The sequence below is a fragment of the Weissella muntiaci genome, from assembly GCF_008107635.1.
In the GTDB taxonomy this organism is placed as follows: Bacteria; Bacillota; Bacilli; order Lactobacillales; family Lactobacillaceae; genus Weissella; species Weissella muntiaci.
The window spans coordinates 1-115,343 of the sequence record NZ_SDGZ01000013.1 but is presented as its reverse complement, the minus strand read 5'-3'; the positions used below and the strand labels follow the sequence as shown (position 1 = coordinate 115,343).

109 protein-coding genes, 1 pseudogene, 2 riboswitches and 1 other annotated feature (1 of these 113 running past the window's edge) are annotated in these 115,343 nt (G+C 41.0%); of the genes and pseudogenes, 100 read left to right on the top strand and 10 right to left on the bottom strand.

Going from position 1 to position 115,343, the window contains the following annotated elements; all coding sequences use genetic code 11:
- The 13 genes in view from ESZ50_RS04700 to ESZ50_RS04640 are tightly spaced (at most 13 nt apart) and all read left to right on the top strand, a layout consistent with a single transcriptional unit that may run on beyond the window.
- Positions 1-1,554, top strand: the 3' portion of a protein-coding gene (locus ESZ50_RS04700) for a hypothetical protein (protein ID WP_148622452.1). Its footprint begins 3,072 nt before the window's first position; 1,554 of the gene's 4,626 nt are visible here — the last part of the coding sequence; the start codon falls outside the window, past its left edge; it ends in the stop codon at positions 1,552-1,554.
- 11 nt (positions 1,555-1,565) lie between these two features.
- Entirely contained in the window at positions 1,566-2,162 is a 597-nt protein-coding gene (locus ESZ50_RS04695; protein ID WP_148622451.1) for a phage baseplate protein, read from the top strand.
- Complete coding sequence (locus ESZ50_RS04690; RefSeq protein WP_148622450.1) at positions 2,163-2,498, top strand: phage baseplate plug family protein; 336 nt, start codon at positions 2,163-2,165, stop codon at positions 2,496-2,498.
- Positions 2,491-3,312, top strand: a complete 822-nt coding sequence (locus ESZ50_RS04685) for a phage protein (protein WP_148622449.1) — start codon at positions 2,491-2,493, stop codon at positions 3,310-3,312. The genes ESZ50_RS04690 and ESZ50_RS04685 overlap by 8 nt, the downstream gene beginning before the upstream one ends.
- Positions 3,312-3,662: a hypothetical protein gene (locus ESZ50_RS04680; protein WP_148622448.1), complete on the top strand. Its 351-nt coding sequence runs from the start codon at positions 3,312-3,314 to the stop codon at positions 3,660-3,662. Before ESZ50_RS04685 ends, ESZ50_RS04680 begins: the two co-directional genes overlap by 1 nt.
- Positions 3,659-4,021: a contractile injection system sheath initiator gene (locus ESZ50_RS04675; RefSeq protein WP_148622447.1), complete on the top strand. Its 363-nt coding sequence runs from the start codon at positions 3,659-3,661 to the stop codon at positions 4,019-4,021. The genes ESZ50_RS04680 and ESZ50_RS04675 overlap by 4 nt, the downstream gene beginning before the upstream one ends.
- On the top strand, positions 4,011-5,183 hold the full coding sequence (locus ESZ50_RS04670; protein WP_148622446.1) for a baseplate J/gp47 family protein: 1,173 nt from the start codon (positions 4,011-4,013) through the stop codon (positions 5,181-5,183). The genes ESZ50_RS04675 and ESZ50_RS04670 overlap by 11 nt, the downstream gene beginning before the upstream one ends.
- On the top strand, positions 5,180-5,764 hold the full coding sequence (locus ESZ50_RS04665) for a hypothetical protein (protein WP_148622445.1): 585 nt from the start codon (positions 5,180-5,182) through the stop codon (positions 5,762-5,764). Before ESZ50_RS04670 ends, ESZ50_RS04665 begins: the two co-directional genes overlap by 4 nt.
- Before the next feature lie 2 nt (positions 5,765-5,766).
- On the top strand, positions 5,767-8,070 hold the full coding sequence (locus ESZ50_RS04660; protein ID WP_148622444.1) for a hypothetical protein: 2,304 nt from the start codon (positions 5,767-5,769) through the stop codon (positions 8,068-8,070).
- Between the two features lie 13 nt (positions 8,071-8,083).
- Entirely contained in the window at positions 8,084-8,509 is a 426-nt protein-coding gene (locus tag ESZ50_RS04655) for a hypothetical protein (RefSeq protein WP_148622443.1), read from the top strand.
- Entirely contained in the window at positions 8,510-8,782 is a 273-nt protein-coding gene (locus tag ESZ50_RS04650) for a hypothetical protein (RefSeq protein ID WP_148622442.1), read from the top strand.
- Positions 8,772-9,071: a hypothetical protein gene (locus ESZ50_RS04645; protein ID WP_148622441.1), complete on the top strand. Its 300-nt coding sequence runs from the start codon at positions 8,772-8,774 to the stop codon at positions 9,069-9,071. Before ESZ50_RS04650 ends, ESZ50_RS04645 begins: the two co-directional genes overlap by 11 nt.
- A gap of 2 nt (positions 9,072-9,073) precedes the next feature.
- Entirely contained in the window at positions 9,074-10,093 is a 1,020-nt protein-coding gene (locus tag ESZ50_RS04640; RefSeq protein ID WP_148622440.1) for a GH25 family lysozyme, read from the top strand.
- A gap of 697 nt (positions 10,094-10,790) precedes the next feature.
- On the opposite strand, the gene ESZ50_RS11815 is transcribed toward ESZ50_RS04640, so the two are convergent.
- Entirely contained in the window at positions 10,791-11,153 is a 363-nt protein-coding gene (locus tag ESZ50_RS11815) for a ribonuclease G (protein ID WP_222860790.1), read from the bottom strand.
- A gap of 998 nt (positions 11,154-12,151) precedes the next feature.
- Between ESZ50_RS11815 and ESZ50_RS04630 the strand changes: the two genes are divergently transcribed.
- On the top strand, positions 12,152-13,018 hold the full coding sequence (locus ESZ50_RS04630; protein WP_187387549.1) for a MucBP domain-containing protein: 867 nt from the start codon (positions 12,152-12,154) through the stop codon (positions 13,016-13,018).
- Between the two features lie 89 nt (positions 13,019-13,107).
- On the opposite strand, the pseudogene ESZ50_RS11970 reads toward ESZ50_RS04630, so the two are convergent.
- Both ESZ50_RS11970 and ESZ50_RS04620 read right to left on the bottom strand, forming a co-directional pair.
- Positions 13,108-13,302, bottom strand: a pseudogene (locus tag ESZ50_RS11970) (heavy metal-binding domain-containing protein); the annotation flags it as partial.
- Between the two features lie 147 nt (positions 13,303-13,449).
- Positions 13,450-13,779: a ribonuclease G gene (locus ESZ50_RS04620; protein WP_148622437.1), complete on the bottom strand. Its 330-nt coding sequence runs from the start codon at positions 13,777-13,779 to the stop codon at positions 13,450-13,452.
- 190 nt (positions 13,780-13,969) lie between these two features.
- Positions 13,970-14,043 (top strand) — a sequence feature (ribosomal protein L21 leader region).
- A 28-nt stretch (positions 14,044-14,071) separates the two neighbouring features.
- On the opposite strand from ESZ50_RS04620, the gene rplU reads away from it, so the two are divergent.
- The 31 genes from rplU (at position 14,072) to phoU (ending at position 45,634) form a co-directional block, all read left to right on the top strand.
- Positions 14,072-14,374 carry a 50S ribosomal protein L21 gene (gene rplU, locus ESZ50_RS04615; protein ID WP_148622436.1) on the top strand — a complete coding sequence of 101 codons (303 nt, stop codon included), beginning with the start codon at positions 14,072-14,074 and terminating at the stop codon, positions 14,372-14,374.
- A gap of 25 nt (positions 14,375-14,399) precedes the next feature.
- Positions 14,400-14,711: a 50S ribosomal protein L27 gene (gene rpmA, locus ESZ50_RS04610; protein WP_148622435.1), complete on the top strand. Its 312-nt coding sequence runs from the start codon at positions 14,400-14,402 to the stop codon at positions 14,709-14,711.
- Between the two features lie 1,492 nt (positions 14,712-16,203).
- Positions 16,204-16,365: a type II toxin-antitoxin system RelB/DinJ family antitoxin gene (locus ESZ50_RS04605; protein ID WP_148622434.1), complete on the top strand. Its 162-nt coding sequence runs from the start codon at positions 16,204-16,206 to the stop codon at positions 16,363-16,365.
- A 331-nt stretch (positions 16,366-16,696) separates the two neighbouring features.
- Positions 16,697-19,027 (top strand): immunoglobulin-like domain-containing protein, encoded by a 2,331-nt coding sequence (locus ESZ50_RS04600; protein WP_148622433.1) that lies wholly within the window; start codon positions 16,697-16,699, stop codon positions 19,025-19,027.
- Between the two features lie 120 nt (positions 19,028-19,147).
- Entirely contained in the window at positions 19,148-20,581 is a 1,434-nt protein-coding gene (locus ESZ50_RS04595; protein WP_148622432.1) for a lipopolysaccharide biosynthesis protein, read from the top strand.
- Entirely contained in the window at positions 20,565-21,176 is a 612-nt protein-coding gene (locus tag ESZ50_RS04590) for a sugar transferase (RefSeq protein WP_148622431.1), read from the top strand. Before ESZ50_RS04595 ends, ESZ50_RS04590 begins: the two co-directional genes overlap by 17 nt.
- Complete coding sequence (locus tag ESZ50_RS04585; RefSeq protein ID WP_148622430.1) at positions 21,163-22,221, top strand: glycosyltransferase; 1,059 nt, start codon at positions 21,163-21,165, stop codon at positions 22,219-22,221. Before ESZ50_RS04590 ends, ESZ50_RS04585 begins: the two co-directional genes overlap by 14 nt.
- Positions 22,218-23,336, top strand: coding sequence for a non-hydrolyzing UDP-N-acetylglucosamine 2-epimerase (wecB, locus tag ESZ50_RS04580; RefSeq protein WP_148622429.1), 1,119 nt, complete (start codon positions 22,218-22,220; stop codon positions 23,334-23,336). Before ESZ50_RS04585 ends, wecB begins: the two co-directional genes overlap by 4 nt.
- Positions 23,333-24,073, top strand: a complete 741-nt coding sequence (locus ESZ50_RS04575) for a WecB/TagA/CpsF family glycosyltransferase (RefSeq protein ID WP_148622428.1) — start codon at positions 23,333-23,335, stop codon at positions 24,071-24,073. Before wecB ends, ESZ50_RS04575 begins: the two co-directional genes overlap by 4 nt.
- Positions 24,070-24,564 (top strand): DUF4352 domain-containing protein, encoded by a 495-nt coding sequence (locus tag ESZ50_RS04570; RefSeq protein WP_148622427.1) that lies wholly within the window; start codon positions 24,070-24,072, stop codon positions 24,562-24,564. The genes ESZ50_RS04575 and ESZ50_RS04570 overlap by 4 nt, the downstream gene beginning before the upstream one ends.
- Positions 24,565-24,838: 274 nt before the next feature.
- The gene (locus ESZ50_RS04565; RefSeq protein ID WP_148622426.1) at positions 24,839-26,041 is read left to right on the top strand and encodes an O-antigen ligase family protein; all 1,203 of its coding nucleotides are present in this window, start codon (positions 24,839-24,841) and stop codon (positions 26,039-26,041) included.
- Between the two features lie 12 nt (positions 26,042-26,053).
- A complete protein-coding gene (locus tag ESZ50_RS04560; RefSeq protein ID WP_148622425.1) occupies positions 26,054-26,635 on the top strand; it encodes a YveK family protein in 582 nt (193 codons plus the stop codon).
- Between the two features lie 45 nt (positions 26,636-26,680).
- Positions 26,681-27,700, top strand: a complete 1,020-nt coding sequence (locus ESZ50_RS04555) for an acyltransferase family protein (RefSeq protein ID WP_148622424.1) — start codon at positions 26,681-26,683, stop codon at positions 27,698-27,700.
- 2 nt (positions 27,701-27,702) lie between these two features.
- Complete coding sequence (locus ESZ50_RS04550) at positions 27,703-29,172, top strand: CoA-transferase (protein WP_148622423.1); 1,470 nt, start codon at positions 27,703-27,705, stop codon at positions 29,170-29,172.
- Positions 29,173-29,409: 237 nt separating this feature from the next.
- The gene (locus ESZ50_RS04545) at positions 29,410-31,581 is read left to right on the top strand and encodes a Cna B-type domain-containing protein (RefSeq protein ID WP_148622422.1); all 2,172 of its coding nucleotides are present in this window, start codon (positions 29,410-29,412) and stop codon (positions 31,579-31,581) included.
- A 251-nt stretch (positions 31,582-31,832) separates the two neighbouring features.
- Positions 31,833-33,179 carry an APC family permease gene (locus tag ESZ50_RS04540; protein ID WP_148622421.1) on the top strand — a complete coding sequence of 449 codons (1,347 nt, stop codon included), beginning with the start codon at positions 31,833-31,835 and terminating at the stop codon, positions 33,177-33,179.
- Between the two features lie 215 nt (positions 33,180-33,394).
- Positions 33,395-34,234 (top strand): YitT family protein, encoded by an 840-nt coding sequence (locus ESZ50_RS04535; RefSeq protein ID WP_148622420.1) that lies wholly within the window; start codon positions 33,395-33,397, stop codon positions 34,232-34,234.
- A gap of 77 nt (positions 34,235-34,311) precedes the next feature.
- A complete protein-coding gene (locus ESZ50_RS04530) occupies positions 34,312-35,397 on the top strand; it encodes an aminopeptidase P family protein (RefSeq protein ID WP_148622419.1) in 1,086 nt (361 codons plus the stop codon).
- A 1-nt stretch (position 35,398) separates the two neighbouring features.
- Complete coding sequence (locus ESZ50_RS04525; RefSeq protein ID WP_148622418.1) at positions 35,399-35,833, top strand: hypothetical protein; 435 nt, start codon at positions 35,399-35,401, stop codon at positions 35,831-35,833.
- Positions 35,834-35,848: 15 nt separating this feature from the next.
- Positions 35,849-36,469 (top strand): metallophosphoesterase family protein, encoded by a 621-nt coding sequence (locus ESZ50_RS04520; RefSeq protein WP_148622417.1) that lies wholly within the window; start codon positions 35,849-35,851, stop codon positions 36,467-36,469.
- A 6-nt stretch (positions 36,470-36,475) separates the two neighbouring features.
- Positions 36,476-37,852, top strand: coding sequence for a bifunctional metallophosphatase/5'-nucleotidase (locus ESZ50_RS04515; protein WP_148622416.1), 1,377 nt, complete (start codon positions 36,476-36,478; stop codon positions 37,850-37,852).
- A gap of 25 nt (positions 37,853-37,877) precedes the next feature.
- Complete coding sequence (locus ESZ50_RS04510; RefSeq protein WP_148622415.1) at positions 37,878-38,498, top strand: YutD family protein; 621 nt, start codon at positions 37,878-37,880, stop codon at positions 38,496-38,498.
- On the top strand, positions 38,491-39,267 hold the full coding sequence (locus tag ESZ50_RS04505) for a TIGR01457 family HAD-type hydrolase (RefSeq protein ID WP_148622414.1): 777 nt from the start codon (positions 38,491-38,493) through the stop codon (positions 39,265-39,267). The genes ESZ50_RS04510 and ESZ50_RS04505 overlap by 8 nt, the downstream gene beginning before the upstream one ends.
- Positions 39,268-39,357: 90 nt before the next feature.
- Complete coding sequence (locus ESZ50_RS04500; RefSeq protein WP_148622413.1) at positions 39,358-39,816, top strand: VOC family protein; 459 nt, start codon at positions 39,358-39,360, stop codon at positions 39,814-39,816.
- A gap of 183 nt (positions 39,817-39,999) precedes the next feature.
- On the top strand, positions 40,000-40,401 hold the full coding sequence (locus ESZ50_RS04495) for a VOC family protein (RefSeq protein ID WP_187387548.1): 402 nt from the start codon (positions 40,000-40,002) through the stop codon (positions 40,399-40,401).
- A 176-nt stretch (positions 40,402-40,577) separates the two neighbouring features.
- Positions 40,578-41,450, top strand: coding sequence for a phosphate ABC transporter substrate-binding protein PstS family protein (locus ESZ50_RS04490; protein ID WP_148622411.1), 873 nt, complete (start codon positions 40,578-40,580; stop codon positions 41,448-41,450).
- A 44-nt stretch (positions 41,451-41,494) separates the two neighbouring features.
- Positions 41,495-42,412, top strand: coding sequence for a phosphate ABC transporter permease subunit PstC (gene pstC, locus ESZ50_RS04485; RefSeq protein WP_148622410.1), 918 nt, complete (start codon positions 41,495-41,497; stop codon positions 42,410-42,412).
- Between the two features lie 2 nt (positions 42,413-42,414).
- Positions 42,415-43,305 (top strand): phosphate ABC transporter permease PstA, encoded by an 891-nt coding sequence (gene pstA, locus ESZ50_RS04480; protein WP_148622409.1) that lies wholly within the window; start codon positions 42,415-42,417, stop codon positions 43,303-43,305.
- Between the two features lie 14 nt (positions 43,306-43,319).
- Positions 43,320-44,147 (top strand): phosphate ABC transporter ATP-binding protein PstB, encoded by an 828-nt coding sequence (gene pstB / locus ESZ50_RS04475; RefSeq protein ID WP_148622408.1) that lies wholly within the window; start codon positions 43,320-43,322, stop codon positions 44,145-44,147.
- A gap of 9 nt (positions 44,148-44,156) precedes the next feature.
- Positions 44,157-44,915 carry a phosphate ABC transporter ATP-binding protein PstB gene (gene pstB / locus ESZ50_RS04470; protein ID WP_148622407.1) on the top strand — a complete coding sequence of 253 codons (759 nt, stop codon included), beginning with the start codon at positions 44,157-44,159 and terminating at the stop codon, positions 44,913-44,915.
- Between the two features lie 44 nt (positions 44,916-44,959).
- On the top strand, positions 44,960-45,634 hold the full coding sequence (gene phoU, locus ESZ50_RS04465; RefSeq protein ID WP_148622406.1) for a phosphate signaling complex protein PhoU: 675 nt from the start codon (positions 44,960-44,962) through the stop codon (positions 45,632-45,634).
- A gap of 42 nt (positions 45,635-45,676) precedes the next feature.
- Here phoU and ntdP read toward each other — a convergent pair whose 3' ends face one another.
- Positions 45,677-46,228 carry a nucleoside tri-diphosphate phosphatase gene (ntdP, locus tag ESZ50_RS04460; RefSeq protein WP_148622405.1) on the bottom strand — a complete coding sequence of 184 codons (552 nt, stop codon included), beginning with the start codon at positions 46,226-46,228 and terminating at the stop codon, positions 45,677-45,679.
- Between the two features lie 79 nt (positions 46,229-46,307).
- Positions 46,308-47,111, bottom strand: coding sequence for a RecX family transcriptional regulator (locus ESZ50_RS04455; RefSeq protein ID WP_148622404.1), 804 nt, complete (start codon positions 47,109-47,111; stop codon positions 46,308-46,310).
- Between the two features lie 171 nt (positions 47,112-47,282).
- Here ESZ50_RS04455 and ESZ50_RS04450 point away from each other — a divergent pair, with 171 nt between their 5' ends.
- The 25 genes from ESZ50_RS04450 to ESZ50_RS04325 all read left to right on the top strand — a co-directional run bounded on the left by ESZ50_RS04450 (position 47,283) and on the right by ESZ50_RS04325 (position 71,007).
- Positions 47,283-48,854, top strand: a complete 1,572-nt coding sequence (locus ESZ50_RS04450; RefSeq protein WP_148622403.1) for a peptide chain release factor 3 — start codon at positions 47,283-47,285, stop codon at positions 48,852-48,854.
- Complete coding sequence (locus tag ESZ50_RS04445; RefSeq protein WP_148622402.1) at positions 48,851-49,051, top strand: hypothetical protein; 201 nt, start codon at positions 48,851-48,853, stop codon at positions 49,049-49,051. The genes ESZ50_RS04450 and ESZ50_RS04445 overlap by 4 nt, the downstream gene beginning before the upstream one ends.
- 343 nt (positions 49,052-49,394) lie before the next feature.
- A complete protein-coding gene (thrS, locus tag ESZ50_RS04440; protein WP_148622401.1) occupies positions 49,395-51,356 on the top strand; it encodes a threonine--tRNA ligase in 1,962 nt (653 codons plus the stop codon).
- A 140-nt stretch (positions 51,357-51,496) separates the two neighbouring features.
- Positions 51,497-52,204 (top strand): glucosamine-6-phosphate deaminase, encoded by a 708-nt coding sequence (locus ESZ50_RS04435; RefSeq protein ID WP_148622517.1) that lies wholly within the window; start codon positions 51,497-51,499, stop codon positions 52,202-52,204.
- Between the two features lie 298 nt (positions 52,205-52,502).
- Entirely contained in the window at positions 52,503-52,721 is a 219-nt protein-coding gene (locus ESZ50_RS04430; RefSeq protein WP_148622400.1) for a hypothetical protein, read from the top strand.
- 595 nt (positions 52,722-53,316) lie between these two features.
- Positions 53,317-53,679: a DUF3397 family protein gene (locus ESZ50_RS04420; RefSeq protein WP_148622398.1), complete on the top strand. Its 363-nt coding sequence runs from the start codon at positions 53,317-53,319 to the stop codon at positions 53,677-53,679.
- 18 nt (positions 53,680-53,697) lie between these two features.
- Positions 53,698-53,916, top strand: a complete 219-nt coding sequence (locus ESZ50_RS04415; protein WP_148622397.1) for a cold-shock protein — start codon at positions 53,698-53,700, stop codon at positions 53,914-53,916.
- The gene (locus ESZ50_RS04410; protein WP_246111509.1) at positions 53,903-54,460 is read left to right on the top strand and encodes an NUDIX hydrolase; all 558 of its coding nucleotides are present in this window, start codon (positions 53,903-53,905) and stop codon (positions 54,458-54,460) included. The genes ESZ50_RS04415 and ESZ50_RS04410 overlap by 14 nt, the downstream gene beginning before the upstream one ends.
- A gap of 19 nt (positions 54,461-54,479) precedes the next feature.
- Entirely contained in the window at positions 54,480-54,770 is a 291-nt protein-coding gene (locus ESZ50_RS04405; protein WP_148622396.1) for a hypothetical protein, read from the top strand.
- A 17-nt stretch (positions 54,771-54,787) separates the two neighbouring features.
- Positions 54,788-55,480, top strand: a complete 693-nt coding sequence (locus tag ESZ50_RS04400; RefSeq protein ID WP_148622395.1) for a 5'-methylthioadenosine/adenosylhomocysteine nucleosidase — start codon at positions 54,788-54,790, stop codon at positions 55,478-55,480.
- Positions 55,481-55,488: 8 nt separating this feature from the next.
- A complete protein-coding gene (locus ESZ50_RS04395; RefSeq protein ID WP_148622394.1) occupies positions 55,489-55,941 on the top strand; it encodes a YueI family protein in 453 nt (150 codons plus the stop codon).
- 11 nt (positions 55,942-55,952) lie between these two features.
- Positions 55,953-57,245: a replication-associated recombination protein A gene (locus tag ESZ50_RS04390; protein WP_148622393.1), complete on the top strand. Its 1,293-nt coding sequence runs from the start codon at positions 55,953-55,955 to the stop codon at positions 57,243-57,245.
- 358 nt (positions 57,246-57,603) lie between these two features.
- Positions 57,604-57,879 (top strand): hypothetical protein, encoded by a 276-nt coding sequence (locus ESZ50_RS04385; protein WP_148622392.1) that lies wholly within the window; start codon positions 57,604-57,606, stop codon positions 57,877-57,879.
- Positions 57,880-57,987: 108 nt separating this feature from the next.
- Positions 57,988-58,446: a universal stress protein gene (locus ESZ50_RS04380; RefSeq protein WP_148622391.1), complete on the top strand. Its 459-nt coding sequence runs from the start codon at positions 57,988-57,990 to the stop codon at positions 58,444-58,446.
- A gap of 115 nt (positions 58,447-58,561) precedes the next feature.
- Positions 58,562-59,380 carry an SDR family NAD(P)-dependent oxidoreductase gene (locus ESZ50_RS04375; RefSeq protein WP_148622390.1) on the top strand — a complete coding sequence of 273 codons (819 nt, stop codon included), beginning with the start codon at positions 58,562-58,564 and terminating at the stop codon, positions 59,378-59,380.
- Positions 59,381-59,636: 256 nt separating this feature from the next.
- The gene (locus ESZ50_RS04370; protein ID WP_148622389.1) at positions 59,637-61,076 is read left to right on the top strand and encodes an ABC transporter permease; all 1,440 of its coding nucleotides are present in this window, start codon (positions 59,637-59,639) and stop codon (positions 61,074-61,076) included.
- A gap of 14 nt (positions 61,077-61,090) precedes the next feature.
- Positions 61,091-61,765: an ABC transporter ATP-binding protein gene (locus ESZ50_RS04365; protein ID WP_148622388.1), complete on the top strand. Its 675-nt coding sequence runs from the start codon at positions 61,091-61,093 to the stop codon at positions 61,763-61,765.
- 107 nt (positions 61,766-61,872) lie between these two features.
- Positions 61,873-62,679, top strand: a complete 807-nt coding sequence (locus ESZ50_RS04360; RefSeq protein ID WP_148622387.1) for a hypothetical protein — start codon at positions 61,873-61,875, stop codon at positions 62,677-62,679.
- 74 nt (positions 62,680-62,753) lie between these two features.
- Positions 62,754-63,176: a nucleoside-diphosphate kinase gene (gene ndk, locus ESZ50_RS04355; RefSeq protein ID WP_425473111.1), complete on the top strand. Its 423-nt coding sequence runs from the start codon at positions 62,754-62,756 to the stop codon at positions 63,174-63,176.
- A gap of 143 nt (positions 63,177-63,319) precedes the next feature.
- Positions 63,320-63,970 (top strand): Crp/Fnr family transcriptional regulator, encoded by a 651-nt coding sequence (locus ESZ50_RS04350; protein ID WP_148622386.1) that lies wholly within the window; start codon positions 63,320-63,322, stop codon positions 63,968-63,970.
- Between the two features lie 336 nt (positions 63,971-64,306).
- Positions 64,307-65,638, top strand: coding sequence for an FAD-dependent oxidoreductase (locus tag ESZ50_RS04345; RefSeq protein ID WP_148622385.1), 1,332 nt, complete (start codon positions 64,307-64,309; stop codon positions 65,636-65,638).
- A gap of 181 nt (positions 65,639-65,819) precedes the next feature.
- Positions 65,820-66,653, top strand: a complete 834-nt coding sequence (locus ESZ50_RS04340) for a homoserine kinase (protein ID WP_148622384.1) — start codon at positions 65,820-65,822, stop codon at positions 66,651-66,653.
- 61 nt (positions 66,654-66,714) lie between these two features.
- On the top strand, positions 66,715-67,332 hold the full coding sequence (locus tag ESZ50_RS04335) for an ECF transporter S component (RefSeq protein ID WP_148622383.1): 618 nt from the start codon (positions 66,715-66,717) through the stop codon (positions 67,330-67,332).
- A 107-nt stretch (positions 67,333-67,439) separates the two neighbouring features.
- Positions 67,440-69,185 carry an ABC transporter ATP-binding protein gene (locus ESZ50_RS04330; protein WP_148622382.1) on the top strand — a complete coding sequence of 582 codons (1,746 nt, stop codon included), beginning with the start codon at positions 67,440-67,442 and terminating at the stop codon, positions 69,183-69,185.
- Positions 69,178-71,007, top strand: coding sequence for an ABC transporter ATP-binding protein (locus ESZ50_RS04325; protein WP_148622381.1), 1,830 nt, complete (start codon positions 69,178-69,180; stop codon positions 71,005-71,007). The genes ESZ50_RS04330 and ESZ50_RS04325 overlap by 8 nt, the downstream gene beginning before the upstream one ends.
- A gap of 67 nt (positions 71,008-71,074) precedes the next feature.
- Here the strand turns inward: ESZ50_RS04325 and ESZ50_RS04320 are convergent, their stop codons facing one another.
- Genes ESZ50_RS04320 through ESZ50_RS04310 form a run of 3 tightly spaced genes read right to left on the bottom strand, consistent with a single transcriptional unit; the run spans position 71,075 to position 73,714 of the window.
- Entirely contained in the window at positions 71,075-71,746 is a 672-nt protein-coding gene (locus ESZ50_RS04320; protein ID WP_148622380.1) for an energy-coupling factor transporter transmembrane component T family protein, read from the bottom strand.
- Entirely contained in the window at positions 71,736-73,154 is a 1,419-nt protein-coding gene (locus ESZ50_RS04315) for an ABC transporter ATP-binding protein (protein ID WP_148622379.1), read from the bottom strand. Before ESZ50_RS04315 ends, ESZ50_RS04320 begins: the two co-directional genes overlap by 11 nt.
- On the bottom strand, positions 73,154-73,714 hold the full coding sequence (locus ESZ50_RS04310; RefSeq protein ID WP_148622378.1) for an ECF transporter S component: 561 nt from the start codon (positions 73,712-73,714) through the stop codon (positions 73,154-73,156). The genes ESZ50_RS04315 and ESZ50_RS04310 overlap by 1 nt, the downstream gene beginning before the upstream one ends.
- Positions 73,715-73,811: 97 nt before the next feature.
- A riboswitch (TPP riboswitch) is annotated at positions 73,812-73,900 on the bottom strand.
- 159 nt (positions 73,901-74,059) lie between these two features.
- Here ESZ50_RS04310 and ESZ50_RS04305 point away from each other — a divergent pair.
- Complete coding sequence (locus ESZ50_RS04305) at positions 74,060-75,031, top strand: ribose-phosphate diphosphokinase (protein WP_148622377.1); 972 nt, start codon at positions 74,060-74,062, stop codon at positions 75,029-75,031.
- A 19-nt stretch (positions 75,032-75,050) separates the two neighbouring features.
- Positions 75,051-76,037 carry an aldo/keto reductase gene (locus ESZ50_RS04300; protein WP_148622376.1) on the top strand — a complete coding sequence of 329 codons (987 nt, stop codon included), beginning with the start codon at positions 75,051-75,053 and terminating at the stop codon, positions 76,035-76,037.
- Between the two features lie 66 nt (positions 76,038-76,103).
- Here the strand turns inward: ESZ50_RS04300 and ESZ50_RS04295 are convergent, their stop codons facing one another.
- Entirely contained in the window at positions 76,104-77,408 is a 1,305-nt protein-coding gene (locus ESZ50_RS04295) for a nucleobase:cation symporter-2 family protein (protein WP_148622375.1), read from the bottom strand.
- Positions 77,409-77,459: 51 nt separating this feature from the next.
- A riboswitch (purine riboswitch) is annotated at positions 77,460-77,554 on the bottom strand.
- Between the two features lie 120 nt (positions 77,555-77,674).
- Between ESZ50_RS04295 and ESZ50_RS04290 the strand changes: the two genes are divergently transcribed.
- The 17 genes from ESZ50_RS04290 to argS all read left to right on the top strand — a co-directional run bounded on the left by ESZ50_RS04290 (position 77,675) and on the right by argS (position 95,959).
- Entirely contained in the window at positions 77,675-78,247 is a 573-nt protein-coding gene (locus ESZ50_RS04290; protein ID WP_148622374.1) for a xanthine phosphoribosyltransferase, read from the top strand.
- A 33-nt stretch (positions 78,248-78,280) separates the two neighbouring features.
- A complete protein-coding gene (locus ESZ50_RS04285; protein ID WP_148622373.1) occupies positions 78,281-79,099 on the top strand; it encodes a Cof-type HAD-IIB family hydrolase in 819 nt (272 codons plus the stop codon).
- Between the two features lie 336 nt (positions 79,100-79,435).
- Complete coding sequence (locus tag ESZ50_RS04280; RefSeq protein WP_281282880.1) at positions 79,436-80,833, top strand: RsmF rRNA methyltransferase first C-terminal domain-containing protein; 1,398 nt, start codon at positions 79,436-79,438, stop codon at positions 80,831-80,833.
- Between the two features lie 87 nt (positions 80,834-80,920).
- Positions 80,921-81,232, top strand: coding sequence for an Asp-tRNA(Asn)/Glu-tRNA(Gln) amidotransferase subunit GatC (gatC, locus tag ESZ50_RS04275; RefSeq protein ID WP_148622371.1), 312 nt, complete (start codon positions 80,921-80,923; stop codon positions 81,230-81,232).
- The gene (gatA, locus tag ESZ50_RS04270) at positions 81,232-82,686 is read left to right on the top strand and encodes an Asp-tRNA(Asn)/Glu-tRNA(Gln) amidotransferase subunit GatA (protein WP_148622370.1); all 1,455 of its coding nucleotides are present in this window, start codon (positions 81,232-81,234) and stop codon (positions 82,684-82,686) included. The genes gatC and gatA overlap by 1 nt, the downstream gene beginning before the upstream one ends.
- Before the next feature lie 2 nt (positions 82,687-82,688).
- Complete coding sequence (gene gatB, locus ESZ50_RS04265) at positions 82,689-84,134, top strand: Asp-tRNA(Asn)/Glu-tRNA(Gln) amidotransferase subunit GatB (RefSeq protein WP_148622369.1); 1,446 nt, start codon at positions 82,689-82,691, stop codon at positions 84,132-84,134.
- Positions 84,135-84,271: 137 nt separating this feature from the next.
- The gene (locus tag ESZ50_RS04260; RefSeq protein WP_148622368.1) at positions 84,272-85,228 is read left to right on the top strand and encodes a diacylglycerol kinase; all 957 of its coding nucleotides are present in this window, start codon (positions 84,272-84,274) and stop codon (positions 85,226-85,228) included.
- A gap of 284 nt (positions 85,229-85,512) precedes the next feature.
- Positions 85,513-86,334, top strand: a complete 822-nt coding sequence (locus ESZ50_RS04255) for an alpha/beta hydrolase (RefSeq protein ID WP_148622367.1) — start codon at positions 85,513-85,515, stop codon at positions 86,332-86,334.
- Positions 86,324-86,452: a teichoic acid D-Ala incorporation-associated protein DltX gene (locus ESZ50_RS04250; RefSeq protein WP_148622366.1), complete on the top strand. Its 129-nt coding sequence runs from the start codon at positions 86,324-86,326 to the stop codon at positions 86,450-86,452. The genes ESZ50_RS04255 and ESZ50_RS04250 overlap by 11 nt, the downstream gene beginning before the upstream one ends.
- Positions 86,453-86,470: 18 nt before the next feature.
- Positions 86,471-87,961 carry a D-alanine--poly(phosphoribitol) ligase subunit DltA gene (gene dltA, locus ESZ50_RS04245; RefSeq protein WP_148622365.1) on the top strand — a complete coding sequence of 497 codons (1,491 nt, stop codon included), beginning with the start codon at positions 86,471-86,473 and terminating at the stop codon, positions 87,959-87,961.
- Between the two features lie 4 nt (positions 87,962-87,965).
- On the top strand, positions 87,966-89,183 hold the full coding sequence (gene dltB / locus ESZ50_RS04240; protein WP_148622364.1) for a D-alanyl-lipoteichoic acid biosynthesis protein DltB: 1,218 nt from the start codon (positions 87,966-87,968) through the stop codon (positions 89,181-89,183).
- Positions 89,184-89,210: 27 nt separating this feature from the next.
- Positions 89,211-89,453: a D-alanine--poly(phosphoribitol) ligase subunit DltC gene (gene dltC / locus ESZ50_RS04235; protein WP_148622363.1), complete on the top strand. Its 243-nt coding sequence runs from the start codon at positions 89,211-89,213 to the stop codon at positions 89,451-89,453.
- On the top strand, positions 89,440-90,726 hold the full coding sequence (gene dltD / locus ESZ50_RS04230; RefSeq protein ID WP_187387546.1) for a D-alanyl-lipoteichoic acid biosynthesis protein DltD: 1,287 nt from the start codon (positions 89,440-89,442) through the stop codon (positions 90,724-90,726). Before dltC ends, dltD begins: the two co-directional genes overlap by 14 nt.
- 210 nt (positions 90,727-90,936) lie before the next feature.
- Positions 90,937-92,253, top strand: coding sequence for a bifunctional folylpolyglutamate synthase/dihydrofolate synthase (locus ESZ50_RS04225; protein ID WP_148622361.1), 1,317 nt, complete (start codon positions 90,937-90,939; stop codon positions 92,251-92,253).
- A gap of 19 nt (positions 92,254-92,272) precedes the next feature.
- Positions 92,273-93,793, top strand: a complete 1,521-nt coding sequence (murE, locus tag ESZ50_RS04220; RefSeq protein ID WP_148622360.1) for a UDP-N-acetylmuramyl-tripeptide synthetase — start codon at positions 92,273-92,275, stop codon at positions 93,791-93,793.
- Positions 93,794-93,929: 136 nt separating this feature from the next.
- Positions 93,930-94,271 (top strand): hypothetical protein, encoded by a 342-nt coding sequence (locus ESZ50_RS04215; RefSeq protein ID WP_187387545.1) that lies wholly within the window; start codon positions 93,930-93,932, stop codon positions 94,269-94,271.
- A gap of 2 nt (positions 94,272-94,273) precedes the next feature.
- Positions 94,274-95,959: an arginine--tRNA ligase gene (gene argS, locus ESZ50_RS04210; RefSeq protein ID WP_148622359.1), complete on the top strand. Its 1,686-nt coding sequence runs from the start codon at positions 94,274-94,276 to the stop codon at positions 95,957-95,959.
- A gap of 182 nt (positions 95,960-96,141) precedes the next feature.
- Here argS and ESZ50_RS04205 read toward each other — a convergent pair whose 3' ends face one another.
- Positions 96,142-96,780: a TetR/AcrR family transcriptional regulator gene (locus ESZ50_RS04205; protein ID WP_187387544.1), complete on the bottom strand. Its 639-nt coding sequence runs from the start codon at positions 96,778-96,780 to the stop codon at positions 96,142-96,144.
- A gap of 276 nt (positions 96,781-97,056) precedes the next feature.
- On the opposite strand from ESZ50_RS04205, the gene ESZ50_RS04200 reads away from it, so the two are divergent.
- From ESZ50_RS04200 to ESZ50_RS04150, 11 genes are all read left to right on the top strand, one after another.
- Positions 97,057-97,962 (top strand): ABC transporter ATP-binding protein, encoded by a 906-nt coding sequence (locus ESZ50_RS04200; protein WP_148622357.1) that lies wholly within the window; start codon positions 97,057-97,059, stop codon positions 97,960-97,962.
- Positions 97,949-99,562: an ABC transporter permease gene (locus ESZ50_RS04195; protein WP_148622356.1), complete on the top strand. Its 1,614-nt coding sequence runs from the start codon at positions 97,949-97,951 to the stop codon at positions 99,560-99,562. Before ESZ50_RS04200 ends, ESZ50_RS04195 begins: the two co-directional genes overlap by 14 nt.
- Before the next feature lie 155 nt (positions 99,563-99,717).
- Positions 99,718-100,179, top strand: coding sequence for an arginine repressor (gene argR, locus ESZ50_RS04190; RefSeq protein ID WP_148622355.1), 462 nt, complete (start codon positions 99,718-99,720; stop codon positions 100,177-100,179).
- Position 100,180: 1 nt separating this feature from the next.
- Positions 100,181-102,307 (top strand): PBP1A family penicillin-binding protein, encoded by a 2,127-nt coding sequence (locus ESZ50_RS04185; RefSeq protein WP_148622354.1) that lies wholly within the window; start codon positions 100,181-100,183, stop codon positions 102,305-102,307.
- 42 nt (positions 102,308-102,349) lie between these two features.
- A complete protein-coding gene (locus tag ESZ50_RS04180; protein ID WP_148622353.1) occupies positions 102,350-102,694 on the top strand; it encodes a YlbF family regulator in 345 nt (114 codons plus the stop codon).
- A gap of 157 nt (positions 102,695-102,851) precedes the next feature.
- Positions 102,852-104,054, top strand: a complete 1,203-nt coding sequence (locus ESZ50_RS04175) for a metallophosphoesterase family protein (RefSeq protein WP_148622352.1) — start codon at positions 102,852-102,854, stop codon at positions 104,052-104,054.
- Positions 104,044-106,296 carry an ATP-binding protein gene (locus tag ESZ50_RS04170; protein WP_148622351.1) on the top strand — a complete coding sequence of 751 codons (2,253 nt, stop codon included), beginning with the start codon at positions 104,044-104,046 and terminating at the stop codon, positions 106,294-106,296. The genes ESZ50_RS04175 and ESZ50_RS04170 overlap by 11 nt, the downstream gene beginning before the upstream one ends.
- Positions 106,297-106,303: 7 nt before the next feature.
- Complete coding sequence (locus ESZ50_RS04165) at positions 106,304-107,260, top strand: 3'-5' exoribonuclease YhaM family protein (protein ID WP_148622350.1); 957 nt, start codon at positions 106,304-106,306, stop codon at positions 107,258-107,260.
- A gap of 197 nt (positions 107,261-107,457) precedes the next feature.
- Complete coding sequence (gene gntK, locus ESZ50_RS04160; protein ID WP_148622349.1) at positions 107,458-108,993, top strand: gluconokinase; 1,536 nt, start codon at positions 107,458-107,460, stop codon at positions 108,991-108,993.
- Positions 108,994-109,220: 227 nt separating this feature from the next.
- Positions 109,221-110,720, top strand: a complete 1,500-nt coding sequence (locus ESZ50_RS04155) for a gluconate:H+ symporter (RefSeq protein ID WP_148622348.1) — start codon at positions 109,221-109,223, stop codon at positions 110,718-110,720.
- A gap of 414 nt (positions 110,721-111,134) precedes the next feature.
- The coding region (locus ESZ50_RS04150; protein ID WP_148622347.1) for a KxYKxGKxW signal peptide domain-containing protein at positions 111,135-115,343 on the top strand (4,209 nt) is incomplete at its 3' end.

Below are 115,343 nucleotides of genomic sequence, written 5' to 3'. Positions count from 1 at the left end.
GGCTTCAAGATGCCCAAGATTAAAATGCCAAAGTTTAAAAATCCGTTCAAGGGCTTCAAGCTACCAAAAATTAAGAATCCGTTTAGCGGTTGGAAACAACCAAGCTGGATGAAAAATATTTCTAAGTGGTTTGGTGGTGCTGATAAGGGCGGTAAAAAGACATCTAAATCAGCTGATAAAGCAACTAAGAGCACAAAAAAGACCGGTGACGAAGCTAAGAAGACCTCAAAGCACGTTGAAAAGGTCGGCAAGAGTGGAGACTCTTCATTTAAGAAACTTGCAAGTGCTGCCAAGTCGTCGTCATCAAAGGTAACCAGTGCGTTCAGTAAGGTTGGTAAAAATACAAGCAAGGCATTTTCTGGCATCAGTAAGAGCTCTAAGAAGGAATTTAATAAACTATCCACCAGTGCCAAGCAAGGCATGTCAAAGGCATCAAAGGCGATGAGTTCCGGTGGAAAGGGTATCAAGAAAGCTGTTACTAGTAGCTTCAAGGGAATAGGAACAGCAGGTAAGAGCCAATTCAATAAGCTATCAAGTTCAGTTAAATCTGGTATGAGTAAGGCTTCCTCAGCTGCTAAATCAGGCGCACATAAGATACCGACGGCGGTTAAGTCTGGATTAGCTGGAATGAACAGCATTGGTAAGGGCACGTTCAACAAGTTAACTTCATCAGTTAAGTCTGGAATGAATGCAGCCAAAAACGCTGCAAAATCTGGCTCTAATCAGGTTGTGAGTGCAGTTAAGAGTGGGATGTCTAAGATGGGAAGTGCTGGAAATTCAGCATTCTCAAAGTTGGCAAGTGCTTCTACATCTGGCATGAATAAGGTAGAAAATGCTGTCCAAAATGGTGCGAACAAGGCAGCTAATACGTTCAAGTCAAGTTTCAATAAGATGGTATCTACTGCTACATCAGTTAGTTCCAAGGTTTCGTCATCAATGGCAACTATCGGAAATAGTGCCGGAACTGCGACAGGTAAGGTTAAAACCCTAGCGGCAGCAATTTCAGCCTTAAAGGATAAGAAGGTAACCATCGATGTAGCCGTGAAGGGGGACACTAGTAAATTAGGTGGTAAGTTTGCAAACGGTACACCTGGTGCAAGGGCTGCCTTTGCAAAATATGCCAAGGGTACGCCTGCTGGGGGATCACACCCAGGCGGCATGGCATTGGTTAATGATGAACAGAGTTCAACATTCCGAGAGGCATTTATGCTACCAAATGGACTTGTAGGTTTGTTCCCTAACGAGCGGAATATTATGGTTCCGCTACCGGCTGGTTCACACGTATTGAACGCACAAGATACTCGTCGTAAATTTGCGAAGTTGAATGCGTATGCTAAGGGTACTCCTAAAGCAATTCAAGCATTTAATGCAATGAGTGAAGCTCAACCTGTAAAGAGTAATGCAGATAAGCGGAATATTGAAATTAATATCAAGCCTGAGATTAACATTAGTGGTGTCGCAGGAGCTGGGCTTGAAAAAATGGTAATGGCAGCAGTTATGCCTTACCTTGAAGCGATGTCACAGAATTTGTCGGACACACTAGGATTGATTTAAGGAGGTAGATAATGGGTGCTGATCAACACTTAGTTGGATTTAGGATGACTGAACATCCTAATTCTCAAAATAGTGTATATATCGCAACTGATGAAGATGGAGAGTCGCTATCCAGACAATTTGATGTTGCACAGAATGCCGTTGAAAGTGGCTCGGCTATAACGGATCACATTGGAATGACGGAAGATTCTGGGACAATAACTGGATATTTACTTGGTGACGGTGGAAATAATGTGGACGGGCAGAATGCTCTTGCTCAATTAATGTTGTGGCAGGAGCGTGGTACAGTGCTGCAATTCTTTGGTAGACGTTTTGTTGCACCTATGATTATAAGTGGAATAGAACATAGTTATAACAATAATGCGGTTAATGCTACAAAGGTGTCCATTACATGGAAATTTTTACGAGTTGTTCAGAGGCCGGAGCAAATAGTTGTTGCAGTGAAAAAGCCGGTCGGTGACGGTGACGGCGTTTGGGTTACGGTGCAACCTGGCAATACTTACTGGGGCTGGATGATGCAATATGGAACTCCGTTGGACACATTGCGAGGTTGGAATCATTGGCCAGATAGATTTATACCAATCGGAGTGAGAGCGAGGGTTAAGTAAATGTCATTAAGACCTTATATTCCAATTGAAAAAGATAATTTACCCGAAAAGTTTGAATTTCCCTTTGGAATCCAAACTTTTATTTTTGGTATCAATTACAACTCTTCGGAAGGCTACTTTACAGTTGATCTATATAAAGCGGACGGTACTGCATTAGTAATAGGCGAGAAAATGGTTGCAAATCAACCATTATGGAGCGATGTTATTAATCCTGATATGCCTGCTGAAAGGATTATCCCGATGGATGAATCGGACCCGACAACTGACATAACTTTTGATAACTTTGGGACAAATGTACGCCTTTATATTGATAATCTGGAGGAAGTAAATGACTGATCAATTTTTAGGTAAAATCAGACTGGAAATAACTACTGGAGAACATAAATCAACATGGGAGTATTCTTCATTTGGCACATTGATGATCAACTTCACATCATCATTCAGTGATGACTCTGAACCTTCATCAACGACAGTGGATATTTTTAACTTGAGTCAAGATAGTCAAAACTTTATTCAAAAAGGATCATACGTTGTGCTTTCAGCTGGGTATCAAGATGACATTGGTGTCATCAGTGAAGGAACTATTAACTACGTTTACCCAAGGACCTCTGATGGAAATGGGGAAATTAAGTCCTCATTCACATTCTTGGAAGGGGAGGATTACTCCAAGAAAGAGATTAATTTATCACTGTCAAATGGTATTTCAGCGCAAGACGTAATTACAAGAGTTTCTCAAGCAGCAGGTATTCCAATATCAGAGATTAACCTACAAAAGGAGAAGAGTTATAGTGACGGTTACAGCGTTGAGGGTTCAGCGATGGATGCTTTAACTGAAGTAGCAGAAGATGCTGGCAGTAAGCTGTTTTATAAGCGTGGGCGAATTATCATTAACGCCGTGACAAATAGTAGTGATAACGCATTGGTTTATGACGCTCAACATGGATTGATTGGTTTCCCACAGCCCCTTGATTGGTCATCCGATGATGATATAGCGGGGTATAGCGTGGAGTTGCTATTAAATCATCGAATTACAGTCGGGCAAGGAATCAAATTGAATTCTCGATATGGTGGCGGTGGAATTTATCACTTTAGAAATGGCGAACACAGTTTTGATGGCACCAGTTTTAGAACTACGGGAGAAATTATCTAATGAGAAATGTTGATCCGATTAAATCATGGAGTAAGTTATTTGATAAGCTAAAGTCTAAAATCATGAGAGATTTACACGTTGCATCAATTGGGCGTGTAACCAACGTGAATAGCAACAAAGCAAACGTTCAACTCTTAGCTAAAGAAGCTGATAAAGATAAAACGGCAACGATTCACAATGCTTATATTCTTGACCATGTTGGCACTCTAAATGTTGGCGATATTGTGGCAATGGTGTTTACTGATTTGCCTTTGGAAGACTTTAGTGGAGATAAGGAAGTATACAATTTAACGATTAGTCGTCGGCATAGTATTAATGATGCAATTATCATCGGAAAGGTAAAGGCATGAAAGATTTTAAAGTAAATCAAGACGGCGACCTGACGCTATTCCAAGATATTGTAACTGTTGAAGATAGTGAGCAAATAAAGCAAAGTGTTTATATAATTTTGAAAACGCATCTTGGTGAAATGCCTTTTGAACCAAATTTTGGTCTTAGTTGGTCGAACATTTTTGTTAAACGTGTTGTCCCTGATTATATCCTTCAAGATATTAAGACGGCGATTTTAACAACTTCAACAATTATTTCATCGGTAGGTGATTTCAAATTTACACAAGATAGAAAGACACGGGCATTGACCGTGTCTTTTACTTTATCTCTAGTTAATTCAACAAATATAGAAACGGAGGTGGTATTAAATGCTGGATAGTTCAGGACTAAAACGGCGACGGCGTGATGAAATATTAAACGATATGATAGCTCAAGCGCAGAGTACCATTTCAACCGATGTGGCAGTTGGTCCGGATAGTATGGTTGGAATGTTCCTTAGAGTTGTGGCAAGCGAGCTCGCCAAGCAAGAAGAGTTACAGGAGTCCGTGTGGTTTAGTGGCTTTGTTTCTCAAGCAACCGGCATTTCACTAGATCGCTTGGCTGGAAACATAGGGTTATACCGTAATCCGGCAAAGAATGCGACAACAAATTTAACGTTGAAAGGTAAGGCAGGAACAAAGATCAACGAGCAAACATTGTTCGGAACACAGAGCGGGATAAACTTTTTTGCTGCTGAAAGTGGAGAGCTCCAGCCAGTAGGAGTAGCAACTTCTGATGGCGAAGATGTACCTGGAGAGTTAGAAATTTTAGTTGTTTCAGTTGAACAAAATTTGAAAACTAATGTTGCAGCGGGCAGAATTAATAAAATTGTTGAAGCTGTGGATGGTTTAACAGAAGTCGTAAATAAGGAAGCGGCTGTTGGTGGTGTTGCGTTAGAGAGTGACAGTGACTTAAGAACACGACTACTTGATAATTACCGTCGATCTGCGAACGGAACGCCTAATGCACTAATAACGGCTGTTGAAAATGTAGTCGGTGTCCAAATGGCCCACCTAATTGTGAATGACACAATGGAAGTTGATAGCAATGGGAATCCACCTAAATCGGTTCATTTTTATGTTCAAGGTGGAGATGACTACGATATTGCGAATGCAATTTTTAATGCTGTTGCTGCGGGCGTATCTACGACTGGGGCTTCCGAAGTGGAAGTTCCGCTTATCAACGGAACGCATAAGCAAGTGATTAAATTTGATCGACCAACTCAAAAGGCAGTGGATGTGCAGTTAACCTTGGTCGTATCTGATAGCTTCAGCATTAGTGGAAAGGATAATGTAAAGGCGAATGTGACAGATTATCTTACGAAGCTAACTATTGGAGAAACGCTACATGTAACCAAGCTATACGGCATTATTTATGAAGAAGATGGAATTGTAGACGTTGACGTAAAGCTCACTGTAGATGGCAGACCTGTTACTGGAAATAAAGTTACTGTTGAAGAATTTGAGTACCTTTCGCCTGGCGATATCGAGGTGACAGTATGAGTACAGTAACCAATGATATGGTGGCAATGTTGCCGTTGTTTTTACAAAAAGGGTCAACGTCGAACAATTACAAACTACTAGATTTAGTTGGTGGTCAGATTGACGAACTTAACAGGTCATCAATCTACGCTGCAAGGTCACGTTCAATTGATGAAGCAAGCGGAAAAATACTTGATGAAATAGGTAAACAATATGGTGTCACTAGATTAACGACGGATGATAGCTTTTATCGTTTTTTGATAAAGTCTCATATTGAAATGAGTTTGCGAGTTGGTACGGCTAACGAAATCATCAATGTTCTTTCAAATACCAGTGGATTACCACTTAGTTCTTTCAACGTGGAGAATGGGGACGAATTATTATCTGTGAGAGTTACAGATATACCGGCTGCACTTACTCCAAATGAAGATCAACGAGAGTTGGTCATTAGTTGGATAAAAAGTATTCTTCCAGCAGGTATTCGGCTAGAAGGGGTTAGCTTCAAGGAAGCCAGTGCAAGTGAAATTGCTATTGGTGCAGTTATAGAGCAAGCTGCATTCTTTAGCTCACCAGTTGTGACAATGAAGATTCCAGGTGTATAAAAATGGCAAAATTAAAAGGAGCACGATTTACTGATGCTGGCCTTGCGGCGGCAGCGGACTTGTTTAATCATAAGCAAGAAAACAAAGTAACAAAGATGTCAATTGCATCTGTGAGTTACAAGGATAAAGACATATCGAAGTTGACTCGGTTGTCTGATGAGATATTGACAGCATTACCCAGCGACATTGTTCGCAACGGTAATGTTTTTTCATTTACTGGAGTATTTGATAGCACAAGAATTTCAAAAGATAGCTACATCAATAGTATTGGTGTTTATATCTCAGATATAAATAACGTTGAGACACTATTGGCGGTTGTTGATGCTGAAACCCCTGATTTTATTCCGGCAGGTGGTTTAGATAATCAGAACTCAATTGTTTACAGCGTGAATTTATCTGTTACAAATTCGAACGTCACTTTTTCTTTGGAAATTGATGACAATGCGATTGCGCAAATGAAAGATTTAGCTGAACTATCAGATGTCGTTGATGGCAAACTGAAAACACTACATGATCAAGCTGTATTACTAACAGGTGATCAATCAGTCGGTGGGGTTAAGATTTTCAAAGATGGGGTTGTCGGAAATCTTTCAGGGCGTGCAACGGCAGCAGGATACGTTTATGGTCAAGAATTATCAGCGGGTACTGATATAAATTCATTAGGTAGTGGGCGATACTTCGCAAAAAGGGGGGTGCCTTTAGTGGGATTGCCTGCTAATGCAAAAACTCCGTTTGTTCTTGATATTTTTGAATCAGATGATAAATCTGATGGATTGCTCGGAAATGCTAGGCTGTCAGATTTTTCTAACAATGTATTTATTAAAGTTAAAAACACTGTTTGGGGGTCTTGGGGGCAGATCACAAGTGAAGTAACTGATAACACTTGGACGGGTACTAATAAATTCACTCAAACAATATCTGCATCGATTACGGGTAATTCTGGAACTGCCACAAAACTCTCAGCAGCAAGAACCATGATCACTGATTTAACACAATCATCATCGGTTACTTTTGATGGAACAAAAAACATTGTATTGGGAATTCAAGGTGTTTTACCAACTGCAAAAGGCGGTACGGGTAATGCCAACGGATTTGTAAATGGACTAAATGTGCAGAAGCCTTTGTTCACTGATTTAGCAATTGTGGCAGCTGGAAAGATGGATGTTTATCGTGGTCAATACGCAGTTACCACTGAAAGCCTGTCCGGTTTACCTACAGGAGTGGTTCAGTGGTTTAATCTTACGATTATGCCAATGTCCGGCAATGATAATGGAATGATGATTATTGTTCCATTATTTACTGGTGGCTTTTGGTATACACCTGTTGAAAGTGGCAAAATTGTCGGCTGGGTTAATGTCGCTGATGATAAGCAGGTAGTGCATACTACTGGAGCTGAAACCATTGATGGAATTAAAAAGTACCTCGTTCCCATTACTGGAAGTTTTTCAACACGGCAAGCATCATTTTTGGATTTTGTCGATGTAGCAGCTGATATGCATAAATATAATGGGAATTGGGTATCAGGAAATAATGCTATAAGCAACGCTCCTTTCCAGTCGAACTACACGGTTACTGTGATAGAAGGTGCTGATAAGACGAGCGGCGAAATTGAAGTTACATCACTAACGAACGGCAGAAAGATGTATTCGGCAGTCAGCGGAGGCAAGTTACTTGGGTGGAAAGAGGTAGTATCCACTGACGTAAATACAATGTTAACGTGGCAACCTAATATGAAAATTGAAGCCGGCCAAATGATTACATTTTCTAAAGTGGGGGACTTAAAGACTGGTCAACTTACTAACCCGATTTTTAAAGCAAAGGTAGCACATACCACTGGAACAACATTTCCAAGTGCAAAAGATGCAGCTACGTTATGGGAACTTGTAAATGTCGAGAGTTACAAAATATCAACACAAAGCATGATGTTTTATGGTTTAACAGCTAGATGGCATCGACAAGGCGATAGAGTAATGCTAAATGTTGGTGGGACATTTAATACCGATAATGTTAATCAAATCGGTTCTATGACCGTTATTGGCGAAAAAGTCCCTTCAACCGCATTCTATGTAGCAGATTATTTGCCAGGTACGGATGCAAGGCAAGTTGTAGTTGCATTTTTTAATTTCAATAATCATTCTGATTGGCATGCGCAAATCAAATTAGGGACCAATGATCCTTCAATTTATGTTTCTTCATGGCTTGGTAATGGACAAATGGGTAAGGGCGATAGTGGCGATATTGTGCCTGTCACATATTATGCTGATCCTTTAACAAGAACATGGAATGCTGGGGTGCCTACTATATAGGGAGGAATGTAATATGTTTAAAAATTTTATTCGTGATACTACAAGCAAGATGTTGCGAAATGCATTTTGGATCATCACTGGATTTGAGACGGCTTCTGTAGGTTTATTAATTTCTTTTGCGACGGCGAGATTAGATGACCATACACCATTCTTCTTTAATCAGGCCGACACGCACGTTTTTGCTATTGTCATGATGTATTTTGGGGTTCTAATGACGGCTAGTTTTATATTAGATTTAAAATTTTGGTATCTCAGAACTGTATTTGCTAGTGTGTCGACGATGTTTTGGTCTTATATAACAATTAGTTTTTTCTTGTCTGATATTTCATCAGCTCGAGGGAAAATTGGTGTGCTAACCGTTTTTAGTTTTTTCATTGTGATTAGAATTATTGTTGAAGCAAGGCGTGAGCCGTCAGCTCGGATGAAGGGAGAAATATAGATGAATATTGATACCGTCATCGTGAGTTGCATTGCTGCAATAGCAGGAGCAGTGACGGCGTACTTTGGCTTTAGAGGCAAACAGTCAGATAACGATACCAAAATAACGACAAAAACATTGGAAGGACTACTTTCACAGGTTGCTGATTTAACAAAACAAGTTGGGCAATTACGAGAGGAAAATGCGGAAATAAAGTCACAATTGAACCATGCTGTAAGATTGTTAGACAAAAATGACATAGATTTTTCGGAGGGAAGGATAGTTGAAAGTTAGTATTTTAGATTTATTAGAATTTCTATGGTGGAGCGGGATATTAACGACTCTGTCTTGGCGTGCGAATGAATTCATTAAGTCGCACACAAAGAACAAGAACTTATTGTTACTCAATACATGGGCAGCACAAGCTATCACATTTGCAGAAAATAATGCTGGGAACAATATGGACCTAGCAACTACATTCATTCAAAAGCGCCTCGCAGCAAATAATTTGCAGGGGCGCTTTTCTAATCAACAAATTGAGGCTGTGATCTTACAAGCCAATAAAGCAATTAAAGGAGAGTAATTATGACAATGAACGGAATTGACATCGCTAATTATCAAGCATTATTGAACGCCGGTTCAGTAGAAGCTGATTTCATTATCGTTAAAGCGACCGAAGGGCTATCATACATCAATCCGGTAGGCGACCAACACTATCAACAAGCTAAGTCAGCTGGTAAGTTGTTAGGGGTTTACCACTTCATGACTGGAGAAGATCCCCGATTACAAGCAGAATTCTTTGTAAATAATATCGGAGGGTATATTGGCGAAGCCGTACTCGTACTTGATTTTGAAGCTGGGGGATTGGCACTTGGCCCAAACGGAGCTAAAGCATTCTTGGATCGAGTGAAAGAATTGACTGGTGTTGCGCCATTGATTTATATGTCAAAGTCAGTAGTTAATCAAATGGACTGGTCAGCGGTTGCGCCGAACTATGGACTATGGGCAGCTCAATATGCAAACTACACGCCAACAGGCTATCTTGCAGAACCTTGGACAGATAATGCTGGTTGGGGAGTGTGGGGACAACCTGCAATTTTACAATACAGTTCAACTGGACGTTTAACTGGTTATAATGGTGACTTGGATATGGATATTGCATATATGGACGCTGACGCTTGGCACAAGTATGCCGGAGCTAATACCGATAATCCAGTAATTGATGATGGGCCTAAGCCTGCACCTATTGTTGTCCCAGACCAAATTTTGAAGGTTGGTGATACATTCAGCTTTACCAATCAAATTTATCGTGTTGATGAGATCAGTGCTAATCGTGATGAAGTTATTTCATACGAATTAGCTGGTGATGGTAATGCTAATTGGGATAATAATGGAGTACCAGCATCCATTGTTGATGAAGTAGCTGTTGGAACCCTTAACTCGGACGGTCAAGACCAGATCTTGCAAGTTGGCTCTTGGTTCAAGTTCAAGCAAACAGAGCCATGGACAGTCATTAAAGTTGATGCACCTTCTAATGGAGTAAAATTCGATGTTGGTAATGGAGAGACAATGTGGGTAGACGCCACTAGTCTTGTAGAAATTTAGTAGTACAATAAAAACAAATAAATGGATTGGATAATCCCTTTTTTTAATTTCATGTCAAAGACCCCTGTTAGGTAGATTAAGTTTTACCTGGCAGGGGCCTTTTTTGTGTTTATATACAAAAGTGAACATCAGAATTTATTGCGACTAAATTTATATAGTTTTGAACTCTTTAAGTGCCTTTATATCAATGTTTGTTTGTGACAGTGGTAAAATTTTAGAAAACTTGTAGAATGGTAATATCGATAATGAGAATATATAAAAAAGATTGATTGTGATTTGATGTTTTTTGATCGTCGTTGACAATCGATAGACGCTGAAATAACTAATTACGTGATCTTAATATTAATATTAAGAAATTCTTTCTTCCTATATAATGGTATTCAAAAGTTTGTAGGTAAATGTAGGCACATTTGTAGGCAGGCTCAAAAAGTAGTATTTAATAGTATTTAATAAAACGACAGCAAAACGCTGTAATATCAGCATTTTTTATTCAATACTGTTTTGTGCTATACATTAAATAAGTCCACCAGGTACATAAATTTATAGTCGTGAAGCCTTTATAAATAGGGCCTTACGGCTTTTTATTTTCAAATGCACCCTTAATTCATAGCTATGTAGAACACGATGATTTTGAAGGAAGCCAGTTAAACTAGCATAATTGTCTTGATATGTATCCCGTCAATTGACGGTTGGTTATTTAATAACCGTATGAACTATACGCGTTATAGGAATTAACAAATGACGAAATAATAGCTGCAAAGAATAAAGCATAGAACGCTAGAATGATCATCAGGACAATGAATTGGACTAATCCAGCGCGATTCCATGTCTTTTGAACCGCCTTAAATGTGTCGATATCTTTATAGTTACCATCTCGCCAGGCCCATTCATTACCTTTTGCTCCAACGATGAAAACCCAAACGATGTTAAAGAGTGGAATGAGTGCTAATAGAGGCAGGTATGTCTTGTTTGCAATACCCCAAATCCAATTAAAAGAGAAGGCGCCCCAGTTCCATCCCTTAATCTCATCCGGAATCGCTACCGATACCTTGGGCTCAATTGGTATCTCAATTGAAGAAATGTTTGCTTGTTGTTGAGATTGAGACGCACTTATCGCTAGCATTTGATTGTTAGCAAGTAACTCCTTGGCCTTGTCGACGGTAATGCGCTTTAGCAAAACTGAAATTCCCGTTGTACCAGCGACCAACCCTAGTCGAGAGAGGCAGTTGGCACAAATTTTCCCGTCTGCCAGATTTTCAGAACTCATCAAGCTTAGTTTGTTTGTTTCACACACTGGACATAAGTCATTTGCCATAATTAACTCCTAAAATAATGATGCCCATATCACTATAATGCAGCGCTTTTAACGTGAATCATGCTTGCACGTATGTGTGTTGATTTACCCTAATCACGGATGTTCAATAAATCACATTCAATCACAAAAATAAAACGCTACTCAAGGAAGAAGCGTCCATCAATTGGCGTTCAGTGTAAGACCGACAGCTATAACAGGAACATCCACATATGTTCTTGCTTTTGCATGAAAGATTATATATAAATTTAAAGGCAACTAGCTACTACTAGGTTGAAATTTATCTACAACTAACTAAGCACATAGTACTTCTCAGCTTAATTGGATAGGTTTCGCGGTCAGTTATAATCCACTCAACACAGTTAGGCTTTATCATACCAAAGATGTGTTAATAAGCTCGAATAGATGCAGGCTCATTTTCTTGGCTAACTATTTTACCTATAGGGCGATAATAAATTTATTTTAATATACTATTAATTACATATATACTACACAACCGTGGGAACCGGTGCAACTTTCGCCAGCATGATTGTAAAAAAAACTTTTCTATTAATCAAAATATGTTTTTCGAAGTCAAAAGAATGTTGATACTTTGAAAAGTTAATAGTTTCGAATGTTCGCTGGGTTGAAAGAGCATGCTTATTCAAAAAGAGAGCAAATTACCTGATAAAAACATGCTAGACAAATGGCGTACATATGTCCGATAATATATTGCAATGAGTGTAGAAGAACTCTTGGGGGAAATTATGGGACTTAGAAAATATTTATTTTTAACGGTAGTCGCTTTGAGTAGTGTCGTGATAAGACCGGCCTTCGCCGATGATGAAGTGAATAATCAAGTGGGAACTAATCGGGCCAATGTTGCATTGGCAGACGTACCGACCTATGACCTGAATATTGAGACAACTTATGCTTCGGAAAGCGGCGTAGAGTTGAGCAAACCGCTTCAGATGACCATTAAGCCTGGTGAAAGATTGCAATTTGGAAATGTTATCGATGTTGAGGGTTACCATGTGAACTTTGATAAGACGCAAGTTAACCTTGATGGTTATGAAGGTACTTTTAGTCAATTGGCAGGTCTTTTGGGGATGGATCCAGTGACGATGATTGATTACATGAATCAGCATACTTGGGATGGTACAAAGCAGGCACCGGATCAATACATCCATTTTGTCTATGATCGGGATGTTGTAAACAGCGGAAATGTAGTCGTTAAATATCAGGATGAGTCGGGCAACCAGATTGCTGATGAGAAAACATTGACTGGCGACATTGGCGCTGAGTATTCAAGTAAGCAGTTACAATTAGCTGGATATACTTTTGAGAAAATCGAAGGCGAGGCAACAGGAGTTTTCAGTAAAGATTCGAAAGTAGTTATTTATATCTATACTAAGAATATTTCTGAAGTTCCTGCTTCGTCGAATTCCTTGCCGACAACCGGTAATGCTTTATCAAGTACGAATGAGGCTAAAGAAACCGATAATGATAATCAACAAAAAACATTGCCAAATACTGATCTGAAATCAAGTGGTGACCTTTCAGTGATGGGGGGCTTGTTAACGATTGTGGGTGTTGTTGGGTTGATAATGACATATATTAAGCGCAGATCGTAGGACGATTAAAAACGGTCATTCACGAGTGAATGACCGTTTTTATATGAAGATACAAACTCATAATCAACGAAAGAGTCGGATATATTTAGTTAAAGTTTCTCGATATAGACGGTGGTCCCGTAAGTGGCAACGGATTCGCCAAATTTGGATGACGCTGCACCAAAGTGGAATATTATAACGGTGTCAGTGCTTCCATCCTGAGCTGCATTACGCAGTCGATAAAGGGCTTCGTCACGAGCGACATGTTGAAGTTTTGTATATTCTCGAATTTCACCACTAATTAAAGTTTCTAAACCCTAGCCGAAATCCGAAAAGGTTTTTCGAGCGCGGCTGGTTAGGCCAAGTACTTCACCTAAAACCTTAGTGATTTTATAACCACCGATATTTTTAAAAGATTGTTCGTGTTAATGATCTCTTGACCTAGAGGTACATTATTGATGGAAGACACCTATTAAGCCAATGAATAATAAGAAATATAGGGTAAAGATAGAAGCAACGACAATGAAGTAGACTAAACCAGCAAAATTCCAGGTAGCTTGAACGGCTTTGAAAGTTTTAATATCGTCATAGTTACCACTTTGCCAAGCCCACTCGTTACCCTTGAAACCAACCACGAATACCCAAAATAAATTGAAGATTGGGATCAGAACAAGCAAAGGAAGATAGGTTTTGTTGCCGACGCCCCAAAACCAGTTAAACATAAAGGCACCCCAGTTCCAGCCTTTAATTTCTGCGGGGGTATTTTTATTGGTATTATTCATATTTCTTCTCCTGTTTTATTTTGTTTTCCAACCTATACAATACCTAAGTATTATATTTGAATTATATCACGTCAGGAAAGAGTTTAATATTCGAGATGTGTTATTAAATGTATTTTATTGGTCTTGTTAAAGGGAACTTGTAAATAAGTAAAAAAAAGGGTATACTATCTGAGTTGTGTTTGTGGATTTTCACAAACTGCAACCACCCGTTGTCTGTTTTAAGTCATCATTTGATGCGCGGGCACGGTGAGTCTAAGTTTTTATACAAATTTATTAGGAGGTCTACAGACTCATGGCAGAATATGCAATCATTGAGACTGGTGGTAAGCAATATAAGGTTGCCGCTGGAGAAGCTATTTACGTTGAGAAATTGGACGCAGCTGCAGGTGATAAGGTTGTTTTTGATAAGGTCGTCTTTGTTGATGGCAAGATCGGAACACCTTTCGTTGAAGGTGCATCAGTTTCAGGAACTGTTGAGAAGCAAGGTAAGGAAAAGAAGGTTGTTACTTTCAAGTACAAGCCAAAGAAGCACTCACACACTAAGCAAGGTCACCGTCAACCTTATACTAAGGTTGTCATTGACACGATTGCCTAAGACATCGGAATAGGAGGATAAAATCATGCAATTGAATTTGACTAACTTGACGATGCTTTCACACCACAAGGGTGGTGGTTCATCATCTAACGGTCGTGACTCAGCAGGTCGTCGTCTTGGAACGAAGCGTGCTGATGGACAAGACATCAAGGCTGGATCAATCATTTATCGTCAACGTGGAACTCACATTTACCCAGGTGTAAATGTTGGTCGTGGAAACGATGATACTTTGTTCGCTTTGACTGATGGTGTGGTAAAGTTCGGCCGTTTGGGTCGTGACCGTCGCCAAGTATCAGTTGTATCTCGCGAAGAGTACAAAGAAATCATTGCTAAGTAATTCGTTACTTGGTTAAAAAGCTTGTTGGACCATCTATGGTTTGGCAAGCTTTTTTACTTTATCTAATGACTAAAGTTTATCCGATCGTTTATTAGCGAGTTTAGGCTAGCTTCATAAGATTTTATTTTTGGGACAAAGTAGTGTTATAGCCCTAATGATGATAGGGCTGCAGTTCTTTAATTAAGCTGAACTCACTGGACTCTTCTGAGAAACAATGGCTGAAATGGATATTACTTATTTAGAGCTTATTTTAGTAGACTTTTTTGCTATTAAGTGAAGGTTATAAGCATGCATGTGACCGAAAATAAGCCTAGAATCGATGTTTGATATGTATGAGAGGTAATCATAGGGTTGCGGCGTGATAAGTGTTAACATACTTATTTGTTAGGGTAAGCCCCAATTTCGGTGGAATAAAGAATACTCAATTGTTGTGTATTTAAAAAAAGCACTTGAACGTCATTTTTGACATTCAGGTGCTTTTTGTTTGGTTTGAATTAGAAATAAGTTTAACGAAGCTATGCCGATTTGACAGGTTTTAATGATATTTATCTGGGATATTCGTTAAAAAAACATAAAAAAGCTAATCTTTTCACCCAAAAGTGATGAAACAGGAGATAAGCGAAATAATAATGTTTTTAAATTAAATACATAAGAATATACGCTGCAGAATAACTCGCTGAATTGCTGCCATGCCATTAACTTGACAGGACAATATCTAGATATTTCCAAACATACATTTAATGATGGTTTATATCGGCTTTAAGATGGTTTACTGGTGAATTATAATCTTTTGAATTTCTTTAAATTATAAAATATATTTTATTGATTTAAATTGGATTAACCGAAAAAGCGCCTTTTCGAGAAGTAAATATGGTTTTTAGACTCTACCCTAAAAACCACTTGCCTAAACTCTCAACAAAATACATAATACTATTTTTTATTCTTCTTGTAAATACATAAAAATGTTATTGTTTAAAACAATTATTGTAGTTTATAAGTAATAAAGTCTGCCGGACAACCTTAAAATAATTGATTTTAATCATACAAACATCATTCATCATATTGGCTGAATGAAATATATTTCAATAGGAAGATCGTTATTTGCTCACAGATGAACAATGCAGGCAAATGAGATTAATGTATATCTTATGTCTGAATAAATTTTAAAAGGGACGTATTCCAAACGTATGTTTTTAATTGACATGGAATGTGTTTTTTTGACTAGGCCCTAAAGAATATGATGTGTTCACAATTGCTTCAAACTTTCGCAAGTACTAAGCGGAGGGATGTGATAAGTACAATTTACGGTTTTGCTGATTGAGTAAAGTGATTTCAGAGAGAGAAGGGAATACGGTGAGCCAACTGAAAAATTGCTAAATGAATTACCAACTTACTGAATTAGGAAATATGTACTGAGGTACCTATCACAAATTTGCAGAGTGCTAGGTAGTTGTTTAGGAAGAATATTTTTGAAAATTTAAGGAGGTATCTAATGGCTGAAAAATTAGTTCAAATTAGAATTGATAAGGAGATTAAGGAGCGATCCGATAAGGTCTTCAATAGCAGCGGTATTACGACCCAGGTTGCAATCAAGATGTTTCTCATGCAGGTAGCTAAAACGGGTGAGACGCCCTTTGATGATCTCTTTATGTGATCTGGCTATCAATGTCTTGCATGACTTGAGGCTATCTAATGGTAGCTTGGGTTTAGATACTAGGAATTAGATTAATAATCATTAGTGGCAGTGGAACATACAGACTGGTTTAATCATCGTGGGTGTTGCTGAATTTCAGGAGCATTTTGGACTGGATAATCAAGATATAAATGTTAATTGCAAAGTAAGCTAGTTCGAAAAGATGATTTTACCAAGATAAAGGCAAGATTGATTTGGGACGATTAAGCCTTACATGTGTGAAAAACTGACAGGTTTTAAGTGCAGATGATCGACTAGATCATTATTAATATAGATATTGGAGTGTATTTTCATGGGTATTAAATTAAAGCAAGGTTTTGCGGCAACAGTCGTTGCTCTAACTTTTTCAGCACAAATTTTACCAGTTGTGGCATCGGCAAACACAGCGGCTGATTCATCGACTACAACAAGTGCTAAGACTAGCGATGCTGGAACAACTAGTACAGCAGCTGACAATCAAACATCAGCAGCTGGGCAAACAGCAACGGGTGCGACTACTGATAGTAGTAGTTCAGATACAACATCTGTTTCACCATATGCCTTGAACCTAATTTCTTGGGGAAGCCTGGATTATGTAGGGATGTCTAATAACGCGCAACAGGGGTTGACCATTGAAAATGGCGTGACCACTGGTGTGATCCAAATGAAGTTTGATATGCAATCTGTTGCGGGAGCAAAATGGGGTGACAAGAGTCAATTCGTGATGAAGTTACCACAAGAATTCGCTGAAATTTCTCAAACTAAGGAATTCCGCGATAACATTACAGGTCGTTACCGTGCATGGACTGCTGGAATCAAGGTAAAAGATTCCAACTACAAGTCAATGGATATCAAGGTGGAAAATAACCAAATCATCATTGATAACCCCAAGACAACTGATGTACTTGGAGTTTTGCCACATACAACGATCGACTTGAGCATTGATCTAGGTAAGGCGGTCACTGATTCTGGTGTACGTGTAATGAACTCGAATAGTGGTTTCTATGACTTCCAAGCCGCTCTTCGTGGTGATGAGAACACAATTGATTGGACGATTGGTAGCAATGAGTCACATACCAAGATTCCAATCGGACAAATCGACCCTGGTTATGGCAACAGTGTTCCAGTAATTAACACTGATAAGTTGGATACTGATATTCCTTTGGGATCAACAGTTGATGACGCACGTTTGTTGGAGAATGTTACTGCTACCGATAAAGAAGACGGTAATATTACGAACAAAATCACCATTGAAAAGAATGATATCAAGCCAAATACGGTTGGTGAATATGATGTTACTTACGCGGTTGTTGATTCAGTTGGTATGAAGACAACTAAGACAGTAACGTTCGTTGTTTCACCAGCAACGACTGGTAAAATCACACCAAATGATGCTCAAGAGGGTGCTACAAAGCTAACTGGTAGTTACACCGGCGATGTAGCATCAATGGATTTGATGGTTGGTACGACCAAGGTTGAGAGTGGTGGAATCTTTAAGAATGGTGAATTTACATTCTACGTTCCTGAAAACGTTGACCTAAAGAAGAGTGATGACGTGTCTTTGATCGCCTATGATAAAAATGGTCGTAAGTTAGATACGAAGACGGTTAAGATTGTTGATAAGTCAGTGTCAGCTGGAACAATTACACCAAATAACTATACTGTCGGATCTGGTAATATTTCAGGAACTTATACTGGTGATGTTACTTATGCCAAGGTTTACGTTAATAATCAACAAATCTCTGTTGGTGGAGATTTCTCAAATGGTAACTTTAGTTATTACGTAGGTAATGCAGTTGCCAATGGCGACAACGTACGGATTGATGCATACAATGCTGATAATCAAATGGTCGATTCAAAGGCAGTTACTTTGTCTACACCAAGCGTAGTTGGTAGCATCACACCTGCTCCTTATACCGTTGGATCTGATACAATCACAGGTTCTTACTCAGGGGCAGTTTCATATGCCAAGGTATATGTTAACGGTCAACAAATTTCAGCAGGTGGAAACTTTGCAAATGGTTCATTTAATTATTACGTAGGTAATGCGATTGCTAGCGGAAACGTGGTAACAATTGAAGCATATTCAGCAGATAACCAAAAGCTTGATTCAAAGACGGTTACAGTGAACACACCATCAGCAACAGGAAGTATCGCACCAGCACCATATACAGTTGGAAATGGTTTGATCACAGGAACATATTCTGGAGCAGTTTCATATGCCAAGGTATATGTGAATGGTCAACAAATTTCAGCAGGCGGTGATTTCGCCAATGGTAGCTTTAGCTATTATGTAGGTAATGCAATTGCCAGTGGAAACGTAGTAACGATTGAAGCATATTCAGCTGATAATCAAAAGCTTGATACAAAATCAGTTACAGTGAACACACCATCAGCAACAGGAAGCATTACACCAGCTGTTTACCAAAGTGGTTCACAGTTTATTACTGGAACTTATACTGGTGATGTTTCAACGGCCCGTTTGTACATTAACGGAGTTCTTACAACGATGGGTGGAGTATTTGAGAACGGTAACTTCACTTATTATGTAGGTAATTCAATTTCAAAGGGTCAAAATATTGTGCTTGAGGCATACTCAGCCGATGGACAAAAGTTAGACAGTAAGTCAATTACGATTAACTAATTAGTTACTGATTAACTATTACTCAGAGTGGGACGTGTCCGTGAAAGATACGTCCCATTTGGTTTCTTAACAGAAACCTGCTGTAAGAAAAGCATTCCGAGGAACAAGATTAACGAGGCGATGAAAAATACGAAGGTAAAGCAGCTATTTAATAACACAATTTTATTTGGAATTGGAAATTTTGGCAGTAAGATCTTGGTCTTATTGTTGGTGCCAATCTATACTGCCAGCTTAACGACAAGTCAATATGGATTCGTTGATTTAGTAATCAATGTTGTTAACGTTTTGACACCAATATTTGCACTTAGCGTCTATGAAGCAGTGTTTCGTGATCAGTTGGATGGCGAATTGGATCAAGTCAAAAAGGAGCGCGCATTCTTTTTAGCGATTGAAATAACTCTGGTAAGTCTGGTTTTTTATGCGCTTGTTTTACTTGTCGGGGCAAATTGGTTGCCTAGGGGAATGAGCTATGTCGTACTTTTAGGCTTGATATTAGTATTCTTACAAAATATACAAAACTTATTTGGACAGTATGTACGGGGGAATGGGCACACAGTCCGTTATACCTTAAATGGGCTCATAACGGCCGGAACCTTGTTCGTTATTTCAGTCTTGCTAGTCTATTACTGGCACATGGGGGTCGTTGGGTATATTTGCTCAATTATATTTTCCGTAGTTGTCTCAATTTTGATATTGGGGCCAGCCACACCGCGATGGCGTTTGACTAGCGTTTTCAAGCGAATTAGCCTCAGCGAGCTAAAAAGCATGCTTCGATATTCAATTCCGATGATTCCAAATGCGATTATTTGGTGGTTATTCAATGGAGTTGTTCGTTTTGGAATTTTATTTGCAGTCGGTGTTAGTGCGAATGGGTTGTTTGCTGCGGCCGCTAAATTACCAAGTATTATCTCAGTTGTGGTTTATATATTTACGCAGGCTTGGGAACTAAACGCAGTGCAGGCAGCGGAAGAGGATGATAACCAATTTTATACATTGATTATTAACGGCTTTATCATTGTTGAATTTACGATTAGCCTATTTTTAATCATGTTTAGTCAGCCAATTGGTCAAATATTTATTGGCGGTGAGTTTGCCTTGGGATGGAGATTAATTCCGGGATTGTTAATGGCAAATTTTTGGTATGGTTTGGCAACAATTTTAGGTGTTAATTACATGGTAAGTCGTAAGACAAGTGGTTTAGGACTTAGTACAGCATTGGGATTTATTGTGACGGTAATTGGTTTATCAATCTTTCTACCGCTTTTTAAGATCTACGGTGCAATCATCGCTTTGAATCTAGGATATTTAAGCATGGTTGTATACAGAATTATTGACACAAAAGAGATGATGGAGATTAAGTATCTACAGCTTGCTATCAGTGCGGGCGTATTGCTGGTTGCAACGATATTAGTAACTAATCAGAACAAATTTAATATGCTTGAGAATTCAAGTTGGTTTGGACTGGGAATGATGCTTGTACTACTAGCTTACTGGCGAATCATCATCAAAGTTTTTAAAGAGATAATTGGGTTTTTAAATGACAGATTTTTATAACATGACAAAACGGGGGGCGGATATGTTGCTTTCATTATTTGCTCTGGTTATTTTAAGTCCTGCTTTATTAATGATTTGGGGATTAATCAAACTTGGCGATCGAAAACATGGTGCTTTTTTTAGTCAAGTCAGGGTAGGTAAGGATGGCAATCGGTTCGAGATATATAAATTTAGAACGATGGTTGTTAACGCAGAAGATCAGTTAGACGAACTGCTTAAATATAACGACGTTGATGGAATTACTTTTAAGATGCGGCGCGACCCTAGGGTTACCAAAGTTGGTGCCTTTTTACGCAAGACAAGTTTAGATGAGTTACCACAATTTTTGAATGTGCTACGTGGCGATATGGCAATTGTTGGTCCACGTCCGGCTTTGGAAAGAGAAGTTGCTGCATATAGTGAGCACGATTTACAACGTCTCAATGTTTTACCTGGGATTACCGGATTATGGCAAGTTTCTGGGCGAAGCGGGACAACCTTTGAGTATATGGTTGAGAAGGATTTGGAATATATTCGAAAACGAAGCCTATTACTGGATTTGAAAATAATTATGCAGACAATATTTGTGGTGGTGGTACCGAATGATGCGTATTAAGAACAAGATTTTGGTTGTTGGGCCGGATATGGCAGAATCTGGCGGAGTAGCAACTGTTATGCAACATTTCGCAGACCAACAAGCCAACTTAACTGATTTCGATATTCAGTTGTTGGTTACATGGCGACAACGCTGGATTTGGAATTTTATCAAGGTGGTATTAAGATATCGAATCTTATTGCATCGGCGAAATATTGACTTGGTGCATATTCATGTATCTGAACGTGGGAGTTTTTGGCGGGCCGCAATTATAACATGGTTAACCCCTAGGCGGATTCCAGTAATCCATCATTATCACGCCGCAGAATTCGACGTCTTTTATAAGTCTCAAGGGCGGCTTTTTAAGTGGATTATTCGAAAAACAATTGATCGAGCGTCTCAGGTAATTGTGCTAAGTCAATCTTGGTTAACCTTTTTTACAGCGTTGACCAAGACGGACATTCTAATTATTCACAATGGTGTACCAATCCCCAATGAGCAGTTACAGGTCAATGAAACAAGTAAAAAGGTGGTTACGTTTGGCCGAATTGGTAAACGGAAGGGCACTTATGACTTAGTGAGGGTTGCAAAACAGGTCCATCAACTGGACGCAAATATAACGTTTGATGTCTATGGGGATGGAACGACTACTGATTTGGAGAACGTGCAGAATCAAATCAAATTAGCTGGAATGGCTGAAGTCATCAGGCTTCACGACTGGGTCGATGATGTATATGAGCCCATGCAAGATGCAATGTTACATTTTCTACCTTCCTATCATGAGGGCTTGCCAATGGCGATCTTAGAAAGCATGGCATATGGTTTGCCAAACTTGGCAACGCGGATTGGTGGAATTCCAGAACTGATCGATGGAAGGTCCAATGGATACTTGGTAGATGCCGGCTCAATTGAACAAATGACGAAGCTTATTTACAAATATGCCCAAATGGGAATTGATGAAAAGCTTATCACTAGTAATTTGGCGCGTCAGACAATTATTGAGCAATATTCACTTGGAAAAATGTTTGAACAAGTTACCAAATTATATGAAAGGATCTTACGATGAAAAAACATGTAATGTTAGTTTTTGGTACGAGACCCGAAGCAATTAAAATGGCTCCAATTTTATTTGAATTGAGAAAGCATTCAGAAATCAAAACAACTTTTGTTGCTACATCTCAGCATCGTGAAATGTTGGATCAGGTGCTGGAAGTCTTTGATATCCATTCTGATTATGATTTGCAGATTATGAAGGATAATCAAACTTTGGAAGATATAACTAATAATGTATTGGACAAATTGGGACCAATTTTGAACGAAGAAAAGCCAGATATTTTACTGGTACACGGTGATACAACAACTACGATGGCGGCAAGTCTGAGTGCCTTCTACCATAAAATTCCAGTGGGGCATGTCGAGGCAGGTCTAAGAACATGGGATAAGTATTCCCCATATCCCGAGGAAATGAATCGGCAGATTACTGATAATATCAGCGATGTGTATTTTGCACCAACTGAACAGAGTCGAATCAATTTGTTAGAAGAGCGACATGGCGACCAGAATATTTATGTTACAGGTAACACGGCGATTGATGCATTGAATTTGACTGTCAGGTCTGATTTTCATAGCTCCTTGTTAGAGCAAATACCAGCAACCCAGCGGATCATTTTGTTGACAATGCATCGTCGCGAAAATCAAGGCACTGGTATGCGAAATGTTTTTAAAGCGGTTAAGGCAATCGTTGAGCATTATTCAAATGTTTCGGTTATATTTCCAGTCCATTTGAGTCCAGCCGTACAAAAAGAGGCGAATGAAATATTAGGAGCAACTCCTAATATTCACTTAACAGAGCCATTGAACGTTGTGGAATTTCATAATTTCGCAGCAAAGAGCTATTTGATTTTAACGGATTCTGGTGGTGTGCAGGAAGAAGCACCCTCTTTGGGGAAGCCAGTCCTTGTTTTGCGTGATACAACAGAGCGTCCTGAAGGGGTAAATGCGGGGACATTGAAATTAGTTGGAACCGAATATGACAACGTCTATCGGAACATTGCTTTACTGTTAAACGATGATAAAACGTATGCTCAGATGGCTGCAGCAAACAATCCTTATGGTGACGGGCAAGCTGCCCAGAGGATCGTGGCAGCCGTGATTGAGCGATTGGAACGGATCAACAGATGATGAGACGAAATTTATTTGGGTTAGAAGTTGATGATTTGACTCGACAAGAGACAGTTAGCGTGGTCGATGAGTATATCCAAAATGGTAAGCCGGCCCACTTGCTAGGAGTTAATTCTGATAAGGTAAATGCAATTCAAGATGATCTACGGTTATTAGAAATTTGTAAAAAGGCCGCGATTGTTAATCCAGATGGAATCTCAATGGTGTTAGCATCGCGTATGCTCAAGCAAGCTTTACCAGAACGTGTAGCAGGAATTGATTTGATGGATGATCTGTTGAATTTGGCTGCTCAAAAAGGCTATTCCGTTTATTTTATTGGCGCAAAGGAAGCGGTAATCAGACAAGCTGTTACGAACATTGAAGCGAAATATCCAACACTAAGGGTGCTGGGCTATGAGAATGGATACTTTGGTAGTGACGTTTGGTCTCAAAAGGCTGCGAAGCTGAAGGACATTCGAGCGGATATGGTGTTTATTGGGATAACGTCACCACAGAAGGAATATTTCATCCAATCATTAATGGATGCGGATGTGTCTGCCATCTTTATGGGGGTTGGCGGAAGTTTCGACGTGATCTCTGGAAAGCTTTCACGAGCGCCCCGCTGGATGCAAATGGCAGGGTTGGAGTGGTTCTATCGGTTTTTACAAGAACCGCGGCGAATGTGGCGACGCTATTTCTTTGGCAATCTAAAATTTATTAATTTGACAATTAAAGAAGCAAGGAGCATTAAACAATGAAGCGTTCAAAGATTTTATTAACAATTGGTGCAGTGATTGTTGCAATTGGTTTGGTGATAGGAGCATTTATGTTTGGTAAAGGTACAAAGAATACAAGTAGCACGCAGGGAAAGAATGATTATCAGTTAGTTTCGACAAATGATCAAAGTAGCGATCCAGTTGCAGTAGGTAATTTTAAATTGCATTTTGGCTCAGTTGAGAAAACAACATTAAATGATAAAGACAAGAAGGCTAAGTTGTACGTGATTAAAGTCGACTTTGAAAACATTAGTAATGATGCGGCCGGAATAGGTGCCTTGGACTTTAGAATTAAGGACAACAAGGGCAAGTGGCATAATATTTCAAGTAAATACACAGCCTTTGGCAAGTCCTTCGACAGCAACGCTAAGGGACAAGAAAAATTGTATTTTGAGCTCGATAATGGTTTGACACCAGCTAAATTGCAATACAAGACCGTTAGTGAAACAGCAACGTGGGATTTCAAACGTTAACAGATTTCGAGAGAGAGTCGGGAATGAGCTGATTTATCATGTAGCCCCTTGCTGAAGAAATAGTAAATCTTATGTGGATGAAGACGCCGGTTAATTCAAATCGGATGTTGGCAACAACGAATTCTATGATCGACAGGTGATCGTGAATCGTAATTAGTTGCAGGCCAAGTAAGTAAACTAATATCGTTGGCTGATCGGGTGAGAACCAATTTGAGGACAAAGTAACGTGTATTTCAAGAGAAGTCAATATAACCTTGTCAAGATAGTTTTATATATGTTGGCGATATTTCCGTTAGCTGATGCCGCAAGTGGTATGGTGCTGCAAGGAGGGATTTCTTATGGTCAGGAATCCCTCCCAATTGGCATAATTTTCCGGCTGATTCTGTCAGCTTTGATCATTGGATCAATTATTATTTACAAAAATTGGCAAGCAATTTCGATTAGCTTTGCAATCTGTTTTGGTGGAACCTTAACGGTTATTTTAGTTCAAGGAATTGTATATGATTATAGTTTTGCACAATTAATTAATGAAGGTCGGATTTTTGGGAAATATATTGTGTGGGCAGTCATCATCGTCTTTTTCTATTCATATCGCCAGCTTATTAGTAAAGAAACACTGACGCAAGTAACAAATATATCAAATTTATTATTAATACTAGGTTTGATTATTCCTAAACTTCTAGGTGTAGGAACCAATACTTATGACGGTACAGTTGGTTTTAAGGGATGGTACTACGGACCTAATGATACAACCTACTGTTTAGCATTTTTAACAATTTTCTTGGTTTTAACGGTGCAGATAAATCGGCCGAATCGGAGAAATGTCTTACTATTTTGTTTATATTTCGGGGATCTATGGGCATTGCTAATCATCGGGACAAAGATGGGTTTGCTGGCATTGGTTATGTCAGTTGTGATTTTAGTGATTAGGGCATTACAAACATGGACTTTACCGATCCTTTTGATTGTTATTTTGGATATCGCGGCAGCCATCGGAATTGTGATCTATTTTTATGGGGCCTCAATTTATGAAACCGTGTTTCTTCCGAATATAAAAAGAATCCAATACTTCTATCAACTCTATAATGGTGACGTGCTTCGGGTGCTTTTCAGTGATCGACTGGGACGTACTAGTAATGACCTGGCAATTTTAGCGACGAAGATGAAGAATTTTGAATTGTTGAATTTCATTGGTTACGGCTATGATTTTAGGAAATTTATCATTGTAGAGGCTGAAGGATTGATTGAAATGGATTTTATTGACACGTTTTTCAGTTATGGCTACTTAGGGCTAATGTTTTTAATAACCTTTGTGGTAACGGTCTTTAGGAAAATCAATATTTTGCAGAATAAAAGCATCTTTGCACTGTTCTTAATGTCGATTATATATGCCAATATTGCTGGACATGTTTTATATTCCGCAATGGCCGGAACAACGTTGGGAATGCTCTGTGGTTTTTTGTTAGTGGAAGGTTAGGATCTTATTAAAATGAAACGAAATTTAAAAATATTGGGAATTTTAATTATCTTGTCGCTGTTTGGTGGAATCCTTACAGGACAAGTTTTACATAGAAGTGTCTATGGTTCGAACTATACGGCATCAATCGATATGGTAATTCCTTATGCAGGTAGTGACAACAATACAACGACCAGTGATACCGTGAAAGGCATTATTATGTCCGGAACCTATGACCAATTAGTCGCGAAGAAAGTCAATCAGGTAAGTAAAAAGAAAGTTACGGCTAGCAAAATCGCAAAGACAATCAGTGTTGAGGGGGTCGAAGGATCGCAATTAATCACAATCGGGATATCTTCAACCGACAAGCAACTGACAACAGAAATTGGGAAAACGATTCTATCTGAGACCGGTTCAGTTGTTAAATCAGCTGTGGGGGAGCAATACACGCCACGAGTCTTGATTGATAGTAAAAACTTAACTGTTCAAACAAAGAATGTCTCTGTGGTCAAAATTAGTGTTTTGGCCGGATTAATAATTTTTATTGTCGGCTCAACATTGACCTTGTTGGCCTTGGCAATTCGTACCTATCAGCAAACTGAAAAAAGTCGCTAAATAGGTGAAAGCAGGGATAGAAACAATTGGATATTGGATGAAACTATGAAGAAGAGAAACGCATCACTGGATATATTTAGAATTATCGCCGCACTATTAGTAATATTAATTCACTTTTCGGGAAACTACTTTCCACAAGTCGCCTATGTATTTGGGAAGATTGTAGTACCAATTTTTATGATGATTACGGGGTATTTCTTTTTTAGAAAGGTACAACGCTTGGGTATAGGTGAGGAGACTGATCGGTATATTCGTGCAACATCAATTAAGATTTTACAATTAATTATTTTTTGGTCGATACTATATATTCCGCTTGCTATAACAGAATTGCATGATAAAAGCTTACTAGTAATTGTGGCATATCTTTTACGCTCGGTCTGGGGAATCAATATGTTCGTTGGTCCGGCGTGGTATCTGATTTCAGTTTTATGGGGCTTAAACTTTGTTTATTATTTTATGAAACATACAAAGATGGTAGTGCCAAATATTGTTGGAATAATCGGGTTGTTGGTTGGAATTATGACGACTTATTATGGAAATTGGTTAAACGATTTCCCATCGCTTGCTAAAGGAGTCGAATTTGTCTACCCGGCTTGTTCATTGCTGATTGGTATCTCATGGATAACCTTGTCTTTTTACCTAGTGAAATATAAGGAGCGCTTAGATTACTTGGCACGAGGCTGGATCATTGTTTTACTCTTCATCTGTGGGGAGCTTGAATTGCTCCTAGTTCGACATTATCACTTGGTATTTAAGGATACTTATGACGTGTCTTTCACGGCAGTAGTCTTGGCACCATTAGTGTTTTTGTGGATTCTGAATCATAATTTTAATGTTGGATCGCAAACTTTACAATTACTAAAAAGGTTGTCAGCACTATTTTATTTTACACACCTAATGGTGGGGGACATTATAATTCATTGTTTGGAACAATCCTCACTTCAACTAACCCATCTGACTGAATATTTGTTGATTGTACTGGCCGTGACGATTGTATCATTTGTTTACTTAGGATTGATGAAGTTGACGAAGTGGCAGTTATTGAATATTGGATTGGGAGAGTAATCATGACAACTTTTCTTACTGAAAATGAAATTGCCGACTTAATTTTTGATGACGCAACGATAGTTGTTGAGGGGTTTATGGGATCAGCTAATCCCGATGGAATTCTAAAGAGATTAGAGCAGCGTTATTTACAAACTCAACATCCCAAATCTTTGGAGTTGTGGAATGTTTCTGGGGTTGCCACGAGTCCGAATAATGGGATTAATCGCTTGGCACACACTGGTCTGTTAAGGCGTGTGGTAGGCGGATTTTATGGACCACACACGGCCCTAACCCCATTAATTAAGGCGAATGAGTTTGAGGCATATAATTACCCGCAGGGTGTTGTGAGCAAAATGTTCAGAGACATCGCCGCTGGACAGAACGTTCATCTAACGAAGACAGGTCTGAATACTTTTATTGATCCAGAACTTGAAGGGGGTAAGTTGAACCAACGAGCGACCGCAGATTTAATTAAGAAGGTTCAGATTTTAGATGAAGAATATCTGGCTTTTACTTTGCCCAGGATTGATTTTGCAATTGTGCGAGTCCCTTTTGCTGACGAACTTGGTAATATTGCTTTAAACGAGGAGCTCTTGATTGAAGTGCAAGATATTATCTTAGCTAGTCACAATGGTGGCGGTAAGGTACTAGTAGAAGTTGACGAAATAATTTCACATCAAGCATTACTCCAAAAAGTACATCGTTTGCCAAGTGCTTTAATTGATTATGTGAGTGTACGGCAAAGCCTTCCGGAAAAGAGCGAACGGGGGCAAGGTGTTGAACAACCTCGAGATCAATTACGAGATTTGATGGCAAGTAAGGCGCTACAAATTTTGCGGAGTTATGATCTGACAGGCCGTTTGATCAATTTTGGTGTTGGACGTTATCCAGAGGCGGTGGCCAAGCTAGCAAAGAATATTGATGCTTTAACAAGCGTTGAATCAGGAGTGATCGGCGGTGAGATTCAATCGGGGATGCTTTTCGGTTATGCAAAAAATCCTTTAACAGTATTTAGTCAACCTAGTATGTTCGACTTATATGATGGTGGTGGGCTTGATGCGGCGGTGCTTGGCTTCGCTGAATTTGACCAAGTGGGCAATGTAAATGTTTCCGCGTTCAATCATTCAATATCGGGGGCTGGTGGCTTTATCGACATTGCAAGCAATACGAGGAACATAATCTTTATTGGAACAATGACGGCAAAAGGATTAAAAACAAGTTATGAAAAAGGCCGAGTTGTAATTCAACAAGAAGGACTTGTAAAAAAAGCAGTTACAATGGTTGAACATATCACCTTTTCGGGGAAAAGGGCCTATCAAAACCGACAAAACGTCTTTTTCGTAACTGATCGGGCAATTTTTAAATATAATAACCAACAGCGGATTGAAATAATTGAGATATATGGTGGGATCGACCTTGAAAGGGATATTTTGAGCCAGATGAATTTTGTACCAGACGGGGTTGAGAAATTTCGAAGCACAAGTCTGTAAAATAAGTAAGGGCAAATTCATACAAATTAAAGCTTTTTGCGTTAGCTGAAATTATGATCGTAAAAAAGCAGATTAACGAAGGCATCGCAGTTTAGCGGTGCTTTTTTTGAGGGCGAAATTTAAGGATAAATAATTACAATAGCAAGTTTTATTTTTCGGAAAATATTATTTTTGATATAACAAAACTAGTCCGTGATATAATTATCATATTGAATAATCAAAAATGGAGTAGCTTAAATGAAAAATTTACATGATAAAATTAAGGCAATTGTGTTGTTGTTAGTGTTGGTGGGTGCGACGATTGTCGGCGTGGTATTTAAGCAGCCGGTTTTAGCAAAGGCTGGTGATGATCCAGGTGTGACACTGTCAGGACCGACTGTAATTAATTCTAAAGGTTTAGTTGAATTAAACGTTACATTGGCTGCATCTGCAGGTAAGCTAACCGCGGATGATGAGATTGAGGTTGTAATTCCGCAAAAGATTGTTGCGGATCCTGAGCAATTAACATCGATGCTTGGATTGGAGGATCCATTTTATTTAGCAGATCCGGCTTACACCACGGATAGTCAAGGTAACTACCTTTTGCATGTAAAGTATGATGTCAATAAGATTGATCCAAATGAGGCGAATGGGTATACCTTTAATGTGCAGTTCCGCGCGCCATATTTTACTGATAATTCAATCGTGCCACCGATGGTCAATTTCTCGACGAATTTGATTCAAGGTAACAAGGTTGTCAGCTCGGATCAGACAGTTTCGCAGACGCATCCAGATGGTGTTGGAAGCCCAGCATTTACAAAGTATAGTAACGCGAACTCATTAAATATTGACGGACAACAAAAATATGTGATGTCGCCAACTGATCCAGGTTCAAATAATTTCGCACTGGTAGTTAACTACAATCAGCAAAATTACGACAATCTGACAATCACAGACACCATGCCAAAAGGGTTGTCCCTGGCAGATTCATATAGTATTTTTCCAAGTGCTAGTGGTGATAGTACAGATATTCAACATTTGAAGATTTATAGGATCAACTGGGACACCCAAGGTAATATTGCTGGAGTTGAGTATGTGACGGGACAATTTGCTGATAAAATAACTAGTACAGCAAGTACGTTCTCAATTAATTTTGGGAAGGTAACATCTGACCAATCCTACGCAATATCATATGGGGCCGCAGTTGATAGTGGTCTAAACGAAGAAAATTTTGGTACGCGTTATAATCATGCAACCATGAGCAATGGACAAAACAGTGTTCTTTATGAGGCAAATGTACCATTGATCATGCACGAGGCGACAACCGGTGCAACGAGTCTTAGAAAAACTGTTGATCATGCGGTACTTACCACAAATAGCTCGTCTTTGTTATATACATTAAAGTTGTCGAATAATAATGGTACGCTGAAGGCAGGGACGGTTGTGACAGATCCGTTGCCAGCGCATACAAAATACCTTAGCACAACGGAGCATCAAGGCTTTAGTGCTGGAGTGTATGATGCAGAGAAGAATACGATATCTTACACTTTGCAAGAAGATATTGCACAAGGCGATAGTAGAGAAATTAAATTTGCCGTGCAATATGACAATTCACAGGCGCATGTTGGTGATAAAGTTGTTAATCGTGCTGGATATTCGTATGCCGGATCAACGATTTATAGTAACGATGCAACAACTTTATTGAGTGGCTCGGCGGTGTTACAAAAGTTAGATCGTAAGACTGGTAATCCGCTGGAAGGAGCAACCTTTAAGATTGTTGATAGTGATGGCAAACTCGTTATCAATGATTTGAAGACGAACACCCAGGGAATAGTAAACTCGGGGTTATTGGCACCAGGAAAGTATGCCTTCATTGAGACAAGCGCCCCAAACGGTTATGCCGTGGACTCAACGCCAAACCCCTTTACAGTTGTAAATGGTCAAGAAGCAGCAGTTGATTTGATTATGTATAATAGTCAGGCGACAGAATTATCTGGTAAGAAGTATTGGCAGGATAATGATGATGCTGCAAAGTTACGACCAAGTTCGATTACGGTTGATTTATATCAGAATGGTTTGAAGATCAAACAAACAACGGCAACTGCGACAAATGGCTGGCAATATCATTTTACTGATCTGGCAAAGTTTGATCGTAACGGAAATCAATATCATTACACTGTTAAAGAAGAGCCTGTAGCAAATTATGCGGGTGAACAGACAGGGAATGACTTTACCAATACTTTGGAGGCACATCCGACGGTGACACCAGAGCCACCGTTGGAACCGTTAAACCCTGAGATGCCAAATGAGGGAACAAACAGTCAAAAGGAGTTACCGCAGACGGACCTAAATCTAACTAGCTACCTATCCTTGTTAGGAATTGGGATTCTGTCGATAATTGGTTTTGGCGCATTGAAACGTGAACATTAATAGATGAAGAACATACGCTGGTGGCGTATGTTCTTTTTTTAAGATTTTAGTTACGCACATCGGTTTTTTGCAGCTGGCAAAGAAGCATGCTAGAATAGTTTTTTGCGTGAATCGAATGCTAAGACTATACTAATTATTATGAAAACTTTTAAGGAGTGATTTGTAATGCAAAATTATTGCCTGATTTAAGGTTACTATCTAATTTTGACCATGAATGAGGATCAATAAAATATACAAATCAAGGGTGTACAATGAGTGAAGAAGTAGGAACAGATGCTAACCAATTAAGGCGAACGATGACTTTAATTCCAGCCATTTCAACGGTTATGGGAACCGTCATCGGGGCCGGTGTATTTTTTAAAGCCTCAACGGTGGCACAAGGGACTGGATCAACAAGTATGTCAATGTTTGTCTGGTTCTTCGGGGGGTTAATCAGTATTGCAGCGGGACTAACTGGTGCAGAACTAGCAGCAGCAATCCCTGAGACTGGTGGAATGCTGGTTTATATTGAGCGAGCCTATGGTAAAATCCCAAGTTATTTATTAGGATGGGCGCAGGTAATTATTTATTTTCCGGCAAGTATTGCAGCAAAGGGAATTATCTTCGGAACCCAAGTAGTCAATTTATTCCACTTAGGAACGAACGCAGTTGTACCAGTGGGGATTTTGGCATTGCTGTCAGTGACGGGAATTAACTTCTTAGGTTCTAAAATTGCGGGACAGTTTCAAGCGTTAACACTCTTTTTCAAGCTAATTCCGTTGGCCTTGATAATAATTTTTGGGCTACTTCAGTCAGGTGGCGTGACAGTTAGTATTTTCCCTGTAACCGAGGGTGCTGGTACTGGTGGTTTTGCAACTGCGATGGGTGCGGGCTTACTAGCAACGATGTATGCTTACGATGGCTGGATTCACGTGGGTAACATTGCTGGGGAAATGAAAAATCCATCACGTGATTTACCACGCGCAATCGCTGGTGGGTTGATCGGAATTATGGTGATTTATTTATTGGTTAACTTTGTATTTCTACATACTTTGCCACTACATGCGATTGCCGGTAATGAAAATACATCAATGGACGTGGCCAATGTCATCTTTGGCGATTTTGGTGGGAAGTTGGTAACAATTGGAATTTTGGTTTCAATCTATGGAACATTAAATGGATATACAATGACCGGAATGCGGTTGCCTTATGCAATGGCGAAGGAAAATGAATTACCATTCTCTAAATATTTTGTTCGGCTAAATCGTTTTCAAATTCCTTATATAGCTGGACTTTTTCAGGTTACTCTATCGATAATCTTAATGTTGCGAGGTGGTTTCGATCAATTAACGGATATGTTGATATTCGTGATTTGGATCTTTTATATCTTGGTCTTTGTTGCTGTTATTCGGCTACGGCACAAAGAACCTGATTTGTTCCGACCATATAAGGTTCCGTTGTATCCATGGATCCCATTAGTTGCAATTATTGGTGGGGTATTCATTGTTGTCATGACGCTAATGAGTCAATTTGATTTGGCTATGATTGGTTTGGGACTTACATTGCTTGGGTTACCAATGTACTTTATCATGCATCGCAAAGATCAAAAGAATAGTTGATTAAGTAAACAAATCGAGCGCTTTGGCGCACGGTTTGTTTTTTTTCAGGCACTTTAGTTAAACTTGCTTTTACAGCCGGCTATATTTATGTAAACTTATTGCCGTAACTGCCATAATTATCGTACACTTAATATAATGAATAAAGTAAAAGGACTTAAAATTGGCATACAGCTGACTTGTGAAATAGAACAAATCAAACAACCATAGGGAGTAATATGAAAAAACGACTAAGTAAACAGCTTTGGTTTCAATTGATTGCAATTATTGTTGCACTGGAGATTATTGCAATTGCAATTAATTTCTTTTATGCACCAATTAATGTAGCAGCGGGGGGCGCAACTGGAATTGCAATTTTATTGGATGCAACATTTGGAATCAATCGTGCGTTGACCGTGTTAATTATTAACACAATCATGATTATTATTGCGGCGATCTTCCTAAATCGAACGACCGTCCGGAACATAATTTTCGGAAGTTTTATGTTGCCGCTACTCTTGTTTGTTACACCGAGTTTTAAATTAGTTGAGGATTCAGTGCTGGCAGTAATTATTGGTGGTGCAATCTTTGCGACCGGAATTGCAATTCTGTATCGACTAGAGGCGTCGAGTGGTGGTACAACGGTCCCACCAATGATCTTGAAGAAATATTGGCGCATTAACCCGGCTAAATCATTGCTGGCAATTGATCTAGTCGTAACGTTCTTTAATTTATTTGTGGCTGGTACAAATGCATTTTTCTTGGCAGCTTTTTCTTTGGTAATCACATCAATGGTGATGCGTTATATTGAGACTGGGCTAGACTTAAAGCATCAAGTAACGATTATGAGTAACCATAAACTGGACGAAATTAGAGCAATGCTGCTAGATGAAGAACATAGTTTGACGGTGTTTAATGTTCAGGGTGGCTATACTGATAATGACAAAGATATGTTGATGGTAATGGTTGATAATAGTAATTATGCTCATTTACTTAGGTTAATCCATGATGTAGATGAGAATGCCTTTATTGTGACGACCAATGTCACGGAGGTTCATGGCGGAACTTTTGGTATATAGTAAATAAATGTAAGGTCAACGACGCGGACCTATAAATAGTTGATATAATTGACATAAATGAGAATGAGGTGAATGATATGGCATCACGTTTAGACTTAGTTAGGCAGACATTTGATAAGTTAGCAATTGATGGATTGTTAATTACTGATGGAGTTAATATGAAGTATTTAACTGGTTTCGATGGTGGAACTGGTGATGGCGTTGTGTTAGTCGGAAAAAATGGCGCAGCTTTGATTACTGATGGGCGTTATGAAGAAGCATATCGAAATGCGCTACCAGAGGGCATCGAGTTATTGATTACACGTGATTATTTTGGTGTTGCAATGATGGCGGCTAAGCGGTACAAAATCGCACGCCTCGGCTTTGAGGATACGATCACCTACCGTGATTTTGATGTAATTGACGAGACCTTTGATGGTGAGGATATTGCCCCTGTTCCAGCTTTACTTGAAATGATTCGAGAAGTTAAAGAGCCAGATGAACTGGTGAAGTTACGCAAGGCAGCTGACGTATCGGTTGCAGCATTTAATGAGCTCTTACCTCAGTTACATGTAGGCATGACAGAGCGCGAAGTTGCGAATTTGTTGGATCAAATTATTAAGAGTAAGGGCGCAGAGAAGCCATCCTTTGATACAATTGTTGCTTCGGGATTCCGAAGCGCTTTGCCCCATGGTACTTCAACAGAAAAGGTGATTGAGGCTGGTGAACTAGTTACAATTGACTTTGGCTACTATGTGGATGGATATACCTCTGATATTACGAGAACGTTGGCTTTTGGTGAGATTGCACCTGAAGCCAAGAAAATTTATGAGGTTACCAAGCAGGCACTAGATGCAACCATCCTTGCCACAAAGGCCGGAATGCTGGCTAAGGATCTAGATGCAGTCGCACGTGATATTATCACGGCGGCTGGCTATGGCAAGGAATTTAATCACTCAACTGGTCACGGAATCGGATTAGATATTCACGAGGGACCAGTGATTTCGGCGCGTGCAAGCGAGGCAGATGTGTTGGCTGAAGGAATGTTGCTGACCATTGAGCCTGGAATTTATGTTGCTGGTTTGGGTGGGGTTAGAATCGAAGATGATATCATTCTGACTGGAAGCACTAGCGAAAACTTGACTAGTGGTATTTCGACCGACTTAATTGTAATTGAGAAGTAATATGACAGTTGAATATTTTGAATTCTACCGTGGAAATATGACGACTGGCTTCGATTATTTTTATGGCAAACAAACTCAGCAAGGTGCTTTCATCTTAGGCACACCAAAACAAATGCACCTAGAACCATTAGATATTACCGATGAAAAGCTTATATTTGACAAGCAAAAGCCTGAGCCAAGTCTGGCTAAATACAATGGTTTGGTTAGGCCAATGGCTTTTCAATGGGAACCATTAACAGAGCACCTCTTGGATGAAGTCCGCGCTTGGAATTTAAACTATCAAGGGAATGTTGGTAGTGAAAATGAAGAATGGGGACTGCGCCTTAAACAGACTGAGTCCGAGCATGAATTACGAGTTTGGGGATTAAATGATTACCCTAGTAATTTTGAAGATGTCTACCAATGGTTGAAGACACTAACAACAGGACATTTATAGGAAATCGAGGGGCTTATGGATTTTTTTACGTCAGATACACATTTCTTCCATGAAATTTTATTACAGAGTAATAATTTTTCGCCACGACCTTATGATAATTTAGAAGATTTCCATAAAGGCCTAATTCAGGCATGGAACGAACGAGTTACAAATGAGGATGTCGTGTATCATTTGGGAGATGTGGCCTTTCTAAATAAGATTAAGCCGGTTCAACGTGGTTATGATTTGACGTTAGAGATCCTAAAAGAACTACATGGACAAATTCAATTTGTTAAGGGGAATCATGATACACGTAGTTTCTTTAAATACCTGGAGAAAAATAATTATCAGTTGGCAGATGGGAAGAATAAATTTGTTTTTCATGATGTTGGATTAATTTTGAAAGCTAATGGACATCAGTTCTTTATGACGCACTATCCGCTGATGTTTGGACAGACACAAAATTCTATAAATTTGCATGGGCATATTCATAATTCAATGGTAAATGTTCCGGAAAATATCAATGTTGGTGTTGATAGCGCGGATCTGAATTATTTATTTGATGACGAACGGCCGACATGGGGAACGCCACTAAGTTTAGCTGAAATCGAATTGATTATAAAAGCCAAGCATGATGATTTTGCAAAACGGAGGTAAGGTCTTATGGAACGGATTACAATTCTACATACGAATGATTTTCATTCGCACATAGAACGTTGGCCAAAGATACGGCGGCTTTTGCAGAATCAGAAGCGCAATCTATTACGTGAAGGTCAGTCAGTGTTGACGTTTGATATTGGTGATTTCATGGACCGAGTTCATCCGCTAACTGAGGCTACAATGGGGCAAGCCAATGTAGATCTGATGAATGAAATTGGTTATGATGCGGTTACGGTTGGTAATAATGAGATGTTAGGTTTTCCTCATACGGTGATGAATCACATGTATGATCGAGCTAACTTCCCTGTATTGCTTGGAAATGTACTGGATCGGGAAACAGATGCAATACCCGACTGGGCTGAGCAATATAAAATAATTGAAACCAAAGGGCATACTAAAATTGGAGTAATTGCTTTTACAGCCCCTTTTATCTTGACCTTCCCACTGTTAGGTTGGAATCCTGAAGCTGCCAGTGAAGCGTTGAGAAAGTTGCTAAAAGAATTGAAGCCCCAAGTTGATGTAATCGTACTTTTGTCACATTTAGGATTACCGACAGATCGTTTTTTGGCGGATCATTTTTCAGAGTTAGATTTGATAATTGGAGCACATACGCATCATTTATTGCCAGTTGGCGAAGAAAGAAATGATACTTTACTAGCGGCAGCGGGCAAATATGGACAGCATATAGGACAAATCACGCTTACATTAGCGGATCGAAAGGTAGTTGCGAAATCAGCCAGAACGATTATTACGGATGAATTACCAACACTGCCTGAGGACCAAGTCGAAAATATTTTGGCCAATGATACGGGTCGAACAATTTTGACGAGGCGTCAGTTAGGTGCATTGCCAGTTGAGTACTCTAACGATGTGAATGCTTCTTATCGACTGGTTGATTTAGGACTCAAGGCTCTTGAAATGAGGACAGAGACTAGTATTGCTATGTTGTCCACGGGCTTATTCTTGCGTAATTTACCGGCAGGAGCAGTTAACGCTTTTGATTTGCATGAGCTATTGCCACATGCGGTCCATGCAAACAAAGTAACGCTTAAAGGAACCGACCTACTGAGATTGTACCGAGAGGTTGAAAAAAATCGAATGTTTATGAAGGCGGCGAAAATTCGTGGAATGGGCTTCCGTGGTGATACGTGGGGAGAAATTGTTTGGGATGGTTTGGAAGTAGATGGTCAAGGCCAGCTATTGGTTAATGGGCAACCATTGGATCCACTTGCGAGCTATCAAATTGGGTCATTAGATCATTACTTGTTTATCCCATATTTTCCAACTTTGGAAATTGCTGGTAAGAATGAATTACTATATGACTCTGTTTTTCGAGAAGATTTTGGTAGTTATTTGTCGACACAATTTCCGATAACATAAAGATTCGAAAGGAGTTCATGAGTGAATGGATCGTGAACGGATGAAAGAGCTGACTGAGGCACAAGTCTTGGAAAGAGCTGCAGCAAACACAATTATTCAAAGCAATCAGGGCGAGGAAATTCAAATTAATGAGCGCGCTTATTTGTTATTGAAAAATTATCGTGACGCGTATGATAGTCAGAAGCTGGCAACACGTTTTAGTGTTTTCCTTGAAAAGTACGATTATTTGGTGGGTGACATTGCGGCCAATCAATTGCGCTTGAGAGGTTTTTATAAAGAAGGTACTGATGGTGTACCGCGAAGTCAGCAAATTAATACTCTTCAAGATTATTTATACGAAGAGATTAATTTTGGAGCACCTTATTTTGTTTTGCAAAATTTGGAACCGCATATGGTTGATGAAGGTGAGGACGTTAATCAGTCATCTCATGAACGAAATAAGAAACAACATTCTCGGTCAAAGCATTCTAAAAATGCCAATTTGCAAGCCAAGACGGGGGCGGTTGCTGAGAAAAAGAAAAGAGTTAGTCCTAAAACCCCACGAGATAAACAAGCAGGTAAAAAGGTCGAGACGAAGGGTAATAATGGGCATCGTCGTTTTCAAGTTCGTGAGCGTAAAGTGGGGGAAATAAAGAAGGATGAGTAACTATTCAGGGTATTTCATTGATCTTGATGGCACAATCTATAAAGGTCGGGAGCGTTACCCTAGTGGGAAGCGATTTGTTGAACGGCTACAAGCCGCCGAGATTGATTATCGGTTTGTAACCAATAATTCGACAAAAACACCTGAAGAAGTTGCCCGAAATTTAACTGATAATCATGACATTCCGACTAGCCCAGAACAAGTCTATACTTCGGCAATGGCCACGGCAGATTTTTTGCGAACCCAACCAAAGATTGAATCGGTATTGATCGTAGGGGAAGGTGGACTAAAGACGGCGATTGAACAAGCTGGCTTTCAGTTAGTGGCAAAGGCGCCAGCTGATGCTGTGGTTATTGCATTAGATCGAGACGTCACTTACGAAAAATTGATGGAAGCAACGTTTGCCATTCAGGCCGGTGCGCGATTCATTGCAACTAACATTGATACGAATTTGCCAAATGAGCTTGGCATGACCCCTGGTGCAGGAGCTTTCGTAACATTCATTGAGACGGCAACTCAAACGAAGCCAGTAGTAATTGGGAAGCCTTCAAAGACAATTATTGATTTAGCATTAGCACGGGTCGATAAAAATGCGAATGAAGTGATTATGGTTGGTGATAATTATAATACGGATATTAAAGCAGGACTAAATGCTGGAATGGATACCTTGTTAGTTTATACGGGCGTCGCGGTTAAGACTGATGTTCAACAGTATGAAGCCGCCGTCCGGCCAACTTATGAGGTGGATTCATTAGATGATTGGATCCTTTAATTCTTTTACTAGGCGTCCAGGTAGATCTGGGTTAAAATAATACTGTTGAGAGATTAACACTATATTTTAATATGAAAGAGGAAGAGAATTATGGCAACAGTACATCCTTATCTAACAATGGTGAATACCAAAGAGGCTTTGACCTATTATGAAGATGTCTTTGGTGCAAGCAATATTGTAAGAATGCCGGTTGCTGAGGCACAGGCTGAACAGTTTGGTGTATCAGCAGAACAAGCGGCAGAAATGACGATGCATGGTCAATTCGATGTGCTTGGAACGACTGTCATGGCTGCAGACAATTTTATGGGTGTTGAGAAGTTGGATTATGCGTCAGTTGCAATTTTGTTAGATCTGAACTCAGAAGACGCTGACGAATCAGCTGCGGCAGATGCCTTTTGGAAGAAAATTGCTGAATCAGGGCAAGTAACAATTAATATGCCATATGAAGAACAGTTCTGGGGCGGTAAGATGGGCGATTTCACTGATAAATATGGTGTTCGTTGGATGTTACATGCACAACCATATTCACAAATGCCAGGTCAAAATTAATTGAAGATTCGCTTACTTTAAAAGAAGCCCAAATAGCTAGAAAATGTTAAAAAAGATTTCGTTGTTGATAATGAAATCTTTTTTTTTGACCAAAATATTATGCGCTATTAGATAACTTGGTTATAATTTAACTAAAGCGCTTACAGATGACTTATTCGGAAAATATTTTTGGAGGATATGGAAATGAAAATGAATATATTTTTGACTTTGGCAGAGACTTCGGAACAGGCAATGGAATTTTATACGACAGTTTTTCCACAAACTAAGATCGAGAAAATCGATCGATATCCTAAGGGAATGCCCTACACGCCAGATAGCATGGTTGGAAAAGTCCTACATGGTGTATTGAACTTACAAGGTAATGAAATTTATTTTATGGATATGGACAAGCAACAAGCGCCAGAAACAAGCTGGGCGAGTTCACTTTATCTTGACCTAACATCTGAGGCAGAGTTTGATGATATATTCAAGAAATTGGCAGATAAAGGTAATGTTATGATGGGACCGGAGGCGGTTGGTGACTTGCGAAAGGTCGCGTGGGTTGTAGATCGTTTTGGAATTACATGGCAGTTAATATGGGCATAGATTTTAGAAAAAGGCTTTCTCAATGAGGAAGCCTTTTTTCAATGATTAGCGAAATAGCGCGTGGGTAGACTATTTTTATCAATGTAAAGAAAATCTTTACATAACTCCCGAAAGAACGTTACATTTTGAGAGCATAATAGGAACTAATAGTTGAGATAAAAATAGGAGGCGTTCGTATGAAGCGCAGTTGGTTAATAAGCGCAGTAATTGTCATAATTGCTGGGGGCCTATTAGCTTTCGGATACTCTACGCGGAGTAAAGAAAGTGGTACAAATATCACGGCGGTCGGGTCAACTGCCTTGCAACCTTTGGTCGAGGCGGCTGGTGAACAGTTTGCGGCAGATCATTTTGGTGTCTTTGTAAATGTTCAAGGTGGTGGAACTGGTACTGGATTGGCGCAAATTCAATCTGGGGCAGTGGATCTTGGTAATTCAGATTTATTCGCGCAGGAAAAACAAGGAATTAATGCTAAGCAGTTAATCGATCACAAAATTGCGGTTGTTGGTGTTGCACCCTTGGTGAATAAGCAGGCTGGTATCAAGAATTTGACTACTGAGCAATTAACCGAAATCTTTACAAAAAAGGTGACTAACTGGAAAGAAGTTGGCGGAAACGACTTGCCGATTGTACTTGTCAATCGAGTTGCAGGTTCTGGGACGCGTGCAACCTTTGAAAAGTGGGGCTTGAACGGAGCGCAATCAGCTGAAGCTCAGGAACAAGATTCATCAGGGATGGTTCGATCGATTGTTAATTCAACACCGGGTGCCGTGTCGTATGCAGCTTTCTCATATCTAGATAAAACGGTTGACGTACCAACTTTGAACGGTGTGACGCCAAACAATGCGAATGTTCAAAGCGGTGCTTGGCCAATTTGGTCATACGAACACATTTATACGAAGGATCAGCCAAAGGGTGAAGTAAAGGCCTTTTTGGAGTATCTTACATCAACAAAGGTACAAAGTACGATTGTGCCACAATTGGGTTATATTTCAATTCATGATATGCAAATTGAACGATCTGTTGACGGCAAGATTACACAGGTTAAGTAGTTAAATTGTTTTGGGTTAAGAAAAAAGAAATAGGAGCGTCGAACATGGATGAAATCCGTGCATCACTTTTGCGAAAGTCAAGAGCCAGCAAATTAGATCGTTTTGGACGGTATGTGTCACTCTCAGCCTTGTTGCTAATTGTTCTAGTCGTTGTCTCAATATTTTACTTTGTGGCAACAAAGGGTCTAGCAACATTCTTCACTGATAAAGTTAATTTTTGGTCATTTTTAACCAGTTCAACTTGGTCGCCTGGACAGGTAGATAAAGCTGGTAATCCGCTAGTTGGAGCTGCGCCGATGATCGTAGGTTCATTTCTAGTAACATTACTCTCAGCTTTGATTGCGACTCCGTTTGCAATTGGATCGGCAATCTTTATGACAGAAATTTCGCCAAAGCGGGGAGCTAGAATTCTTGGGCCAGTTACAGAGCTTTTGGTTGGAATTCCATCTGTTGTATATGGATTTATCGGCTTGTCAGTGATTGTACCAATCATGAGAAATATCTTTGGCGGTTCTGGTTTTGGAATCTTAGCTGGAGCCTTGGTGCTATTTGTAATGATCTTGCCAACGATTACTTCAATGACTGTTGATACATTGAAATCCGTCCCAAGACATTATCGTGAATCAGCACTTGCGCTTGGCGCAACGCGTTGGCAGATGATTTATAAAGTTATTTTGCGGGCAGCGACTCCCGGTATTTTGACGGCAATTGTCTTTGGAATGGCGCGGGCCTTTGGTGAAGCATTGGCGGTCCAAATGGTAGTTGGTAATGCGGCCTTAATGCCAAAGGACTTAACATCACCCGCAGCAACATTAACATCGGTTTTGACACAGGGAATTGGTAATACTGTGATGGGGACTTTGCCAAATAACGCGCTTTGGTCACTGGCTTTGATTCTATTGACGATGTCATTGTTCTTCAATCTAGTTGTTCGAGCAATCGGTAAGAAGGGAGCATTGTAAGCATGAACGCAAAAACTGCGAATAAGGTTGCCACAGGAACGTTATACTTCATTGCTGGCTTTGTGATTTTGATTTTAGCTGCTTTATTGGGCTACATTTTGGTTCAAGGTGTACCACATCTGTCATGGCACTTTTTGACGGCACCAGCAACAGCTTTTACCGCTGGTGGTGGAATCGGCGTCCAACTGTTCAATTCCTTTTATCTCTTAATTTTGACAATGATTATTTCCTTACCAATTGCTTTGGGAGCAGGAATTTATCTGAATGAATACGCCAATCCGAAGAGTCGGGTAACCGGCTTGGTAAGAACAGCAATTGAAATCCTATCTTCGTTACCTTCTGTTGTGGTTGGACTGTTTGGATTTTTGTTGTTTGTAGTGCAATTTAAACTAGGCTTTTCAATTTTGTCGGGGGCGATAGCCTTAACATTCTTTAATTTGCCATTGCTAACGCGTTCCGTTGAAGAGTCCCTTCGGACCATTCCGGACTTACAGCGTGAGGCTGGCTCAGCGCTTGGATTATCACGCTGGACGACTGTAGGGAATGTAATTTTACCAGCAGCATTGCCTTCGATTGTAACCGGGGTGGTATTATCAGCAGGACGTGTCTTTGGTGAAGCGGCCGCTCTGATTTATACGGCAGGCCAATCGGCTCCAGCATTAAAGTGGGGTGATTGGAATCCGTTCAATATTTCAAGTCCGTTGAATCTAATGCGCCCAGCAGAAACATTAGCGGTTCATATTTGGAAAGTTAATTCCGAGGGAATTATGCCAGATGCTGCCGCCGTTTCAGCGGGAGCTTCGGCGGTTCTAATTATTGCGGTGCTCTTGTTCAACTTTGCGGCCCGTTATTTCTCTAAGGTCTTGTACCGGCGTTTGACAGCATCTAAGTAGGAGGCTATGAAAAAATGACTGAAACAAATGAACTGGTCTTCAACGATGAGATGCCTGAACGTTATCTCTATGAGATGGATGAAGATAAGCACGAAGTAGCTTTGTCGACGAGTGATTTAGCTGTTTATTATGGCGGCGACAAGTTGGCGCTGAGTGATGCAGATTTGAAATTTGAACGTTTTAAAATCACGTCACTAATTGGTGCATCTGGATCCGGAAAGTCGACCTTTTTGCGGTCGCTAAATCGGATGAATGATTCAGTTGCCCGGGTTGATGGAAAGATTATGTACCGTGGCTTGAATATTAACTCGTCAGATATTGATGTTTATGAAATGCGTAAGCATATCGGAATGGTTTTCCAACGACCAAATCCCTTTGCCAAATCAATCTATGACAATATTACATTTGCGCTGAAGCAACATGGTATTCGCAACAAGGCCGAGTTGGATGAAATCGTCGAGACATCACTCAGGCAGGCGGCCCTGTGGGACGAGGTTAAGGATGACTTGAATAAGTCGGCATTGGCGTTGTCAGGTGGACAACAGCAACGATTGGTAATCGCACGGGCAGTTGCAATGAAGCCAGATATTCTATTGTTAGATGAGCCGGCATCAGCCCTTGATCCAATTTCCTCGTCGAAGATTGAAGATACACTGCTGAAATTAAAAGATGAATACACAATTATTATTGTTACGCATAATATGCAACAGGCTGCGCGAATTTCAGACTATACAGCTTTCTTTCACATGGGAAAGGTCATTGAATATGATCTGACGCGTAAGATTTTTACACGACCTAAGGTGCAACGGACAATTGATTATGTGAATGGAAACTTCGGTTAGGGGAATAGGATGACAGACAAGATACTAACAACTGAGAACGTCCGCTTGTATTATGGAAAAAAAGAAGCGCTCCATGGAATTAATCTGGATTATGATCAATATGGGATTACAGCTTTAATTGGTCCATCTGGTTCTGGTAAGTCAACTTATTTGCGAGCGCTTAACCGAATGCATGATCTAAATGAAGGTGTGACGGTGAATGGTACCTTTTTGTTCAAGGGGAAAGATATCTATTCTCCTTCCACGGACACGGTTGAATTGCGTAAGCAGATTGGTATGGTTTTTCAACAACCGAATCCATTTCCATTTTCAATTTATGACAATGTAGCATTTGGTTTACGGATTTCGGGGATGAAAGATAAGGCGCAGGTTGATGAAATCGTGGAGACTTCTTTGAAGCAAGCCGCGGTTTGGGATGAAGTTAAAGATACTTTGCATAAATCAGCACTGTCGTTATCTGGTGGACAACAACAACGTGTGTCAATCGCGCGAGCATTAGCAACTTCACCAGAAATTCTTTTATTGGATGAGCCAACGTCTGCTTTGGACCCTGTCTCAGCGCATTTGGTGGAAAACACTTTGTTGGAGATTCGTGACAAATATACGTTGATTATTGTTACTCATTCAATGTCGCAGGCATCGCGAATTTCAGATCGGACAGCATTCTTCATGAATGGAAATTTGGTTGAAGTAAACGATACAAAGAAAATCTTCTTGGATCCGGATCAGAAGGAAACACAAGATTACATTTCCGGCCGTTTCGGGTAGAATGTTTTAAAGAACATTTGTTGAGAAAATAAAGGAGACTAATTATGCGCCGATTATTTGATGATGAATTAGCAGATTTGGATACATCTTTTAAAGAGATGGGACTACTAGTTGCTGAACGATTGCATGAGGCCGTTCAGGCCTTCTTGGATCATGATCGAGAAGCTGCACAACGCATTATTGATGATGATAAAGCAATCAATCAACGTGAGATTGCATTGGAAAAGAAAACCTTTGAAATGATTGCTCTGTATCAGCCAGTGACAACCGACTTGCGTGAAATTGTGACAATTTTGAAGGCTGTTTCGGTTCTGGAACGGATTGGCGACAATGCACGTAACATTGCTTTGTCGACGATTGCAATCAAGGGGACCAAGCGAGTACCAGAGATTGAAGAGTTGATTGGTTCAACCGGGGAAATTGTTGCCAAGATGGTTTCTGAAGTATTAACATACTACGTTAATGACGACGCACGTGGTTCACAATCAATGGCAGAAATTGCCTTAGATGTGTCACAACGGACGGCTAAAATTCGTGATTTGGCAGTTGATAGTATGAAACTTGATCCTGAATTGGTTTCAAGTTCAACCGATTACTTAGTAATTGGGGGGTATCTGAAACGAACGTCAGATTATGTGACCGATATTGCTGAGTGGATTATTTATAAGCGAACTGGTAAGATCGTTGAATTGAACCCAGGTCAATCTTCGTTCATCTAAACATAAAAAAGCACAGCCATTGCAATTAATGGCTGTGCTTTTTTAACGATCATCACGACGTTTTATTTCTTGATAACGTCGGAACCACAAGTCGACGTACTCACGGGAGAAAGGACCATTATGTTGATTAATCCAATCAACTAATATTTTGACGTGCTCCTTCACAATGAAATCAATATCAGCAGGATATTGCCACTGCTCTTTGTGTAACTCGTACTCGTCAGTATCAAGAAGTCGCTTTTCCCCGTCTGGGAATACTTTGACATCAAGATCGTAGTCAATGTACTTCAGCGCTTCTTTGTCGAGGACGAAGGGCGAGGCCAAGTTACAGTAGTAGGAAACACCATTATCTCGAATCATCGCAATTATGTTGAACCAATATTTACGATGAAAATATACTATCGCGGGTTCACGGGTAACCCAACGTCGGCCATCATCTTCAGTGACTAGAGTGTGATCATTGAGGCCGATGATTGCGTTCTCGCTGGTCTTAAGAACCATTGTATCCCGCCATGTTCGGTGAAGACTGCCGTCGTGCTTGTAGCTCTTGATCGTAATAAAATCCCCCTCACGAGGTAAACGACCATCTTTCATAATCTTATTGAGCCTTTCTACGGCATATAAACCTAGTATCGCTTTAAATTGTACCACACAATCAATGATTGGCTAACGCTTACTTGTTGTTTTTTGATAACCATTGATTGATTAAGTCACCATCAAAGCCACGGCGATATAAAGCAGTCTTGAACCGACGTGTGAAATCCCAGCCCGTATACTGACTATAGCGGTCCGCAAGTTTTTGCGCTTCTCGGTCAAGGTTCTCCCATTCAGCAGCTTGCTGTTCGTCTTGATCAAAGTCAGCAAGGTAAGCTTTGATCAGTGGCTGGAAATGTTGTTGGTCAAATCCATTTTGAATTAATTTCTGGGTAACCTTTTGTTGTGCAAGCATGCGGGATTGATGATGGTACTTGGCAAAAAGTTTTTCAATTTGTTTTTGGATATGTTCCTCTTGGTCGTCATCAGGGTAATCCGCTAAAGCATCAGCAATGATATTACTATCAACACCAAAGGTTTTTAATTTACGAGCAATTCCCTTTGGACCTAGTTTGCCGGCGTTAATACTAGATGCAACATAGGCTTGAGCATAAGCTTGATCGTCAAGAATGCCGGCATTTTCTAATCGATCGATAACACGGGCAATTACGTCGTTAGGAAAGTCACCTTGTTTTAATTTTAAAACTAATTGTTTTTTTGCAATCAGGCGGCCTGTCGCAATCGTTAGTCCTTTGATATATGCTTTCTGTTCGAATTCGGCGGCAGTTACTTCAGCGATTTCCGCTTCAGTTAGTTCGGTGCCCTTAAAAAGGTTATATTGGATCAGGATCTTTTCATCGACGGCCATAAAAAACTCGTCGTCAAGATAGATATTATAGCGTCCTGGACGCCGTTGTTGTGTAACGCGACTGATTTTTTGCATGATTTAAACTCCTAATATTAAGTTTAAGTTGAAGTAAAAAGATAATCAAGTAAAAAAGCTAAGTAGATCAAGGCTAAAGCCATGTGAAGGACTTGTTAAGAAAGGGGAAATTCGCTATACTAAATTGTTAAGAAAAATAAGATTATTTTAAGATATTAAGGGCGGATTAAAATGGCGAATTTAGAAGAAGAATTGCAGACGCGCCGCACGTTCGCAATTATTTCCCATCCTGATGCTGGTAAAACGACCATCACCGAACAAATGCTTTTGTTGGGTGGCGTGGTCCGAGAAGCCGGTACAGTTAAAGGACGCAAAGGAAACTTTGCCAAGTCAGATTGGATGGAGATTGAGCAGAAACGTGGAATTTCTGTTACGTCTTCAGTCTTGCAATTTGATTTTGATGATAAGCGGATCAACATTCTGGATACACCAGGGCATGAGGATTTTTCAGAAGACACGTATCGAACTTTGATGGCGGTTGATTCAGTTATCATGGTCATTGATTCTGCAAAGGGAATTGAGCCACAGACAAAGAAGTTGTTTGAAATTGTTAAAGAACGGCATATTCCAATTTTTACTTTCTTTAATAAGTTAGATCGTGATGGTCGTGAGGCTTTTGATCTAGTTGATGAATTAGAGTCTACTTTGGGAATTCAAGCTTATCCGATGAACTGGCCAATTGGGTCTGGTCAAATTTTGGCGGGACTTTATGATTTGTATCATAAGCAGGTTGAAGTGTATCGACCAGCTTCGAATGCTGAACGCTTTTTGCCTTTGAATGAGGCGGGAAACGATCTTGCACAAGCAAATGCATTGCAAGAAAATCCACTTTGGGATGAGGTTCGTGATGAAATCGAGCTTTTGCAGGATGCTGGTAACGAATTTGATGAGGATGCAATCCTAAGAGGTGAACTAACGCCGGTATTCTTTGGATCAGCATTGACAAATTTTGGTGTCGAAACTTTCTTGTCAACTTACATGGATTATGCGCCGGCACCAGCTCCTAAAAAGACAGCGACTGGTACATTAGTTGAACCAACTGACGAGAACTTTGCGGGATTTGTTTTCAAAATTCAGGCGAATATGGATCCAAATCATCGTGACCGTATTGCCTTTGTTCGAATCGTTTCGGGTGAGTTTACACGTGGTATGGATGTGACTTTGCAACGTTTGAATAAGAAGTTACGACTTTCAAATGTTACTCAATTTATGGCCGATTCGCGCGAAAACGTTCAAAATGCCTATCCGGGTGATATTATCGGGGTTTATGACACAGGTAATTTCCAAATTGGCGATACAATTTACGCTGGGAAAAAGGCCGTTGAATTTGAAGAATTGCCAACTTTCACGCCTGAAATGTTTATGCGCGTGCGGGCCAAGAATGTTCTTAAACAGAAGTCTTTCCACAAAGGAGTTACACAATTGGTTCAAGAAGGAACCATTCAGATGTATACTGCCTGGGATTCTGGTGAATATATCTTGGGTGCCGTTGGTCAATTGCAGTTTGAAGTTTTCCAATTCCGCATGGAAAACGAGTATAACACTGAAGTAACATTAGAGCCGATGGGAGCAAAAACTGCGCGTTGGGTCAATGCAGAGCAGCTTGATCCAAGAATGGCTTCATCACGTAACCTATTGGTTCGTGATCGAAATGATGCGCCGGTCTTTTTGTTTGAAAATGCTTTTGCTGAACGTTGGTTTAGTGACAAATACCCAGATGTAGAATTGGAGACAAAGTTATGATGCCATTATTAACTGAGAGTTGGGCTGTGGGCGTTGAGGCATTGGCCATGGTGCTATTGTTACCAACTGGTCTGTATTTCGCTGGTCACGCCCTGTTACACCCATATCCAAAGTTATTCAATGCTTTGCACTGGTTGTTTGGTACTTATATCGTTTATGTATTAGCGGTTGCTTTAGGGTTGTTGATATTGGGTTAAATTTTAAAAAAGAAAGTAATAAAGAATTACTTTCTTTTTTTGTATTAGACAGGTATACTGAGAAACATATAATACGTTGATGAAGACACGTCGGTAAATAAAAAACAATGTTAAGCGAATCTGGATGGTGTGAGCAGATCTTTGTTATTTAGCGGTACTACTTCTGATGTGGATTGTGAAAACAGTTCCGTCTCCCGCGTTAAGGGGTGAAGAGGCAAGGGAAGACCCTTGCGAATTCGGGTGGTACCACGTGGAAACGTCCCGTTGCATAATTATATATGCAACGGGACGTTTTTTATTAACGTTGAGCTGATCAATTACGTCAATTTTAAGGAGCATTAGTATGGCAGATGTAAAGATTACTTTTCCTGATGGAGCTGTTAAAGAGTATCCAGTAGGTGTAACGCCTTTGGAAATTGCTGAGGGAATTTCAAAGTCTTTGGCGAAGAAGGCCGTTTCAGGTAAGTTGAATGGTGAATATGTTGGAATGCATGATGGAATCAGTGCTGATGGTGATTTTGCATTGATTACCAAAAGTGACGAAGAAGGCCTAAAGTTATTGCGTCATTCTGTATCGCACTTGTTGGCACAAGCCTTAAAGCGTTTGTACCCTAATATGCATTTTGGTGTTGGACCAGCCATCGACAATGGCTTCTATTATGATACAGACAATGCTGATGGTAACCAGATTTCAGTGGAGCAGTTCCCTGAAATTGAAGCAATGATGAAAAAAATCGTTGAAGAAAACTTGCCAATCGTCTCTCGTGAGATCTCACGAGCCGAGGCACTTGAGATGTTTAGTGACGATCCATTCAAGGTTGAATTGATTAATGATTTGCCAGCCGACGAACGGATTACGATTGCAGTTCAAGGTGAGCATATTGAATTAGATCGTGGCGGATTGGTGCCATCAACTGGTTGGATTAAGTTCTTCAAGCTAACATCAGTTGCTGGGGCTTATTGGCGTGGAAAGTCTGAAAACCAAATGTTGCAACGGATTTACGGAACTGCATTCTGGAATAAGGACGATCTCGAGGCCGAGTTGCAACGACGTGAGGAAGCCAAAGAGCGCGATCACCGTCGAATTGGTGCTGATATGGACTTGTTCTTTACCAGTCAAGAAGTTGGTGCCGGTTTGCCCGTTTGGTTGCCAAATGGAGCCGCAATTCGTCGAACATTAGAGCGTTACATTGTTGATCGTGAATTACAAAAAGGTTATCAACACGTTTACACTCCAATTATGTCTAACTTGAATTTGTATAAGACTTCTGGTCACTGGGATCACTACCAAGAAGATATGTTCCCACCAATGGACATGGGGGATGGTGAGATGTTGGAGTTACGTCCAATGAACTGTCCATCACACATTCAGGTCTACAAGCACGTGCCACGTTCATACCGTGAGTTGCCTTTGCGCATCGCTGAATTGGGTATGATGCACCGTTATGAGAAGTCAGGTGCCTTGACTGGTTTAGCCCGTGTTCGGGAAATGACTTTGAATGATGGACACACATTCGTAACCCTTGATCAAATTGAGGATGAATTTAAGCAGATTTTGGATTTGATGATTGATGTATACGCAGATTTCAACATCTCTGATTACCGTTTCCGTTTGTCATATCGTGATCCTGAGAATACTGAAAAGTATTTTGATGATGATGTAATGTGGGAAAGCTCACAGGCGATGTTGAAGAAGGCTATGGATGATATGGGCTTGGATTACTTTGAAGCTGAAGGAGAAGCCGCATTCTACGGACCAAAGCTAGACGTTCAAATTAAGACGGCCCTTGGTGGAGAAGAAACGCTGTCAACAATTCAATTGGACTTCTTGCTACCTGAGAAGTTCGACTTGGAGTATGTTGGGGCAGACGGTGAGAAGCACCGTCCAGTTATGTTGCATCGTGGAGTGATCTCAACGATGGAACGCTTCACGGCCTATCTAACAGAAATGTATAAGGGAGCTTTCCCAACATGGTTGGCACCTCGTCAAGTTCGAGTAATCCCTGTTAATCGCGAAGCACATGCAGCGTATGCACATGAAATCGTTGATCATTTGGTGGATAATAATTTCCGAGCTGACTTTGACGGTCGAAACGAAAAGTTAGGTTACTTGATTCGTGATGCAGCTAAAGATCGTGTTCCATATACATTAGTAATTGGTGATGAAGAAGTTGAGAACCGTTCAGTAACGGTTCGTCGTTTTGGGTCAACTGACACAGCAGTGATGACGCTTGATGAATTCTATACAGCGCTAAATGCTGATGTTGCTAATTACTCAAGAGTCGTAGCTGAAACGGCTGAATAATTGAATTAAGAGTTTGAAAGCTGAGGTGTCGATAGGTACCTCAGCTTTTTTTGTACAAATAGTTTACGGGGGTTGAATTGGTCTAGGAATTGGTCTATAATTTGGTCTATACCAATTATAAGCGAGGGAATTCTGAAATGATGAAGATTATTAAAGTTAAGGATCAAATTGAGGGTGGTCGCGAAGGGTTCAAGGTTTTTAAAGATGCTTTGGCGGACGGCGCAAACGTTTTTGGCCTTGCAACTGGGTCAACACCAATCAGTGTCTATGATGAATTAACAAATTCTGATGTTGATTTTTCTGAGAAAACTTCCATCAACCTGGACGAATATAAAGGTTTGAGCGGTGATCATCCACAAAGCTACCGCTACTTTATGAATGAGCATTTGTTTAACAAGAAGCCTTTTAAAATGAGTTATGTTCCTGACGGAATGGCCGATGCCGCAACTGAAACAGCTCGCTATGAGAAGATTATTGCCGATAATCCGGTTTATCTACAATTGTTAGGTTTAGGACAAAACGGACATATTGGTTTTAATGAACCAGGAACGCCTTTTGAAATGGGGACGCATGAGGTGGCTTTGACTGAGTCAACGATTCAAGCAAATGCGCGCTTCTTTGCTAGCGAAGCTGAAGTACCCCATTTTGCGTATTCAATGGGAATTGCTTCAATTATGAAAGCCAAGGAAATCTTAATCATTGCTTATGGCGCTGCAAAAGCAGATGCCGTGGCGGCGATGATTGAAGGACCGGTTACTGAAAGCGTGCCAGCTAGCGCTTTGCAGCAACATGCTAATGTTATCGTGATTGTCGATGAGGCGGCTGCAAGCAAATTGAATAAGAATTAATTTGGGGTTTAGGGTTGACCTATATCGGTTAATATAATAGACTATTGTTTGTAGGGGTTAATACCTATACACAACCAATTCTCTTTCTCTCTCTTAGCCGCTATGACCTAACCAGTTATAGTGGCATTATCTTTTTAATGGGGATTTCGAGTGACCAAGTTGGATTGTTTTTCAAATTGATTTCAAAAAGCGTTGGACCAAGGGGTACAACGCTTTTTAATTTCTGGTTAATTGTGGACAGCCCTTTGCTTGCTAGGCTACAATAAGGATAAATAACTTTTTAAAGGGTGGGGCTAATATGGCTTATCAACATTTATTTACTTTAGGATTCAAGGTTAACGATGGTACATCAACTGATTGGCGCTACCGCACCGTGACGATTGAGTCAAACAACTCAATGGCTTCAAGAAGTGAACTAGATGAGGCGAAGGTCGTCATCAAGGAACAATTTGATCGTCAAGATAAGTATGATGTTTCATATATTGTGATGAGTATTAGTACAATTACTTTGGGCTAATCTTACAAAAAAAGCGTTGAAGTTAAGGGCTCACCTTAGCTTTAACGCTTTTTTAATTCATGATTTGGATTAGCATGATTAGAATACTTGATAATGATAGAAACAGCATGAAAATTACAAAAATCTTGATAATAACTTGCAGTGGTGTCGTGCGCTTTTTTGTGTGTTGAGCCATTTTTCTGCATCCTTATTCTTAATTACTATTTATTATAGCAGGTTTTCGCTGAGGTGTAATATGATAGTGATGTATTTTGTCATCTTTCGAATCAATCCTCTTCAGTGGTGTTTTTACCATACTAACGTTCCTTTGGATTATACTTGACTGAGCTTGCTGGGCGGAGTTGGTTAACCTAGCCAAGTGAGGTCGCTAGATGAGTGTTTCTCTCGGAAAACAAGATATTTAAAATGTATGTAACCTTGTCAGATGTTTATAAAGATAGACTGACAGGGATTACTTATTGCTTAACTGACAGCAAGTAAATAAAAGGCGTTGATGTCAGCCTAACACTAATTCAAATCGATAATTTAATGCGGAGCGTGAAAAAACTTGGCTAAGTTAGGTATAATGGAAATAGAACTCATATAGGGGGTCAAAATGTTTACATTTGTCACCTGGCCGATTGCGTTGCTTAGCTTGAGTGCGATTTGGTTAATTTTGTTATTTGGGCGTAGAAGTTTCCTACGAACATTTTTAAATTCAAAAATAAAAAGTTTTGATCTCTTATTACCAATTTTTTTGTGGGTTTTGCAAAGTGTTAGTTTCCAGGTTTGGCGGCTTGATATCTTAGCACCATTATTATTGGTCTTTGTACTATGGGGGATTGGAATGGCTTTGTGGCAAGGCTTTGTGTCGCAGAGGTTTACAACAAAATATTTTTTTAGAATTTGGTGGCGCACGATGGGTCTAGTTGCCTGTTTGGTCACAATTATATTGATTGCTTTAGCTGTATTAAGTTAACTAGAAATTGAGGGTAAGATGCAAAAAATTGATGGAATCGTTAGAGCGTGGAATAGTGAAAGTGGCTTCGGTTTTATTGAAGTAAAAAATGAAGATGATGTATTTGTACATTTCTCTGGAATTGAGACACCAGGAGTGCGCGATTTAATCCCTGGGAGTGAAGTGAAGTTGATGGTGGTTGCGGGAGTTCGTGGTCCACAGGCAACGGGAGTCGAGGTTGTTGATGATGAAGAGTGATGATCAATTTGTTGAGAAAGTTGTTGAAGAAGTCGAAAAATTTCAAGGGAACATCATTCGAGTTACCGAGCAAGTTGTAGAATTGCCTGATGGGCGGACTAGTAAGCGTGAAGTTGTCTATCATAGTGGCGCAATTGCAATTTTGGCGTTGACTGATCAAAATGAGATGATTGTGGAACGCCAATGGCGAGCACCAATTCGGGCGGTTAGCTATGAAGTGCCAGCTGGTAAGGTTGATGAGCGAGACACAGAGATTATCGATACTGTTAATCGTGAGTTAAATGAAGAGACGCGACTACAGGCTGGTAAGGTCGAAGCGGTTGCCGGTTTCTATACCTCGATTGGTTTCTCAGATGAATTTATGACCCTGTATGTCGCAACTGAGCTCACACCTGTGGCAAATGCTTTACCGCAGGATGATGATGAAATGATTGAATTGGTGTATTGGAATTTCGATAAGGCGACAGAGATGTTTAACAGCGGGGAAATGAATGACGCCAAAACTGTCATGGCTTATTTGTATTGGAAAACATTACAAAAATAGAAAAGTTGGTAGATAAAAGATGAAGCTAAAATTGTGGCCACACCGTAAATCTAAACAAACAGATGAAGTTCAGCCGGAAGATACACTTCACCGTTTAAGTCGCTTGAGTGGTGAGGTGGAACCGTCGGATCAAGTTTTGACACGACGGGAATTTAAGACGACGGATAAGGGGAAGTACCCCCTTGATCCGGCGACTAGAAAGCTGACACCAGAGGGGAAACGGTTGCGGCTGCGACATCGGCTGAACATTGCGATTATTGTTTTAGTAGTTGCAATTATCTTGGTTTATTTGATTTTATTTTTCATGTAAAGAAATAGGGAGTTTTTATGCGATACGGAATTATTAATGCAATGCCAGAAGAGATGGTGACACTTGTCGCTGCTATGGATGAACAGAAGCAATCAACGATTGCTGGTAAGACCTTTTATCACGGTAAAATTGGTAGTGTTGATGTGGTAGTTGTTGAAGCAGGAATTGGTAAGGTTGCGGCCGCAATTACAACAACATTGCTGATTACTAATTTTGCTGTCGATATGGTCATTAACTCTGGTTCTGCTGGGGCGATCGGTCAAGGATTACACATTGGTGATGTGGTTGTTGCGAGCGAATTGGCTTACGCTGATGCTGATGCAAGGGCGTTTGGTTACGCCTATGGTCAGGTGCCCCAACAACCAGCACGCTATCAAACGGATGCTACTTTATCAAAGGCTTTGATTGAACAATATCAAGGTGATACTAGTACACAAGTTAAGGGTGGCTTGATTGTAACGAGTGATTCTTTCATTGCAAGCGATGCGCAAAAACAAGTAATTTTAGAACATTTTAGTGATGCTCAATCAGCTGAAATGGAAGGTGCTGCAATTGCCCAAACTGCACATTATTTTGATGTACCTTTTGCCGTTGTCCGAGCAATTTCTGATGACGCTAATGGTGATGCTGGGGTCACTTTCGATGAGTTCATTGTTCAAGCTGGACGGCAATCGGCTGAGGTATTAGTGAAGTTTTTCAAAGCGCAATAGGAGGAAGTATGGCTGACTTAGAGGGAATGGATCCACATCTGCAAACTGGGCTTTATGGTAAGAAGGAACTTAATCCGGATGAGCAACACCATTTTTTGGGGACTTTTCGTGAACGTGTCTATATGGCGCAGCGGGTTAAGACTTTTGGTGAGGAACAGTATTTAGCCGTTTGGGAGACCGTGTTGTTGGATCACAGTGATGGAATTTTATTGATTAATGGCAACCTGGATATTACTGTAGTTAACAAGTACATCCAGTTGGCAACTAAATATCAAGTTTCATTTACCTTAGTTACAGATGCGCTTTATCATACTAATCCTGAAGATATGGCAGTTGTATTAGCTGCCCATACAGCAGTAAATGTTGATCGAATTAACATTGAAGATTTTGTGGCTGAGCAGCCTGCTCAATCAGTGGAACCGGTGAAGCATCACTGGTACGACAAACTGCTTGGTCATTAGAAAGGACCAATATGCAACAGCCATTAGCATATCGTATGCGGCCAACGAAAATCGATGAAATTGTTGGACAACAACACTTGGTTGGACCAGGGAAAATTATTTGGCGGATGGTAGAAGCTAAAATGCTATCGTCAATGATTTTATATGGTCCTCCGGGAACGGGAAAGACTTCGATTGCGTCGGCGATTGCCGGGTCAACTAAATATGCATTTAGGATGTTGAATGCTGCTACCGACGGGAAAAAAGAGTTGCAGCAGATTGCCCTAGAAGCAAAGATGTCGGGGACCGTCGTACTATTGCTCGATGAGATTCATCGATTAGACAAAACAAAACAAGATTTCTTGCTACCACATTTGGAATCAGGAGCAATCGTTTTGATTGGTGCAACGACTGAAAATCCATATATTACAATTAATCCGGCAATTCGTTCGAGAGCTCAAATCTTCGAAGTTAAACCTTTAGCTGAACATGATGTTGAATCAGCAATTCAACGAGCCTTAATGGATGACGAACGGGGATTGGCAAGTTTTAATGTAAATTTGCAACCAGAAGCAATGCGGCAACTTGTCTATGCAACGAATGGTGATTTACGTTCAGCTTTAAATGGGTTGGAGTTGGCAGTTAAATCGACCCAACCAAATGCAGATGGACAAGTTGTGATTGACCTACCAATTATTGAAGAGACAGTGCAACGTAAGGCTTTAACGGCCGACAAGGATGGCGACGGACATTATGATGTAATCTCGGCTCTGCAAAAATCAATTCGTGGATCAGATGTCGATGCGGCACTCCACTATCTTGCACGATTGATTGAAGCTGGTGATTTACCAACAATAATGCGACGCTTATCCGTGGTTGCCTATGAGGACATTGGGGTTGCTAATCCAGCAGTTGCAGCGCGGGCGATTACGGCAATTCAGGCAGCAGAACGTTTAGGCTTTCCTGAAGCGCGGATTCCTTTGGCAAATGCAGTTGTCGAGTTAGCATTATCACCTAAATCAAATTCGGCCTATCTCGCGATTGATGCTGCGTTAAGTGATGTTAGGAATGGACAAACCGGCGATGTACCAGATCATCTTAAGGATGCCCACTATAAGGGTGCAGAGAAGCTCAATCGGGGCGTTGAGTATCTATATCCACATGACTATCAAGGCGATTGGGTCGCCCAGCAGTACTTACCAGATCGTTTAGCAAATCGGCAATATTGGCAAGCAAAAGGAAATTCAAAAGTTGAAACAGCTTATTTGGAGCGTTATCAAAAATTACACCAAAGTCAGCATGATCAACTAAAGAAAAAGAAGTAGGGTTAATACTTATCAATTTACTGAGATACGTGTATAATTATTTTAACGAATTACTTGAGCGTACGAGAATTTCAGTTATACAATAAATGCTTTACAACCAACTTCTAGGGGATGGCGGGAGGTTAGTGCGATATAATGCTTGATAGTATTTTCAACACTAATCTACTTAATTACCCACGTCCATAAACTTGGAGCCATTTTTGTTGAAAGACCAACGGCGCTATGCAAGTGTTCGTAGGTTGAAATGGTTATACCGTATCAACCCAAAGGCCGGATGATTGAATTAAATCATTCGGCCTTTAAATTTTCAAAATAAGTTATACCCAGATCGAATAAAAAAGTTAAGTCAGGATGAATTATGATTATTTTTGTTTTTATACTATTCGCGATTGTATTGCTCGCCATTGCGGCCTATTTGCTGATGCATCAGCAGAATTTATTTGGGGTTAATGCAGAGAAGCTCGGAAAAGCTCCTGCAATTTATGGTTGGTTACTACTATTGTTAGCGTTGGCAACAATTGTCTCGACGATTATTTATCGGGATGCGGCCTTACCAACGACTATATTCATCATTATTGGAACTGTCGTAACTACAACAATGACCTTTTCTATTAGTCGACGGTTATTCCTATAGGACAAGCATAGAATATTCATAAAACGATCGTTTAAAATCCCTTTTGAATAATATGTAAGCGTTGTATAATTAAGTTATTAAACATGACTGCAATTAGGAGGCGTAACTATGGACGAATTAAATTACAAGAACATTTTAGTACCAGTTGATGGTTCTAAAGAAGCTGAGGCAGCTTTGCGTAAGGCGATTTCTGTGACTAAGCGAAATGGTGCAGGCGCTTCACTACACATCTTACATGTTATTGATACGCGGGCCTTTCAAAACGTTTCAGACTTCCGAACTACGATGGTTGAACAAGTCTCTGCTACGGCGGAAAAGACGATGCAAGCCTATCTAGAGGATGCGAAGGCTGAAGGATTGGAAAACGTTGATTATTCAATTGAGTATGGTTCTCCTAAGGATGTGATCGCCTTTCAAGCACCGGAGAAGTTTGGTGTTGATCTAATTGTAATTGGTGCAACTGGTTTGAACGCGATTGAGCGTTTGTTGATTGGTTCGGTTACTGAGTATGTCACTCGAACGGCTAAGGTTGATACCCTAATTGTTCGAGCTAATAATAATAAATAAATAAAAACCTAGTTGATTAGTTCGTTGATAACTAATTAACTAGGTTTTTAGTTTGAATAATTTTAAGTTTTATCGTGATATAATCAATACGGAATATATCGAAAGAGAGCAGATTATGTTAGAGAAACAGGTTGTTATCATTACCGGTGCATCAGCCGGAATGGGTTATGAGGCTACAAAATTATTTTCGAGCAAGGATTGGTTAGTCTTTGCCGGCGCACGGACGGTGGCAAAAATTCCGGCGGCTGATAATATTGTGCCATTGGAGCTGGATGTTACAGATTCAGTTAGTATTCAGGGCTTTATTCAAGCAGTATTGGCGCAAACCGATCGGATTGATGTGTTGATTAATAATGCTGGCTATGGCGAGAATGGACCAATTGAGGAAATCTCGATGGGAAACATTCGTAAACAATTTGAGACTAATTTTTTTGGAGCGGTCGAGCTGACACAGCTTGTGTTGCCGATTATGCGCGCAGCTAAGAATGGACGCATTATCAATGTAGCAAGCGTAGGTAGTAATACGTTTTTACCATTGGCTGGGTATTACACTGCAACAAAAGCTGCATTGCAAATTTGGTCTGATACGTTGGATCTTGAGGGAGCCGCTTTTGGGATTCGCTCTTTGATAATCCAACCAGGCTCAACGGTTTCCAATTGGCGAGAGATCTCACGAGGTAATGCCAGAAGTAACTTGAATTCAAATTCAGTTTACCAGGAGTTGACCGCTAAGACTGACAAGGCGTTGAACAATCGTCCACAAACGGCAACTTCTCAAGATTTGGCACGCTTATTTTACAAAGCAGCAACGGATGCTAAGCCAAAGTTGCGGTACTTTAATAATTTCGCGGATCACAGTATGGTTTTTGTTGCGCGAACATTTCCAACTTTATGGCGTAGCATTGTTCAAAGAATTTTACGAAAGACCCTTTAAAAAGGTATTTTAATAGATAATAGGGGCAAGTCGCATTAATTGATAATTGATGTGGCTTTTTTAGTTGTAAAGGATTATTTCGAATAAGTCTGATAGTTGATCATTTTATTGGTTACATGCTTGATGAAAAGATCATAAATTGAAAATATTCTAATTATTGCCTTAAGTTTTGATCAAGTTTGTATTAAGTGTGCACAAAGGTTAGCGGGATATTGTAAATACCAAGATATCAATGCGAGAAAGCCAGGTGAGATGTATGAATTTTATCAAACGTGCTGGAATTACATTGTGGGCAAAAAAGGGACGAACTATTTTACTAATGGTGACTTCATCGGTAATTTTGCTTTTTGTAATGGCCGGCTTAATTATTCAAAGTGCTGCTTTGCAGGCAGCCAAGACAGCTACTAATTCAGTAGGGTCAACGGTTACGTTGACCACAAATCGCGAAACTTCTTTTAAAGCCATGCAATCGGCTATGAGTAGCACTTCGAGCGATAGCGATTCGACAACCACAACGCGACCTAAGATGACTGAGTATACGACTTCGTTAAGTAGCGTTGAGAAAATTGCTAGTTTATCAAATGTTGCGTCTTATAACATTACTAATACTGCTCAGGTGGCAGCGAGCGGTTTCTCAGCCGTTGAAAGCACAAGCAATTCAATGCAAGGTGGACCAAGCGGCGACACTAGCAGTAGTAGCAGTGATATTAGTATTTCAGGTGTAAGCACGACTGCAGCTACATTCACCTCAGGTGAGGAAAAGATTGTTAGTGGTCGTGGAATTAAGGCTAGTGATCAAGATACGACTAATGCGGTTATCTCACAAGAGTTGGCTAAGAGTAATAATTTAAGTGTTGGTTCAACAATTACTGTTAAATATACAAATGACAGTAGCGAAACGAGTTCATATAAGCTTAAAATTGTTGGGATTTACAAGAGTACTACTTCAAGTTCAAGTGATTCTTTCCGCGATCCATCAAATACAATTTATACAAGCTACACGATGCCAAATACGATTAAGGATACTAAGGATCAAGTATCAAATGTAACCTTCATCATGTCTGACTCTTCAAAGACTAAGAGCTTCGTTAAGGAAGCTAAGAAGGATATTAATACAACCCAGATGCAAATATCTTCAGATACTAGCATGTATGAACAAACTGCTAAGCAAATGAAGACTGTTGCAAGCTTTGCAAATAAGATTGTCTGGATTGTAACGATCGCTGGAGCTTTGATTCTGGGCTTGATCATCATTTTGATGACTCGCGAGCGACGCCGTGAAATCGGAATCTTGGTTGCCTTAGGGGAAAGTAAGCCAAAGATCATTGGACAATATTTCGTTGAAATGGTGATTGTACTTTTGGTTGGGCTTGGTGTTGCAACTGCATCTGGACAAGCAGCCAGTGGGGTAGTAAGTAAGCAGTTGGTATCGCAATCATTAACGGCCTCTCAATCAAACCAAACTGGTGCCAATGGTGGTGGTGCTCAAGGTGGCACACCTGGTGGTAACGGTGGTGGCCGGATGGGCGGTACGATGAGGGCTACACAAAAGGCGACAACACTTAAGACAGTCGTGACTCCTGGAACGATCCTTGAGTTAGGTGGCGTGGCAATGTTGATTGCAGTCCTATCGGTTGCGGGTGCTAGCTCAACCATTCTGCGCATGCAACCAAAGAAAATCCTACAAGATGATTAAGGAGGAGCTGATAAATGACATTAGCTGTAGAAAATTTAAGCCACTGGTACACAACTCCTGATGAAGCGCTATACAAAGATGTAAATTTAACCTTTGATAATGGTAAGTTTTACGCAATTGTTGGTGAGTCAGGGTCAGGTAAAACAACTTTGTTATCGTTCCTCGCTGGACTAGACATGCCAGCAGCAGGCGACATAAGCATCGACGGCAAGTCGTTGAAGCAAATGGGTTTAACTAACTATCGACGGACAAGGGTTTCAACAATCTTTCAATCATATAATCTATTAAGTGCGATGACTGCTTTTCAAAATGTTGCAACGGCTCTGGAAATTACAAAATCTGAACATGCCGGTGATAAAGAATTTATTTTTGCATCATTAGCTCAAGTTGGAATAGATCGAACAAAAGCAGTTAAAAATGTTCAAAAACTTTCCGGTGGAGAACAGCAACGTGTTGCAATTGCTCGTTCGCTAGTGGTTGATGCACCGATTGTGCTGGCTGATGAGGCAACAGGTAATTTGGATCACGACAATTCGATTAAGATTATTGAGCTATTTGAAGCGCTAGCGCACGAACATGGTAAGACAGTTATTCTAATCACTCATGATCGGGAGCTTGCTAAGATGGCAGATGAACAGGTGTTGTTGAAGGATCATCAGTTCACACAATTAACGGCAACAAAGTCATAAGTTTATTTAAAAGATGTAATGGAAATTCTAATCGGCACATGCTTGATTAGAATTTTTTTTGCATAAAAGCTACAATGAAGTAAGTAGAAAATGGATGGAGACCGCGTATGAGTAATGAAAATATCGCCCTTGTGGCATCAGCGTTAACAAATAGTCGTGGGACGACAATTTTAGGCCACGTTACACCTTATCACGCAATTGTCAGGGTGACTTTGCCAAATGACCAAAAAATTAATGTTAATGTTGATGTAACAGGTGATTTTTTGGTACCGGTACCGGCGCATGTAACTGAAGGCGTTGCAAAGATTACAGCAGTTCTACCAGAGAATAGCGATTCTTTGACAATCGTTGAGGCTGTGATTAAGGCACCAGCACCCGTTGTAACCGGTGTTTTGGCGACGCGTGGTGGTCGACGCTTCCTCGAGGGAAGTGTAAATCAGGCTAATTTGGAGGTAGTCCTATGGATTGCCGAGCAAAAAGAGCCTATTTATATTACAACAGATCGGCATAATGACTTTGAAATTGAAGTTCCAGAGCATGTGACTGCCAGTATGCTGCATGTGATTGCGACAAACCCCGTAACTTCAGAACAGGCAGTTGGTGATATTACGGTTGGGGTAACGACTGAAACGACAACCGTACCAATCTTAACCGACGAAATCATTGCCGCCTATGTCAGTCAGGCCTCGCAACCAACCTTAGTTGGAGGTGCTGATGATGCCGAGACAACTGTGGAACCAGTTGTCGATGAAGAGGAGATCGCAGCTGCACGAGTGGTTGCACGACAGGCGCGGCGTGAGAATCATAACATGCAAGAAGAAAGAATGGAGCGCTCACGACAGAGACAGCCTCAAAAAGGAAAAGAAGGTTCAGCATTGGGACGCTTTTTCAGAGGATTGTTCGGGCGTAAGTAAAGTGCTAGTAATCGCTCGTGAAATCGTTTACAATTAATATTGTAAACGATTTCATTTCATTAAAGGTGATTATTATGCTAGAACGGACATTGATATTAGTTAAACCCGACGGCGTGGAACATGGCCATATTGGCGCTGTGATCAATCGAATTGAGCGACGTGGGTATAAGCTTGAAGCGTTACAGATGATTCAAGCCACTGATGAGCAGTTGGCACAACATTATGCTGATAAAGTCGATAAGCCATACTTCCCAGCACTGGTTGAATATATGGAGCGGACGCCCTTGGTGGCCATGGTTGTTTCAGGCGTCAACGTGATACAAGCTTTTCGAACGATGGCCGGTGTTACCAATCCAACTGAGGCGTTACCAGGTACAATTCGAGGAGATTTTGGTGCCGAAGTTACTGGAGATGGGATCGAGAATGTCGTGCACAGTTCAGATTGTGTTACGAATGCAGAGAAGGAAATTAAAGTCTGGTTCGGTAATCTTGATTAGTACCAATCAGGTGCAACAAGGAAAACTAACGCATAACATTCAAACTAGAGTGTTATGCGTTTTTGTATACAACAAGATCAAGGCGCGATGACAACAAATTCTGAATGGAAGTGCTAAAATAAAGTGTGGGAGAGGAGTACGCAATGTTAGACCAAAACAAAATGACCCAACTTGAACAGTTTTCGTTGTTTGATGGGCTAAATGAATTAGGCCGGTTGGCAGTTGCAAACGTGGCAAGCTATGCCTATATTGACCGTGGAACTCGTGTTACTAATTTAGCGACTAACTTTCCCGTGCTGACGTTGGTTGTGAAGGGCGAGTTGAAGGTAGTTGAAATAACTAGTTCAGGGCGTGAACAACCTATCTACTTTCTGAGGGCTGGCGATGTCGAAGGCGAAGAGGCGGTATTAACGCAAACGATTGTTGATAATATGTTAGTTGCAACAACTGATAGTATTGTGTTAAAGATTGCTCGCGATGATTTAATGGTGCTATTAGATGTTTATCCGCAATTAAGCAGGCAGTTAAGTATTAGTATGGCGCAGAAGTTAATTCGACTTAGTAAACAGCGAACATGGCTGCTAGCTGAGAACGTTGAAGATCGCCTTTGGAACTATCTATTAGATATTGCTCAACAATTGGGGAAAAACAATTTTACGTTGCCGATTTCAAAGAAAGATTTGGCAGCTTACCTAGGTACTGTACCAGAGACATTGAGTCGCCGTTTCGCCAAACTTGAGCGGGACGGTCGATTAAAACGTGGGGCTCGTGGACAAATTACCTTGTATTTATAGTTGGGTTTATGTTGATTATTGAACTAGTGTTTTAACGCTTAGATTAGCTCTAGGCGTTCTTTTATTTTTTTGAACTTTCGGTCAAATCGCTGTTGAAAAGTCTGGTAAGACAATCGTTATCAAATTAATAACAAATATTAGAATCTGAATTTCATCAAATAAGGGATTAATCTAACAAAACATTTTGAGAATATGCTGGATAAATATAATTGGACATAATTATGCGTTTTTAAAAATAATTGACTTAAATCAATTACTTTGTGAAAACGTACACTTAGAATATAGATATAGCGCTAAGAGAAAAGAAAGTTCAAATTGCTAAATGGAGGCATTGTCATGAAGGTTGGAATTATTGGATCAACACACGCAGGTGTTTTTGCCGCTAAGTCAATCAAGGGTGAGCACCCTGATTATGATGTAACGGTCTTTGAGAAGAACGATACAGTATCATTCTTGTCCTGTGGTATTGCTCTATGGGTTGGTAACAATGTAAATGACCCACAGAACATGTTTTATGAGTCACCTGAGTCGTTGGTACAACAAGGTATCGACATGAAGATGCGCCATGAAGTAACAGTTGCTGACTTGGCAACTAAGACGTTGACTTACAAGAATGTTATTTCTGGTGAAGAGACGACAGAGCAGTTTGATAAGTTGGTGGTTGCAACTGGATCGGCTGCAGTTATTCCTGACCTTCCAGGTTTGGATAGCGATAAGGTTTACTATGCGAAGAATTGGGACGATGCAAACCGTCTTAAGGAAATTGCAAACGACGTTAAGCGAGTTGTTGTTATCGGTGCTGGTTACATCGGAGCAGAAATCGCTGAACAATTTGCTTTGTCAAACAAAGAAGTTGTTTTGGTTGACGGTGCCGATCGTGTATTGGCAAATAATTTCACGGCTGAATTCACAGATCGAATCGAGGCGAAGTACCAAGAACATGGTGTTCGTCTAGAACTTGATCAGTTCATTACTGGCTTTGAGGATACTGACAATGGAATCATTGTTAAGACCACCAAGGGTGAGTATGAAGCTGACATTGCAGTTCTTGGAATTGGCTTCCGTCCTAATACGACCTTGTTTGAGGGTCAAGTTGATATGCTTAAGAATGGTGCAATTATCACTGACAAGTATATGGAATCATCTGTCCCAGGTGTTTTCGCTGCTGGTGATGCAAGTACGATTTTCTACAACCCAACACAAGCCAATGATTATATTCCATTGGCTACCAATGCAGTTCGTCAAGGATTGCTTGTTGGTAAGAATATCGATGGTAAGAATGTTGCCTACATGGGAACTCAATCAACTTCAGCTGTTGAATTATTTGAAACAGCAATGGCCGCAACGGGCTTGAACCCAGTTACAGCTGCTAAGCGTGGTATTGAGGTTGAGCAGACAGTGATTGAAGAAAACTATCGTGCCGAGTTCATGTTGACAAATGAAAAGGTGTTAGTTGGTTTGACTTGGGATAAGCAAAGTCGCAAGGTATTGGGTGCGGCCTTCATGTCACGCCACGATATTACACAAGCCGCAAATGTAGTTTCTTTGGCTATTCAAGCTGGTATGACGGTTGATGAGTTGGCATTCGCAGACTTCTTCTTCCAACCAAACTTTGACCAACCAGTTAATTACATTGGTGCCGTAGCAATGGCTGCAGCTGCTAACTAAGCTTGATTATTGGATAAATAAAAAGATGAATCACTCCTAATCTTTGGGCAGTGATTCATCTTTTTTTGTTGGGTTATCCGTTGATTATAAGCAAACAAGCCGTGTACTATGGAGCTTTTGTAACATGCTATAATAGAGCTATTATTTTAGTCTGAGTTTTTAATTAGGGGAGCAGGATAACATGCAAATAAAGATTCCAGGAACCTTGGGTGGATTCGGCCCTGGGCATAATTCGCTGGGTTTAGCAATCAATAAATATTTTGAAGTAGAAGTGTTAGAGGCACAAGAACATTGGCTTGTTGAGAGTGATAGCCTTGCATTTAGACAAAATGATGAAAGCAACTATGTTGTTGCAGTAGCAACAAAATTGGCGCACGGGTTACAACCGCACCATTTGAAGATCAGATCCAAGTTAGATGCAAATCTAGGTGAAACGGTGGCGGCATTAGTTGCTGGAATGGAATTAGCCCGGCTTGTTGGGAAGGCAGAGCTAGATCTGTATACCGAAATTACTTTAGCTGCAAGAACCTTCGGTAGTGGGAATCAAGCAACCGCGGCTCTCTTGGGTGGTGTAACAACAAGTTTTTTTGAAGATGATGAGGTTTTTGCGAGCGGGTTAGCAACGCCGGACTATCAAGTGTTATTGTACTATCCAGCTGAAAAAGAAGCCGGGACCACAGCAAATGAGACAATGGTCAGCAGGACGGTCGCGGAACAGTATGGTGCCGCCGGTAATATGTTGATTGCAGCTTGGCAGAATCAGCAGACCCAGTTGGCTGGTCGGTTGTTGGAGCGTGATTTATTGGGGCGCGAACCATCACTGGAATTGACGCGTATTCGGCAAGCAGCAAATGCATTGGATGTCTACGGGACGGTCTTTGCAAATGGTATGATTATGACCTTAGTTGCAAGAGAGCAAAGTCAGGATTTGCTAGATGTTTTAGCTTATGCAAAAGATTTACGAGGGCGATTTGAGTTGCTTGAATTAGCAAAAGAGGGGATAATAATAGAGTAGCTTACAAAAAATAAGGTGCGATTTAATTTGAATATGTAATATTTAACAGGAGAGCAGTGTCATGCAGAACAATCGTTTGAATAATAGCCGGAAATTAGTTTTAACGGCATTATTCACTGCAATTATTTTATTGCAATCGATAATTCCGGGATTAGGAACCATTTTATTCAACTTTTCTGGTGTTTCGGTTACAATTATCACCTTTACTGTAGCAATTGGGGCAATGATTTTAGGACCGAAAACAGGTGCTTGGCTAGGCTTTGTTTGGGGGGCCTATTCACTTTGGATGGCCTGGACGGGTCCACTAAGTGCTACGATTGGCGGATTGATCTTCCGCAACCCAATTACGGCGATTGTGCCAAGAATGTTGGTTGGGCTTGTAATCGGCTACCTTTACTTATTAATTAAGCATAAGGCAGTCAAAGGGCAAGCTAGTTGGCTGATTTTGTTTGGGGCTTTATCGGCTTTTATTAATACCTTTTTTGTTTTACTGTCAACGTGGATTGGATTCAAAGTAATGCATACAACTTTCACTGGGATACCTCAATCTGGACTAGCCACTTGGTTGATCGTGTCATTGGCCGGTGTAAATGGTGTCTTTGAGATGATTGTAGGTGCAATCCTGGTGCCCTTAATTGGCTTGCCAGTATTAACATTTTATCGCCGTAATATGAAATAATAACGTAATAGTAAAACCCCAGATAAGCCAGCTAGTAGGCTGGAGCTTTTCTGGGGTTTTTAGATACTGTTCTATGTTGAGCAGAGAGAGTATGGTGCAGTCTTTAGATGATTAAAATTGGACGTAAATATTTGCAATTAGGACCAGTTTTGTTTGCAATGTTTTTCTTGTTAGTGCAGGTGGTGGCCGATTTATCGCTACCGACTTTGACGGCAAAAATCATTAATGAGGGAATTGCAAAAGAGAATCTCCCATATATTTGGCAAATGGGTGGGATCATGTTGGCAATTGCAATTACCGGTTGGTTGGGGGCAATTTTAAACGTATACTTCGCTTCAAGCCAGAGCCAAAGACTGGGGATGCGCCTACGACAGGCACTCTTCAATAAGGTGTCCTATATGGATACTGATAACGTCGCAAAATTTGGAAACGCAACCTTGATTACGCGAACGACTAATGATGTTACACAGTTGCAGAATGTTTTTCAAACCGCGTTACGAATGATGATGATGTCACCTTTGCTTTTCATTGGCGCGTTCATTATGGCTTGGCGTCTGGATGGACGGTTAACCTTGGTATTTGCAATTGCTTTGCCAATTTTAGCAGTTGTGACGCTTATTAACATGCGTATCTCAATCCCACGTTTCAAGGTTATGCAGGAGAAAGTTGATCGAATTAACTTACTCTTTCAACAGGGATTGACAGGTGTTCGGGTGATTCGTGCTTTTAATCGTGATGATTATGAGATTACGAAATTTGATGATGCCAATCGTGATTTGACGCATAATGCGCAAGTGGTTTTTACAACAGTTGCAATGCTCCTGCCAATTATGACGGTGATTTTATCGTTTACTAATATTGGAATTGTTTGGTTCGGAGCGAAGCTGATTGGTGCACAAATGATGCCTGTCGGTAATTTGGTTGCATTTTTAACATATGCAACTCAAATTTTGATGAGTTTTATGCAACTTTCAATGGTAATGGTAATGATCCCAAGGGCGCAGGCTTCGGCGGGGCGGGTTAGTGAAATTCTTAATACCACGGATCAGATTACCGATCCAGCAGTGGCTGAAGAGTTGACGACAGCCGAGGTTAGCTTGGACTTTAATAATGTGACTTATCAATTTGCTGAAGCAAAGCGTCCTGCATTAGATTCAATCAATTTGCATGTAACCAGTGGGCAAACCTTAGCAATTATTGGGGGCACCGGAGCTGGTAAGTCGACATTAATCAACTTAATTCCGCGTTTGATTGATCCAACAATTGGTTCGGTTATTTTAAACGGTACAAATGTTAAACAATTGCGACAGGCAGAGGTACATGATCTTGTGGCAATTACGCAACAGAGCGCAGTTCTTTTTTCTGGAACAGTTCGATCAAACATGCTTTTCGGTCGCCCTGAGGCGACTGATCAAATGATTTGGGATGCGTTAACAATTGCTCAAGCAGCAGACTTCGTTCGTGAGCAAGGTGGGCTAGATATGAATGTCGAACAGGACGGGGTCAATTTCTCCGGCGGTCAACGACAAAGAATTGCAATTGCCAGAACGTTGATTAAAGATGCCGCAGTTTATATTTTTGACGATTCATTCTCAGCCTTGGACTTTAAGACAGATGCACTGCTCCGGCAGTCGATTAAGCAGGAATCACGCTTGAAATCTGCAATCAAAGTTATCGTGGCTCAGCGGGTTGCAACAGTAATGGATGCTGATCAAATTTTGATTTTAGAACATGGTATGGTTGTTGGACTCGGTTCACATCGCGAACTGATGAAAGATAATCAGGCTTATCGCACAATTATGCAAAGCCAACTTTCGGAAGCTGATCTAGAGGAGGTGGGACTCAATGCGTAATTATACAAGTGGACGTGGCAATCGTAACGGACTTGGTCGGACGCCAGATAAGGCGACCCATTTTTGGACAACGGTGATACGTTTATTTCGCTATTTACGAAGCGATCGATTGGGAGTCATCTTTTCAATTTTAATTGCGGCTATTTCAGTGATTCTGTCGGTTCGGGCGCCCAAGATGCTCGGTGCGGCGACTAATGTGATCTTTGATGGCGTTAAAGCAACTGTGCATGGCGGAAAGATCAGCATTAACTATGGTCAATTGGCTAATATTTTAATGATGGTTGGAGTAATTTATCTAATCGCCTTCGTCTTTTCAATCAGCCAGCAGTGGATTATGACGCGAGTTGCGCAAAAGACGGTCTATGCGTTACGTAAAGAATTTAAAAGCAAATTGGCCCGCTTACCAATTAGTTATTTTGATAGTCACAATAATGGGGATATCATGTCACGGATGGTAAATGATATGGATAATATCGCTGGTTCGTTGAGCTCATCATTGATTCAATTAGTTACATCAACCTTGACCTTTGTGGGTGTAATTTACTTTATGTTGTCAATCAATGTTGTCTTGTCACTGGTTGCGTTTGTGACAGTCCCTTTGTCCTTGATACTTGTTCGAATTGTTGCGCCCTTGTCCCAAAAGCTTTTCCGGCGGCAACAGGCAACTTTGGGTGAATTGAATAATCAAGTTGAAGAGACTTTTGGTGGCCATACGGTTGTAAAGACGTTCAATCAAGAGGCACAGGTAATTGAAAAATTTGAAGAGCAAAATGAGCAATTTTATCAATCCGCTTGGCGTGCACAATTTATTTCGACCTTGATTTTCCCTTCAATGCGATTTTTAAATAATTTAGATTATTTGGCAATGGCTGTGATTGGTGGGATAAAAGTTGCCACAGGCAGTGCCAATTTAGGTGATGTTCAGGCGATGTTGCAGTATACAAATCAGTTCTCGCAACCAATTACGCAAATGGCAAACTTGATTAATACAATTCAGGCGACCGTTGCGTCGGCTGAACGGATTTTTCAAGTTTTTGATGAAACGGAAATGCAGACAGTATCAGCGGCTGATGATATTGATACACAAACGATGATTAGTTTTGATCATGTAGCATTCAACTATCAAGCCGATCAACCATTGATGACAGATTATTCGATGCAGGTGCAAACTGGTGAAATGATCGCGATTGTTGGTCCAACTGGTGCAGGTAAATCAACAATTATTAATTTGCTAGAACGATTTTATGATCCGACGTCCGGCGTGATTCGTCTGAAGGGACAAGATACACGTAAGTTAACTAGGACACAATTAAGATCACATTTTGCGATGGTATTGCAGGAATCATGGCTTTTTGCAGGGACCATTTTAGAGAATATTCGTTATGGTAACTTAGAAGCCAGCGAGGCAGAAGTTATTGCAGCGGCTAAAATGGCCTATGCTGATGAATTCATTATGAGTTTGCCAGCTGGTTATCAGACACTATTGAACGAGGAAGGTAGCAATATTTCACAAGGGCAGCGACAATTGTTAACAATTGCGCGGGCCTTCATTGCGAATCCTGAAATCTTGATTTTAGATGAAGCAACCAGTTCGGTTGATACAATGACCGAGCAATTGATTCAGGCTGCAATGGGACGTTTGTTACATGGTCGAACAAGCTTTGTGGTTGCACACCGATTATCAACGATTCGGAATGCTGATCAGATTTTGGTGATGGATCATGGATCAATTGTAGAGTCCGGTAAGCATAATGAATTACTGAAAGCCAATGGGCGCTATGCAGAACTCTATAATTCACAATTTGATACTCTAATTGAATAGAGTCAACTAAAAAACCAGCTTGATAGGCAGAATGTCCTACACCAAGCTGGTTTTTATTTGGTTTAAATCACCAAGGCTGACAAATCACGAGGAAGCTTAAACTAAGCGCTAAGACACCAATCGGGATTAACCATTGCCAAAGTGGTAGCGGAATCGTTTGATAATGACTGCGTGAAAAACCTTCTGAAAAGCCATGTGATGTCATTGCCTCTGCCAAATCACCTGACCAGGTCAATGCGACGATGATTGCCTTGAAATATAGTTGGGGTTGCCAGAAATGATAAGTGATACCGCGAACCTGACCTGCGTAGCGAATAATTTTGACTTGGCGCCGAATTTTATTTAATAAGTTAAAGGCCGCTAAAATTCCGTAAGCAAAAGTTGCTGATAGGCGGATATTTTGAACGAGTGAGAAAAGTAATTCATCAACTGAATTGGTGAAGGTTAACGCAATCCCTAACCACACATAGGCATAGATCCTAGTTGAAAAGATCCAGGCATTATGCCAAGTATCACCAGTTCCGTAGACAATAAAAGACCACCATGTTCCAAAGGCGAGTGGTAGGACAAATAATCCGATCAGCAAGATCTTTTTAAACGCAGGTCGATTAAACACCAAATATAAACTGGCTCCGATAATCATGGCGAGATTTAGCCAAACGGAACGTGTAAAGGTGAGTAAAATCCCTAGGCTTAAAATGGTCACTAGTAACACTGTTGGATTGATTTTAAGATTCATGGCTCAGACCTCGTAAATCTACAATTTGCTCATGATCGAGTCGCAACTCGTAATCAAGGTAAGGTTGTAGTCCAGTTCGCTGATGCGAAATCATTAGGGCAGATAAGTTCAAATCATGAACCACTCGTTGAATGAGGCTGAGAAGAACTTGGCTCGATTGGTAGTCTAATCCGGCAAGCGGCTCGTCAATTAAAAGAACCTGAGGTGCCATGATGAGCATGCTTAATGTTTGCAACTTTTTTTGCTGGCCACCCGAAAGTTGATAAACTGATTGCTCTAAGACAGCTGTTAGATTCAAATCCTGAATAGCTTGTTCAATAACCGTAGTTGTCCAATATGCTGGGTTGGCAGAATGTCGACTCGAAATAGCAAGCTCGTCGCTAACAGTTAAAGTAATAAACTGATCACGGGCATTTTGCATTACCCAAGCAACTTTAGAAGTCCAATTCTTGAGCTTGATTTTCTCACTAACCTGTTCAGCAAAGGTGATTTGGCCTTGGTAAGGTTGGAGATGCGCAAGTGCCTTGAAAAAAGTTGATTTTCCGATCCCATTCGGCCCAGAGAGTAACCCTAACTGATTTTCAGGAAGTTGCCAGCTCTGTTGATTAAGTAAGCGTCGTGAACCGACCTCAATTGTTAAATTGTGCCAAGCTAACTGCCCTGATTCTGGTAGCTTATTTTGGGCGTGCCAAATGAGGGTATCACTTGGCAGATCAGTTAAAATTCCGAGAGGCTGGCGTGTCAAATGTTGCTGTTCTAAAGTGAAAACGGCATCCGCTAAATCGATATAATCATGTAAATCATGATCAGAAATAATGATGGTTTTACCATGTTCAATTTGTAAGAGTTTAAGTTGGCTTAAAATAGTTTGACGCCCAGTTGGATCGACATTGGCAAACGGTTCATCTAATAAGATGATGTCGCTATCGAGCGCCAAGATGTTGGCGAGTGCAACTCGTTGCTGTTCACCACCTGATAAGGTTTGCAAAGATTGATTGCGGAGCTCCCATAGATCGAATTTTTGCAAAGCATCCGTTGCTCTTTGTGTGATAAGTTCTGGGGAGAGTTGCAGGTTTTCTAAGCTGAAAATTAGTTGCTCCCAAGCTGTGCGCATTGCAAACTGTCGATCTGGATTTTGAAATAAAAGGGCGATCCGCTGGGCTCGTTCAAATGGCACAATCGGGCCAATCTCCTGACCGTTTAACAGAACTTGCCCAGCAGTAATCGTGCCGCCAAATTGTGGATATAGACCGGCCATTATTTTTAATAGCGTCGATTTACCACTACCAGATGAACCTGCCAATAAATTGAAGCTTGCTGGTTCGGGTGTGAAATTAATATTCTCGATAATATTTGGACCACTGTTTTGGTAACGAAATGATAAATTTGATACGGTAATTGCAGTCATTATTTTAATAATCCTGATTTTTCAACTAACAACTCGATCCAATACACTAATATGCCGGCAAAAAAGGCAATTGATAAGAAGCGAACGATTAATAGAGTCGCTAATAGGCTCAAAGAGTATTGGCTGTACCCAGAAGCAAAGAGATCATAGGCAAAGGTAATGATAGTACTGGTAATAACTGACAGAGTTAAGCCGAGACGCCGCCAATTTTTATAACCAGTAAATGCAAAACCAAGTTCGGAAGCAAAGCCTTGAATGAAGCCGGAAATTAGGGTTGAAACACCCCAACTGGAAAACAGTAGCATCTCGACTGTTGCGGCAAGTAACTCGCCCAGCGTTGTTGCACCGGCTCGTTTAAGTAGCACTCCTGCGACTGGTCCAGCCATGAGCCAAACACCTAAAGTGGCGTCATTTGCGACTGCTTTAAGTGGGGTTGCTGCTAGAGCGTAATAGGCAAAAGACCATACTTCATAAATAATCCCAAAGAAGATCGCAATGATGGCTAAAAAAATGACTTGTCGTAAGGTCCAGCGACCTTTGTTTTGCTTAACTGTTTGCATGATGCAAACCTCCTAAAATGTTTTGCGAATTGTGGAGGGCAGAAAAGAACCCACAAAAAACCGGATCGCTGGTCTTTTGTGGGTTCATTACATGCTTAGTAATAGAATCCAAGCTCCCTACGCTAGCGTTAACTAGATCAGGTTCAATGGGTAAATCTCAGCCATTTGGCACCCCAGCTCACATATTCGTTACCAACAGTATAGGGGACACAATGCCGATATGCAAGTCACTAGCAAAGAGTTTGTTCAGACCAACTGAAGGTATTTGACGATTAACGTGATAAAAGTTTCCGAAGGTTGGTGTTTTACGGTAGAATATAGATAGTAAAAAAATTGGAGGATCCCATGGAGTCAGAAATTAAGTTGTTCGGATTGACGGCTAATCATAGCCTAGCCGAAGAAATTGCTGAATATCTTGACTTGCCATTGACGCCGATTGAGATTCAGCGGTTTGCCGATGGTGAGATATACGAACGAGTATTGGAATCAGTCCGGGGTGACGATACTTACATCATTGCTCCAATTGCCGAGTCAATCAACGATTCATTTATGGAAATTATGATTTTGGCAGATGCCTTGCGACGGTCATCGGCCAAAACGGTTAATGTAGTATTGCCTTATTATGGTTATGCCCGTCAGGATCGAAAGGCTCGTTCACGTGAGCCAATTACGGCTAAGTTGATTGCTTCAATGCTAGAGATGAATGATGTTGATCGAGTAGTGGCATTAGATTTACATGCCGCTCAGATTCAAGGATTCTTTGACATTCCAGTGGACCATTTGCAAGCTGCGCCACTTTTGGCAGATTATTTCTTCCAACGAAAAATTGTTGATGATATTGTGGTTGTATCTGCTGATCATACTGGAGCAGGACGTGCACGTAAATTTGCTGAATTACTTGATGCGCCTTGGGGCGTGATTAACGATCGTGCAGCGATTGAGAATCCAGAGGGGCCAGATACAATTGTTGGCGATGTGCGTGGTAAGCGTGCAATCATCATTGATGATATTATTGATACAGGTCGGAGAATGCAGATTTCAGCGAAAGCATTACGTTTTGCTGGTGCTACAGATGTTATCGGTGTGGCAACGCATGCAGTTATGTCAGATGATGCGGCGCAACGTTTGGCGGCGGATGATTGCATTTCAACGATTGTAACCACTAATTCATTGGATTGGCCGGCTGATAAAAATTTTGCCAAGCTCACGCGTTTGACAGTGGCACCATTGATTGCCGAGGCAATTCAAAGGATTCATGACAATACACCAATTGAGGGGCTATTCAAGAGCCCCCGTCGTCCAGATGTGAATATCTAAAACTTGGAGGGATGCTAATATGGTTTATGCAGCGGATGAACAACGTTACGAAAAGATGCCTTATCGGCGGGTAGCAGACACCGGAATGATTTTACCAGCCGTGTCATTTGGTTTGTGGCGCGGGTTGGGTGATGAACGCCCACTGGCAAACTCACGGGAAGTGATGTTAAAAGCCTTTGATAATGGGATCTTTTCTTTTGATAATGCGTCGAATTATGGACCATCTAATGGTACAGCTGAGGAGACTTTTGGGGCAGTTTATCAAAAAGATTTACATCCTTATCGTAATGAACTAGTGATTACAACTAAGGCTGGTTACCATATGTGGCCTGGACCGCTAGGTGAATTTTCTGGAAAGAAGACCCTTGTTGCGGCCTTGGAACTCTCATTGCAAAGAATGCATTTGGATTATGTTGATATTTTCTATGCGCATCGTTGGGATCCAAATACAAACTTACGCGAAACAGCTGAGGCGTTGGATTTGTTGGTCCGTCAAGGTAAGGCTTTGTATGTAGGAGTTTCGAATTATACGACTGAGCAAACAGCGGCGATTGCTGAGATCTTTGAGGAACTGCATACACCATTTATCGGTAATCAGGTTTCATATAACATGCTGAATCGTGAGGCTGAGACGACTGGCCTGTTGGATACACTTGGAGCACATCATGCGGGGCTAGTTGCATACGGGCCGCTTGCAGAAGGCTTGCTGACTGATCGTTATCTTGGTGGTATTCCTAGTGATATGGCGGTGCATCGCACGAACGATTTTATCAAGGATGATTTAAGTGGCTCAGTAATGAAGTTGAATCGGTTAAATGATCTGGCAGCTGAACGTGGTCAAAGCCTGAACCAAATGGCAATGGCTTGGTTGCTTAGAGATGATCGCGTTGCTTCAATTGTAACTGGTGCAACATCGATTGATCATTTGCTTGATAACATTAAATTCACCTCAAACATGGATTTTAGTGAAAGTGAACTTGGCCAAATTGATGCGATTTTAAAATAAGCTAAAAAAGAAACGGTCAACCAGATTATTTGGTTGACCGTTTCTTTCTACTATAATAATGATGATTTATCCTTCAGCGATTGCGTTTGCTAAATTCTTTGGTTTAGGAAGAATAATATTCAATAGTACCGCCAAAATTGAAGTTACAACAACTGCATTCGTTACGACTAGCTTAACAGCGTCGGGGAGGTATTGGAAGATTTGAGGATAGACCGTAACCCCAATCCCACTACCAACAGATAATGCAACAATTAATAAGTTTCGTTCACTGTTTAAGTCGACGGTTTTCAAAATACTGATTCCTTGGACACCAATTGTGCCAAAGAGGATTAACATCGCTGCTCCTAGAACGGAACTTGGAATGACTGTCACTAGAGCGCCGAATTTTGGAATTAGGCCAATTAGCAACAAAAGAGTGGAGGCGTAATAAATTGGGCGTTTTGAGGTAACCTTTGAGAGACGCACAACGCCAACGTTTTGTGAAAAAGTTGAATAGGGGAAAGTATTGAAGATTCCGGATAGAATTACGGCTAAGCCTTCAGAACGATAACCACGCGCCAAATCATCTTGACTCAACTCACGACCAGTTAAATCGGCTAGGGCAAAGTAGACACCAGTCGACTCAATCATTGAAGTTAACGCCACAACGATCATGGTGATAATTGCCGAACTGTGGAAAGTCGGCATCCCCAGATAAAATGGAGTTGGCAAGTGGAACCAACCGGCTTGTCCGACTGAGTTAAAGGAAACAACCCCCAGGATTGTGGCAAAGATAGTTCCTAGAATAATTCCGAGCAATATGGCGATTGACTTTAAAAATCCTTTAGCAAGCATTGTGATGATAATAATAACGACCATCGTAAATAGTCCAATTAGTAGATTGCTGGCTGATCCGAAATCCTTTGCAGTTAAATCACCACCACCGAGATTCTGAATACCAACAGGAATCAGAGCAAATCCAATGATTGTAATCAAAGATCCGGTTACGACTGGTGGAAAGAAATCACGCAAATGTGCAAACAAACCGGCAATTAAGAATACGAAAATACCGGCTGCAATTGTTGCACCGTACATCGCACCAATACCCAAGGTTGAACCAATGTTAATCAAAGGCGAAACGGTTTGGATTGCGGAGCCTAAAACAACGGGCATGGCAATTCCAGTGATCCGAGTTGCCTTAAGCTGGAGTAAGGTACCGATTCCGGTCATAAAAATATCAGCAGAAATTAAATAGGCCATTTGTTGAGCATTGAAGTGCAGAGCTGCTCCGACCAGAAGTGGGACCAGGACCCCACCTGAATACATAGCAAGTACGTGCTGAATTCCTAGAATTAATGACTGTGCCCAATTGGGCTTGTTAGCTCTGTCCACGAGGTTCTCCTTAAAAATAAAAAACCACACATCCAGTCTAATGCACAGAATGGATGTGTGGTTTTAAGCGATAGTCCCAAATAGGTTTGGGGTAGAAACGTTCGGCCATTCTCCGAAGATATATCACAAAATATTTTAATATGTTAAAGCATTATAACCGCAAAAAAGCTTTAATTGCAAGTTTAATTTGGTTAACGAAACTTTTTTTGCTTTGGCAAAGATTTGTGCTATTCTATGAAAAACAATTTTATCGGGGGTTGACGATCATGAAGATGTTAGAAAATCGGATTATTGCAGAAGGTCGGGTACTTGGAGAAGATATATTGAAAGTTGATTCATTTTTAAATCATCAAATTGACCCGGTTTTGATGCAGGCAATTGGTCGAGAGATTGCTAGATTATTCGATCATGATCGAATTGACAAGATTGTGACAGTTGAGACATCAGGGATTGCACCGGCTGTCTTTGCGGCTGCTGAGCTGGGTGTACCAGTTGTTTTCGCCAAGAAGAAGGCGGCCATCACGATGACTGATGAAAACTACGTTGCAGACGTGTATTCTTTCACGAAAAAAGAGACAAATCATATTATTATTGATAAAAAATTCCTGAACGCTGCTGAGCGGATTTTATTGGTTGATGATTTCCTTGCTAATGGGCAGGCTGTCAACGGTCTATTAGAAATTACAGATGCAGCCGGGGCAAATGTTGTCGGAGCGGCGGTTGTAATCGAAAAAGCTTTCCAGCCAGGTCATGAGATCTTGGAGCAGCGTGGGATTCGCTTAGAATCATTAGCTAAGATCAGCGACTTCAAGGATGGTCAGGTTGTGTTTGCGAAGTAAAGCGGAGTATAAAGTACAATGAGGTAATCAGGGATGAAGAGAAAACTAATTGGAATTGACTTGGATTTTACAACCTTGAACAATCAAGGAGCGGTTTCTAAGCGCACACAACATACTTTGCAAGCAGCTCAGGCTGCCGGCCATATCATCTCGATTGTAACGGGACGCCCAGCTAGGTTGGCAACGGATATTTACGATTATATCGGCTTAAAGTCACCAATGATTAACTTTAACGGTGGTTTGGGACATGTGCCACATTATGCATGGGAGCATGAGTATTCAAAGGTAGTTGATCATGAAATTGCTTTTGACATCTTTGACTTGGCGGCAGATATGGGCGTGGATATGGTAGCTGCTGAAAGTAAAACTAATGCGTGGTCACGGGCAACTGGGATTCGTGATGTGCAACACTTGCCTTTCTTTCCAAGCGATCAGGGTCAATTACATGAATTGAATCGTTCAAATCTTAAAGAAGACGTTAATGCAATTATTTTACATGGTGAGGATCCCAAACAAATGGCGCTTGTGCAAGCGGACTTGCAGAGTCGATATGGCAGTGAATTTGTTAATGTAAAAACATGGGGCGATGATCATGTCGTTGAGGTAGCTGCAGCAGGGGTTTCAAAAACAACCGGCCTTGACTATTTGCGGCATGTTTACAAGATTGATCATGATGATATATACGCCTTTGGCGATGAAATGAATGATTTTGAAATGATTGAATATGCCAGTCATGGAGTAGTGATGGCGAATGGTAATCCGCAACTAAAAAAGATTGCCAATGATGTCACTAAGCATACGAATGATGAAGATGGTTTGGCGGAGTATTTGGAGCAGGTGTTGGCATTGTAAAGTGCCATTAAAATAATATGGATAATCCTTTTTGTGATATTATTGATAAATTTTCAAAAAAATATTAGGCGGCCTTATTAGCAAGCATGATAGCATAAATCTGTTGAGTTAGACGTATTTCTCTTTCTCTCTCTCTCAGACTTATGAAATTATGCGCATATTGCGCGTATCCCATATAGTTTAAGTCTGCTCAACATGCTCTCAAATCAGAAAAAAGACGATTGAATTTCAAGATTCAATCGTCTTTTTTGTTGTTCAAGATACTAAGGCTTTTTTCAAAATAGCTTGAATGGTAAAATTATGTACAGTATGTAATTATGAGGAGTAAATGGCATGATTGAGCAATTACCGCTAGCGTTCAGGGAACGTTATCAAATGCTATTGGGTGATGAATATCCAGCATTCGAAGCATCATATAATAAACCAATTATCAAGGCATTTCGAATTAATCCTTTGAAGGCTAATTCAGAACTTTATGATACCAAAGCGAGCGGTAAGGTTGCTTGGGGAAGTTGGGGCCGAATTGGTAGCGTCGCTGGTCATTCGGTTGATCACACTAACGGAGTGATTTATTCGCAGGAGCCCTCAGCTCAGTTTGTAGCCGAGGTTGCGCAACCCCAACCTGGAGAGCGGGTCTTGGATTTAGCAGCAGCGCCAGGGGGGAAGACGACCCATTTGGCATCATTCATGCAACAAAAAGGTCTGCTTGTTTCGAATGAAATTTTTCGCAAACGCGCCCAGATATTAAGTGAGAATGTTGAACGTTTTGGGATTCAAAATGCGCTAGTGACCAATCATGCGCCAGCCGAATTGGTCGCACATTTCCCGAGCTTTTTTGACAAAATTATTCTAGACGCCCCTTGCTCAGGTGAAGGAATGTTTCGTAAAGATCCAGCTGCCATTCAATACTGGCATGAACATTATCCAGAAGAGAATGCTCAGCGTCAACGTGAAATTTTACATGAGGCCATAAAGATGCTACGTCCTGGAGGTGAGTTGATATATTCAACTTGTACCTTTGCACCAGCAGAAGATGAGCAAATTATTGCCTGGTTGCTTCAAACATATCCCGAATTAACCGTTGAGACGATTGATAAACCTACTAATATTGATGATGGTGTTCCTGCTTGGGCGGATAATAACCCTGAGTTGGCAAAAACGGCGCGGCTTTTCCCACATCATTTGGATGGAGAGGGGCATTTTGTTACGAAATTGGCGATGAGTGTTTCAGCCGAGGTTACTGGTAAAGCTCCTCAGTTGGTCAAAAGTAATCTGACCAAGGAGCAACAGGCACTTTGGGAAGCGTTCAAAGCGGCAAACTTACCAAATTTTGCAACAGAACAGTTATATGCTTTTGGTGATCAAATCTATTCATTACCAGTAGGGACGCCTGATTTGAAAGGACTACAAGTTTTAAGAGCAGGTTTGCACCTAGGGACTGTTAAAAAGAACCGTTTTGAACCGTCATTGGCGCTAGCACTAGCAGTTCATCCAGTTGAATTTACAAATCGGTATGTCTTAAATGATCAAGAGTGGGCACAATATGTCCATGGTGATACCTTTTGGGTGCGTCAACCCGAGCAATATCAAAAGGGTTGGTATTTATTAGAGATTAACGGGAACGGCGCTGGCTTTGCTAAGTTAGTTGATGGGCAGATGAAGAATTTTTATCCAAAAGGCTTGCGCTTTCAAGTTCGGGCGGATCAGAATAATTTAGCGGATGATATGTATTAATTTTGATTAAATAACGGGATTTAGCAGAGTTTAAGAATGATTTTTCTGCTAGAATAAACCTTAAACTGATTTTGAAAGGAAAAAATCATGGCAGAAGAAATGATTACCCGCCAAGAAGTTATGCACGTTGCTGAATTAGCAAAGTTGTCATTAACTGATAATGATGCGGCAATGTTTACAGACCATTTGGAAAAGATCTTTGAAATGGTAAATACATTAGGAGAAGTTGATACAACTGGAGTTGAACCAACTTTTTCAGTAACCGATATGGATACAGTTCTACGCGAAGATGTGGCAGTCAATGCTCAGCAAGCTGATGCACTATTGGCAAATGCACCTGAACGTTCTGAGACCTTAATTAAGGTACCAGCAATTTTGGATGATGGGGGCGAAGGCTAATGGATTTTTTGCAAAACGATCTAACAACTTTGCATGAAAAGCTGTTAAATAAAGAAGTATCAGCAGTTGAGCTGACTGAAGCAACTTTGGCAGGAATTAAGACCTCTGATCAAAAGTTTGAGGCGTATATTAATTTGATGGAAGAGCAAGCATTACAAGATGCCGCCGCTGTTGATGCTGCTGGAGTTGATGCTAATAATGTTCTGTCAGGAATTCCTTATGCAATTAAGGATAATATTCTAACAAAAGATGTTGAAACGACAGCCGCTTCACATATTTTAGAGGGTTTCAAGCCGGTCTTTGATGCGACCGTCGTTGATAACTTACGACATGCTGGTGCAATCGGAGTTGGAAAAACAAATCTTGATGAGTTTGCGATGGGATCAACAGGTGAGACTTCTTACTATAAGACAACTAAGAACGCTTGGGATCAAAGCAAAGTACCTGGCGGCTCATCTTCGGGTTCGGCTGTTACTGTGGCGGCTGGGCAAGTGCCATTTGCGCTGGGCTCTGATACGGGTGGTTCAATCCGTCAACCGGCAGCCTTTAATGGAATTGTTGGAATGAAGCCATCTTATGGTCGCGTTTCTCGTTGGGGCGTGATTGCGTTTGCATCATCTTTGGACCAAGTTGGACAATTTACTCGAACTGTTAAAGATAATGCTGCTGTTTTGAATGCATTGGCAGGTCATGATCCACAAGATCAAACGACTTCACAACGTGCTGTTCCCGACTTCACCAGTTCTTTGAACGGTGACATTAAGGGCTTGCGAATTGCTGTTCCAAAAGAGTATTTTGGCGCAGGGGTCAATGCAGAAGTTAAGACAATTATTCATCAAGCAATCGCACAACTTGAGGCTCTTGGGGCTAAGGTTGACGAGGTTTCTTTGCCACATACTAAATATGGGGTTGCCGCATATTATATTTTAGGTTCTGCCGAGGCATCATCAAACCTTCAACGCTTTGATGGAATTCGTTATGGCTTTAGAGCTGAAAATGCTAAGAGTTTGGAAGAGTTGTATGTACAAACACGGACGCAAGGATTTGGTGATGAGGTTAAGCAAAGAATCATGCTTGGAACTTATTCTCTGTCAGCGGGTGCTTATGAGACTTTCTTTAAGAAGGCCGCACAGGTTCGGACATTGATGAATCGTGATTTTGAGAATGTTTTTGCTAATTACGATTTGATTGTTGCGCCAGCAACGCCAAATGTTGCCTATGGTTTCGGACAAAATGAAGATGATCCAGAAATCACTTATATGAATGATGTATTAACGATTCCTGTAAACATGGCTGGATTACCCGGATTGTCAATTAATGCAGGCTTTAGTAAAGGTTTGCCAGTTGGAATGCAACTAATTGGTAATCGTTTTGCTGAGGAGACGGTTTATCGTGCAGCCTATGCATTTGAGCAAGCAACGCGTTTATTTGAACAAGTTCCAGGAGGTAAGTAGTCATGACCATTCCTAATTTTGAAACGACGATTGGACTCGAAGTTCACGTTGAGATGAAAACTAATTCCAAAGCAATGTCACCTTCACCTGTTCAATTCGGGGCGCAACCAAATGCCAATACGAATGTAATCGACTGGGGATATCCTGGTGTGCTACCTCAGGCAAATAAAGGTGCCTTGGAATTTGGAATGCGGGCAGCTTTGGCGATGGGAGCAACCATTCGACCAGCGCTACACTGGGACCGTAAAAATTATTTCTATCCTGATAATCCAAAAGCCTACCAAATTACACAACAATTTGAGCCCTTGGCATACGATGGTCAACTTGAAATCGAAGTTGATGGCGTTAAGAAGACGGTAGGGATTACTGAGCTTCACGTTGAAGAAGATGCCGGTAAAAACACCCACGGAACTGATGGATATTCTTATGTTGATTTGAATCGTCAAGGAACGCCGTTGATTGAAATTGTTGGGGCGCCGGATCTGCATACTCCAGATGAGGCATATGCGTATCTTGAGGTATTACGACAAACAATTCAGTTCTCTGGTATCTCCGATGTTAAAATGCAAGAGGGTTCAATGCGTGTGGATGCGAACATCTCAATTCGGCCAATCGGTTCGAAAGAACATGGTCAACGTGTCGAATTAAAGAATTTGAATTCATTGAATTATGTTCGTAAGGCTTTAGCTTATGAAGAAGACCGTCAAGCTAAGATTTATTTAGCGGGCGGTACGCTTAAGCAACAAACACGTCGCTATGATTCAGCTGCAAATGTAACTGTATTGATGCGTGAGAAGGAAACTGCTGACGACTATCGTTATTTCCCAGAGCCTGACTTGGCACCGGTACATATCAGTGCCGACTGGATCGAAGAGGTCCGTGCCGCATTGCCAAAGTCTGCCCCTGAGCGTCGCCAATATTACATTGATGACTTGGGCTTGGAGGCTTATACGGCTGAGGTTCTAACACAAACTTTGGAAATGTCTGATTTCTTTGATGCAATGGTTGCGACGGGTGCTAATCCAGTGCGTTCCGCAAACTACGTTATGGGTGAAGTGAATGCCTTTTTGAATGAGGCACATCTTGATTTGGAACAGACAGAGTTAACGCCAGATAACTTGGCCGCCATGATCAAGATGATCGAAGATGGTACGATTTCAACTAAGATGGCAAAACGGGTCTTCACGGCCGTTACTAAGGGTGAGGATGCGGTTGAGTTCGTTGAGGCGAATGGCTTGAAACAATTATCTGATCCAGCAGTTTTGACACCAATTATTAGTGAAATTTTGGCTAAGAATGAGCAATCAGTAATTGATTATCATAATGGTAAAGACCGAGCGGTTGGTGCTTTAGTGGGGCAAATCATGAAGCAAACCAAGGGTAATGCGAATCCGAATGTTGTTAATGAAATTCTGTTGGCAGCGTTGCAGGCTAGCAAGCCGGAATAAAAAATCATGAAGTAGACTGGCAATTCAAGATCCTTTAAAGTTTGATAGGTTATCCTAACAGGATTATTTACGAGCTTTAAGTTACTGAGAATTGTCAGTCTAATACATAATAAAATTTTTCTTAGGAGGGACCTTGTATGAGACGGCGAGCGCGTATTATTTATAATCCTACGTCAGGACGAGAAGCAATTCGTCGTGACTTAGTCGATATTTTACATGTATATGAAAAAGCAGGATATGAGACTAGTGCTTTTGCAACAACTGCTGAGCCAAAGTCAGCGGAGAACGAAGCTCGTCGAGCAGCTGAGGACGGTTTTGAACTATTAGTTGCTGCAGGAGGCGACGGAACAATCAATGAGGTGGTAAATGGAATTGCGCCATTAGATGTTCGCCCTAAATTGGCAATTATTCCTGCGGGGACGACTAATGACTATGCCCGCGCGCTTTCAATTCCGCGTGATAACCCACTTGAAGCAGCTAAGATTGTTTTGAAGGGGAAAACTGCCAAAATGGATGTCGGTCGAGCTAATGAGACCTATTTCATCAACATTGCAGCTGGTGGATCGTTAACTGAACTAACTTATCAAGTGCCATCACGTTTGAAATCGATGTATGGCTATCTAGCATATGTGGTTAAAGGCGCTGAATTAATTACGCATGTTCGGCCAATCGAAGTGCGCATTGAATATGATGAGGGTGTTTATGAAGGAGCAGCTTCAATGTTCTTTTTGGCTCTAACAAATTCAGTTGGCGGATTTGAACAAATTGTTCCTGATGCTAAGTTGGATGATGGTAAATTTACTTTGCTAATTGTGAAAACGACTAAGTTACCTGAAATGATGGGTTTGATTGCTGAAGTTTTGGCTGGCGGAAAACATGTTGAGAATGAGAATTTAATCTATGTTAAATCAAAGAGTGTAAAGATCACGCCGCTAAACGGTTCATCAAAAATCTCGATTAATCTTGATGGTGAGTATGGTGGGGATGTTCCGATGGCCTTTGAAAATTACCAACAGCATATTGAAATGATTGCTAATACGGACGAAATGTCGGATGACGTACTGATCGGTGAAACATTGAATTTATTGAATTAAAAGGTCACCAACAATGAAAATTGTTGGTGGCTTTTTTGTATTCTGACAAATTGTAATAATTAAGTATGATAAAAACGTGGGATTGAGTGATATCATGAAGCAACGAAGATTTTTCATATTATGAGCCTAATGTGGGAGTGAAGATTTTTGATATTAAGACGCAATGATTTTAATCTAGTTTAGAAAGTGGTATAACATACTATAAGAGTTGGAAGAAAGTGTGAATATTTTATGGATAAAAAAGGAATAAAGAAAAGTGCAGAATAGTTAGCTGGTTCAAAATAATGAAAAAGAATGTATTATTAGTGATCTTGATCCTGGGTTTGGTTGCAATTGCTTTTGTAAAACTTTCCAAACCAGCTTCGACTGGCGTTATTGATCCAACATTGTATGTGACAGGTTCTAGTGGAAAAATTGAATCGATTCAAGCAATGGTTGATGGGGCCATTAAGGCAAATTCAGTGGGGGCTAGGCCAGGTCTGTCGATTGTGGTGATGAACAACGGTAGCTTGATGGTTGATGGGACGATTAGTCGCAACAATCATTATCCGACGATTGCAATCGGGATGGAGACTGGTACAGAAAGTAGTAAGAAATATCTACCAGCATTAACGCGTGTGATGGCTTATTTACAGAAGCACTATCATGTTGGTTACGTGAATATTTTAGGTTATTCATCGGGTGGGTCAGGCGTCTTGCGGTATCTCGTTGCCTACTCAGACGATTCGAAGTATCCGCGGGTTAATAAATTTTTGTCCTTGGATGGTCAATATAATGGTTCCGTCCAGCAGGATGGTCAAAGTTACCTTGATGCAATTCAACACGGCCCAGCTAAGCAATCGAAATATTATCAGTATTGGCAAAAAAATTATCGAAAAATCGATTCAAGAATTCAAGTTGATTTTCTAGCCTCAAATTTTGATCCTGCCAAAGAAACTGACGGTGTTGTACCGTGGGCGGATACTTTTGCACCAATAAACCTCTTGGTTAAGAATTCCAATCCGGTACAATACCATATTTTTAAGGGGACACCGTTGGAACATGGCGCGGTTGCACAAAATCAAGAAGCAATTAATTATGTAAAGGAATTTTTTTATGGACAATAGACAGATACTTCGTTTTATTGCATTAACAATTTTTTATGTAGTGATTATCTTAGTGCTCATCTATTTTTATTCTTATGCGGTAACTGGACCAGAGCACTTTATTTATAACGAGTTTTAAACGGGAGTGAAGAAACAAATGTTAATTGAGAGAATAATGAAGAAGGCGCAGACTATTCCAGCGCAAGCAGCCTTTACTGAGGCTGACAATTCGTATACTTATCGAGATTTGGGTGATGCGGTTCATCAGATTGTCGAGCAACTTAATCAGCTTGCACTAAACGATCGACCAATCTTAGTTTTTGGGAAGAATAACTTTCTGAGCTTGACGGCTATGCTGGCGTCGAATGCGGTGGGACATGCTTACATACCGGTTGATGAACATACACCACTTGAACGGGTTGCGGCGATTGTTGAGGCTTCCAAGCCAGCGCTGGTTATCAGTACGAGCGCAATTGATGGATCGACCAAGCAGGTTTTGGGCGAACCCCTACTAATTACAGAATTCCAAGCCAACCCAGCCTTTGATTTTTCAATGTTGGACTTATCAAAGGCAGTTAGTGGTCATGCGACTACTTATATCATTTATACTTCTGGTACAACCGGAGTGCCAAAGGGAGTTGAAGTGAGCCATGATAATTTGGCGAGCTTTGTGGCTTGGATGTTAAGCGACTTCGAGCAAATCGTCGATAATAAATATTTGGCCCAACCATTGTTTAGTTTCGACTTATCAATCTTTAGTCTTTATCCTAGTCTTGTCTCAGGTGGCGAGTTAGTTTCCTTATCACGGGATGAAGTTGGTAATTTCAAAAAGCTTTTCGAACGCTTGAATCAGGCTACTATCAACACATGGATTTCAACGCCCTCGTTTGTTGATATGCTCTTGGTTGACCCTTCGTTTAAACAAGCAAATCACTCTGCGCTACAACAATTCATCTTTTGTGGCGAAGAATTAACCCTCAAGACAGCACGAAGATTACAAGAGAAATTTCCAGATGTTAAAATTTATAATACTTATGGACCAACTGAAGCAACGGGGGCAATTTCAAGTGTCTTAATAGACGATAAGTTGTTGGCGGCTAATGATCGTCTGCCAGTTGGTAAGGCTAAGCCTGGTGTTAAACTAGCCGTTGAGCAAGGTGAAATAATCATTATGGGTGATTCCGTCGGGAATGGTTATTTTGAGAACCCGCAGAAAACGCGCGCTTCTTTTGTCACTATTGAGGGACAACCGGCCTTTAAAACAGGTGATGCAGGCTCGCTTGATGCCGATGGAATGTTGCATTATCAAGGTCGGATGGATTTTCAAGTGAAATTTAACGGCTATCGAATCGAATTACAGGACATTGAAGCAAACTTAGTAATGAACGAACATGTTGAACAGGCGGTTATGATTCCTCGATACAATGAAGATCATAAAGTGACCGCTCTGATTGCGGTGATTAAGCCACATGCTTACTCGACAGATAAGGCTACAATGCGACAAATATCAAAAGCAATTAAAGCGGACCTATTAACGCGAGTCATGGATTATATGTTACCAACTAAATTTGTCTATTTTGAAGAGTTACCGCTAAATCAAAATGGCAAGATTGACCGGAAGTTGTTGGCCGAGAAGGTTGCAGGTTAGTCTTATGCAACCATATTCAACTCCATTTTATTTTATTGTTTTAGGCTTGGCGTTAATTCCCCTGATCGTTAGCATCAGTCTGGGTAAGAAAATGTTATGGTATCAAGTCCTTGTTACAATCATTTTCTTAGGCTGGAGTTTTTCAGGAAGCGTGACATTATGGGCATTACTTGGTTACGGTGTGTATCAATCGGTTTTGGTCAAGGCATACGAGTATTATCGAGTAAAGCGAGCAAGTAATAACACCTGGGTCTTTTACGCAACCGTGTTATTGGCAATTCTACCGCTTGTAATCGTCAAGGTAACACCCACCGTTGATCCGAGTCGACCAAATTCAATTATTGGCTTTTTGGGGATCTCATATCTGACTTTTAAAGTGTTGAATGTTGTCATCGAGTTACGTGATGATTTAATTCACCAGGTACCGCTTCGCCAGTTCATCTATTTCTTGTATTTTCTACCGACGATTTCGTCAGGGCCAATCGATCGTTATCGACGTTTTGAAAAAGAATATCAGAATCGGACAGTTGAAAATTATCCGACCTTACTTGGCCATGGAATTTTTCAGATCTTTTTAGGATTTTTATATAAATTTATTATTGGACATTTGATTGTAACCTACATTTTGCATAACGTAGCAATTACGGCCACTGTTAATCCTAATTTTCTTACGATGGTTGAGGCCATGTATAGTTATGGCTTATATCTTTTCTTCGATTTTGCGGGATATTCGTTGTTTGCGATTGGAGTCTCCAATATTATGGGCTACGATATTCCAATAAATTTCGTTCGTCCATTTGCTGCGAAAAATATTAAGGATTTTTGGAATCGTTGGCACATCACTTTGAGTTTTTGGTTCCGTGATTTTGTCTATATGCGATTGGTTAAAACAATTATGGTTAAACGTTGGTCAAAGAACCGAATTTTAATCTCCAATGTGTCTTACTTTGCACTATTTGGGCTAATGGGACTTTGGCATGGGCTGACGTGGTACTACATTGTTTATGGACTATACCATGCGGTACTGATGGTCAGTTATGATGCGTGGCTACGATACAAGCGGCGACACCATCTTAAAATTGCTGATAATTGGCTTACAAAAGGTTTGAGTATAGCGCTTACCTTCAACGCTGTTTTCATTGGTTTTCTGATTTTTTCAGGGATTCCAAATTTTGCAATCTTGCATAGCATTAATCCATCGAACCCCTTACCGAACTTTTAAATTTAAATTTTTACAGGAGTGTGTATTATGAGAAATGAAGTATTTGACGTTTTAGAGGAAGTTATCGAGACAGATGAATTTAGGGATGATTTAGATGCGGACCTATTTGAGGAGACGCTCTTGGATTCTTTAACAGCCATCGCCTTGATTGTTGAATTAGAAGACCGTTTTAAGGTATCTTTGCCACCTTCAGAGATGGAACGTGATGAGTGGAATACTGCGAATAAGATTGCCGATCGAATTCAGGAAAAGGTCAATGAAAAAGCATAGTATTATAATGGCGTTGGGGCCGTTATTATCGGCATTTGTGATTGTTGCGATAATTTTGTTTGCACCCTTCAACTTCGGCAAGTTATATTCGCAGGCTGAGCAGAAGGCGATGGCTGCAAACCCGCTTAACCGTACGCAATATATTGGTTATGCGATGCGCTCACAGGCGTTGGCAAATAAAAAATTTCTACCAATCATCGGATCGTCGGAGCTTGAAAAGATTAGTCCGTATCATCCCAGTTCTTTTGCGATGAAATATAATGTTAATGGTTATACGCCATATTTAATTGGACAAGCTGGGACACAATCGTTACCACAATTCTTCTATATCGATTCAGTTGCTAAGCAAATGAAGAATCGCAAGATTATCTTTATCATCAGCCCGCAATGGTTTGGTCGACAGGGAGTGCAATCTGGACAAATGGATCAATTCACTTCGCATGGTGCATTCTATACCTGGATCGAAAAGGCTGATCCTAAAGATCCGTTAACACAGAGCATTGCCAAACGTCTTTTGGGTCTTAATACTGACACGACCAATACGACGTTAAATGATGCCCTTAGTGATTTGGCTGATGGTAAGGCGGTAGCTCCAACAACCTTGACCAAGATCGAGTTGTTATCATCATTGTGGGTTCGAGAAGATTATCTTTTCTCGGGCGTTGCAAATCTGCAAGCGCCTGATACGGGTATGCTAGGTAAACTCGAACAGGATAGTCAGCAGTTGCCAAAGAAGCTTGATTATCAGCAATTGGATCAGGATGCCTATAAATACGAGGCCGGGCGCTCGACGAATAATCGTTTTCAAGTCTTGAATAGCGTTTGGAACCAAAAATTTAAGCAACATTGGCGGTCAATGCAAAACTATCAAACGAAGTATCATTATGATCAAAGTCCAGAGTTTTCGGATTTTCAGTATGTTTTGAATGAATTTGCTAAGAATCATGATCAAGTCGAGTTTGTGATTCCTGCTGTGAACGATAAATGGTATCGTTATACTGGCTTGCCGATGTCGGCAATGACTAATTTTAGTAGCAAGATTAAATATCAGTTACGTTCACAGGGCTTCAACGATATTGTTGATTTCACAGATCGGTCTAGCGAGTCGTATTTCATGCAAGATACAATTCATTTTGGTGCGCGTGGTTGGGTAGCATTTGATAAGTCGATGGTTGACTTTGCAAATCAACCAAATCAGCAACCGACCTACAAGATTGATAATAAAAAGTTTTTGTCGAAGACTTGGCAAAATCAACGAGTTACACAAAAATAAATAATTGCGCTGGGCAGGGATGATTTGAAATCTTTGCCCGGCTTTTTTTGAAAAGAAGCGTCCGGTTAGCGTAGCGAGTTAAAAAACCTTTTAAAACGTGGTCCGTGGTATGATTATTTATAGTAAGACCAGTCTAGTTTTATGCTAAAATTAGAAATTGGAACTATCGATATAGTTGTGGGAATAATCTTTTAAACTAAGGTGTATGTTATGGGTAAAGCAGAGACGTTACAGCAAATTACAGCACGATTGGATGAACATTGGTGGCCAGATGATGTTGATGGTGGCAGTCGAATTGCGATGCTACAGGAAATTTTACATTGGCTCGGTGACCCGGATCGTAAATCTAGGATTATTCACATTACAGGAACAAATGGTAAAGGGTCAACTGGGGTCATGACAGCAGATATTTTGATCGCTGCTGGGTATACAGTTGGTCATTTTTCAACACCTGCAATCATGGACGATCGCGAAATGATCGCAACAAATCATGCCATGATCTCAGAATATGATTTCATGCATTTATATAGATATATCGAAACGGTAATCGAAGAACACGGCGGCCATCAAGGAACCCTATCTGGACAAGAATGGTGGACCTTAATTGCACTATGTCATTTTGCTAGAGTTGGGACCGATTTTGTGATCTTAGAGGCGGGCCGTGGTGGCATCAATGATGCAACGAATATGGTTACAAGCCCCTTAGTGATCGCAATTACCAAAATTAATGAAGATGATTTAGAAGAAAATGAGAATACACTCCTGGCAATCGCAAATGAAAAGGCCGAAGGAATTAAGGCTGGTGCAGTGGTCGTGAACTATCCTGGTCAATCCGTTGAGGTTGCCAAGGTTCTCCAGGCCAAAACAGAGGCCGCTGGTGCACGTTGGAATACCCGTCCGCGACCAAAGATTGTCTTGTTATCAGGAAGCCCAGATGGTTTGGACATCAATATTGACGCGTTGGAAAATGTCCATCTAGGTTTAACAGGGGCATATCAAGTTCATAATTTGAGTACAGTAATGCAGATCATCGGTGTGTTGCGGGACTTAGATTGTATGATCTCTGATGACGCAGTTCGTCAAGGGTTGGCAGATGTTAAGATTCCAGGTCGGATGGAATATGATAATGTGCGGAATATCTTGTATGACGGAGCACATAATCCGGATGGAATTCGAGCACTTGTTGCTTCAATTCGGGCATGGCACATGCAATTTAAACCGACCGTTATTCTGGGATTGCTTGAGAATTCGAATACGCAAGAAATCTTGGATGAATTATTGCCAAATGTCGGTACGATCATTGCAGTTACGCCGGATGCGCCGGCTTATAAGCATGTAATTTCGGCAGATACTTTGGCAGCACGGATTGTGATGATGAGTAGTAGCACCGTTGATGTTGAAATTGCTGACGATCCAAGTGCGGCAATTCAATTAGCACGCCGTGTTCGTGAATCATCACAAGCTATGATTATTGTGACTGGCTCGTTCTTTACACTTCGCGCAATTCAGAGTGATGAGAAAATATAGAAAATTGGGGGCACCAAATTTGACTTTATCAGCAGAACAAATTAATCAACTATTAGCGGAGCAAGATTTATTAATTAGTGCGCCCGATTATGACGGTCAGCTAGAAGGGCTGGCGTACAATTCACAAAAAGTGACTGAAAATAGCCTCTTGTTTATCAAAGGACGTTTTAAGGCGGCATACTTAGCGGATGCGCTTGAACGCGGATTGAGTGCATTGGTGGTACCAACTGATTTTGATTTGAGTACAGATTTACCAGTTTGGGTTGTTAAGGATGTTCCAGCGGCAATGTCAATTTTGGCAATGGCATTCTATGACTATCCACAAGATCAATTAAAGTTGATTGGAATTACTGGAACCAAGGGAAAAACATCAACGACTTACATGGCTTACGAGATGTTGAAGCTGGCAACCAATGATCATGTTGCACTGTCTTCGACCTTGGAAGTCATTACTGGTAATGAACCTGAAAATCATTACCGAGCGCATTTAACGACGCCTGAGTCACTTGATTTATTTGCTTGGATGCGTGAAGCGGTTAATAACGGAATGCAGGCAATGGTGATGGAGGTTTCCTCACAAGCATATAAGATGGAGCGCGTTTTCGGATTGCGTTTTGATGTGGGGATTTTTCTAAATATCAGTCCTGATCATGTGGGTGAAAATGAACATCCAACCTTCGCCGATTATTTGGAATGCAAAATGCAGTTATTAGATCATTCTGACCAGGTTATTATCAACGCTGATTCAGACCACTTTGTCGAACTAATTGAGCGGGCAGAACTCGATCATTCACGAGATGCGATTTGGTTATACGCTCGTGAGGATGAGGATGGTAATCAGGCTGACTTAGCTTACCAGACAGTCTCAGCTGACCTTCGTCGTTCAACCTTTGCTGTCTTTGAGAATAATCAGCAAGCACGTCGGTTAGGAATTGCTGGTGAATATGAACTTGACATACCAGGAGACTTTAATCAGGGAAACGCCGTTGCTGCAATGATGGCAACCCGAATTTTGGGAACTGATTCAAGCGCGATGAAGGAAGCTTTGCTAACGGTCAAGGTTCCAGGACGAATGGAGGTATTGACTTCTAAGACGCATGGGACGGTTTACGTTGATTACGCACATAATTACGCTTCAATTGCGGCTTTGCTCAATTTTGCTAAAGCAAATAGTCACGAAGGCCAGGTACAAATTGTGGTTGGCGCGACGGGGAATAAAGGCGTATCACGGCGACCTGGAATTGGTAAGGCAGTGAACCAAGCTGCTGACGTGGTTTATCTAACAGCGGATGATCCGCAGTTCGAAGACCCGGCAGTCATTGCTGATGAGATTCAACTTGAATTAACTAATCCAAAGCTCAAAATAATTCGTGAAATGGATCGAGTTACGGCAATTACAAAAGCGATTGCGGCTGCTGGCCCAACTGATGTAACGGTTTTGGCTGGTAAAGGCATGGATGAATATCAGAAAATTAACGGTGTAGACACCCCTTATGAAAATGATTTGGCAATCGCCCAAAGATTATTGGAAAATGCATAAAAATTCATAAAACGTGTGTTATAATGAATAAAATATCCAAACGCCTGAAAAATGATGAAAGATTATGATAATTTTGCTATAATATAGCAACTTGCCGAGTTTCGGCTATTAAATGTGATAAGGGAGCTTGGATATTATGGCTAAAGAACCTGTTGAAAATATGTCTGAATTTGATCTAGGAGACTTCGTTGCAGGAAAGAAGTTCGCAAACTTCGAACATGACTTTAAAGGGATTGTTGAACGAATTTATGAGCATTCTTTGTTGGTAAACATTACAGAATTTGATCCAGAGGACACCGCAACTGTTAATGAATATAATCATCGTGCAGTTGTCCGTATGTCGGAGACAAAGATCTTAATTAAGACTGACAATCCAGCACCTCGTCCTAGCTTGGATGATGAAGACGAAGACGACGAAATGCCAGCCGACTTGGTTGAAGAAGATGAAGACGAAGAAGATGAAAAGGAAGAAGATTAATTATGGATTATAAGCAGATCGTTGCTGATGCCATTGCCGTTGCAGTTCCGGACCTTGCCGTAGCTGATATTTTGGCTAAAATTGAAGTGCCAAAAGATTCAAGTATGGGTGATTTTGCCTTTCCAACTTTTGTGTTAGCAAAAGTAAAGCGCATGGCACCACAGCAAATCGCGGCTGAATTGGCAACGCAAATTGACCAAACTAATTTCAAAAGTGTCCAAGCAGCAGGACCATACGTTAACTTCTTTTTGAATCAAGCTGATTTTGGTGCTGACGTTTTGCATAATGTTTTGTCAAATAATGCATATGGTAGCAACGCTGATGGTGAGGCTGGTCACATTACAATTGATATGTCATCACCAAACATTGCCAAGCCAATGTCGATGGGACATTTGCGTTCAACAGTGATTGGTAACTCAATTGCCAACATTGCCAGCGCCAATGGTTACCAACCGGTAAAAATCAATCACTTGGGTGATTGGGGAACCCAATTTGGTAAGTTGATGTCTGCGTATAAGCGTTGGGGTTCAAAAGAGGAAGTTACTAACGATCCAATCAATACATTGGTGAAATATTACGTCCGCTTCCACGAAGAAGCTAAAGAAAATCCTGAATTAGACGATGAAGGACGCGCTTGGTTTAAGAAGCTTGAAGATGGCGATCCAGAAGCACGTGAGTTGTGGTCATGGTTCCGCGAAGAATCTTTGAAGGAATTCATGGAAATCTACGATATGCTTGATATCAAGTTTGATTCATTTGCAGGTGAAGCATTCTATAACGACAAGATGGACGAAATTGTGGACATCTTGACTGAGAAGGATCTTTTGCATGAATCAAAGGGTGCCATGGTTGTTGATTTGGAGAAATACAATCTAAATGTTGCGATGATCCAACGAACAGATGGAGCAACTTTGTATATCACACGTGATTTGGCGGCGGCACTCTTCCGTAAGCGTAATTATGACTTTGTTAAGTCATTGTACGTGGTTGGTGGAGAACAACGAAATCATTTCATGCAACTCAAGGCCGTTCTTAAAGAGGCCGGCTTTGCCTGGTCAGATGATATTGAACATATTCCATTTGGCTTGATTACAGTTGGTGGTAAGAAGTTATCGACCCGTTCAGGACGGATTATCTTGTTGAAGGATGTTCTAAATGATTCGATCAGTCTAGCGGCTAAGCAAATCGAGGAAAAGAACCCAGAATTACCAAATCGTGACGTTGTTGCGCATGAAGTAGGTACTGGAGCGGTTGTATTCCATGATTTGATGAATGAACGTAATGGTAGTTTCGACTTTAATTTGGAAGACGTTGTCCGCTTTGAAGGTGATACTGGTCCATACGTGCAATATACAAACGCTCGTGCGCAATCAATCTTGCGTAAGGCAGGGATGCCTGAACTTGATTTGACTAATCTAAGTATCGACGACGAAGGTGTTTGGGAAACTGAAAAGCTGTTAGCTGATTACGGTGAAGTTGTTCGGCGCGCTTGGCGTGATCGTGAACCTTCTGTAATTGCTAAGTATGCTTTGACTTTGTCACGTGCATTTAACAAGTACTATGGTAATTCAAAGATTTTGACAGAGGATGCTCAGCTAAATGCTCGTTTGGCTTTGGTTCAATCTGTGTCACAAGTTTTGACAAATGCTTTGGATATCCTTGGAGTTAAAGCACCAAAGGAAATGTAAGATTTTAAAAAGAGACATCACAAATGTGATGTCTCTTTTTTAGCGATTTCCAATATTACCCAAAATAGGCGAAGGGTATATTTCATACGTTTATTAAAGTAGTTGATAGCATGGAAATATTAAAAGTGCTCGAAGTAGCTGGATTTTAAGTGAGAAAATTTGGATGAGACCTTGCAGGGTGATTATTTTAACCGCTCAATAATGACATTCTGAAGTTCAGGATCGACGTTAACCATGCCAAAAAGAAAAAGTTCGGTAATTTGTGGGAGTAACTCAACGATGATTGGTTGACCACTTTTGTTCAACTTATTGCCATCCATGAAATACGAAATCCAAACATCGAAATAGATCAGTAACGCCTCATCAGAAAGACTTGGTCTAATAAAATGGCCTTGGCGAAGTTTACGGATTAGTAAGCGCCAAAAATGTTCGGTCTTAGCATGGTAAAAATCAGCAACAGTATGATCATGCTCATAGCCGGTAAACTCTTTAACGATATCAGGATATAGAAGCTCGCTAAAGGAGTCAGTATTTGTACGGTTAGCAAAAATCGTTAGTAAATCTTGAGGTTGAATGGCCGTAATGGAGTTCAAATGTTCGGTGGCATGATCAATTTCGGCCTCGATATTTAGGATCAAGATTGCTTGGAAGAGCTTACGTTTATTTGAGAAATATTTATAAAAGCTTGCAGTGGAGATGTTTGCGGCAACGATAATATCAGTAATCTTGGTGTTTTGAAAGCCCTGAGTATTAAAGATTTTCAGGGCGGTTGTTAAAATATGCTGACGACGAACAATTTTATTGGCTGTACGACTTGCCATATTGTGAGTGCTCTTTTCTTCAAGTTTTCTCTGCATAGTATACCGCTAAAATTCATATTTTTGTATTATAATCTGAGGTAATCATTGATGACTGCTATTTTACTTTTAGACTGGGTTGTTTAAGGGATAAATGTTGTTAGGACAGAAAGATTTTAGTTTTTGGACGCTGAAAACAAAAATAATTGCTCTTTCATTTCACTTTTGCTTGTTAATGAAAATATATACGAGCATACTAAATTAACACAGCATGCATTTATAGAGATTGAGGAGAATAATATGGTTAAGGTACTTGAATTAGCTGGGGTAAATAAGTCTTTTGGAAAGTTTCAAGCACTGAAAGACGTAACATTTTCGATTGAGGAAGGGGAAGTTTTTGGTTTCCTAGGTCCTAACGGTGCCGGAAAATCAACAGCGATTCGGACGATTCTAGGGCTATTAAAACGTGATAGTGGAAAGATCGAGTTAATGGGTGAAGATGCAACTAGTAATGTGCTAGAGAGTCACAAGAAGATTGCGTATGTCCCAGGGGATGTGTTCCTTTGGCCCAACCTTACTGGAGGTGAAACGATTGATCTACTTTTGCGTCTTGGAGGGCATGAACGCTCAAAGCACACCGATGAACTGATTAAGAAGTTTGAATTGGATCCGAAGAAGAAGGCACGGACATATTCAAAAGGAAATCGGCAGAAGGTTGCCTTGATTGCTGCATTTTCGGCCGATGTTGATTTATATATTTTTGATGAGCCAACTTCTGGCTTGGATCCACTGCAAGAGCGTAATTTTCAAGAAGAAGTTCTTAAATTAAAGGCTGCTGGCAAGACAGTTTTGCTGTCATCACATATCTTGTCGGAAGTTGAGAAAATGGTTGATCGGGTGGCAATTATTAGAACTGGTGAGATTGTTAAGGTTGGGGCGCTGACTGAGATGCAAGAATTGTCGGCCGTCAATGTTCGTGCGGTGATAACTGATTCGGAGGTAGTTACTGGGTTCGCAGCTTTGGACAACTTTACGCAACAAAATTCAAAGATCAGTTTTACTGTAACTCATGAACAATTACCAAGCGTTTTGGCAGAATTGGCGCAGGCACAGGTACATGATGTTCAGATTACTCCGCCGACCTTGGAAGATATGTTTATGCAGTTCTACCTAGATAATGGGGTGACGGCAAATGATCAAAAATAATTTTCGTTGGTTATTAATTGCTAATCTCAAGCGAGACACTAAAGTAATCGCACTATGGATAGTGATCAATGTTGCGATGGTGGTATCAGGAGTATCAAAGCTGGCGACTTTGTATGGTACAAATAGTGAGATCGCCTCATTGAAAAACATGATGGATTCGCCGATGATTGCGGCATTATTTGGTCGGCTACCAGACGTGCATCCGATGACGACAGCTGTGCTCTTTGGTGCATTAATGATGGCGATGATGGGGGTGCTAGCGGCAATCATGAATATTCAGATTGCGATTCGGGGAACCCGGGGTGATGAGGAATCTGGTGCGACTGAGTTAATTCGTTCGCGAGCAATTAAGACGACGCTCCCATTATCGGTTATGATGACAGAGTTGCTCCTGGTAAATATTTTGTCGGGATTGTTTATGTTTATTGGTTCGGCAACAATTGCGATGAATGGTGCGAATTTAGCGGGTTATGCGCTTTTTGCAGGTTCATTAGCAATCTTTGGACTGATGTTTGGTGCAATTTCCGTTTTGGCTGCGCAGCTTTTTGCGGAGGCACGTTCGGCGTCCCTATTTTCCTTTGCCGTATTGTTGTTGACATATGGAATGCGTTCAGTGGTCGATGCCGAAAAGCATTACCCAGCTTGGCACATTGTCTCGCCTTTTAATTGGTTGGAAGATATGCAGATCTTTGCGCAAAATCGGATCAGCTATTTGGTACCAATGTTGCTGGTAATTTTGATTGCATTTGCTGCTAGTTATTGGATGATTCAGCAGCGTGACTTGGGTGCCGGAATTATCCAAGGTAATGAACACGGTCGTGCAAAGGCTGGACCGATGTTACGAGGTTTTGTGACATTATTTATCCGGTTGGAACGTAAATTGGTATTGGGTTGGACGATTGGATTAATCTTTTTGGGTGGTATGTACGGTGGATTGTTTGCTCAAGTTGGCAAAATGGTTGATACTTCACCGGAACTACAGCAAATTCTAGGAGTGAATGCAATTCATCGCTTGCAGAATCAGGTGTACAGTTCATTTCTGGCAATGATCATTGTCTTTATGGCGGCAATGGCAATCTTTGCGGCAGTCATGGTTATGCAACGGCAAAATAAAGATGCCCGATCCGGGGCTTATGACCTCATTAGTGGTAGCGCGGTTACAAGAACACGTTTGTTTTGGACGTATACAGTGGGAGGCGTTGTTACCGGATTATTGACGTGGACGGCTGGATTACTAACCCTATGGTTTGCAGCTAGCCAAACTGTGAGTCAAAAAATCCCACATAGCATGTTTATCAAGGCATTATGGGGCTACATGCCAACAATTGTGTTGGCAGTCGGCATTGTAGCAATTTTCATTGGCTGGTTTCCGCGGTTAATTGGAATCTTATACGGTTATTTTGGCGTCTTTTTCTTGTTGACCTATATGAAAAATATGTTTCACGTTCCAGTTAGACTGCTTAAATTCTCGCCCTTTGGTTGGACATACCATTTGCCAGTTACAAATGTAGGTATGACTACGCTTGCGGGGATGTTGATGTTAGCGATTTTATTAATGATCGTGGGTTACATTGGTTATCGTCGGCGAGATCTTGTTTAGAACGAGGCTACCGGTTTTAGTAATAAATTGACCGTTATGGTCATTTTATTATTAAGGCCGGTGGCCTTTTATTTAAATTTGCTTAGTGATTAAGAAAATATTAAATAAATCAGGTATAATACTGATAATGAGATCGGTCCATGGGGGTTATTCAAATGGCACTGCGCAAGAAAGAACGACAAGCATTGATTCTGAGATTAATTGAAGATGAAGTGATTGATTCACAAGAAGAGTTGATGTTGCACCTTGAAGAAGCAGGGATGGAAGTTACCCAAGCAACAGTTTCTCGTGATATTAAAGAATTGATGATCATTCGACGTCCTGATAGTCAAGGTCAAATTCGGTATCAATTGATGACCATCGATGGTAATTTAGCTGAAGATGGTGATAAGCTAGCAAACTTATTTGGTGACTTGGTGCAAACGATGCAACGCGTTGAGTTCATGATTGTTATTAAAACCTTGCCTGGCTATGGTAATCGTCTTGGTGCCGCGTTGGACGATGAAGAAATGGATGATCTGCTTGGCACGTTAGCAGGTCACGATACAATTTATGTGACGGCGCCATCAGTTGAAGCAGCTGAACGCTTAGAAGCATTATTTAATAGTTGGAATTAGTATGAAATCAAAGAAAAATATATTTAAACGATGGCGTGCCTGGCACAAACGGCACATAACGCCGTGGTTTGCTAAGCATGTGAAACCATGGTGGTATCGTTTTCAAATTAACCGTTGGCTGGTAGCTGTTATGCTAGCTATTTTTTTGACTGTCAGTGTATTGGGAACCTTTGAGGCAAAGACTACGGATGTCCGTGATTTAATGAGCCAATTAAAAACTCCGACGACGGTTTACGACGCCGACGGCGCAAAGGCAGGCTCGATTGCTGGTCAAAAGGGAAATTATATTGAATATAGTAAGATCTCGCCCAACGTGGTTAATGCGTTAATTTCGACTGAGGATCGCAATTTCTATCATGAACCAGGTTTTTCAATAACTGGGATGACGCGGGGAGTTTTAACAACGATTTGGTATCGAATTCGCGGGGTCAATGCTGCTGCTGGTGGTTCGACCCTAACTCAGCAGTTGGTTAAAAATGCCTTTTTGACACAAAATCAAAGTATTACGCGTAAGGTACGAGAATTATTCTTGGCTATTCAGGTAGAGAAGGTTTACAGCAAAAAGGATATCTTGACCATGTATCTGAATTCTTCATATTTTGGTGAGGACGTTTGGGGAATCCAAGATGCTGCTGAAAAGTATTTTGGGGTGAACGCAGCTGATTTGACGGTTGATCAAGCGGCCATGTTAGTCGGCATGTTGCAGTCACCAAATGGTTATAATCCGTTTAATAATGCTAGTGGTGCATTAGCACGTCGAAATCAAGTTCTTGAGAACATGGTTAATAATAAGAAGCTTTCAGCAAGTGCAGCCACCGGTTATAAGGCGACAGCACTTGGTGCTAGTGAACATAATCTTGGTTCAAATGGCTATGATTATCCATATTATTTTGATGCAGTCTTAGAAGAGGCAACCTCCAAATATGGGATTTCCCAGGCTGATTTGTTGAATAATGGTTATCGAATTTATACGACCTTAAATCAAAAGGATCAGACGAACGTTCAAAATGCCTTTGCTGATGACAGTTTAAACCCCATTGGCGAGAACTCGCAGGCAGCCAGTATTGTTTTGGACGCCAAAACGGGGGGCGTACGAGCAGTTGTTGGTGGTCGTGGTGATCATGTCTTCCTGGGGCTCAATAGAGCGACGCAATCATATCGGCAACCAGGATCGACGATTAAGCCGATTGTGGATTATGCACCAGCACTTAGTCGTGGCTTCAGTTACGACTCAATGTTAAAGAATCAGCCGACTGCATTCGGTTCAGATAGTTACACACCAACCAATGCAAGCAACTATACTTCGGCAGATGTACCAATGTATAAAGCGATTGAGAATTCTTATAATATTCCGGCGGTTTGGATCTTGGATCAAATCGGTGTATCAGCGGGTTATGATGCTGGTGTAAAAGCTGGATTACCATTGACCAAAAAGGACAAGAATTTATCAATGGCAATTGGTGGATTAACCAAGGGTGTCACCCCAATGCAATTGGCGCAAGCATACACGAGTTTTGCCAATGGTGGGGTGATGTCAAATGCTCACTTCATTACTAAGATCGTTGATTCTTCTGGGAAGGAAGTGGCAACCTATCAATCAAAGCAAACACGGGTTTGGTCGGAGAAGGTTGCTAATCAAATGACACAGATGATGCTGGGAGTTTATACTTACGGAACCGGTGCTTCTGCTAAGCCAAGTGGTTACACCGTTGCAGGAAAGACCGGTACGACAGAAGTTGCTGCCGACGAGAACACGGCGGCGGCGACTGATTCATGGGCGGTGGCTTATACGCCGGATATTGTTAATGTAACCTGGGGTGGTTTAGATTCAACCTCAGAAACAGATTATATCTCGCCATACTTGTCGAAGACGGTTGGGCCACTAATTAAAACTGAGTTGGAGGATATCATCCCCAACACGGATCAAACCAAATTCGGTGTTTCGAGTGTTGAAACGACTCTTGCAAATCAAGCCGCTAGTGCTTCATCAAGTGCTAGTTCAACAAGTGATTCAGTGTCAAACGCCACAAGTAATATCACGAAAAGCATTAAGAGCGGCCTTGAGTCAGCATGGAACGATATTAGCAAGGGGGCAAATAATTTGGTTCAGGGAATCTTTGGTAATTAGTAATTAAAGTATGCGATAATAGCTAAAAAGGATGGTAAGAATATGATTAATATTTATGATACAGTAAACAAGTTGCAGGGCGAACTAGTTGAGACGGCGCAATATAAGACTTTGCGTGATGCCTTTGCGGCAGTTCAAGCAGATCCTACTGCGTCTGAGGTGTTTGGTCGTTTCCAAACTGCGCAAGCGGACATCAATGCAACCATGCAAGCAGGTCAAGAACCAAATGAAGAGCAAGTTAAGAATTGGCAAGCAGTCGCAACCGAGATGGATGCAATTGAGCCGTTGAAGAATTTGATGCAAGCAGAGCAAGCTTTGAATGCCTTGTTGATGGAAATCAACGACATTATCACAAAGCCAATTGCACAACTTTATGCAGCTAAGTAAATCTAATTATTAAAGAGGTGGTGTTCATTCAATTAAATGGACACCACCTTTTTTTCGAAAATGCCATGTAGGGCAGAATAGTTTTAATCAGCATGACCTAGTCAAAAATTTTGTGTATCATTAATATTAAGAAACAAGCGTTATTGAGGAGCGAGAGATGAAATTCATTCATGCAGGTGACATTCATTTGGGAAATCCATTTTTAGGACTGAGAAATTTACCGAATTGGGTGCAAAATATTGTACAGGACGCAGGGAATACTGCTTTTCGAAGGTTGATTGCTGACGCGATTGCGGAGCAGGTTGATTTTGTTTTGCTACCGGGAGATCTTTTTAATTCGAATGAAGTAGATGCGCAAATCGAATTGACGGTCTTGAAAGCATTTGATGAATTGAGAGCAGCATCAATTACAGTATTTTTAAGTTTTGGAAATCATGATTATCTTGCTAGTAAAAGGGTTGATTTCCCATGGCCTAGCAATGTGCATCTGTTTGATGAGTCAGTCACGACGATGCAGTTAACTACTAAGGCGGGGGAATCGGTCGCTATATCAGGCTTTTCATATGGTCAGCAGCATATTGAGACTGCAATGATCGATCAATTTCCGGTCAAACAGACTGGCAGTAAATATCATCTTGGGATGTATCATGGTGAGTTAGGCCGTGCCGGTAGTGGCAATTACGCCCCATTTGCATTAACAGCGATGAATGAGAAGCATTATGATTACTGGGCGCTAGGGCATATTCACTTACGGCAGACCTTACAAACGGAACCTTTTATTGGTTATTCTGGTAATTTGCAAGGCTTAAATAAAAATGAGTCAGGTGATAAGGGATATTATTTGGTTACAGATCAAAATGGGCAGCTTATCCCAACGTTCGTAGCAGTTGCTCCGATTATTTGGGCAGAAGAAGAACTTGAGATTCCAATGAATCTTGCTACCAATGAATTAGTTGCATATATCAGAAAGTCTATCCAAGGCGATTCCGAGAACTTCTCTTTGATTAACTTGCGTATTATCAGCGATGATGCACGGGTATTGTCTTTGATTGCGAATGGGCAACTGCAAGCCCAGCTTGCACAAAGTTCTCAGACACGTGACCCTTGGTATATCTGGCAAATCAGTTTGAAGGAGCTACAGAAAACAGTGCAATTGCCACATCTGCCGGTGGATGCTTGGGATAATAATGTTACAGAAATTTTTACGCTTGATAATATGCAGGCGGCAGGTTTGAAACAAGTTCATGATCCCGAGTTACTAGATGAATTTTTGAATGATGAAAAATTAACCGAAATTATGGATATGGTGAAAGTGAAATTACAATTGTTAGGTAAGGATGTAAGCTTAGATGAAAATTGAAACGGCAAGCGTTAGAGGTTTTGGTCAGTGGCATGATCGAGAATTTGATTTTGCGACAGGTTTGAATGCAATTTATGGGCCAAACGGGAGCGGTAAGACGACACTGCACCAGTTTATCGTGGCAATGTTATACGGTTTTCCCCAGAAGCGTGGTAATCGCGTCAACACCTATCAAGCTGCCGAGCAGGATGTTTATGGTGGGAAGATTATCTTTGAACATCAGGGGGTGCGATATGAGTTAAGTCGTTTTGGCCGAACCAAGAGTGAATTGAAGATTACCAATCTTGTAAATCAGCAGGAACTTGCAGATCCTGAGAACTTTTTGGCTGAGTTATTAGGGCCGATTGATCGTGAAACTTTTGAAGCAGTCTTTTCTTTCAATCAAACCGATTTATTAGCAATCTTCTCGTTGAAGCCGGACGAGTTTGCAAAACGTTTGCGACAACTTGCAATGCCCGGAAGTGATAAATGGGTTCAGATCGCAAATGACTTGGAACAGACGGCAGCAAATGAGTTTGGTGCAACAAAGACAGCCAAACGTCCCATGAATCAATTATTAAAACAAGTTGATGATGCTAAGCAGGCGATGCAGAAGCTAATTACTGGTCAACCATTAACGGCTAGCTTGTTGCAGGAACGAACGGATCTACAAAGCCGACTCGAGCAACTACAAAGTACAGCCGCGACAGTTCGTGCTGATGAACATGTAACCTTAGCAAATCAACATTTATTGCCTGTATTACAGCGTTTGGAGATCGTTGAAGAACGGTTGACGAAATTACCGGTGATGTTGGATCAGCAATTAGTGAATGAATACGATGCCGTAACAGCTAAAATTGCAGTTCAAACGCCAAATGAAAATGATGAGCTTCCCAGTGCAGCTGCAATCGGTCAAGCTAGTGATGTAATCGCACAATTGGCAATCAACGACCGCGAACAAAAATTATTGGTCCAGCGTCAATTGGATCTACAAGCTGAACGACAGCATATTATGACGCAACATGGCTGGCAAACAGTACCAGTTGCAACTACCGAGCAGGGTGCATCAACTGTAACAACGCCAGTGCTTAGCAAAGTTATGTGGGCTTTGGCTGGGTTAGCACTTGTGGTCGCAGTGGTCGGACTGCTTGGTCAACAGACTCTGTTGGCAGGGATTTTTATGCTTGTCGGGTTAATCAGTGTTGGGGTTGGTTTTCAGAGTCGGAATCAAGCACAGACGGCTTCAAGTGAGCAACAGCCAATGACTGATAATTCGGATGAGGGACGTCTAAAACAGTTGGATCAGAGTATTACAGAAAATAATGCTCGGTTGCAGGAATTGATGCCAAAGATGAGCGAACTTCGTGAGCAACTGGCGTGGATTGGGCGCGACCTAAGTCCAGAAAGTTATCAACAGAAACTGGCGAATTTTCAGGCAGAAGTGACTACTCGGAATCAGCAACGTACGCAATTGGCTCAGCTACGTGGGCAACAAGCAACGTTGTTAGCCCAATTAGTGGTTAAAGATAGCACGGATCTTACAATTCGACGGCAAGCAGATGAACAGAGGCGAAATTTGCATCACGAACAGCAAACCTTGACTGAACAACTTGGTGGGGCAGATCGGAATGTGCTGAGAGAAACATTGGGTAAGACACCTCAGACGAGCGATGTTGAGTTGAATACGGCAATGAATCAGGTGCAACAGGAGATCGCAACAATCGACGTTCGGTTGGAACGGCTGGCAAATGACGGACAGATCCAACAAGCAAAACAAAAACTGGCTGATTTACAAGCTGAGGCTAGTTTTGAGTTACAGAACATCTTGGTTGAGCGGCTGGCAGCGCAGTGGATTAATGCAACTTTGAGTACAACGATTGGTGATCGTTTACCGGATATGCTGAGACTTAGTCAACAATATTTTGCTTTTTTGACTAACAATCGTTATCAGCAGATCGACAGTCATGGGAAACAATTACAAGTTATTGATCAAAATGGTCAGGCAATCAAGGTTATCGAACTATCGAAAGGCACGGCGGAGCAATTATATGTCGCAATGCGATTGGCTTTCAGTCAAATTGTGAGTGCCAATGTAAATCTACCACTTTTGATTGATGACGCCTTTGTTGATTTTGATGCTGAGCGCTATGAGCGTATGATTGACTTATTAGCTGGTCTAAGTGAAGACCAACAAATTATATACTTTACAATTAAAGCGCCTAAATTTGATGCCAAGGTGATTGATTTAAATACAGCGAGGTAAATAATCAATGGATGAGAAAGCATTGCGCGATGTCGCATTAAATGAACATTTTAATACTTTTGCGGTTCTAAAGGTTTTGGATCAACGTGTAACACAACAAGGTAAGCCTTATATTGCAGTCACCATTAGTGATCAAACGGGTGAAATCTCGGGCATGAAGTGGGATGTTACTGCTGATGAGGTTGCTCAACTGAAGGCTGGACAGGTTGTTGCCGTATCGGCCGTTCGCCAAGAGTATAAAGAAAAACCTCAATTAAAGATTATTAGTATTCGACCAACTCGGGATACAGAACCACAGAATCCAGCTGATTTCATGCCAGCGGCGCCGATGAAAAAAGCTACAATGGAAGAAGAAGTCTCTGAGTTGGTCTTCAAAATTGTGAATCCAACCTGGAACCGGATCGTCAGGTATCTGTTGAAAGAATATCAAGATGCCTTTTATCAATTTCCAGCTGCTAAAAGCAATCATCACGCCTTTACCGGCGGATTAGCTTTTCATACTTTATCGATTTCTCGATTGGCACAAGCTGTCGCAAATCAGTATGAGGATATTGACGAGTCCTTACTATATGCAGGCGCTTTGTTACATGATTTAGGAAAAGTCATTGAACTTTCGGGACCGGTGGCAACGACTTACACAAGAGCTGGAAACCTTTTGGGGCATATCACATTAATTGACGAGCAAATTGTTTTGGCAGCCAATGAAATGAAGATTGATCTATTCAGTGAAGATATGGTTCTTTTGCGACACGTGGTTCTTTCGCATCATGGGCAACTAGAATGGGGTTCACCCGTACGGCCTTTGGTTAAAGAAGCTCAGATCCTACATTTGTTGGACGAACTGGATGCCAATTTACAAAGTTTCGACAAAGCCTTGGCTGATACAAAACCTGGTGAGTTCTCTCAGAAGGTTTTTGCGTTAGATGGTCGGATGGTTTATCGACCAGAAGATGATCATAAGTAGATATATATTAAATAACATAGATTTCACCCAGTAATTGCCCATAGTTAAGTCTGTTTTACGCCTGGTTATGGCATATAATTTGTTGAAGTCGTGAAATTTTTTTACAAAAAAAGCGCTTGCAAAATGAAAAAAATTTCCTTAAACTGTTATAAGTTAATAATAAATAGATGAACGTTAAAAATTTGCGGGAGAATATTATGGATTACTTAATCGGAGTTGATTTAGGGACAACATCCACCAAGGCAGTTTTGTTTGATACTGCTGGTAATGTGATTGCGAGCTCGAACAAGGGTTACACTTTGTATCGTGATGAACCTGATATGGCTGAAGAAGATCTTAATGAGATTTTTGAAGCCTTTATGGATGCAATGACTGAAGTAGCGCGAGCAGCTAAGGATGGAACAATTTTAGCCGTTTCATTTAGCTCAGCGATGCATTCATTGATTGCGCTGGATGAAAACTGGACGCCATTAACACGCGTTATTACGTGGGCTGATGCGCGTGCGGTTAAGTACACGGAAGAATTAAAGGAGAGCGGAGTTGGTAATGAAATTTATGCCAAGACCGGAACTCCGATTCATCCGATGGCACCATTGTCTAAGTTGCGCTGGTTGAAGAATGAGAAGCCTGATATTTATAACAAGGCAGCTCACTACTTGGGAATTAAGGAATATTTGTTCCACCGTTTGTTTGGTGCAAACAAGATGGATTATTCAATCGCATCTGGAACAGGAATGTTTAACATCTTTAACCTAGATTGGGATGAGCAAGCGCTTGAATTAACCGGTGTAACAAAGGATCAGTTACCTCAACCGGTTGAGCCATATGAAATTGAGCGTGGTATGGATGAGGTATATGCCCAAGTTATCGGAATTCCAGCCGATACACCATTCGTTTATGGAGCTGGTGATGGTCCATTGTCAAACCTTGGGGTGAACGCAATTCAACCTGGTGTGGCTGCAATTACGATTGGTACCTCAGGTGCAATCCGGGTTGTTACCGATAAGCCACGGATTGATCCAAAAGCTCGGACATTTACCTACGCCTTGGACCGCGATCACTGGGTTGTTGGTGGTCCGGTTAATAACGGTGGTGATGTCTTCCGTTGGGCACGTGATAAGATGTTCGATGCAGAATCATCAACAGCGGCGCTTTTGGGAATTGATACCTATGATCTATTAACTGAGATTGCCTCTAAAATTCCAGCTGGATCTGATGGTTTGATCTTCCATCCTTATTTGGGTGGTGAGCGAGCTCCAATCTGGGACGCAAATGCACGTGGTTCTTTCTTTGGCTTGAACCATGGGCACACACGAGCACACATGGCGCGGGCCGTTTTGGAAGGAATTGTGTTTAACATTTACATGGTTTCTTTGGCCCTAGAAGAAGTTGTTGGTGACTTGAAGTCGATTCAAGGAACCGGTGGATTTGCACGCTCACCATTGTGGCGTCAGATGATGGCTGACATTTTTGAGCAGCCAGTTACCGTACCAACGGCCTTTGAATCTGGTGCTTTGGCCGCAACAGTCATGGCACAAAAAGCCTTAGGGATGATTGACAGTTTGGATGTAATTGGAGACATGATCGGTTCTTCAAACACATACGCTCCAAATCCTGAGAATTATGAAGCGTATCGTGAATTGGCACCAATCTTTATCCGTCTGTCACGTCAACTACAAACCGAGTACAAGAATATTGCAGACTTCCAGCGTAAGCACGTTGCACACAAGTAAACATTACGTGTTTATGTGTGACGAGACTGCGAAGTTGATTGGTTGATTGGGTATTTTTTGTACTTGAACGGTCGCTTTGTTTTATATTGGTATAGTATAGTTGCATTGACAATTTGTAAGTGTACTAGGATAATAACCCGAGATCGACTCAGGTCGGTCTCTTTGAAATTTTTCATCTAATTTTTGGTTAGATATTTTTTAGTTCTCCTAAGGAGGGAATGTGTATTATGTTTACGTTGTTAGCTGGGTTATCGACTAACCCAACAACGGGACTTTTTCAATGGATGATGAGTGATGTCAATGTTTGGCCATTTATCATTTTGGTTTTGGGAATCGCGCTGTTGTTATTCTTCATTTTGAAGATGAAGGTCAATACTTTTGTATCTTTGATCATTGTTTCAATTCTAGTTGCACTTGCTTTGGGAATGAATCCTGCTGGTATTGGTGATGCCTTGAAGACTGGTATTGGTGGCACAATGGGCGAGCTGATTATTGTGTTCGGAATGGGCTCAATGATTGGTCGTCTGGTATCTGATTCTGGTGGATCATACCGTATCGCGTCAACTTTGATTAGTCGTTTTGGTAAGAAACGTTTGCAATGGGCTGTTGCCGGAGCATCGTTTATTATTGGAATTTCATTGTTGTTTGAAGTTGGTTTGGTTGTTCTAATCCCAATCGTGTTTACGATTGCTTTGGAAGCAGAAGTGCCACTACTTTACTTGGGAATTCCAATGGCGGCCGCTCTATCAGCTGCCCAAGGATTCTTGCCACCACAGCCATCTCCAACAGCTGTTACAAATTTGCTAGGAGCTAACATCGGGGTTGTCTTGATGTATGGTATCATCGTTGCGATTGTTGCAATGTTGGTAGCTGGTCCAATCTTTACTCGATTGGCGCAAAAGTATGCTCCAGGTGCTTTTAAGATTACTAAGACTTTGGATGCCTTTGGTGAAGTGAAGACATTCAAATTGGAAGATACACCAAGCTTTGGCTTGTCAATCTTGACTTCATTGATGCCTGTTATTCTGCTATTAGTTTCAACAGTCTTTACGTTGGCTGCAAATGGCGGAAAGCAAGTTTATGGTGGTAAGATTGGTGATGCTGCTTGGAAGCTAATGTCACCAGCTACGCAAAATGGTTATGTCTTGCATCCATCTGGTTGGGCACATTTCTTTGCCTTCATTGGTAACCCAGTGATTGCAATGGTTGTGGCAATGTCATTTGCAATTTGGTCAATGGGACCAAAGCAAAACCGGACAATGGGTGAAGTTGGAACTTCAATGTCAAACGCTTTGAAGTCAATCGCTAACTTGTTGATGGTTATCGGTGGTGGTGCAGCCTTTAAGGGTGTTCTTACCGCTGGTGGAATCTCAACTGCGATTGCAACTGCCTTTGCTCACACAAACATGTCACCAATTTTGTTTGCTTGGTTGATTGCGGTAATCATCCGTGTATCTGTTGGATCAGCGACCGTCGCTGGTTTGACCGCTGCCGGAATCGTGGCTCCTTTGGTTGCTAGTTCATCAGTTAACCCAGCCTTCGTTGTTTTGGCAATTGGTGCTGGATCATTGGCTGCTTCGCACGTGAATGATGCTGGATTCTGGATGTTTAAGGAATTCTTCGATTTGGACGTTCCACAAACATTGAAGATCTGGACTGTTCTAGAGACAATCATCTCAGTTGTCGGCTTGTTAGTCGTCTTGGCACTGAGTGCAGTCTTCGGATAAAAGACGTTCTGAATATTAAAAGCATATCTTATAGTGAGAAACCCGAAAGTTATTTTAACTTTCGGGTTTTTTAGTTGGAATTTTAAAATAGAACGGGAATTGTATTTATGCTAATCCAAAGGACGAGTGCCTTCAATCAATCTTTTGAATAGATTAATTAGTTTCGTCAGGTAATGTGTTGCGAGATTTCATACTAATAAATCAATTCAATTTATGTGAAGATACTTATTATTTGCAGTTTCTCCGTATAGAATCCGCCTATCTAATAACATATAATATCGAATATAAAAGGATATTTATGACATTTAAAATATCTGCATTTTTGTATATAATCAATTGATAGTGGTACTTTTTAGGAGCTTGCTTTTTGTGAACGCAAATTTGGTTTGCAAATAGATTGATTGGAGTAGAGAGATGGATGTGAAAAAACATTTTAAAATGTATAAGGTTGGCAAATATTGGGTGGTAGCGGGAATGTCAGTCTTTGTATTTGGTGTTGCATTGACAGTTAGTGAGGGGGTGGTAGTTCATGCCGACACAACATCAGTCAGTGGTACAACGGTGCCAAAGACAGTTACCTTAACAAATGCGAATGCAATTAATATAACTTTGACAAGTGCCACCGATACATATAATTTTGATTCGAGTGTGCAGGGTGTTAATGCTAGTGATGGTTCAGTTGTGACGGCGACCATTACTGATAATACTGGGGCAGTTGTAAATACAACTAGTGGGACGAGCTATACCTTAAAGGCCGGAACTTATACTGCGACCTATAGTGACGGGACGGCGACACCGGTGATCCAAAGCATAACTGTGAATGCATACGTGGCGCCAACACCAACGTCGAATCCTGTAGGTCATTCAATGATGATGGCGCCAACAGTGGCGACGCCAACGACCACAGTTATGACCCAACCTAAGAATATTGAATACAAATTACCAACGGGTTTGATAACTTATAATTTCAATTCTGCTTTACAAGGAGTGGCATCCTCAACAAATGGCGTTGTGAATGGTAAAACTGTCACGGCAGTAGTTAAGAACAGTAGCGGAAATGTAGTCAGCGCAACAACTGGCACGAGTTATGATTTAGCTGCTGGTGCTTACACTGTTACTTATACGGATGGTAGTTCAACTCCTGTGACGCAAACTGTTCTAGTTGAGAACGGTCTGGTAAGTGTTACAGGAACTAATGGCCCATATACCATGCTGGCTAGTGATACGATGATTGGTGATCCTAGAAACTTCACGCCTTATCAGCCAAACAGCACCGCTGATAGTGTCCAATTAGGTTTGTTTGGTAGGATTATGCCATGGTCAGAGGGCGCACCAACGATTACAGGTGCTGGTACGGTTCAGACGGGGAACTATTCTGGATCATCAGTGACCGGAGCAGACGGAAAATCATATGGCGCAAATTGGGGAGCAGCCTCATTGTTGACTACCACAGATGCGTATGTGGCTTCTGGTCTATCTGTAGGGAGCCAAGTCACTCAGACTTGGCCCTACATTGGTACGTTAAATGGTCAACCAATTGGTGTGGCAATGACATTTACGGTTGATAAATTACAATCAACAACCCAATCAAGTTACTTGACGATTTCCAAAGATTTGAATACTTTTGTTTCGGCTCACAATATTAACGGACATTTTACATTGAGCTTTTATAAAAGCGATGCAACATATACTGATACAGGTATTTCAATGCCTTTAACGTATTTGGACACAGCCTACGCTCAAGATACTATGAAGCAAACAACGGCACCGTTAACGGGTTCGTCACTTTCCTTAGCGGAGGTTCAGAACATGGCCCTTTTAGGGGCATCTCTTACAGCACCATCAGAATATCTAACAACTAATGATGCAACAGATGTTTTGCTATCATCAAATCCGGCATATCCAACTGACATTCAACCTGTATCAATCAATCCAAATGCCTTAGGAATTGGTAATTCAGCGGTCAAAACAATCTTTACATCTAAATCTGTTGCTAATATGAAGGCGGCAAACGATTCAGATTATGATAATTACGCCTATTTATATGGGGCATCATTTCTGAATTTTAAGACAACCACCCCGACCTTTTATTTTGGCGGGTTTACAGGTTCAAATTCAACGACGGCAACAGCCAATATTGGTACAAATCATCTAATGTTTGAAATTGCAGCCTCGCCTTTTAACGTTGCTGGAAGCATTCAAGGTTCTGGTGCGGCAACTTGGGTACCAACAGATACTACGGTCAATATTAAGAATACTGTGACACCAACATCTGGAGCGGTTATTACTAATGCAGTTGTTGGAATGGTGCAAGAACAAGATGGAACGGTTATACCAAGTAATGAAGTAACTGCCACAACAGATGGAACGGTCGTTTTTGCCGGACAGTCAAATCCGGGCGTGTATACGATCCCAATCACTTACACGGATAATGTGGGCAATACGGTAACAGTACTTGATACGGTATCAGTTAGCACAGGGAATATTGTGGGAACGGTAGTGAACGTGCCCGTTGTAGCGCACAATACACCTAATTTATCCGGAACAATCACCAATACCCAGGTTGGGGTGGTCTATGATCCAACAGCAGGGACATTTACGAACATTCCGGTTTTAGATCCAAATGGCAATAATGTACCGATTACTGGTATTAATAATCAGGTAACGGTTGATCCGACGAACCCAGATAATTTAACTTTAGCTGGACAAGTAACACCAGGGATTTATAAAATTCCAGTGACTTATACTGACATTAATAATAAATCCGTCACTGTCTACGACTTTATTTCAGTTGGGCAGGGGCAGAAGATAACTAACACGATTGGCAAGGTAACAACTTTACCTGCGAATGTTATTGATCCTTTGCCAGATGGCACAGATATTAGTAACTCTTCTTTGGATCAAGGAACACTTGGTCAAGTCATGTTGCCGGATGGAAGTGTAGTTAGCCCAGTTGGGGTGGCTAGCATTGATCCTATAACTGGTCAGGTCTCGTTGGCATCTCAAATGGTGCCGGGGGTTTACACAATTCCAGTTACCTACACGAATACCTACACCGATACTGAGGGGATTGCACAGAAGATTGCGAGTACAGTTGATGATGTTGTAACCCTGCTCGCATCAACCACCGGTACTGGAACGGTTGAAGTCGGAAATGGGCCAATTACGGTGATGCCAATTCCAGTCGCGGGTACTGTGTTGACAACACCAGTGATTGCAACCGGAAATACTAGCATTAAAGGACGCAATACGGGCTCAACAATTCCGCTGAGTGATATTAGTTTTGACAATAATGGAAACCTAATCTTCAATACGACGTTTGGAGATGGAACTCCGCCACTCTTGCCAGATACTTATGTAATTCCAGTGACTTATCAAAGTAACAACGGACCGATTCAAGCTAACTACACGATCACGGTGACACCAAAGCCTTTGACGGAAGTTGTGCACAATTCAACACTACTTGTGAATGATCCGTGGTTACCAACTGATAATTTTGATAGTGGGACTGACAGCGTTGGTAACCCAATTGCTGGCTTAACGAATGTGACTGTAACAGTGACACCAGCTGGATCAACCACACCGGTCTCAACTATAGATACAAAGACAGCTGGTAACTATGATGTAACTTATACCTATACTGATCCAATCACTAGTCTACAAATTAGTAAGGTGGCTTTAGTTGGTGTAGTTACAGAGCCAGCGGTTACCTTGCCGACGGATCAAACGATAGTAACAAATACGCCGATTACAATTTCACCAGTGGTGACACCAGGTAGCGCTAATGTAACAACTAATACACCAATAACGACGGTTGAGACTCCGGATGGAACGATTATCACGGTGATTGGTACAAGTTATACGCCGACGACCCCAGGTACTTATACGGTGACGACGACGGTGCCATACACAAATCCTGATGGAAGTACTGGTACAACGCCACCTGCGACAGAAGTGATTACGGTAGTAACACCACCAACAGTCACGGTGCCAGCGGATCGGGTGGTAGTGCCGAATATGGTAGTTGATATTACACCAACCATTACGCCGGGAAGCGCTAATGTAACGACTGGAACACCAGTTACGACGGTCACGACCCCGACAGGTACAACGACGACGTTAACAGGTACAAGTTATACGCCGACGACCCCCGGTACTTATACGGTGACAACGACCGTACCATACACAAATCCTGATGGAAGTACTGGTACAACGCCACCTGCGACAGAAGTGATTACGGTAGTAACACCACCAACAGTCACGGTGCCAGCGGATCGGGTGGTAGTGCCGAATATGGTAGTTGATATTACACCAACCATTACGCCGGGAAGCGCTAATGTAACGACTGGAACACCAGTTACGACGGTCACGACCCCGACAGGTACAACGACGACGTTAACAGGTACAAGTTATACGCCGACGACCCCAGGTACTTATACGGTGACAACGACCGTACCATACACAAATCCTGATGGAAGTACTGGTACAACGCCACCTGCAACGGAAGTGATTACGGTAGTAACACCACCAACAGTCACGGTGCCAGCGGATCGAGTAGTAGTGCCGAATACGGTAGTTGATATTACACCAACCATTACGTCAGGAAGCGCTAATGTAACGACT

Coding starts and splice junctions, on each gene's coding strand:
- ESZ50_RS04670 (WP_148622446.1), top strand. CDS start 4,011: ATGCTGGATAGTTCAGGACTAAAACGGCGACGGCGTGATGAAATATTA.
- ESZ50_RS04170 (WP_148622351.1), top strand. CDS start 104,044: ATGAAAATTGAAACGGCAAGCGTTAGAGGTTTTGGTCAGTGGCATGAT.
- ESZ50_RS04250 (WP_148622366.1), top strand. CDS start 86,324: ATGGACAATAGACAGATACTTCGTTTTATTGCATTAACAATTTTTTAT.
- ESZ50_RS04570 (WP_148622427.1), top strand. CDS start 24,070: ATGAAGCGTTCAAAGATTTTATTAACAATTGGTGCAGTGATTGTTGCA.
- ESZ50_RS04690 (WP_148622450.1), top strand. CDS start 2,163: ATGTCATTAAGACCTTATATTCCAATTGAAAAAGATAATTTACCCGAA.
- ESZ50_RS04675 (WP_148622447.1), top strand. CDS start 3,659: ATGAAAGATTTTAAAGTAAATCAAGACGGCGACCTGACGCTATTCCAA.
- ESZ50_RS04185 (WP_148622354.1), top strand. CDS start 100,181: ATGAAATCAAAGAAAAATATATTTAAACGATGGCGTGCCTGGCACAAA.
- ESZ50_RS04405 (WP_148622396.1), top strand. CDS start 54,480: ATGAAGCTAAAATTGTGGCCACACCGTAAATCTAAACAAACAGATGAA.
- gatB (WP_148622369.1), top strand. CDS start 82,689: ATGACCATTCCTAATTTTGAAACGACGATTGGACTCGAAGTTCACGTT.
- ESZ50_RS04195 (WP_148622356.1), top strand. CDS start 97,949: ATGATCAAAAATAATTTTCGTTGGTTATTAATTGCTAATCTCAAGCGA.
- ntdP (WP_148622405.1), bottom strand. CDS start 46,228: ATGAAAGATGGTCGTTTACCTCGTGAGGGGGATTTTATTACGATCAAG.
- ESZ50_RS04515 (WP_148622416.1), top strand. CDS start 36,476: ATGGAACGGATTACAATTCTACATACGAATGATTTTCATTCGCACATA.
- ESZ50_RS04510 (WP_148622415.1), top strand. CDS start 37,878: ATGGATCGTGAACGGATGAAAGAGCTGACTGAGGCACAAGTCTTGGAA.
- ESZ50_RS04450 (WP_148622403.1), top strand. CDS start 47,283: ATGGCGAATTTAGAAGAAGAATTGCAGACGCGCCGCACGTTCGCAATT.
- ESZ50_RS04505 (WP_148622414.1), top strand. CDS start 38,491: ATGAGTAACTATTCAGGGTATTTCATTGATCTTGATGGCACAATCTAT.
- ESZ50_RS04415 (WP_148622397.1), top strand. CDS start 53,698: ATGCAAAAAATTGATGGAATCGTTAGAGCGTGGAATAGTGAAAGTGGC.
- ESZ50_RS04590 (WP_148622431.1), top strand. CDS start 20,565: ATGACAGATTTTTATAACATGACAAAACGGGGGGCGGATATGTTGCTT.
- ESZ50_RS04350 (WP_148622386.1), top strand. CDS start 63,320: ATGTTAGACCAAAACAAAATGACCCAACTTGAACAGTTTTCGTTGTTT.
- ESZ50_RS04290 (WP_148622374.1), top strand. CDS start 77,675: ATGAAGATGTTAGAAAATCGGATTATTGCAGAAGGTCGGGTACTTGGA.
- argS (WP_148622359.1), top strand. CDS start 94,274: ATGGATTATAAGCAGATCGTTGCTGATGCCATTGCCGTTGCAGTTCCG.
- ESZ50_RS04375 (WP_148622390.1), top strand. CDS start 58,562: ATGTTAGAGAAACAGGTTGTTATCATTACCGGTGCATCAGCCGGAATG.
- ESZ50_RS04205 (WP_187387544.1), bottom strand. CDS start 96,780: ATGGCAAGTCGTACAGCCAATAAAATTGTTCGTCGTCAGCATATTTTA.
- ESZ50_RS04165 (WP_148622350.1), top strand. CDS start 106,304: ATGGATGAGAAAGCATTGCGCGATGTCGCATTAAATGAACATTTTAAT.
- ESZ50_RS04520 (WP_148622417.1), top strand. CDS start 35,849: ATGGATTTTTTTACGTCAGATACACATTTCTTCCATGAAATTTTATTA.
- ESZ50_RS04180 (WP_148622353.1), top strand. CDS start 102,350: ATGATTAATATTTATGATACAGTAAACAAGTTGCAGGGCGAACTAGTT.
- dltA (WP_148622365.1), top strand. CDS start 86,471: ATGTTAATTGAGAGAATAATGAAGAAGGCGCAGACTATTCCAGCGCAA.
- ESZ50_RS04370 (WP_148622389.1), top strand. CDS start 59,637: ATGAATTTTATCAAACGTGCTGGAATTACATTGTGGGCAAAAAAGGGA.
- ESZ50_RS04365 (WP_148622388.1), top strand. CDS start 61,091: ATGACATTAGCTGTAGAAAATTTAAGCCACTGGTACACAACTCCTGAT.
- pstB (WP_148622407.1), top strand. CDS start 44,157: ATGACAGACAAGATACTAACAACTGAGAACGTCCGCTTGTATTATGGA.
- ESZ50_RS04320 (WP_148622380.1), bottom strand. CDS start 71,746: ATGAATCTTAAAATCAATCCAACAGTGTTACTAGTGACCATTTTAAGC.
- ESZ50_RS04200 (WP_148622357.1), top strand. CDS start 97,057: ATGGTTAAGGTACTTGAATTAGCTGGGGTAAATAAGTCTTTTGGAAAG.
- dltB (WP_148622364.1), top strand. CDS start 87,966: ATGCAACCATATTCAACTCCATTTTATTTTATTGTTTTAGGCTTGGCG.
- ESZ50_RS04695 (WP_148622451.1), top strand. CDS start 1,566: ATGGGTGCTGATCAACACTTAGTTGGATTTAGGATGACTGAACATCCT.
- ESZ50_RS04545 (WP_148622422.1), top strand. CDS start 29,410: ATGAAAAATTTACATGATAAAATTAAGGCAATTGTGTTGTTGTTAGTG.
- ESZ50_RS04605 (WP_148622434.1), top strand. CDS start 16,204: ATGGCTGAAAAATTAGTTCAAATTAGAATTGATAAGGAGATTAAGGAG.
- ESZ50_RS04420 (WP_148622398.1), top strand. CDS start 53,317: ATGTTTACATTTGTCACCTGGCCGATTGCGTTGCTTAGCTTGAGTGCG.
- ESZ50_RS04175 (WP_148622352.1), top strand. CDS start 102,852: ATGAAATTCATTCATGCAGGTGACATTCATTTGGGAAATCCATTTTTA.
- ESZ50_RS04260 (WP_148622368.1), top strand. CDS start 84,272: ATGAGACGGCGAGCGCGTATTATTTATAATCCTACGTCAGGACGAGAA.
- ESZ50_RS04300 (WP_148622376.1), top strand. CDS start 75,051: ATGGTTTATGCAGCGGATGAACAACGTTACGAAAAGATGCCTTATCGG.
- ESZ50_RS04255 (WP_148622367.1), top strand. CDS start 85,513: ATGAAAAAGAATGTATTATTAGTGATCTTGATCCTGGGTTTGGTTGCA.
- ESZ50_RS04530 (WP_148622419.1), top strand. CDS start 34,312: ATGGCATCACGTTTAGACTTAGTTAGGCAGACATTTGATAAGTTAGCA.
- ESZ50_RS04535 (WP_148622420.1), top strand. CDS start 33,395: ATGAAAAAACGACTAAGTAAACAGCTTTGGTTTCAATTGATTGCAATT.
- thrS (WP_148622401.1), top strand. CDS start 49,395: ATGGCAGATGTAAAGATTACTTTTCCTGATGGAGCTGTTAAAGAGTAT.
- ESZ50_RS04225 (WP_148622361.1), top strand. CDS start 90,937: ATGGGTAAAGCAGAGACGTTACAGCAAATTACAGCACGATTGGATGAA.
- phoU (WP_148622406.1), top strand. CDS start 44,960: ATGCGCCGATTATTTGATGATGAATTAGCAGATTTGGATACATCTTTT.
- ESZ50_RS04395 (WP_148622394.1), top strand. CDS start 55,489: ATGGCTGACTTAGAGGGAATGGATCCACATCTGCAAACTGGGCTTTAT.
- ESZ50_RS04495 (WP_187387548.1), top strand. CDS start 40,000: ATGAAAATGAATATATTTTTGACTTTGGCAGAGACTTCGGAACAGGCA.
- ESZ50_RS04385 (WP_148622392.1), top strand. CDS start 57,604: ATGATTATTTTTGTTTTTATACTATTCGCGATTGTATTGCTCGCCATT.
- ESZ50_RS04650 (WP_148622442.1), top strand. CDS start 8,510: ATGAATATTGATACCGTCATCGTGAGTTGCATTGCTGCAATAGCAGGA.
- ESZ50_RS04595 (WP_148622432.1), top strand. CDS start 19,148: ATGAAAAATACGAAGGTAAAGCAGCTATTTAATAACACAATTTTATTT.
- ESZ50_RS04380 (WP_148622391.1), top strand. CDS start 57,988: ATGGACGAATTAAATTACAAGAACATTTTAGTACCAGTTGATGGTTCT.
- ESZ50_RS04285 (WP_148622373.1), top strand. CDS start 78,281: ATGAAGAGAAAACTAATTGGAATTGACTTGGATTTTACAACCTTGAAC.
- ESZ50_RS04655 (WP_148622443.1), top strand. CDS start 8,084: ATGTTTAAAAATTTTATTCGTGATACTACAAGCAAGATGTTGCGAAAT.
- ESZ50_RS04565 (WP_148622426.1), top strand. CDS start 24,839: ATGTTGGCGATATTTCCGTTAGCTGATGCCGCAAGTGGTATGGTGCTG.
- gatC (WP_148622371.1), top strand. CDS start 80,921: ATGGCAGAAGAAATGATTACCCGCCAAGAAGTTATGCACGTTGCTGAA.
- dltD (WP_187387546.1), top strand. CDS start 89,440: ATGAAAAAGCATAGTATTATAATGGCGTTGGGGCCGTTATTATCGGCA.
- ESZ50_RS04555 (WP_148622424.1), top strand. CDS start 26,681: ATGAAGAAGAGAAACGCATCACTGGATATATTTAGAATTATCGCCGCA.
- ESZ50_RS04435 (WP_148622517.1), top strand. CDS start 51,497: ATGAAGATTATTAAAGTTAAGGATCAAATTGAGGGTGGTCGCGAAGGG.
- ESZ50_RS04490 (WP_148622411.1), top strand. CDS start 40,578: ATGAAGCGCAGTTGGTTAATAAGCGCAGTAATTGTCATAATTGCTGGG.
- ndk (WP_425473111.1), top strand. CDS start 62,754: ATGCTAGAACGGACATTGATATTAGTTAAACCCGACGGCGTGGAACAT.
- argR (WP_148622355.1), top strand. CDS start 99,718: ATGGCACTGCGCAAGAAAGAACGACAAGCATTGATTCTGAGATTAATT.
- pstA (WP_148622409.1), top strand. CDS start 42,415: ATGAACGCAAAAACTGCGAATAAGGTTGCCACAGGAACGTTATACTTC.
- ESZ50_RS04215 (WP_187387545.1), top strand. CDS start 93,930: ATGGCTAAAGAACCTGTTGAAAATATGTCTGAATTTGATCTAGGAGAC.
- rpmA (WP_148622435.1), top strand. CDS start 14,400: ATGCAATTGAATTTGACTAACTTGACGATGCTTTCACACCACAAGGGT.
- ESZ50_RS04640 (WP_148622440.1), top strand. CDS start 9,074: ATGACAATGAACGGAATTGACATCGCTAATTATCAAGCATTATTGAAC.
- wecB (WP_148622429.1), top strand. CDS start 22,218: ATGAAAAAACATGTAATGTTAGTTTTTGGTACGAGACCCGAAGCAATT.
- ESZ50_RS04560 (WP_148622425.1), top strand. CDS start 26,054: ATGAAACGAAATTTAAAAATATTGGGAATTTTAATTATCTTGTCGCTG.
- ESZ50_RS04445 (WP_148622402.1), top strand. CDS start 48,851: ATGATGCCATTATTAACTGAGAGTTGGGCTGTGGGCGTTGAGGCATTG.
- ESZ50_RS04400 (WP_148622395.1), top strand. CDS start 54,788: ATGCGATACGGAATTATTAATGCAATGCCAGAAGAGATGGTGACACTT.
- ESZ50_RS04155 (WP_148622348.1), top strand. CDS start 109,221: ATGTTTACGTTGTTAGCTGGGTTATCGACTAACCCAACAACGGGACTT.
- ESZ50_RS04575 (WP_148622428.1), top strand. CDS start 23,333: ATGATGAGACGAAATTTATTTGGGTTAGAAGTTGATGATTTGACTCGA.
- ESZ50_RS04325 (WP_148622381.1), top strand. CDS start 69,178: ATGCGTAATTATACAAGTGGACGTGGCAATCGTAACGGACTTGGTCGG.
- ESZ50_RS04340 (WP_148622384.1), top strand. CDS start 65,820: ATGCAAATAAAGATTCCAGGAACCTTGGGTGGATTCGGCCCTGGGCAT.
- ESZ50_RS04305 (WP_148622377.1), top strand. CDS start 74,060: ATGGAGTCAGAAATTAAGTTGTTCGGATTGACGGCTAATCATAGCCTA.
- ESZ50_RS04680 (WP_148622448.1), top strand. CDS start 3,312: ATGAGAAATGTTGATCCGATTAAATCATGGAGTAAGTTATTTGATAAG.
- ESZ50_RS04455 (WP_148622404.1), bottom strand. CDS start 47,111: ATGCAAAAAATCAGTCGCGTTACACAACAACGGCGTCCAGGACGCTAT.
- ESZ50_RS04335 (WP_148622383.1), top strand. CDS start 66,715: ATGCAGAACAATCGTTTGAATAATAGCCGGAAATTAGTTTTAACGGCA.
- pstC (WP_148622410.1), top strand. CDS start 41,495: ATGGATGAAATCCGTGCATCACTTTTGCGAAAGTCAAGAGCCAGCAAA.
- rplU (WP_148622436.1), top strand. CDS start 14,072: ATGGCAGAATATGCAATCATTGAGACTGGTGGTAAGCAATATAAGGTT.
- ESZ50_RS04430 (WP_148622400.1), top strand. CDS start 52,503: ATGGCTTATCAACATTTATTTACTTTAGGATTCAAGGTTAACGATGGT.
- ESZ50_RS04600 (WP_148622433.1), top strand. CDS start 16,697: ATGGGTATTAAATTAAAGCAAGGTTTTGCGGCAACAGTCGTTGCTCTA.
- ESZ50_RS04315 (WP_148622379.1), bottom strand. CDS start 73,154: ATGACTGCAATTACCGTATCAAATTTATCATTTCGTTACCAAAACAGT.
- ESZ50_RS04500 (WP_148622413.1), top strand. CDS start 39,358: ATGGCAACAGTACATCCTTATCTAACAATGGTGAATACCAAAGAGGCT.
- ESZ50_RS04330 (WP_148622382.1), top strand. CDS start 67,440: ATGATTAAAATTGGACGTAAATATTTGCAATTAGGACCAGTTTTGTTT.
- ESZ50_RS04660 (WP_148622444.1), top strand. CDS start 5,767: ATGGCAAAATTAAAAGGAGCACGATTTACTGATGCTGGCCTTGCGGCG.
- ESZ50_RS04665 (WP_148622445.1), top strand. CDS start 5,180: ATGAGTACAGTAACCAATGATATGGTGGCAATGTTGCCGTTGTTTTTA.
- ESZ50_RS04345 (WP_148622385.1), top strand. CDS start 64,307: ATGAAGGTTGGAATTATTGGATCAACACACGCAGGTGTTTTTGCCGCT.
- ESZ50_RS04540 (WP_148622421.1), top strand. CDS start 31,833: ATGAGTGAAGAAGTAGGAACAGATGCTAACCAATTAAGGCGAACGATG.
- ESZ50_RS04585 (WP_148622430.1), top strand. CDS start 21,163: ATGATGCGTATTAAGAACAAGATTTTGGTTGTTGGGCCGGATATGGCA.
- gatA (WP_148622370.1), top strand. CDS start 81,232: ATGGATTTTTTGCAAAACGATCTAACAACTTTGCATGAAAAGCTGTTA.
- ESZ50_RS04630 (WP_187387549.1), top strand. CDS start 12,152: ATGGGACTTAGAAAATATTTATTTTTAACGGTAGTCGCTTTGAGTAGT.
- ESZ50_RS04390 (WP_148622393.1), top strand. CDS start 55,953: ATGCAACAGCCATTAGCATATCGTATGCGGCCAACGAAAATCGATGAA.
- ESZ50_RS04620 (WP_148622437.1), bottom strand. CDS start 13,779: ATGAATAATACCAATAAAAATACCCCCGCAGAAATTAAAGGCTGGAAC.
- ESZ50_RS04525 (WP_148622418.1), top strand. CDS start 35,399: ATGACAGTTGAATATTTTGAATTCTACCGTGGAAATATGACGACTGGC.
- dltC (WP_148622363.1), top strand. CDS start 89,211: ATGAGAAATGAAGTATTTGACGTTTTAGAGGAAGTTATCGAGACAGAT.
- ESZ50_RS04310 (WP_148622378.1), bottom strand. CDS start 73,714: ATGCAAACAGTTAAGCAAAACAAAGGTCGCTGGACCTTACGACAAGTC.
- ESZ50_RS04550 (WP_148622423.1), top strand. CDS start 27,703: ATGACAACTTTTCTTACTGAAAATGAAATTGCCGACTTAATTTTTGAT.
- gntK (WP_148622349.1), top strand. CDS start 107,458: ATGGATTACTTAATCGGAGTTGATTTAGGGACAACATCCACCAAGGCA.
- ESZ50_RS04410 (WP_246111509.1), top strand. CDS start 53,903: ATGATGAAGAGTGATGATCAATTTGTTGAGAAAGTTGTTGAAGAAGTC.
- pstB (WP_148622408.1), top strand. CDS start 43,320: ATGACTGAAACAAATGAACTGGTCTTCAACGATGAGATGCCTGAACGT.
- ESZ50_RS04685 (WP_148622449.1), top strand. CDS start 2,491: ATGACTGATCAATTTTTAGGTAAAATCAGACTGGAAATAACTACTGGA.
- ESZ50_RS04360 (WP_148622387.1), top strand. CDS start 61,873: ATGAGTAATGAAAATATCGCCCTTGTGGCATCAGCGTTAACAAATAGT.